Here is a 114219-nt window from a genome sequence, read left to right as displayed (position 1 = left end):
CACGTATGATCTGGACGTGAACACTGTCTTTGCGCTTCTGAAAAACACGACCAAGCCGACCGCAACTTCGTTCACTTTGGCCGAACACGTGGCCCCCATTGTTAAGATGCTGGACATCGCGGCTGGGGGTCCGGGCGCGTTCGCCAAACGTCCCTTCATGAAGGCTCATATCAGCCCCGTGATTTCGCCCATGCGGTACGGCGAGGACGCGGTGGACGTGGTCTATGAATGCATCAAACACAACATCCCGATTTCCTGCATCACAGCAGCACAGGCGGGCGCGACAGCCCCGGCCACTTTGGCAGGTTTTCTGGCGCAATCCTTGGCGGAAACACTGGCGAGCCTTCTGATGGTGCATGCGATCCAGCCGGGCTTTCCCATGGTGTTTTCCAACTGGCCGTTGGTCATTGACCTGCGCACGGGAGCCTTTTCCGGTGGCAGCGGGGAAACTGCCGTTCTAAACGCCGCCTCGGCACAGCTTTCAAACTGGCTGGGCCTGCCGTCCGGGGTGGCTTGTTCGATGACGGACGCCAAGGCCATCGACGCGCAATATGGGATCGAGAAAGGGATCACGTCGCTTGCCGCCGCCTTGGCCGGAGGCAACCTGATCTATGAAAGCTCGGGCATGACGGCGTCACTGCTTGGCGTCAGCTTCGAAGGCTTCGTGCTGGACGACGAAATGCACTCGAACACCTATCGCGCGCTGCGCGGGATCGAGGTGACAGACGAGAACCTTGGGTTCGATGCCATCTGCGACGCAGTTTTGGGCGACGGGCATTTTCTGGGCGGTCAACATACCTTCGCCGCGATGGAGCGCGATTACTTCTATCCAACACTGGCGGATCGGGACGAGCCCCGCACGTGGGCCCAGAACGGGGCCATGGATGCCTGGGGCCGCGCCAAAGTCAAAGCGCAAGAGATCCTGCGCGATCACAACCCGGCCTATCTGTCACCCGCGCAGGAACGCGAAATCCGTGCGCAGTTCAACATCCTGTCGCTCTAACCCAGCTCAGTCTATCAGCTTGAAACTGTCTGCCAGCTACGGCATCTGCCGATGCAGGGCAGACAGAACATGATCACTGATCAACACCCGCATCTTGCTGTCTATCAACTCGACCAGCGAACGCGAGCAGTCGGGCGTCGCAACGATGGTAAGCGTGCGCGAAAAGCTTTTGCCGGGGAACGCATGCATGGCCAGCTTCGACTGGAACCGCTGTGCACGGGAAAACAGCATCGGCGTGGTGATCGTCCAACCCGCCCCGGCGGCCACCATCGCCATCAGCGTCTGGTTGTTGCTGCATTCAAACCCGGACCGCGTCTTGTACCCCATACGCCGCATCTGCGATTCAATCTGCCGCCCGATCATCAGATTACTGGACAGGCGCAGATACGGCAGTTTGGTGCGGCCTTCGACAACACTGGTCAAAGATTGCTCGCTGAAACGCGGCAGCACGACGACGAAAGGATCCTTCAATAACGGGCGCTCCTGCAAATCGCGCAGCTGCCCATCGGGCGTTGTAGTGATCCCCAGATCAAGCTGCCGATTGCGAAGCATCTCGATAATCGCGTGGCTGGAGTCGGTTTGATACATGAATTCGCAAGACGGCATATGGCCCGACAGGAAAACCGCCAGCTCTGGGATGATGTCACTGTCGAAATCCTCGATCGTGCCAATCCTAAGGTAACTCGCCTCGGTGATACTGCCAGCCGAGGCTTCGGCTTTCGCCTTGCGGATGGCGTAAAGCGCATCGTCGATATTTCGCAAGAACACGTGCCCCTTCGGAGTCAGAACCATGGGCCTGCGCGAATGGTTGAACAGCTCGACGCCAAGGTGGTCTTCCAGATTGCGCAAGTGGTGGGACACCGTGCTGATCGTCAGGCCGGTTTCCTTCGACACTGCCTGAAGCGACCCCTTGCGCGCGCAAATCTGGAACAGCTCCAACCACTTGAGGCTTAGGTCTCGTGGGGCGGAATTCTTGGACATTGCACGCGCTTTTTGTTGGGGCTGGAACATAACCGTCAGGTCAGCATGAGACTATTGTTCCTAATTTATCGAAGCAACGGGATTGTCGATCGAAGTCAGCATCTTGTTTCAATTGCGCCTGTAAGCCGCCGAAAGAATTGGGCCGCTGAGGTGTTCAGCGGCCCAATCATTCTTTCAGCAAAGCGGGAAAGGCCGCTGTTAGTGGTACTTCTTGATCTCGCCCGACTTCAGACGGGACAGATAGCTGTCCAATTCGCCCTTCACGACGGGCATCAGGAAGTAAAGCGCCACGATGTTAACCACGGCCATCGCAAAGATCGCTGCATCCGAGAAGTCGATGACAGGGCCCAGATTGGCCGAAGCGCCGATCACCACGAAGATGCAGAAGATGATCTTGAAGGCCAGCTCTTTCGCGTGGCCTTCACCGAATAGGAAGGTCCAGGCTTTCAGGCCATAGTAAGACCAGCTGATCATGGTCGAGAAGGCAAACAGGATCACCGCAACCGCCAAGATATACTTGAAGAACGGAATGGCGGACGAGAACGCAGCCGAAGTCAGCGCGACGCCTTTATTGCCATCAACCGTCTGAATGGTCGATGCGCCTTCGTCCAGCAGATACATGCCGGTGTTCGGATCGCTGATCAACTGACCGGTGATGATGATCACAAGCGCGGTCATGGTACAGATCACGACGGTGTCGATGAACGGCTCAAGAAGCGATACAAACCCTTCGGTGATCGGCTCTTTGGTGCGAACCGCCGAGTGGGCAATCGCCGCCGAACCAACACCAGCTTCGTTCGAGAACGCAGCCCGTTTGAAACCTTGGATCAGCGCGCCGACCATACCACCGGCAACACCGGCTCCGGTAAACGCACCCGAGAAGATTTCGCCAAACGCCCAGCCAATCATGTTTGCGTTCATGATCAGGATGACCAGAGCAGTCAGCACATAAAGCACGCCCATGAAGGGGACGACTTTCTCGGTCACTTTGGCGATGGATTTCAGACCCCCGACAATCACGGCGAACACGATGGCCGCGAAGATCACGCCCGTAATCCAACCCGGATAGTCGCCGACCACGTTGGCGATCTGCGCATGGGCTTGGTTGGCTTGGAACATGTTCCCGCCACCAAAAGCACCAAGGATACAGAAGACCGAAAATAGGACCGCCATGATCCCGCCTGCAGGCAAGCCACGCTCGGCAAAGCCTTTGGTCATGTAATACATCGGACCACCGGACACGGTGCCGTCCTCGTACTCATTGCGGTATTTCACGCCCAGCGTACATTCGGTAAATTTCGACGCCATGCCCATCAGACCCGCAAGGATCATCCAGAAGGTTGCGCCAGGTCCGCCGATACCCACGGCCACCGCCACACCGGCGATGTTACCAAGGCCCACAGTGCCCGAAAGGGCCGTGGCAAGCGCTTGGAAGTGACTGACCTCGCCCGCGTCGTTGGGGTCGGAATAGTCGCCTTTAACCAGCGAGATCGAGTGCGGAAAAGCCCGGAACTGGATGAAGCCAAAGTAAAGCGTGAAAATGGTCGCGGCAATCACCAGCCACATCACGATCCAAGGAAAGGTGGTTCCCGGAAATGGGCTGAAGATGAAGCTGACGAACCATCCGGTCGCATTCGCGAAGCCTTCGTTGATGGTTTGGTCAAGGGATTGGGCCATGGCTGGCGCAGTCGCCGCCAACATGGCCGGGGCAGCCAGCGCTGCCGTTTTAATCTGAGGGATCATGAGAATTCCTGTTCGCTTAAGGCACAATGGTTACAGGCACGGGCGCGGCCTGCGCCAAGCTGATGGCAACGGATCCAAACACCCGTGACGAAAGACCGGGTTCGCCATTGCGGCCGATTACGATCTGATCTGCGCCGCTCTCATCGGCGATCTTACCAAGGGTCGTGGCAATATTACCGTACTTCAATGCGGTGTCGATTTGCAGCCCGCTGTTTTTCAGGCTTTCAACAGCAGGGGCAAGGATAGCGGCCTCAGCGCGCTCAAGTTCTTCACCGCGACGTTTGTGACGCTCTTCCAATTCGGTCGGAGTCAAAAACGAATATGGCGACCATTCCAGCACGTGGGCGACAACAATACTGCCACCCAAAGCCTGTGCCAAAGACGTTGCAAAAGTAAGCGCCGCTTTGGAGCTGTCGCTACCGTCATAGCCGACGACGATCTTGTGGGACATAATTCCCTCCTTTAGTTAGAGATCCGTTTCCGGACACTCTCAGGCTAGCGCAACCATAAAAAGAATGGTTCTCGGTTTCCCTTTATTCAGGGAAATTTTTCGTACAGACGGTTAGACAATGCGCCACAATAGGAAACTTGTTCTGTTTTTTCGGTCGGGCCTAGGGATAAGACGGCCGGATCGCGCCTGCGCGGGCCAACACCCCAGCCAGCGCCAATCCCGTCACCGCGTGCCAAATCCCCCAGAAGGCCGCGACCACAGCCATTCCGCCCAGCCCGCTGAAGAACCCAAAGATCAGGATCAAACCAAGGCCCGAGTTTTGGATGCCGGTCTCGATCATGATGGCGCGGCGGTCAAAGGCGGATAGCCCTGCCAAAGTGGCGATGCAGAACCCAGCCGCCAGCGCCAGCGCGTTGTGGGCAATGACCAAGCTTGCCACGGCCTGCGCATACTCCAGAAACAGCGCCCAGTTTGCAGCCAGCGCCAGCACCACGAACGCTATGAAGATCCCCATCGACAGATATTGAAGTGACGTGCGCAGACGGCGGGTGATGTCGGGACGTTTGGCGTTCAGCGTCACGCCCAGACACAGGGGCAACACCAACATGACGCCCACCGTGATCGCCACCGACACCGGATCAATCGAGGTTCTCTGCAAAATTTCCCGTGTCGGCTCGTAAAGGCTGCCCCAAAACGCGATGTTCAGTGGTGTCAGAAGGATCGCAAAGATCGTTGCAAAAGCGGTCATCGACACTGAAAGCGCTGCATTCCCACCAGCCCTATGGGTGATAAAGTTCGAGATATTGCCCCCCGGACAAGCCGCCACCAGCATCAAGCCCAAAGCAATCGACGGGCGCGGCGCGGTGGCAAGAACCAGACAAAATGTCAGCGCTGGCAACACAATGAACTGCGACACCAACCCGGTCAGCAACGGTTTAGGAGACCGGATCAACCGTTTGAAATCACTCGTCTTCAGGTCAATCGCGATCGAGAACATGACGATCGCAAGCACGGCGTTCAGGATCTGCAAACTGGTGGGCGAGAAGTTTAGCATCACCTCGTCAATGCCAGCCTGTGCTGGTGTCGTCATGATGCACCCCCCATTTCTGACCACCCCGCCGCCGACAGGCGACGGGTCAAGTTTTGACCGCGTGCCGCGCGTTGGGCAAGCAATAAACGAATTGACCGCGGGCACCGCCGGTTGCAGTCTTGGCATTCAAAACCCAAACACCGAGCTGATCTTGCCCGCACACACCACAAAAAACCCAATGGACGAGCTGCTGCGCGCGCGTCTTCGACTGACAGACAGCGCGCATTTTCGACTGAAGGCGCTGCGCCTTTTAATGAGCACGGTCGATCTGTTCAGCCGCGCGATAACCGGGCAAGCCTTCTTTGCCCTGCGCGAAACAGAACAGGTGCTGCGCGAACTCGACGGGCGCACCGGCCCCGATCTTGTGAAGGCGCTTCTGGCCATGAAGGGCGGCACACAGATCACCGCTCATGGGATCGAAAACATCCCCGCCCAAGGCCCGGTGATCATCGGCGCAACGCATCCCGTCGGCACGTTCGATTTCATCTCGCACGCGGGGGCGTTGCTGGATCATCGGCCCGACCTGAAGGTTGTCGCCAACCGCGAGGCAGAGCGCTTTCTGGGCACCGACCGCATTGTGGCCGTAAACCTTGACCGATCCGACAAAGTGCTGGGCGCGCGACAAACCCGCGAGGAAATGCAGGCGCATCTGGAACAAGGCGGCGCGCTTTTGGTCTTTGGATCGGGGCGCGTGGCGGACCAGTCAAACGGGCTGTTATTCGAACCCCCGTGGCGCACCGGCATCACACGGGTGTCTGGGGTAACGAACGCTCCAATAGTGCCGGCATCCGCCGACCTTCGAAACTCGCGCCATTACTATCGCACCCGAAAATTCGCCCGCATCCTTAGCGGCAACAACGAATATATCGGGCGCGAGGTTGGCTCGCTTCGCTATGTGTCTGAGCTGCTGGCCAAGCTGGGCGGATCGTATGACGTCTATTACGGGCCGATGCAGCCGCCGGGAACCCGTGCCGAAACCTTGCAGGATTTGGTCGAAGGGTTGGTCCCGGGACTTTATCGCGCCGACTAAGGTCGGTTTCCGGCGAACAATCTAGACGTCAGAACTTGCCGGTATTGCCCCACGCCTCGCGCGGGGAAATCTCTTCTGCGTTGCTCCAATGTTCGACGATCTTACCGCCCGCAACGCGGTACAGATAGAAGATGGCGATGTCTTTGCCCTGCGCATGGCGCTTGCCATAGGTCACGACAAAATCGCCGTCACCAAACAGGTTGAACAGCATCTCATAATCCCCCGCCACGTCCGAGCGGACCCAGTCGTAAAGCCCCGCACGGCCTGCGGCGATTTGCGGTGAATGCTGAATCAGGTCTTCGGAAACGAAGTCCGAGATCCTGCCGAACTGGCGTTCTTGCAGAACCTGCTTGGTGTATTCCAGCACAACGGATTTGCTGGCGTCCGTGTCGGCGGTGGCATCAACCTCGCGGGTGCCACCGACCATATCCTCGCCTGAAACCGTGTCTGCCATATAGGGCGCGATGGTGTCCCAGTGCTCCAAGATCAGCCCGTCTGCGTCGGTATAGAACATGTCCATCGTGACCCACTGGGCCGCGCCGTCATTCAGGCTTTGATAGGCGCTGCAAAACACCCACCGCCCGTCCTGAAAAATGCGTTTGATCTCGATATCGCGCTTGGGGTTGCGTTCCACGAAGGGCTCGAAGAAGGCCAGAAAGCCCTCGACCCCATCGCCGACCCCGGTCGAGTGTTGCGTATAGCGATGCCCGGTATATTTGGTTACGGCCTCGCGGGCGTTGCCCCCTGCGATCCCTTCCATATAAATCCGGCGTACATTTTCCAGTGCTTCTGCCATGGGTATTCCTCGTTTATTTCTTGTATTCAGGGATCAAGCGGCAGCATCGGAGACGTGCTGCCAAGTGATTTCAAGATCTTCGCGGAACGAAAAGCGTTCCAGATGGCTTTGCATCACCTGCTGCGCCTTCGCCAGCGCTTCGGGCGTGTCAGCATTGGCGGTCATGGTCAGCGTATCAACGCTGGCTGCCAGATCGGCGCGGCCCATCGGCAGCTCGACCCAGACCGCGCCAGCCTGGTAACTGGTGGGAATCTTGTGGCCAAATGCTTGCACAGCTGTTGTGCATAGCGGTCGGCCTTTTCCGTTTTAACGATGGCTTGGGATTTCATGGGTGCCTCCGGTATTGGGCGCGAACATATTGTCTTGGGTTGGTATCGAAAACACGAACTATTCAACTTCACTGTTCTGTATTACGAACAATATGATTGATCAGATCCGTGCGATGGTGATCTGTGCCAAAGTGGCTGAAACCGGGTCGTTTCGCGGCGCGGCGCAGCGCATGATTGGCGCGGCCGAAGAAGGGTTGGATGCGTTCTCGGACGTGTCGAGCGAACCTGTGGGCGTCATTCGTTTGGCAATGCCCGAGCCGTTAAACCAGCCGGTTGTGATCCGCCAACTCGCGTCATTTGCGGATCACTATCCGGGCATTGCACTGAAGGTCAGCTTCTCAGACATGCGCAGCAATCTGGTTCGAGACGGGCTGGACCTGGCGTTTCGCATTGGCCCAATGAAGGACAGCACGCTGAAAGCGCGCAAACTCGCAGAGGTACCAAGGTGTTTGGTGGCAAGCCCTGATTATGTCGCGCGACATGGACGGCCCAAGACGCCCACCGATTTGGAAAGCTGGAAGTTCATCCGCCTTGCCGCCATCCAGGACGAAACCGAGATGACGCACACAACCATGGGCAAAACGGTTGTGCATGGCGAAGATCAGATCTCGGTCGATAGCTCGACCGCGCATGTGCAGTTTGCCCGCGCCGGTGCCGGAGTGGCACCGATACTGGAATTCGCCGTGCGCGAGGATATCCAAGCGGGTCGGTTGGTCAAACTGCTGCCCGAATGGCAGATGAGCCAACCAGTTCTCTTCGCACTCTGGCCCCCGAATTCACCGCCACACGGGCTGGTTCGCAAGCTGCTGGATCACATGCAGCACGGGTTGCCGTTGCTTTAGTGCCGCAGGCCAGCGACGTCTTAATGCCCGAAGGCGAAGACACCGATCAGCACGAACAGCGCGATAAAGACGGTTTCCGCAACGATCAGGGCAATAGCGTCGCCGCCCACCTCGAGGATGCGTTTCAGTGACGTTTTCATGCCCACCGCAGCGATCGACACCAGCAATGCCCACCGGCTAAGGCTGGACATCGTGTCCACGGCAACCTGCGGGATCAATCCGAACGAGTTCAGCGCGGCCAAAATCAGAAAGCCAATCACGAATGTCGGCAGGATCGGCGGGCGTTTCCCGTCCGACTGGCCGTCTTCCGCATAGCGGCGCACCAGAACCGAGATCACAAGAACCACTGGTGCCAGCATCGCAACGCGGATCAGTTTGACCATCGTCGCAACTTCGCCCGTCTGCTCCGAGACCGAGAACCCCGCCCCCACAACCTGCGCCACGTCGTGAATGGTGCCCCCAAGGAACACGCCCGACACCTCATCATTGAATTCGAACAGCTCGGTCAGGATCGGATAGATCACCATGGCGATGGTGGACAACACAGTAACGCTTAGCACCGTGAAGATCAGGTTGCGTTCGGAATGTTCGTTCTTGGGCAGCACCGCCGCGACAGCCATCGCCGCCGAAGCACCGCAAATGGCGACCGACGCGCCGGTCAGCAGACCAAACCGCCATCCACGCTTCAAAAGCCTTGCACCCAACAAGCCAAAAAGAGTCGTCAAGATCACCGCAGCCACAACGATCAAGATCAATGCGGGACCCAGCCCCATCATCAGCTCGATGCTGATCCGCGCGCCCAAAAGGGCAACGCCGAAACGCAACACGGTCTTCGCTGTAAACTCGATCCCTGCCTTGCAGCCTGCGCTGTCTTCTTCTGACAAGAAGTGAAACGCGATCCCCAACAAAAGCGCCATCAGCATCGCTGGCGCGCCGTAATGCTCCGACAGGAACTGGGCTGCTACCGCAATCACCACCGACACCAAAATGCCGTGACTGTTTCGTTGAAAGAATTCCATAAGCGCTGACGGACGCAATTTTGAGGACAGGCTTGTCGACATGTTCTTACCTTGAAAAAGGGGACGCTCTGCTTTCCGGGGAGGCCAGAAAGACAGAGCGTCAGTCAGGCCGGGGCACCGTTTCCGTGCCCCGAACCGGAGGAATTTACGATGCGCGGTTGGACCGCATATCGCTGGCATCAATACCCGCAACCGAGACCGGTTTCTTCATCGCATCGCGGCGGAACGGTTCGCCCAATTCCTGATTCAACAGAACCTCGATAAAGGTGGTCTTGCCTTCCTTCATCTGACGATTGACAGCTTTGTTCAATTCGTCTGTCAGTTCCTCCATGGTCGTCACTGCAACACCTTCCACGCCACAGGCGCGGGCGATGCCAGCATAGCTGACTTCGGTCGACAGCTCGGTTCCGACAAAGTTGTCGTCGAACCAAAGCGTCGTGTTCCGCTTTTCCGCACCCCATTGATAGTTACGGAAAATAACCATGGTGATTGCAGGCCAGTCATCGCGGTTCACCGACACCATTTCGTTCATCGAGATACCGAATGCGCCATCCCCAGCGAAGCCGACAACCGGCGTATCTGGGCAAGCCACCTTGGCACCGCAGATCGACGGGAAGCCGTATCCGCAGGGACCAAACAGGCCCGGCGCAAGATATTTGCGGCCTTCCTCGAAGGACGGATAAGCATTGCCGATGGCACAGTTGTTACCAATGTCGGACGAGATGATGGCCTCTTTCGGAAGGGCCGCCTGAATGGCGCGCCACGCCATGCGCGGGCTCATCTTTTCTGGTTCGCGGCCACGGGCACGTTCGTTCCAGGTGGTGCCCGGATCGTCGTCTTCGTGATCCATCGAGGTCAGCGCCTGCGCCCATGTGGACTTGGTGGTCGCGATCAGTTCCTTACGCTCTTTGCGGCCTGCATCGCCTGCCCCATCCGTCAGTTGCGACAGGATGCCTTGCGCCACTTTCTTAGCGTCACCAACGATCCCGACCGAAACCGGCTTCGTCAAACCGATCCGGTCCGGGTTGATGTCGACCTGAATGATCTTGGCGTCTTTGGGCCAGTAATCAATGCCGTATCCCGGCAAGGTCGAGAACGGGTTCAGACGGGTGCCAAGTGCCAGCACAACATCCGCTTTGGAAATCAGCTCCATCCCTGCTTTCGAGCCGTTATAGCCCAAGGGACCAGCAAACAGCGGGTGCGAGCCGGGGAAGGCGTCGTTGTGTTGATAGCCAACGCAAACCGGTGCGTCCAAACGCTCGGCCAGTGCCATGGAATCGCCAATCGCATCGCCCAGAACAACGCCCGCGCCGTTCAGAATGACCGGGAATTTCGCGCTGGACAGAAGCGCTGCGGCTTCGGCCACGGCTTGTTCTCCGCCCGAGGGGCGTTCGAACTCGACAACCGCCGGCAGGTCAATGTCGATCACCTGCGTCCAATAATCACGCGGGATGTTGATCTGTGCGGGCGCGCTGGCGCGCTTGGCTTGCAGGATAACGCGGTTCAGAACCTCGGCCATACGGGACGGGTCGCGGACCTCTTCCTGATAAGCAACCATGTCTTCCAGCAGGGCCATCTGCTCGACCTCTTGGAAGCCGCCCTGCCCCAAGGTCTTGTTGGCAGCTTGCGGGGTCACGACCAAAAGCGGTGTGTGGTTCCAGTAAGCGGTTTTGATCGGTGTCACCAAGCTGGTGATCCCCGGCCCGTTCTGGGCGACCATCATCGACATATTGCCCGACGCGCGGGTGAACCCGTCGGCCATCATGCCCGCATTGCATTCATGCGCGCAGTCAAAGAACTTGATCCCCGCCGCCGGAAACAGGTCGGAAATCGGCATCATGGCCGATCCGATAATCCCGAATGCGTGGTCAATTCCGTGCATTTGCAGCACTTTTACAAAGGCTTCTTCGGTGGTCATTTTCATGGCATTTCTCCTGTTTTCGCAGCAAGCAAAGTTTGGGCAACGCTAGTAAGCGTTGGGGGGTTGGGTTAGGGCCAATCTGAACGCGCGTTAAGTCCAGTTGGAAATTTCTCAGACCGTCGCGGCACGGTCCTCGAGGATCATTTGGCTGGCTTTCTCACCGATCATGATCGTCGGCGCATTGGTGTTGCCCGACACGATGTCCGGCATGATCGAGGCATCGGCAATCCGCAGCCCCGCAATGCCGTGAACCCGCAAGCGGTCATCCACCACCGCCTGATCGTCATGGCCCATCCGGCAGGTGCTGGTCGGGTGATAGATCGTCTGGCTGATATCGCGTGCGCATTGCAGCAACTCTTCATCCGTCTGCGGATTGTTGTCCGGCACGTGTTCACGCACGATATAAGGGCTTAGCGCGCTGGTTTGCGTCATGGCACGCGCAAACTTGACGGCGCGAATGGCGCAAAGCTGATCGGCGGTGGCCGACAGATAATTCGGCACGATCTTCGGATAATCCGCCGCATTGGGCGACGAGATGTGGATATGTCCCCGGCTTTCAGGCCGCAGCTGACAGACCGACGATGTGATACCCGAGAACGGGTGCATCTCGATCCCCGGTTTGTCCGCGCTTAAGGGTTGGAAGTGGAATTGGATATCGGGCGTTTCGAGCCCCTCCATAGATTTCGCAAAGACGCAGACCTGGCTGGCGCCAAGGCTCATCGGGCCTTTGCGGAACAGGACATAGTTCAGGCCAATCCCCATGCGCGGTACAAACCGGTTGATGGCGTCGTTCAACGTCTGGGAGTTTACCTCGTACACCAACCGGATTTGCAGGTGGTCTTGCAGGCATTCGCCGACGCCGGGAAGCTCGTGGCGCAGCTCGACGCCAGCTTTTTGCAGCACGTCACCGCGTCCGATACCTGAAAGCTCAAGGATTTGCGGCGATCCGATGGCACCGGCGGACAGGATCACCTCGCCTCCGGGATTCAACATAATCTCTTGCGTCTCACCTTTGCGATTGATCTGAACACCAATCACGCGACGCGGATCATTAGGATCAAACAGCAGCTTTTCGGTATGAGCGTGTGTGATAACCTCAAGGTTCGAGCGGCTTTTCGCAGGATTCAAAAAGGCTCGCGCGCTGGAACAGCGAAAGCCACCACGGGCGGTCTGATGAAAATACCCAGCGCCCTCTTGTTCGGCCCCGTTATAGTCGTCATTGCGCGGAACACCCATTTCAACGGCTGCATCAATGAACGCTTCGGCAATCTCGCTTTTGGCGCGGATCAGGGATACGGACAGCCCGCCATCGCCACCGTGAAATTCGTCTTCGCCGTTCTCATGGGATTCGGATTTCTTGAACAAGGGCAGCACGTCGTCATAGCTCCACCCTTTGTTGCCGCGCTGCGCCCAGCGGTCATAGTCCTCTTTCTGGCCACGCACATACAAAAGGCCATTGATGGAACTGGACCCGCCCAAGGTCTTTCCACGCGGCCAATCAAGTGAACGACCATTCAAACCCGGATCCGGTTCGGACTTATAACACCAGTCGGTGTTTGGGTTGTGCAGCGTCTTAAAGTAACCGACAGGAACATGGATCCACGGGTTCACATCGCGTCCGCCGGCCTCCAACAGAATCACCCGATTCGCCGGATTTTCGCTGAGTCGATTTGCCAGAACACATCCTGCAGAACCTGCACCAACTATCAGAAAATCGGCTCTTTTCAGCGACATTAGTGAGTCCTCCCGCTGCTTATTTTTTAGTCAAACGCGAATTTCCTTGCGTACCCCTTCACTAATACAGTATTAATGAGACCACAAGTCTCAATAACGCTTCAGGGAGGATGCAAATGAAGACTTCCAATAATCTAAGTAAAATCTCTCGCCGTGATTTGTTCCGGGTTGCCGGACAATACGGGATGAGTTCGACTCTGCTGGCTGCTGGCAGCTTTGGCGGGGCCATGAGCCTTGCCAATCTGGCAAGCGCAGCGGAATCGACCTACGAGAAACGATTCTCAAAGACAGCCAAGCATACGCTGAAATTCGGCGCATCTGGCTTTAATGCGCAGAACCTTCTGATCGAACGCGCGGGTGCACTTGAATTCGCCCGTGATCTGGAAAGCCGCACCGATGGCGAGATTCGCGTCGAGTTTATCGGCAACAACCAGATTTGTGGTCAGACATCCTGTGTCGAGAAAACCCAGCAGGGCATCGTCGATATCTATGCTGCTTCGACCCAGAACTCGGCCGGTGGCGCGCCTTATCTGAACGTGCTGGACTATGCCTATATGTTCCCCGGTCGTGCGTCGCAGTACCACTTCCTTTATAGCCCAGAATCGCAGCGCATCCTTCGCGAGCCGCTTGAAAAGCGTCACGGGTTGAAATTCCTGTTCAGCCATTGCGAATTGCGCGGCATCCAGCTGGGTCTGGGTTGGGAAGACAAGCCCACCGTCACCAAGCTGGAAGAACTTTTCGGCACCAAGAACCGCGTGACCGGCACTCAGCTGGGCCGGATCGCGATGCAAGCGCTGAACCTGAACCCGGTTCCCGTTGCTTGGGAGGAAACGCTGGACGGTCTGAAGCAAGGTCTGATCGATGGCGCGGAAACATGGGCCTCGGCCGTGGCATACGCCAACATGTCGCCGGTGGTCAGCCAGTCGGTTGACCTGAAGTTCTTCTGCGGCACCGAGCACACTTCGATGAGCGCATCGGTCTTCGACAGCCTTGATGGTCACCTCCAAGACGCAGTGATGGAGTCTGCATACTGGGCGCAAACCCATGTTCAGGCCGCCAACGAGGCCGCGCTGGTCAAAACTGTGGGCCAGTCGGATCCGCAGCTGCCCGGCACCGTCTTTGCTGAAAACAACGTGCGCAACGCCTTCCTGGCCGACGACCAGATCAAGATGGCCGAAGAAATGTGTTCGCCCGAGTTCCAGCCGCAACTTTGGGAGAAGTGGCGTGAACGTCTGAACGGTTGGGCCGGTGGCATCGACACCTATCAGGAAATCTATGACATCGCGCGTCAGGTCCCCAAAGACATGAAGCCCGAGAACGTAGAGCCACGTCGCTGGTGGAAAGCCTAATCTGGTACTAAGCATTTGAAATCGGCACCTTAAACTGGTGCCGATTTCTATCGACGTTCGCGTCTAAGAATCATGAACGGACGATCATACAAGGGAGGAGACCATGAGCTTTTGGTCTGACATCGGCGCTATTTTCAGCGCCTTTGCGTCGCTGGACAGTTATGAAATACGATCCGCGCTGCAACCAGACACGGCATGGGTCGTTGGCGCGGTTGCAACCGCGGTCTTTGGGCTGCTTGTCCTGTGGATTTATAAACGCGTGCCTTGGCTGGACCGTCATCTGGAACGGTCGATCATGGTCTATAGCTATTTGGCGATTGCGTTCATCATCTTCTGGGGCGTGATTGACCGGTTCGTCTTCTCGAACCAGCAACCTTGGTCCACAACCATCCCGCCCTTGCTGTTCATGATCATGGCGTGGTTCGGCGCGGCCTTTAACGTTCGCCTGCGCACCCACCTCAGCTTCGCAGAATTCCGCACTGCCATGCCCCGCACGGGTCAGATGGCCTGCCTGTTTCTGGACGCCATCCTGTGGTTCATCTTTGCAGTCATCATCGTTGTTACGACGTCACGCGCGACCGCTTTGTCTGCCTCCAACTTCCAGATCGTTCTGGGCACCGACAACACCATGCAGTGGTGGTTCCTGATCACTGTCCCGCTTTCGGCTATTCTTATGACGGCCCGTGTCTTTGAGAACCTGTTCGAGGACATCGCAAACTATCGAAGCGGCAACCAGATGATCAAACAAGCCGTTATCGGAGGAGATACGTGATGACAGATGGAACTTTGGTCACTCTGATCTCTTTGGGGGTCACGGCTTTATTCATGTTGGGCGTGCCGGTGCTGCTGGTCATCGCCTATTGGGTGCTGGGCTGTTCCTTTGTCCTTGGGCTGACCTTGGACAATATGGGCGCCGAGCTGATGAACGTCTTCAACAAAGGCTTTGCCCTTCTGGCGATGCCCCTGTTCATCCTGACGGGTGACTTGATCAACCAATCCGGCATCGCCCGAAGGCTGTCCGACTTTGCCTATGCCTGTCTGGGCTGGCTGCGCGGCGGACTGGCGATGGCATCGCTGGGCGCTTGCGGTCTGTTCGCGGCGATCTCGGGCTCGAACTCGGCCACGACGGCGACGATCGGGTCGATGCTGCACCCGGAAATGGTCAAAGGCGGCTATGACGAACGCTTCTCGGCGGCGACAGCTGCGGCTGGCGGTACCGTCGGGATCATCATCCCGCCCTCGATCATCTTCATCGTCTATGGCTTCTTGCTGAACCTGCCGATCTCGGACCTGTTCGTTGCGGGCATCTTGCCCGGCGCGCTGATGGTCTTCGGAATGCAGTTTGCCTGCTGGATCATCTGCCGCATCAACGGCTGGGGGTATCTGATCCCGTTTGAACTGAACCGCGTATTGAAAACCGCGTTCGGCGCATGGCTGGGTTTCTTCGCCATCGGGCTTGTCCTGTGGGGGATCTATACAGGTAAATTCTCGCCAACCGAAGCGGCTGGCGTAACCGTTGGCTTCTGCGTGATCGCAGGTCTGATCAGCTATCCCTTGAACAAGATCATGGGATCAGACGGGAACAAACCCGTGTCTGAAAAAAGCTATGCCGAGATGTTCGTGGTCGAAGGCTTCAGCATCCCGCAGATCCCGTCGATCGTGGTGCGGTCCGCACAGATCAGCGGCATCTTGGCCCCTCTGATTGCGATCTCGGTCGTCATGCAACAGATCCTGTCGCTTCTGGGCGCACAACAAAGCATCGGAGACTTCGTGACCTCGATGGGTGGCTATTATGCGGTTCTGTTCACCTCGATGGTGATCGTGTTCTTCTCGGGCATGGTTCTGGAAAGCCTTCCGGTGACGATCATTCTGGCCCCGATCCTTGCGCCCATTGCGGCCTCGGTTGGCATTGATCCGATCCATTTCTCGGTCATTTTCCTTGTCGGCGCATCTATCGGATTTATCACGCCGCCCTATGGTCTAAACCTATATGTGGCCTCGGGCGTGACAGGCGTTCCATATTTCCGACTTCTACGCTATACGGTTCCTTATCTTGCAGCCCTGATCGGCGTTTGGATACTGGTTTCATTGGTTCCGGACTTGGCGTTGATCCTTTTGCCAAACAGATAGACCGAGAAGCGATGCCTAACGACGCGACGACCTCTTCTTCCTCTCAAATTCCGACCAATCTTCGGTTGCTGTTGATATTAGAAGAGGTCGCGCGCCTTGGCGTGCCCGTCCGTCCCGTTCAATTGATCGATACGCTCGGGCTTCCCAAACCCACCCTGCATCGCCTTTTGCAAACCGCCGAGGCCGAAGGGTTTCTCCAACGAGATCTGGACGGGGCCGCCTATGGCCCCGGTCCGCGTTTGCGCACCATGGCAGTGAACACCGTGTCGTCCGAACGTCTGCGCACCGCCCGTCTGGCCATCCTGAAAGGCGTCGCCGAGGAGTTGGGCGAGACCTGCAATCTGGCCACCCCCGACCGCGAGGGCATGACCTATCTTGATCGTGTGGAAACCAAATGGCCCCTGCGCATTCAACTGCCCATCGGCACGCAGGTGCCTTTCCACTGCACCGCTAGCGGCAAGATGTACCTGTCCAGCCTGCGCACCCCAACCCTGAAAGGCGTCCTGAACGCCCACCCTCTTCAGCGGATGACGGACAAGACCTTCACCTCGCCCGACGATCTGATCGAAGAACTGAGGATAACGCGCAAGCGCGGATATTCGACCGACAATGAAGAATTCATGACCGGCATGGCTGCCATCGGCGTTCCGGTCCTCGATCAGCAAGGCCGGTTGATGGCCACCCTGTCGACCCACACCCCGGTGCAACGCTGCAGCATGGAGCAGCTCATCGACTTCCTCGAGCCTCTACAAATCGCTGCACAGAAACTGTCCGCGCTTTATTGCGAGGAAACAGGCACGGCCTGAGCCCTTGATCTCGAAACGCAAAAAATTCATGCGGCTGGGTGCAGAGCCTGCGCTGTCAGTGTGCGGCAGTGAGTTCAGAAACCTTCAGATAATTTCCATGATGGCAGAGGCCGAAATCCTAGGCTAGGGTCGGTCTGTTGAAAGTCGGAGGGACCGAAATGTACGATCTGGCAATTCTGTGGGATTGGATCGCGTTCTGCGTGCGGTGGTTGCATGTGGTAACGGCGATGGCGTGGATCGGCGCGTCCTTTTATTTCATCGCGCTGGACCTGATGTTAAAGCCCAACCCCAACCTGCCCGTCGGCGCCCATGGCGAAGAATGGGAGGTCCACGGAGGCGGCTTTTATCACACCGTCAAATACATGGTTGCCCCATCCGAGATGCCCGAGCATCTGACATGGCACAAATGGCAAAGCTATACGACCTGGCTGTCGGGGGCCGCGCTTTTGATGATCATCTATTGGGTCGGGGGCGAGCTGTTCCTTCTGGACCCCACCAAGGCCGATCTGTCCCTGTGGCAGGGTATCGTGATCTCGGGCGGGTCGCTGACCATCGGCTGGCTGCTTTATGACCAGATGTGCAAATCCAAACTCAGCGAAAACCCCACCCTTTTGATGCTGCTTCTGTTCGCCATCCTTGTGGTGATGTCGTGGGGTTATAACCAGATTTTCACCGGCCGCGCCGCCCTTCTGCATCTGGGCGCGTTCACCGCGACGATCATGACCGCAAACGTGTTTTTCCAAATCATGCCCAATCAGCGCATCGTTGTGGATGACTTGAAAAATGGCCGCACGCCAGATGCGAAATACGGCAAGATCGCCAAGGTGCGTTCGACACACAACAACTATTTAACGCTGCCTGTCGTATTCCTGATGCTGTCCAACCACTATCCGCTGGCCTTCGCGACGCAGCACGCGTGGATCATCGCCAGCCTGATTTTCCTGACCGGCGTCACCATCCGCCATTACTTCAACACCATGCACAAGACCGGCAAAGGACCAAACTGGACATGGGGAGTGACCGCGATCCTGATGATGCTTATCGCGTGGCTGTCGACTGTCCCCGGCACAAACAGCTATGACGACGCCGAGGCCCGCGCCCTGACGCCTTACGAACAAAAGTTCGCGGCATCCGAAGGATTTGAAGACGCATATTACGCGGTGATCGGCAATTGCTCGATGTGCCATGCGCGTGAACCGTCATGGGACGGGATGCATTGGCCCCCGAAAGGCGTCGTTTTGGAAACGGAATCTGATGTGGCGCGCCACGCCGACCAGATCTATCTGCAAGCCGGACGCACCCACGCCATGCCACCCCCCAACGCGGTCGAAATGGACCCGGAAGACCGCCAGTTGATCGTGGCTTGGGTGCAGAACGCCCGGCGCAGCCGGTAACCCTGCCCCAACTCCGCGCCCCTAGGCCTTCTGCGAGAAAGGGTCGCTTGGCGTGTGCAGCCGCAAATGCCGCATAAACACCCGCGCGGTACGAGGGGTTGGGCGCGTGCCCGACGTCACGAAATAGCTTTGATACCGGATCGGCGACCGGAACGGCACAAAGGCCAGATCATCCGAACGGTAGTAGTACAAGGGAAACGGATTGATCACGGCAAGCCCGACCTTTTCCTTCGCCAAATCCGCCGCCGCGAACGAGGTCGAGACCTCGGCCACCACATTGGGTTCCGCGCGCGCCTGATGCAAAAGACGTTCCAACTGCCCGCGCCGTTCGTGACGGTAAGACAGGGCGACCATGTCTTGCCCGTGCAGATCCTCTGGTTGGATCTCGGCCTTTGTGGCCAATGGATGATCCAAGGGCAGGACGCAAACAGCTGACGACTTGCGATAGGGTGTCAGCTGCAACTCGGACCGCTTGATCTCGACCCCCACGACGCCAAGATCAAACCGATCCTCCATGACGCCGCGTGTCACCTCTTCTGACGTGTTCACTTCGAAACTGACGTGAAAATCCGGGTGCATCTTCAGAAATCTGCTGATGGACGACACCAGAAACCGATGCGCATAGGTCGGGGGCGCGATCAGGCGCAGGTTTTCGCGCACGGGCTCGGTCGGCCCATCAATGCGGCGCAGCGCCTCGAACAGCGGATCAAGCCTGCGGTTCAAGCGAACGGCGGACCCGGTCGGCGTCAGGCGTCCCGCCTCGCGGTCGAACAGGGTTTGCCCCAACTTGCTTTCAAGATTGGCGACGGATCGGCTGACTGCGGACTGAGAAATCCCCAACTGACGTGCCGCACCAACCGTCGTGCCCGCCAGCATAACTGCGCGAAACGCATAATATTCGGGCAACGAGTGCTGAAGTTCTGACTTTTTCATGGCGATTCCATCATTGAATAGATGTATGACATAAACGCATAGACATTTCTTAAGACAATACATTTTCCTTTGCTACAGTAACCCGAACTTAGGGGTTACTGACCGTGTCTTCTGCTGAACCGTTGATCTTTGATGGCCACAACGACGTCTTGTTGAAACTCTACCGCGCAGGTGGATCACAGCAGGCCGCATCGTTTGTGAACGGGTATGACGGCGCGATTGACCTGCCGAAAAGCAAGCAAGGCGGCTTTGGTGGCGGGTTCTTTGCGGTCTTCGTCCCCTCGCCCACTGATCTGGAACACAAGTTCCACGAAATGACCAAAGACAGCTATGCGTTAGAGCTTCCTGAAGCGATTGAATGCAATGACGCATTGCCGGTGGTCGCCTCGCAAATCTCAATCCTGCGCGAGCTGGAGCGCCTTGGCGCGCTGAACATTTGCCGCAGCGCATCTGACATGCGCGCCGCCTTTGCCGCCGGGAAGATGGCCGCAATCATGCATATGGAAGGCGCCGAGGCGATCGATGCAGATCTGCATATGCTGGACGTGCTGCACGCGGCCGGGCTGCGATCCATCGGTCCGGTTTGGAGCCGCCCGACCATCTATGGCGAAGGCGTGCCGTTTCAATTCCCATCCTCGCCGGACACAGGCGGTGGGCTGACAGATCACGGTCTGGCGCTGATCAAACGCTGTAACGACCTGAAAATTATGGTGGATCTGTCGCACTTGAACGAGGCTGGCTTCTGGGACGTCGCGCGACATTCCGAAGCCCCGCTGGTCGCGACACATTCCAACGCCCACGCCATTACACCCCATTCCCGCAATCTGACCGACGATCAATTGCGCGCAATTGCGGAAAGCGATGGTATAGTAGGGTTGAACTTCGCCGTGGCGTTTCTGCGCGACGACGGAAAAATGCTGGCAGATGTCCCAATCACACAGATGATAAAACATCTGGACCATCTGATCGGCATACTGGGCGAAGACCGTGTCGGTCTTGGCTCTGACTACGACGGAGCAGTCGTCCCGAAGGACTTGACCGAAGTGTCCGGCCTTCCAAAACTTAGACAGGCAATGAAAGAGCACGGATATGGTGAGGATCTCATCAGAAAGCTGTGCCATGAAAACTGGCTGCGCGTGCTGGAACTGACCTGGGGGTCATGATGGCAATTCGCACCAGATCCAACATAAACAGAGAGGTTATCTTATGAACTCGCTCACACGCTATATGTCCAGTGCCGCACTTGGGCTGGCCATCGCCGTGACCGCCGCACCTGCGGTGGTGGCGGAAACGCCCGCCAATATGCTGGTGATTGCAAACCGGATTGACGACATCACCACGCTGGATCCGGCGGAAAGCTTTGAATTTGCTGGCTCGGACGTCAGCCGCAACATCTATCAAAAGCTGGTCAATTTTGACCCGATGAACCTTGATGCGGGCTATCAGCCCGAAATCGCGGAAAGCTGGGAAGTCTCCGACAACGGATCGACAATCACCTTCACCATCCGCGATGGTCTGACCTTCCATTCCGGCAATCCGGTGACCGCCGCAGATGTCGAATTTTCGCTGCGCCGCGCGGTTATCCTGAACAAAACGCCCGCATTCATCCTGACCCAGTTTGGCTTTACCGCCGAAAACGTGGCGGACACCATTGTGGCCGACGGCAACACGGTGACAATCAAAACCGACAAGCCCTATGCGACCTCGTTCGTTCTGAACTGTCTGACATCGACCATCGGCGGCGTCGTGGATATGAAAACCGTGATGGCCAACGAAGTTGACGGCGACATGGGCAACGCTTGGCTGAAAACCAATTCCGCCGGTTCGGGTGCTTACAAGCTGGCCAGCTGGAAGCCGAATGAAAGCGTAACGCTGGTATCGAACCCAGACTTCTATCTGGGTGCTCCGGCGATGGAGCGTGTGATCGTGCGCCACGTGCAGGAAAGCGCCTCGCAGCGTTTGCTGCTTGAACGCGGTGACATCGACATGGCTCGCAACCTGAACCCGGAAGATATTGCCGGTGCGCGTGACGCCGAAGGTGTCACCATCCATGACGAGCTGCGTGGCCGTCTGATGTATCTGTCGTTCAACCAGAAACACCCCGAGCTGTCGAAGCCGCAGGTGCGTCAGGCCATGAAGTATCTGGTCGACTATGAAGGGATGCAGAACAGCTTCTTGAACGGTCAGTACACAACCCACCAGAACTTCCTGCCGCGCACCTTCCTTGGTGCCGTGGACGAGAACCCGTTCAGCCTGAATATCGAAAAGGCAAAGGCTCTTCTGGAAGAAGCAGGTGTGCCCGAGGGGCTGGAACTGAACGCTGGTGTGCGCGAGGCGCAAGAGCGGATCGAGATTGCTCAGGCATACCAGAACGCCTTGGCGCAGGTCGGCATTACGCTGAACATCACCGTCGGCACGGCCAAACAGATCTTGGGTGAATACCGCGCCCGCAATCTGGACGTCTATATTGGCGCATGGGGCCCGGACTATCCTGACCCGCACACCAATGCTGGCACATTTGCCTATAATCCCGACAACTCGGACGAAGCGAACGCCACCGGGCTTTTGGCATGGCGCAACAGCTGGGACACCGGTGGTCTAACCGAAAAAACCGCTGCTGCCGTGGTCGAGAATGACCGTGAAAAACGCCAGATGATGTACCAGGACATTCAGGCCGAGTTCCGTGAAACCTCGCCCTTTGCTATTATGTTCCAGAAGATCGAACAGGCCGCAATGCGCGACAATGTGCAGAACGTGAATCTGGGTGGCGCGACCACCGCAGTTTCCTATTGGCCGATCACCAAATAAATGGCGGTCACAGATACTAACCGAGAGAGGCGCCGCGCGCCTCTCTCCTCGTGGGTGAAGCGCGCTCTGCTGACGCTTGGCTCGATCGCTGTGACAATGCTGGGGCTGTTGTTTGTGACTTTCGTCATCGGACGCGTCATGCCCATTGACCCGGTTTTGGCCATCGTCGGTGAACGCGCCTCGCAGTCCACCTATGACGCTGTTTACGAGCAGTTGGGCTTGGACAAGCCACTGATTGTGCAGTTCTTTTACTATCTTTGGGACGTTGTGCGCGGTGACTTTGGCATGTCGCTTCTGAATGCGCGCCCGGTTTCGGAAGACATCGCCCGTGTGTTCCCGGCCACGATGGAGCTTGCCACAATCGGCGTCTTTATCGGCATCGTTCTGGGCGTTCCGCTGGGCGTCGTTGCCGCCGTAAACCGAGGCTCATGGATCGACCAAATCGCCCGCGTCGTGGCGCTGGTGGGCTACTCCATGCCGATCTTCTGGCTGGGTCTGATGGGTCTTTTGGTCTTCTACGGCATCCTTGGTTGGGTGGGTGGACCCGGCCGTTTGGACATCTTCTATCAAGACATCGTGCCAACCCGCACCGGCATGATCCTGATCGACAGCGCCATTGCAGGCGACTGGTCGGTCTTCCGCAATGCCTTCTCGCATATCGTGCTGCCTGCCTCGCTGCTGGGGTATTATTCGCTGGCCTATATCAGCCGCATGACACGGTCCTTCATGCTGGAGCAACTGTCTGCCGAATACGTCACCACCGCCCGCGTCAAAGGCCTGTCTGAACGCGCCGTGATCTGGCGCCATGCCTTCAAAAACATCCGCGTACAGCTGATCACCGTGATCGCGCTCAGCTACGCCAACCTACTGGAAGGTTCGGTTTTGACCGAGATCATCTTCTCGTGGCCGGGCATTGGCAGCTATATCACCACCGCCCTTCTAAGCGCGGATATGAACGCAGTTCTGGGCGGCACCGTGGTCATCGGTCTGATCTTCATCTGCCTGAACATCCTGTCTGATCTGCTGTACCGCGTCTTTGATCCGAGGTCGAAATGAGCGACATGACGACAAACCAACAAAACTGGCGCGCGTGGCTGATGACCGACGCGCCGACCTCGCGACGCCATGCACGACTGGCGAACCTGTATCAGGGATGGCTGACGCTTCGGGGAAACTCGATGGCCATGTTCGGACTGGGCATTTTGCTGGCGCTTCTGCTGGTTGCTCTGCTCGCGCCGTTGCTGTCGCCCCATGATCCGTTCCAGCAAAGCCTTAGCAACCGCCTGCAACCCCTTGGAACAGAAGGGCATATTCTTGGCACCGACAGTCTGGGCCGCGACATCCTAAGCCGCCTGATCTATGGCTCTCGCATCACGCTTTACATTGTGGCCTTGGTCGCACTGATTGCGCCCGTGGCGGGCCTTTTGGTGGGAACGGTCGCCGGATATGCGGGCGGCTGGACCGACACGATCCTGATGCGCATCACCGACATCTTTCTGGCCTTCCCCCGCTTGGTACTGGCGCTGGCCTTTGTCGCCGCCCTTGGTGCAGGGATCGAAAACGCCGTCTTGGCCATTTCGCTGACCGCATGGCCGCCTTATGCACGGATTGCTCGGGCTGAAACGCTGACCATCCGATCCGCCGACTATATCAGCGCGATCCGCCTGCAAGGCGCGGGTGCGATCCGCATCATCACCAAACACATCTGGCCGCTTTGTATCTCGTCCTTGATTGTGCGCGTCACGCTGGACATGGCGGGGATCATTCTGGCCGCTGCAGGCCTTGGTTTCCTTGGCCTTGGCGCGCAACCACCCAGCCCGGAATGGGGCGCGATGATTTCCGAAGGTCGTCGCTTTATTCTGGATCACTGGTGGGTCGCCACCGTCCCCGGCCTTGCCATTTTCACTGTCTCGCTGGCCTTCAACCTGCTGGGCGATGGGCTGCGTGACGTACTTGACCCGAAGGATGGAAGCCAATGAGCCTGCTTGAAGTTGAAAACCTCTGGGTGCGCTTCCCCACCCGTCAGGGCATCTTTGATGCGGTGCGCGGGGTGTCGTTCAACCTAGAACGAGAACGGCTGGGCATTGTGGGCGAAAGCGGGTCTGGCAAGTCGATGACTGGCCGCGCCATCCTGCGTCTGATCCGCAAACCCGGCATGGTCGAAGCTGACGCCATCAAGCTTGAGGGCCAGAACCTTCTGGACCTGACCGAACCCGAGATGCGCGAGGTGCGCGGCCAGAAAATCTCGATGGTGATGCAGGATCCCAAATTCTCGTTGAATCCGGTGATGACCATCGGCGATCAGATCATGGAAGCCTATCTTCTGCACAACAACACCTCGAAATCGCAGGCCCGCGCCAAAGCAATCGAGATGTTGAAGGCCGTGTCGATCCGCGACCCCGAACGGGTCATGCGCGCCTATCCGCATGAAATGTCAGGCGGGATGGGGCAGCGGATTATGATTGCGATGATGCTGATCCCGGATCCGCAAATCCTGATTGCGGATGAACCGACCTCGGCCTTGGATGTCTCGGTCCAGCGGCAAGTGCTTGATATCATGGACAGTCTGGTGAAGGAACGCGGCATGGGCCTGATCTTTATCAGCCACGACCTGAACCTTGTGTCCGAATTTTGTGACCGCGTGCTGATCATGTATGCCGGCCGCATTGTCGAGGTCTGCGAGGCCGACAAACTACATGAAGCCAAGCATCCCTATACCCAAGGGCTCTTGAATTCCTTGCCGCGTCTGGATCAACCACGGAAGTATTTGGAAGTGCTTGAGCGGGACGAGGCATGGACCAAAGAAGACAGCGTACGAGGCACGCGATGACGGCACTATCGATCAAGAACCTAAACGTCTGGTTCGGCGCGCATCATGAACGCGTCGACGCTGTGCGTGACGCTAATTTCGATGTGCAGGTGGGCGAAAGCTTTGGTCTGGTCGGGGAAAGCGGATCAGGCAAATCCACCATCCTGAAAGCCATCACCGGCCTTGCCCCCACATGGTCGGGCGAGATCACCGTCGAAGGCGCTCCCCTGTCCGGCGCCAAGCGGGACCGCGCGTTCTATAAAACCGTGCAGATGGTGTTCCAAGACCCCTATGCGTCGCTGCATCCGCGTCACACCGTCGATCAGGTGCTCAGCGAAACGCTGCATCTTCATGGGATCAAAGACATCGACAACCGCGTGGTCAAGCTGCTGGATGACGTGGGTCTGGGCGGGAAATTCCGCTTCCGCTATCCGCACCAGATCTCGGGCGGGCAGCGCCAACGCGTCGCCGTGGCGCGCGCCTTGGCGGGCGAGCCGGATATCCTGCTGCTGGACGAACCGACCTCGGCGCTGGATGTGTCCGTGCAGGCCGAGATCCTGAACCTGCTGACCGACCTGCGCGACGAACACAAGCTGACCTATCTGATGGTCTCGCATGATTTGCCGGTGATCGGCCATATGTGCGATCGGCTGGCCGTCATGAAAGACGGCGAGATTGTCGAGGTGATGCAAACCGAAGACCTGCGTCAGGGCACGGCGAAGCACGAATATTCTCGGTCTTTGTTGGCCTCGTCAGCGGTGGCCTAACCGCCCGCTTACATCAGACCCATGGGAAGCTGCGCCTCGTTGCTCCACTGTCGCGGAGACTGCCCGTACATGCGTTTGAACTCGCGGCTGAATTGCGAGGGGCTGGTATATCCCACGTCGAAAGCCGCTTCAGATACGGTCTTGCCGCCCGCGATCTGCATTGCGGCGTTGTTCAGGCGCATGGATTTGACGAACTGGATGGGCGACATGGTCGTCGCTTCCTTGAACCGGCGGTGGAACACCGCACGGCTCATCCCGACTTGCGCGGCCATGTCGTCGATGGTGACGGGTTCGTTCAATCGGGTCGAGACATAGTCGATCGTTCGCGCGATTTCGTTGCCAACGCCAAAGGCGCGCTTCGCCGCCGCCCCGGCCTCGCCCATCAGCACGGCATAGTACAGCTCCCGCAGGCGTCCCGGCCCCAGCACTGCCACGTCCAGCGGATTGTCGAGCAGCTCTAACAACCTGACCAGCGCCTGCGTGAAACCCCGATCCCAACGCGCCAGCGCCAAACCTTGTGGCGCGGCGGTCCCGGAATTGCGATGTGCGCCCGTTGCGGTTTCAACCTCAAGCGCCAATTCACGCATCACCCGCGCATCCAGAGAGATCATGACCCCAATCAACGGGTTCTCGGGAGAGGCTTGCGGCGTCCCTGCCTCGACCGGCATTGTCATCGGACACAGCATATATTGGCTGCTGTCATAGACATGATGCGCGCCGTCCAAGATGGCCTCTTTCAGCCCGCTGACGATGGCAACGACGGTGGGTTCATAGACTGCTGGCACGCAGGGCACAGCTTCTGTGACACGAAACAGGTGCACGCCTTTCAGCGCTGTTTCGATCAACCCATCTTCAGGAAGGTGGTGGTCGATAAGGTGTTTGATTTGGTCTTTGCTCATGCGGTCAAGCTGGCACGGTGGATTACACATTACAATGGGGCTGAGACAATCAGGCAAGTATACGCGAGTATTTGATCTGTCTGCGCTGCATGGTGACAGTTATCTACATTTCAGGATAACGCAAAACGCCAGACCCGCTGGCAGGAGAGAGATAATGGCAGATACAACTTTTGGACCCGATGGCTGGACCCCGGATCGCCTTGGCGACCTTACCGGCAAAACCTTCCTGATCACAGGCGCTAATGGCGGTGCAGGATTTCAGGCCGCGCGGACGCTTTTGAACAAAGGGGCCAAGGTGGTGATGCTGAACCGCTCGGCCGAGAAATCGAAAGCCGCAATTGCCGATTTGAAACAAGAGTTCGGCGCGGATACCGATGTCAGCTTTATCCGCATGGATTTGGCCTCGCTTGCGTCGGTGCGCGAGGCGGCTGACGAGGTGCTGAAAACCGTCCCGCAAATCGACGCGCTGATGTGCAACGCCGCCATCGCGCAGGTGCCCGAACAGCGCCTGACCGAGGATGGGTTCGAAAGCATGTTGGGTACCAATCATTATGGCCACTTCCTGCTGGCCGGTCTGCTGTTTGGGCGGATCGAGGACAGCAAAGGCCGTATCGTGGTGGTCAGCAGCCTTGGCTATAACATGGGCATCAAGACAATCCAGTTTGACGATATGAACTGGGACAAGAATTACCACCAGAACAAGACCTATTCGCAAAGCAAGCTGGCGCAGATGATGTTTGCGTATGAGCTTCAGGATCGGCTGGTCGCCGCAGGTAAAACCGACGTTCAGGTCTTGGTCTGCCACCCCGGTTCGTCGCGGACCTCGCTGATTACGACCAGCGGCAATCTGGCAACGCGGATCATGTTCTGGATTATGACCAAACTGCCCATCACACAATCGGCCGAGCGCGGTTCGTGGCCCGAAGTCATGTGCGCGACCGAGGACGGGTTGGAACAACGCGCGCTTTATGGCCCCACAGGTCGCGCACAGTTTGTCGGCCCGGTTGGCCGTGGCACGCTACAGCCCCATGCCTATGATAAGTCCGTCATGGAACGGTTGTGGGCGCTGTCCGAAAAGAAAACCGGGTTCAGCTGGAACCTCTGATCCTGCCAAACAGGCTTAGCCGCCCAGCAGATCCCGTGCGATGCGTTCAAAGATCGAAACACCCGTTGGCAGCAGATCGTCGGGGAAATCATAGTCGGGATTGTGCAGCGCGGCGTAATCCTCGCCCGGGCCCATGCACAGCATCGCGGCCTTGGCGTCCCAACCGAACACGCCGAAATCCTCGGACGCGCGCATGGGCAGGCCAAGGTCTCCGTTTTCGATCCCAAGCGCATCCATCGCGCCAGTGGCAACGCCCGTCGCCTCGGCATCGTTGATCGACACGGCGAAGTCGTCAAACACATCGAACGAGATCTCAAGCCCGGCCTCGTCGGCGAACTTTCGGGCCAAAGCGCGGGCTTCGTCCGCGATGCCCGCCATGGCGTCATCGTGCGCGGTGCGCAGCGTCGCATAGATCACCCCATCCCCCGGCGCGACGCCGAAACTGGGTTCGCCAACTTGGAAGTGGGTCACCGTGACCAGCCGGAAATCATCGTCCAACTTGCCGCCACGGCCCAACGCTTCAAGCGCGGGGACAATTTTCGCAACCGCCTGCGCGGGCGACACGCCGTCTTCGGGATCGGCGACATGCGCGGTCTTTCCCGTCAGCGTGATCCGCAGCCCTTGCGAGGCGCAATTGACCAGCCCGACGCGGGTGGACACAAACCCCCAAGGCCGCCCCGGTTCGATGTGAATGGCAAAGGCCCAATCGGGTTTGATCTGGGCAAAGGCAGGGTCAGCCACCACGGCGCGCGCACCGCTGCCGTCTTCCTCGGCCGGTTGGAACATCAAGACCACGCGGCCCCGTTCAACAGGGCGGCGCGACAGAATACGACCTAGCCCCATCAGGAACATCATATGCCCATCATGCCCGCAGAGATGCCCCTTCCCCGGCACCTCGGACACCCATTCGTTGTCTGATTTTTCCTGAATGGGCAGCGCGTCCAGCTCGGCGCGAAACAGAACCGTCGGGCCATCTTTGCCACTGTCAAACACCGCCGCAACCCCGTGCCCGCCAAGCCCGGTCAGCACCTTGGTAGGCGCAAGCGGTGCCAGTTCCCGCACAATCGTCTTTGCGGTCTCGACCTCTTCCACCGACAGCTCGGGTCGGCGGTGCAGGTCACGTCGCAGCTTTGTCAGCTCGAGCAGATCAGAATTGCTCAGCATTGGACGGCACCCCTTTCACGTATTTTTCTGCAAACCCTACCCCTGCGAGAAGGGCACAATCACCTGCGCCTGCGGGAAGACCTGCTGCACATCCGACGTGGCATCATCCAAGAAAATCAGCTTGATATTCGCGCCCGCATCCATCGTGGCAAAGGCCAAAAGCCCTTCTTTGCGCGCCTGCCACAACCGATCCAACAGGGACCAGCTTTCCGCCGTCAAATAGGTCAGCGCGGGCCGCGCGGCCTGCATGGTGGCGTGCATCGCCAAAGCGTTGGCTTCGACCAAAGCGCCCAAGGTTTGAAAATCCTGCGCGCGGGTGGCGTGCTCGATCGCGTCGCAATCGACCTCGGCCTGCGCGGGCCAGCTTTGGAACAAGGGGCTGGTGGCAACCGTGTGGTTCATCCCATCGCGCGACGAATGCGATTTCGGGCCGATATCCACGGGCAGAATGGCAATGCGAAACGCAGGCCAATGCAGGTCCATCGGACGGGCGAAACTGTCGCCGCCATCCTCGCGCGCGCCCTTATCCCAGCGCACAAACCCATGCCACAGCGACCTTGTGGCGCTCCCGCTGCCCAGCCTTGCAATCAGGCTCATCTGCGCCTCGTCCAGCACGTCGTTCAGGCCGAAACTTCCACACAACGCGCGGGTCAGCGCGGCAAATCCCGACGCCGAGGATGCAAGCCCTGCAGCCGTCGGAATGGTGTTATTGGTTTCAATCCGCAAAGGGGTGCCACCGTCGCCGCGAAACAGGTCCGCAAAGCGCAGCGCCTTGGCGGCGAAGGGCGTGTCCAAGGACAACGCCTCGCCGCCCAAAGTCACGTGATCCTGCCCATCCTCGGACGGGCCGACCTGCGTGTGCGACCCCCATTCTGCCAGAGAAATCGAGAACGAGCTGTTCAGCGGCAGGTTCCGGGCACGGTCACGTTTGCCCCAGTATTTCGACAGGGCGATGTTGCTGGGCGCATAGGCCGCAAATTCTTGCGGGGCACTTGCGGATGCCATCGCCGTTTGGATCACCTGTTTGGCTGCGTCATTCATGAATGATCAATCCTTCCATGGCCAGTTCGGCCTTTGTGAACCCATCAGGCACCGCCCCCAACGCGACCACGCAATCCCCAAGCCCCGAGCCCGAGATCTTGGCTGCCAGCAGGTCGGGATCCCTGCCCGCATCCGCGATGATCTGCGCCAAGGTCTGATCGCACACGCCAAGCTGCTCCATCAATGTCTGATAGGCGGTCAGGCTGGCTGCAAAACCGGGCCAGTTCAGGGCCTCGGCGGCAGCGATGGCGCGCTCGGCCTCGGCTCCCATTTCGGCATAGAGGTCCTGATAGGTCTGCTCGTTCCCTCGCATCCGATCCGCGATCAGGGCCAGCACCTCGGCCGTGGGCGTTTTGTATCCCGCGTATCGCAGCGCCAAAACAGGAGGGGTCGGCAAGCTGACAATCTGCGCGGCGGGTGGCGCGCGATAGCTGATCATGCCGCCCGTCAGACTGGCCGCCAAATCCGCCCCGCTACCGCGCCCTTGAATGTCTTGAATGATCGACACGGCGGTTTGATGAATGTCGGCAACGCCCGCGCCAGTGAATGCGCCAAGCGCACCCAAAACGGCAATGGTGACCGCCGCCGAAGATCCAAGCCCAAGCGTCGGGTCGACTTGGGACGTGATGGTCAGGTCAAACCCCGTCGGGATGTGGGTTTGATGCGCGGCGATGCAGGCCAGAACAAAGCGATACGCATGCGACTTGGGCAGCGCATCCAACGGTGCCTCCAATGGGTCCGCGATCTGCGAAGCGATCCGCACCATCCGGTCCGCACGTTCCGTCAACACAACCGTCACCCGCTGTTCAACGGCCGCAACAATCGCGCGGTGGCCATAAACAACGGCATGTTCGCCAGTGATCATGATCGATCCCGGCGCGCTGGCTGTGATCCGCCTCATAGGCGCGGTCCCTCGGTCCCAGTGTCGTGGACAGGTGCCGGGCCCGAGCTGGCGCCTTTTGGTGCCATACGCAATTTGGACCACGTTTTTCCGGGGTGGCTTTGCATCAGCCCGACCATTGCGTCGTGGTCTTTCAGACGTACCAACACCGCGCCGCCGCCCGCGCCTTTGACGGATCCAGCGCCGCATATCTTGGCCCCGCCACCAAGGGCAGAAATCTCTTTCACGAAATCCTGCGCAGGCTCGGGCACGACGCCAATCCGCTCTAGTAACGACTGGTTTTCCCGCAGCACGGGGATCACGTCACCGCCATCCGACAAAGCCTGCGTTAATGCGTTGGTGCAGGTGGCAAAAGCCTGCCACAACGCGGTGTCCTTCTGGTGCTGCGCCCGGACCTGAGCCACGCATTCCCCGGTCGAGCTTTCGGGCCGCCCATGCAGGACCCAGTACCAACCGTCGCCTTCTTCCAGCCCATGTGCGGCATCGACGCTTGGGACGCTCAAATCGCCATTGTGGACCTGAACAAGCCCCCCGCGCACCACGGCAGCAGCGTCAATCGGACCTGCCTTGCCGTGTTTCAACCGCTCGCAAAACCGCACCCGCTCATAGCGTTCATCCAGCGTTTTATGGCGGTCCAGTAGGGTTTCAAACAGAACCGTCGTCGCCGCAACCACCGCCGCCGACGACCCAAGCCCCGCACCAATCGGAAGGTCCGACCGGCTGGACAATTGCCCCGGATAAGGCAGATGCCCCACAGCCCCGAACCCCGAAACCGACGTGCCCTTGCTGCCTTCATGGTCCTGCAACAAAGACGACAGCGTATAGACCGCCAAATCGTCGGGATGAGTCAGAATTTCATGCACCAAAAGCTCGCCGCGTTTGAACTGGTCAAACCGTTCGTCCAGCGTGGTCTTCAGCTTGTGCAGCACCTTGAAAGGATAGTTCACGCCCGAGGACAGGTTTTCAAACGCGGTGCGCAAACCTTCGCCTGGGCCTTGGGGGATGAACTCGACCTCGGTGTATTGCGCAAGCGCCATCGCCAGCGCGGGCCCGCCGTAAAGCACGGAATGCTCGCCCGACAGGATCAGCTTGCCGGGCGAATGGGCGATCGACACGCCCGATGCCTCAGGCGGTTTTGTCGACGTAGATGCGCTTGTGATCATCAATGCTTGCCAGTCTATAGCGCCCCCGGGCCTCGTCAGCCAGGATCAGCTCTTCGCCATCTTTTGCCTCGGGTGCACCCCAAAGCTCAACATAGTCTTCATAGCTGACGGAAACACGGTCGTCCAAGATGGCTTGATGCTGCTCGGTGAACAAATGGTCCTGATAGCCTGGCACGACCGTTGCATCGAAGAACTCGCCCGTTGCTCCAGAACCATAGGAAAACAGGCCGATGGACTTGCCCGACAGATCCTCGTCCGCGTTTTCCAAGGTCGAGATCAGCGCCAGATAGATCGACGCGGTATAGCTGTTGCCCACCACGCGGTTATACAGCATCCCCGGCAGCGCCTGATCCATGTCCAAGGTCGCCTTGGCGTTTTTCGCCAGATGACGGTGCGCCTTTTCCCCCATGCGCGAGAATGGCAAGTGATAGCAGAAGCGCGAAAACTCTTCATAAGATTTGCCGCCATTCGCCTCGTAATCCCGCCAAGCTTCGACCAAGGCGTTCAGATACCGCAGGGTCGAGAACTTGCCGTCAAACAACGGGGTACGGCGGTGGTTTGGCCGCCAGAAATCCATGATGTCTTCGCTGAACAGACCCGACACCGCGCCGATTTCCAGCACTTTCGGATCTGCGCTAATCAGCATTGCCACAGCGCCCGCGCCTTGCGTCGCCTCGCCCGAACTGTCGCGGTCATAGCGCGCCACGTCCGAGGCAATCACCAGCACCTTGCGGTCAGGCCGGCGCGCGACATAGCTGCAGGCCAGTTGCAAGGCGGGCGTCGCGGAATAGCAGGCTTGCTTCAGTTCCACATTGCGACAGTTCGGGGACAGACCCAGCAGACGGTGTACATAGATGCCCGCTGCCTTGGACTGGTCGATGCCCGTTTCGGTGGCGAACAGAATGGTGTCGATCCCGTCGACCCCATAACGATCAATCAGCGGGCGCGCGGCCTCGGCGGCCATGGTCACGATGTCTTCGTCATGGCCCGGCAGCGCAATCTTGTCCTGCCCGATCCCGCGCGAAAACTTCTCGGGGTCAATCCCCTGCTGTTTGGCCAAAGTTGCCAGACTTATATATCGGTGAGGCGTGTAAAAGCTGATCGCCTCAATGCCAGTTTTGATCATTTTGTTCCGTCTTCTACCGAATGAATAAGTGAGGTGTTCCCCGCAAGGCCGCGAATATCCGCTGCTCCCAAAAGGAACATGGCAGTCGTGAACTCTTTTTGGAACTTCCTAATTCGTCGCACCACGCTGTCGCTTGAATCTTGAGCAGCCGCCAAAAACGGCGCGGCAACGCCGCACAAGTCCGCCCCCAGTATGACGCTTTTTGCCATATCTACGCCGTCGCGAATACCGCCGCTGGCGATCAGAGTGGATTTCGTCGCGTAACCCGACAGGGTTTTGCGCGCGCCAATGACGCTTTGCACTGTCGTCAGACCCCAGTCCTGAAAGACCAGCCCCAGATCGTCATCATCCTCGGACCGGCGGTGATATTCGATCCGGCTCCAAGATGTGCCGCCCCGCCCCGCCACATCGAAATGGCGGATGCCCGCGTCAAACCCAAGCTCGACGTCTTTTCTGGACAGGCCCGATCCGACCTCTTTCAACACAACGGGGACGTCAAGCTCGCGCGCCACATGGGCGATCTTTTCTGCCAGACCCGAGAAATCCCGATCCCCTTCGGGCTGCACAGCCTCTTGCAGCGGGTTCAGGTGCAGATAAAGCGCATCGGCGTTCAGTACCTCGACCGCCGCGCGGCAGTGGTCGACGGTGAAGCCCTTGTTCAGCTGCACCGCACCCAGATTTGACAGAAGCGGCACGTCAGGTGCAAATTCGCGCAGGGCAAAGCTGGATTTCGCATCCGGGTCGGTGAACATCACGCGCTGCGATCCAACGGCCATGGCAATCCCAGTTTCTTGCGCGGCGATGGCCAGATTGCGGTTGATCCGCAGACACTCATCACCCGCCGCCCCGGTCATGGACGAGATCACCAGCGGAAACGACAGAGGCTTGCCCAGAAAGGTGCAGGACGGATCAACCGCGTCCATGTCCAGTTCCGGAAGCGCACGATGTGTCAGCGTAATGTCGTCAAAGCCGCTGGCCTGACGTTCCACTTGCGGGTCGGACTGAAGCGCACGGATGTGCTCCAGCTTGCGCCCCGCGACGCTGCGATCAACCGTGTCTTTGCTCACCGTTCCATTTCCATATGCGTCCGTACCAGTTCCCCCGGATTTGTCTGCGCTGCCAGAAGCGACAATTCCCCACACAGCACCACAGCGGCACAAATCCCCGCCAGACGCCGTGCGTTTTCCCCTGCAGGCCGGTCTTCCTTGCAGCCCATTCGCGCAAGGTTTTCTTCGACCACTGCGTTGCCTTTGCCCGCGCCCACCGATCCCATGATCAGGTTGGGCAAGGTACAGGCGAAATACAGGTCTTCACCGCGCTTCTCGCAGGTGACCAACCCCTGAGATCCCTCGATAATGTTCGCAGCATCTTGCCCGGTGGCCAGATAGAATGCCAGCAACATATTGGCAAAATGCGCGTTGGCACTGCGCAGTGACCCCGCCAGATTACCACCGACATAGTTTTTCTCGTGGTTCAAAAGAACCATCTTGTCGGCATCCGTGCGCAGCATCCGCGTCAGGATTTTCCGCGGGATCTCGATCTCGGCGATCATGTATTTGCCGCGTCCCAGCAGGCCGTTGACGGCCGAGGCCTTCTTGTCGGTGCACAGATTGCCGGAAATGGACGAATAGCTCAGCTCGGGCTGATCGGCTAGGATCCACTCCAGCACCGCCTCGGCGGCCTTGGTCACCATATTGTGCCCCGACGCATCCCCCGTCGCGCATTCCACGCGCACAAATAGAAGATTGCCCGCGATCTGCCGGTTCAGCTTTACAAGGCGGGCGAAACGGCTGGTGGTGGCGATGATTTCGGCCACCTTGTCGAACTGCGCTTCAATCCGGTGCCACGCGGCGACAGCAGCAGCACCTGACGGCGCCCGCAACGCGATGGATCGCGACATGCGTTCATCCACCATAGAAACCTGAATGCCGCCGCTGTACCGCGACACACCCGCGCCCCGGTCCGTCGACGGCCAAAGCGGGGTTTCAAAGGTTGCCAAGGGCACGCTGACCTCTCCGTCGACCACATCGCCTTTTAATACAAGCGGACCAACCCAGCGGGTCGGGATTGGCGTCAAGAACGTTTGCTTATCGCGCACTTTGTTACCCTCTTCGTCTTTCAAACCCTCTTACCAAAGGGCGAAAGGCACGTTTGAATTCGTATCCAACAAGCAGGCGTTGGCATATCGATACGTGCATATACGTTCGCAACACCGGCGGCTAGTTCTGTGCCTCACTACATATAATTTTAACGAGGCACCACCGGTTTTCCCTGAACGCTGCGGCAGTGGGCGGAAATGATAAAGCAGGATGGGCTATGGGCTGGGGCTGGGGCTAAACCTAAAATTTCAAACGCGGCGATGACCCGTCCCATCTTCCCAACACAGGCTTGATCCCGATGCACCTGAAATATGGGGGATGAATTTTGCCGCGCGTCAACTATGCTGGGTCCGGGGTGCTGACAAATCTACGTCGGCACGGGTAGCGATTCAAACACGGTGGGCATTGATGGACGGCAAGAAAATCAAAAACATGGAGGAGTTCGCCTCGGTCAGCGGCATCTCTCGTCCTACGCTGTCCAAATATTTCAACGACGCGTCCAGCGTTCGGCAATCTACCCGCACCCGCATCGAAGAAGCGCTCGAGCGGTACGACTATCGACCCAACCTCTATGCGGTGAACCAAAACCGGCGGCTGACCAAGAACATCGGCATCGTCGTCCCCTATCTGGCCGACCCCTTCTTTGCCGAAATCGCGCGCACCGTCGAAGAACACATCTTAAAGACCGGCTATCGGCCCGTGCTGCTGGGTTCGCATGGCAATCCGGATCTTGAGATTGAGAACCTTGAAAACCTGAGCCTGCTCAAACCCGCTGGTGTTTTGCTGGCCCCCTTGGGCCGCATGTCCCACCAAGACCGGATCAAGTCGTTCTGTCAGGACGTGCCGACGGTTCTGTTCGACGCGAATATCGACGCGTTGGGGGAAAGCTTCGTCGGCTCGGACAATATGCAAAGCGTCGGATTGATCGTCGATTACCTGTGCCGCACCGGTGAACCCCCCGCATTTTTCGAGATGGAAGTGCCCACCAACCCCAACGCCTACAAACGGCGCACAGCCTATTTGGCCGCGATGGACCGTCTGGGCCACACGCCCCATCTGATCCAAGTGCCCGGCTCCGGGTGGGAGTTCGAAGAGATCGGATTCAAGCAAGGTGCCCGCCTGTTACAGGACAAATCGCTGCCCACCGATACGCTCCTGTGCAGCAATGACCGTCTTGCCATCGGTTTTTTGTCCGCGGCCTACGAGGCTGGCACGAAGGTCGGGATCGGGGAAGAGTTCGATATGCGCGTGGCGGGTCATGACGATCACCCGTTTTCCCGGTTCACCTGCCCCACATTGACCACCGTTGCGCAGGATTACGCATCCATCGCCAAGAAAAGTGCAGACACTTTGTTGGCCATGATCGACGCAGAAGACGGCACCGATTCGCGTGAAGACACTTTATTTGAAGGGCGTTTGGTAATGCGCGGCTCTGCTTAACGGCTTGGGATCACGCCAAAAATGCTTATTCTTTACGCGCGTTAATTTTTAAATTGACGCCGGTGACATAATGTCGCTACCGTTAAGTCAGCATCTTAAACAGGGAGGTAGAGGATGTTTGTTAAGAACGCACTTCGTGCGGCAACTGCCATTTCGCTGATCACTGCAGCAGGCAGCGCATCTGCAGAAACCATCACAATCGCAACCGTCAACAACGGCGACATGATCCGCATGCAGGGTCTGACCGATGATTTCACCGCCAAAACTGGCCATGAGGTCGAGTGGGTGACGCTGGAAGAAAACGTGCTTCGTCAGCGTGTCACCACCGACATCTCGACCAAAGGCGGCGCTTTCGACATCATGACCATCGGCATGTACGAAACCCCGATCTGGGGCGCAAATGGCTGGCTGGTCGCACTGGACAACCTGTCGGAAGAATATGACGCTGCCGACATCCTGCCCGCAATGGCAGGTGGTCTAAGCCACGAAGGTACGCTGTATGCAGCGCCTTTCTATGGCGAAAGCTCGATGATCATGTACCGCACCGACCTGATGGAGAAGGCCGGTCTGGAAATGCCGAAGGATCCGACCTGGACCTTCATTCGTGAAGCCGCAGCGGCCATGACCGACCGCGAAAACGAAATCAACGGCATCTGCCTGCGCGGCAAAGCCGGTTGGGGTGAAGGCGGCGCTTTCATCACTGCGATGTCGAACTCGTTCGGCGCGCGCTGGTTTGACATGGACTGGAACGCTCAGTTCGACACCGAAGCATGGGCCAACACCATCAACTTCTTTAAAGACACGATGGACGAAAGCGGCCCTGCCGGTTACGCCACCAACGGCTTTAACGAAAACCTGTCGCTGTTCCAGCAAGGCAAGTGCGGCATGTGGATCGACGCCACCGTGGCTGCGTCCTTTGTGACCAACCCCGACGACTCGACCGTTGCTGACAAAGTTGGCTTCGCTCTGGCCCCCGATAACGGTCTGGGCAAACGCTCGAACTGGCTGTGGGCATGGGCACTGGCCATTCCGGCAGGCACCCAGAAACAAGACGCGGCCATTCAGTTCATCGAATGGGCCACCTCGAAAGACTATATCGAGCTGGTAGCCGCCAAAGAAGGCTGGGCCAACGTTCCTCCGGGTGCACGTGTGTCGCTGTACGAGAACCCCAACTATCAGGAAGTTCCGTTTGCTCAGATGACACTGGACTCGATCCTGTCGGCTGACCCGAACAACTCGACCGTGGAAGAAAGCCCCTATGTAGGTGTGCAGTTCGCCGCAATCCCCGAGTTCGCCGGCATCGCAACTGACGTTAGCCAAGAGTTCTCGGCCGCTTACGCCGGACAGCAAACTGTGGAAGAGGCCCTTGCCAAGGCACAGGCCCTGACCAACGACGCAATGGAAGCTGCGGGTTACCGCTAAGTTTCTCCCCGGCTGGGGGCGGGTGATCCTGCCTGCCCTCGGCCTACAGACCCCCCCGATTATGTTATCATTCATCTGAACGGCACGTTTGCCGTAAACAGAGGAGGTGAGCCTGATGGCTACTCAACATTCCAGATCAGCAGCGCGCCTAATGATGGCCCCGGCGGTGGTCTTGCTTCTAGGGTGGATGCTGGTCCCCTTGACCATGACACTCTATTTCTCGTTCAAGAAATACCTTCCCCTACGGGGCGGAGACCTTGGATGGGTCGGATTTGAAAACTACGTCCGTTTCGTGACCTCCAGCTCGTTCTGGCCGTCGGTTCAGACCACCTTGGTCATCGTGGGCGGCGTTCTGGCCATCACCGTGGTTCTTGGCATCTTCCTTGCCATCCTTCTGAACCAGCCCATGTGGGGCCAAGGTATGGTCCGCATTCTGGTCATCGCACCGTTCTTCGTTATGCCCACCGTTTCGGCGCTGGTCTGGAAGAACATGTTCATGGACCCGAACTATGGCCTGCTGGCGCATCTGTGGAAGTTCTTCGGCGCTACACCTGTCGAATGGCTTAGCCAAGCCTCGCTTCCATCGATCATCATGATCGTATCGTGGCAATGGCTGCCCTTTGCGACCCTGATCCTGCTGACCGCGATCCAGTCTTTGGACAGCGAACAGCTGGAAGCAGCCGAAATGGACGGCGCCCCTGCGCATAAACGTTTCGCTTTCATCACCCTTCCGCACCTTGGCCGCGCGATTACCGTGGTCATCCTGATCCAGACGATCTTTCTTCTGTCGATCTTTGCGGAAATCTTCGTCACCACCGGCGGTGCGTTCGGCACCAAGACCCTTAGCTATCTGATCTTCCAGCGCGTGTTGGAAAGCCAGAATGTCGGCTTGGGATCGGCTGGCGGTGTGTATGCAATCATCCTTGCCAATATCGTTGCCTACTTCCTGGTACGCATCGTCGGCAAGAACCTGGACGCGTGAAGGAGGACTGACCATGGCACGATCCATTGCCCCGCGCCGCAAGGCCATCAACACCCTTCTCGCCTGGAGCGTCGGTTTCCTGATCTTCTTCCCGATCCTCTGGACCATCCTGACCAGCTTCAAAACCGAAGCCACAGCCATCGCGAACCCGCCCGTCTTTGTGGGCTTCGACTGGACGCTTGAAAACTATCAAGCCGTGATGGAGCGCTCGAACTATGGTCGCTTCTTGTGGAACTCGATCGTGATCGCTGGGGGATCAACCATCCTTGGCATCATCATCGCCATCCCGGCGGCGTGGTCGATGGCCTTCGTACCCTCGAAACGCACCAAAGACATCCTTCTGTGGATGCTGTCGACCAAGATGTTACCTGCGGTTGGTGTTCTGTATCCGATCTACCTTTTGTTCATCAAACTGGGGATCCTAGACACCAAAATCGGGCTGATGATTGTCCTGATGCTGATCAACCTGCCGATCATTGTCTGGATGCTCTACACCTACTTCAAGGAAATCCCCGGCGAGATCTTGGAAGCCGCCCGCATGGACGGGGCCACCCTGCGCGAGGAAGTGATCTATATCCTCACGCCCATGGCCATCCCCGGCATCGCCTCGACGCTTCTTTTGAACGTGATCTTGGCTTGGAACGAGGCCTTCTGGACGCTGAACCTGACCGCTGCCAAAGCAGCACCTCTGACGGCTTTCATCGCCAGCTATTCCAGCCCCGAAGGGTTGTTCTACGCAAAACTCAGCGCGGCCTCGACCATGGCCATCGCACCAATCCTTATCCTTGGCTGGTTCAGCCAGAAACAACTTGTCAGCGGCCTGACCTTTGGCGCCGTGAAGTAAGGAGACAGACACATGGGACGTATTACACTGGATAAAGTCTCCAAAAGCTTTGGCGACGTAGAAGTTATCCCACCGCTGGATCTGACCATCGAAGATGGCGAATTCACGGTCTTCGTTGGCCCCTCGGGCTGCGGTAAATCCACCCTTCTGCGTCTGATCGCGGGGCTCGAAGACATCACGTCCGGCCAGATCCGCATCGACAAGGAAGACGCCACCCACGTGCCGCCCGCCAAGCGCGGTCTGGCGATGGTGTTCCAATCCTATGCGCTTTACCCACATATGTCGGTGCGCAAGAACATCGCTTTCCCTATGAAAATGGCGGGGATTGATCAGGCGGAACAGGACCGTCGTATCGAAGGTGCCGCCAAGGCGCTGAACCTGACGGACTATCTTGATCGCCGCCCCGGCCAGCTTTCGGGCGGTCAGCGTCAGCGTGTCGCCATTGGCCGCGCCATTGTCCGCGAACCCGCCGCCTTCCTGTTCGACGAACCCCTGTCGAACTTGGACGCCGCCCTGCGTGTGGGCATGCGGCTAGAGATCTCGGAACTGCATGAACGTCTGAAGACCACCATGATCTACGTGACCCACGATCAGGTCGAAGCCATGACCATGGCCGACAAGATTGTGGTGCTGCAAGCCGGTGTGATCGAACAGGTTGGCAGCCCGCTAGAGCTTTATGAAACCCCGTGCAACAAATTCGTCGCCGGCTTCATCGGCTCGCCCAAGATGAACTTCATCGAAGGTGAAGAAGCCGCCAAGCACGGCGCCACCACCATCGGCATCCGGCCCGAGCATATCTCGATCTCGACCACCGAAGGCCTGTGGAAAGGCACCGTCGGCGTGGCCGAGCATCTGGGATCGGACACGTTCCTGTATATCCACGCGGATGTCAGCCCGGACGAGACGATGACCGTCCGCGTCGATGGCGAATTCAGCGCGCGTCACGGCGACACGGTGTACCTGACACCGCGTGACGAACGCATCCACAAATTCGGTGCAGACGGGCTGCGGATCGACTGATCCGCCGCCTAGCTGCGCGCCCAGAACGACACGATACAGAAAGACCAAACCAATGGGACAGCACGCAACACAGCAAACAAGTGTCCGGCTTTCGAATAGCACGCTTAACGATCTGCCGGGCGACGTGCTGCGCCCGTCCTATGACCGCAACGCCCTGACGCCAGGCATCGTCCATATTGGCCTTGGCAACTTTCACCGCGCCCACCAAGCCTGGTATCTGCACCGACTGATGCAAAATGGGCAGGCGCATGATTGGGCCATTATCGGCGCGGGCGTGCGCCCCTATGACGCCGCCATGCGCGACCGGCTTTTGGCGCAGGATTGCCTGACAACCCTGATCGAGCTGTCGCCTGAAAGCACATCCGCCGAAGTCATCGGCGCTATGATCGACTATCTTCCGATCGAAGACGGTAATGCGCCTTTGATCCGCACGATGGCCAACCCGGCCATCCGCATCGTTTCACTCACGGTGACCGAAAGTGGTTACTACCTGGATCCGGTGGGGGGCGGTTTTAATGCCTCCCACCCGGACATCCAATACGATCTGGCTCACCCGGACACGCCCCGCACCGCCTTTGGCGCCATCGTCGCTGCCCTGCGTATTCGCCGCGCCAATGGTGACGGACCATTCACGGTGCAAAGTTGCGACAACCTGCGCGGCAACGGCGCGATTACGCAGCAGCTGGTCGTGTCGCTTGCCACCATGATGGATGCCGATCTGGGCGCGTGGATCGCTGACACGTGCAGTTTCCCGAACTCGATGGTTGATTGCATCGTCCCCGCCACCGGCCCGGAAGAGCTGGCGCTGGTACGCGACCTTGGGATCGAAGATGACGCCCCCGTTACGCATGAAAACTATCGCCAATGGGTGATCGAGGATGACTTCTGCGCCGGTCGCCCCAACTGGGACACCGCCGGGGCCATCTTCACCCCTGCCGTGCATGACTTTGAAACCATGAAGATCCGCATTCTGAATGCGGGCCACCAAGTGCTGGCCAATATAGGCGAGCTTCTGTCCGTCGGCACCATCGCCGGCTGCATGGAACACAAGGCGATCTCGGCCTTCTTTGATAAGGTCCAACAAAACGAGATCGTGCCATATGTCGACGCCGTTCCGGGGATGACACCCGCCGATTACGCCAAACTGATTGCCAGCCGGTTTTCCAATCCGGCCATTCTGGACACGACGCGCCGCGTGGCGTTTGACGGATCCTCGCGCCACCCCGGTTTCCTTTTCCCTATCCTGCGCGACGCGCTGGACGCAGGCGGGTCCATTACCGGGCTGGCCTTGGTGGAAGCCTTCTGGGCCCGTATGTGCGCAGGAACCCGCGAAGACGGCACGGAAATTGACGCCAACGATCCCCTGTGGGCCGACCTGCACAAGGTCGCTTTGGCGGCGAAAGCCGAACCAAAGACGTGGCTGGAACAACGGCAAATCTATGGTAGTTTTGCGGATGACTCCCGTTTCGCAAACGCGTTTTGTGACTGGCTTGAACTGATCTGGCGCGACGGCAGCGAAGCGGCATTGACCCGATACCTGGAAGGAACACCGCAATGATCCTGTGCTGCGGCGAGGCTTTGATCGACATGATCCCGATGCCCACCGTTAATGGCCCCGACGGCTTCGTCCCCCACCCCGGCGGGGCCGTGTTTAACACCGCGATTGCCTTGGGCCGCCTTGGCGCACGCTCGGCGATGTTAACCGGCCTGTCATCGGATATGTTCGGCCAGCAACTGGCCGATGCGCTGGAAGCCAGCCATGTGGACACATCGCTGACCATCCAAACGGATCGTCCCTCGACACTGGCCTTTGTGCGCCTTGTGGACGGCCACGCGACCTATAGCTTTTTCGACGAAGGCTCGGCCGGGCGCATGTTGCAGGCCCGCGACCTGCCACCCCTGTCGCCCGAGGTTTCGGCGATGTTCTTTGGCGGGATCAGTCTGGCCTGTGAACCCGGCGCGAACGCCTATGCCACATTGCTTGACCGCGAGGGGAAAACCCGCGCCGTCATGATCGATCCCAACATCCGCCCCGGTTTTATCGAGGATATAGACCTCTACCGCGCCCGTCTGGATCGCATGTTCAGCCGCGCTGACATCATCAAGGTCTCGGACGAGGATCTGAACTGGATAAACCCCGCGCCACTGTCGCTGAAGGAAAAGGTCTCGACCCTTTTGGAAAAAGGGCCGTCCATCGTGATCCTGACCCGTGGCAGCGAAGGTGCGACGGGCTTCATGGCCAATGAGGACGAGGTCCATGTTGACGCCGTCCGCGCCACAGTCACCGACACGGTTGGCGCAGGCGATACGTTCAACGCAGGCGTGATGGCAAAACTGTCCGAGCTTGGCAAACTGACCAAAGCCGGGCTGGCCACGCTGCCCCGCGATCTGCTGGCCCAAGCGATGGAACACGGCGCGCGCGTTGCGTCCGTCACCGTCTCGCGGTCCGGCGCAAATCCCCCTTGGGCGGGCGAGCTTTAGGCGGTCAGCACTTCGACCACATAGCTAACCAAATCATCCGCCCAAGGCATTGGCGCAATCGTCAGACCTGCCCCGGCAGCCACAGCACAATGGCGGGGAATGCCACCAGCAATGCAATGGTGATCGCATCTGCGATGAAGAACGGCGTCACGCCTTTGAACACGTCCTGAACACTCAGATCATCGCGCACACCTGCCACAACGAAGCAGTTCAGACCGATAGGCGGCGTGATCAGGCAGAACTCGGCCATCTTCACCACCAAAATCCCGAACCAAATCGCGCACATCGGGCCTGACATCCCGAAGGTACTGTCGGCTGCGGACACGAACTCGCCCCCGTTCAGGGCCATGACGGCGGGATAGACCACGGGCAGCGTCAGCAAAAGCATTCCGATAGCGTCCATGAACATCCCCAAAACCGCATAGGCCAAAAGGATGCAGATCAGGATCAACATGGGCGACATTGTCAGCGATGTGATCCAGTCGGAAAACGCCGCCGGAAGTTCAGCAAAGCCAAGGAAGCGAACATAGATCAACACGCCCCAGATGATCGTGAAAATCATAACGCTCAGCTTCGCGGTTTCCAAAAGTGCGTCTTTCAACTGCGCCCACCGCATCCCGCGATAAAGCGCCATCAGGAAGACCACGAAGGCTCCGATTGCGCCGCCTTCTGTGGGGGTGCCCCATGCCTCGCCGCCGAAGGGGTTGTAGACGAAGAAGATGATGGTCAGGACCACGACGAAGATCGGCAGTGCGGGCGAAAGCGCGGTAAACCGCTCTTTCCAAGTGAAACCCGTTACGGGCGGGCCGAAGCCCTTGATCACCATCGCCATGCCAATGATCAACGCGCCATAAATAACGGCCGAGAACGCGCCGGGGATGAAGCCCGCCAGCAGCAATTTGCCCACGTCCTGTTCGACGATGATCGCATAGATCACCAGAATGGCCGAGGGCGGGATCAGCGATGCCAGCGTACCGCCAGCCGCAACAACGCCCGCCGCGAATTGCTTGTTATACCCGATCTTCAGCATCTCGGGGATGGCGATCCGGGCGAAGACGGCTGAGGTCGCAACAGACGCCCCCGACACCGCCGCAAACCCGGCGGTCGCAAAAACGGTCGACACGGCCAACCCGCCCGGCACCCAAGCCAGCCAGCGTTTGGCCGCCTCGAACAAGGCTTTGGTCAGCCCTGCGTAATAGGCCAGATATCCGATCAGGATAAAGGTGGGGATCAGGCTAAGCGCTTGGCTTGAGACCTTGGAATGCGGCACTTGGCCTGCGGTTTTCACCGCGACAGTGACCGCTTTGCCGAACCGTTCGGGCTCGTACCCGAACTTCGCCCAAAAAATCCACACCAAGCCAATCAGCCCGGCGGTCGCAGCCGCAAAAGCCACGCGCATCCCCAGAATGACCAGAACAAGAAGGCCGCCCGAAACAACAAGGCCAATTTCAATCGGTTCCATACCCAAAATCCTTAAGCGTCGTTGCCCGAGACATGCTCGGCTTCCATTGCGGCCTGTTGGGCGGCATCGGCGATCAGCGGAACAGCGATGGGGGATGCCGCTCCGGTAATAAGTGCGCGTGAATAGGCCCAGACTTGCAGCAAAAGGCGCAGGCACAGGACCGAGAATGCGATAGGCGCCAACAGCTTTGCAGGCCACAGCGGCAACGAAATATCGACCGAGCTGTCGCGGCTCCACATTGGTGCGGCAAAATCAAAACTGCGGTCGAAATGCGCCCAGCTTCCCCAGACCAACAGCAGCATCAGGGCAAGGATGATCAGCGTAGTGATCAGTTCCACCAGATACAGGCTGCGGCCACGAAGCGCGCCAACCAGCATGTCCATGCGGATATGCCCACCATCGCGCTGTGTGAACGCAATACCCATGAAGGCAATCAGCGGCATGACCTGTTCGATCCAGTCGATATAGCCCGGCAGCGGTTGGTTGGCGAAGTTGCGCCCGCTGACGGATACGACCGCCAAAATCATCAGCGAAAATACTGCAAGCCCACTGACCAAAGCCAGCACGCCTTCGACGCGATAAAGCTTTTGGTCAATCCGGCTCAGCACACTGTCATCGGTCAGAACAAGGGAAGACCCAGCCATGGCACCGCTCCGTTCAAGAGAGAAAGCCCCGCGCCGGTTGGGCGCGGGGCGATGGGTTAGCTGCCTTCAGCAATCATGCCGGTGACAAGATCATAAAGCTCTTGCGCGGGCAGGCCACGGGCCGTGTTGTCAGCAATCCAAGCTTCAGCAGCCGGAGCAGCAGCGGCGTCACGGAACGCGGCGATTTCCTCGTCCGAGAAGGTCACCTGCTGGATGCCTTTTTCTTCCAGCGCCGGGCCCCAAGCAACCATCGTCTTGTTGTTATAGTTGTCGACGTAATGGGCCAGCGCCTCGTCCACCGAACCCAGCAGGGCATCGCGATGTTCGTCCGACAGATTGGCCAGCGCGTCCGAGTTCACAACAACCGGACAGTTCACCGTGCCGGGGTTCAGGTTGGTGGTCCACCAGGTGGCGTTTTCAATCGTGCCGAAAGACATGTGCGCGTGGGGTGCAAAGCTGACCGCTTTGACCACGCCGCTGTCCATCGCCTGACGCACTTCGGATGCCGACATGGATGTCGGAACCGCACCGATGGTTTCCATCGCTTGGCCGATGCCACCGGTGGCGCGTACGGTCAGACCTTTGAAGTCTGCCAAAGTCGAAGGCGCATCGCCGACGCCGACAATGTTATACTGCGGCAGGGGCGACGGCATCAGCAGCGTTGCATTCCAGCGCGCCAAGTCCGCTTGCGTGGCCGGGTGGTTATACACCGCCATCGACAGCGCAATTTCCTGCTCCAGCGAGCTTACACCAAGAAACGGCAGCTCAAGCACGGTGATCGAGGGGTTCTTGTCGCGGTGATAGCCCGCGCAGAACTGCGCCATCTCGAACGCTTCAATCGAAATCCCGTCCAGATTCTCGCGGTTCTTCGACAGACCGCCATAGCTGATGTTCAGGTTGAACTCGCCATTGGTTTTCTCGCTCACCAGTTCGGCCAGTTTCTCAACATGCTCGGTGAAGGCGCGGCGCTTGCCCCACAGGGACACGTTCCAATCGGTGGCGAAAGCCTCAGAAGCAAAGGTCAGGGAAAGCGCTGCAACAACAGCACCTTTAAAATTCGGTCGCATGGTATTCCTCCCAGAAATCGCGATTTATAGGGACAGTATCTGCCGACCAGCCCAAAATGGCTATGAGGGAAATTGCATGCGTCGTCAGATCAGCCCTGCGGAAATCCGCAGAGCAATCTGATTACAGCAACGCGTCCTTATCAAGTCCCAGTTTCACGATTTTTTCGTTCAACGTGCGCCGCCCGATCCCAAGCGCTTCGGCGGCGGCATCCATCCGGCCCTCATGGGCTTGAATGGCCTTGCCGATCAGCTCGCGTTCAAAGGCGGCAACGGCTTCGCGCAGGGTGCCGGGGATGTCGTCCAGATGCTGGTCGGCCTCGATCGCTTGGGTCATCGACCCCCCGCCCCGCCGAGCGGCCAGCACCCGGCGTTCACACACATTGCGAAGCTCGCGCACATTGCCGGGCCAGTCATGGGCCAAAAGCGCCGCCAGATCGTCGGGCGTCAAAGGCGGGATCGCAAGTTCATAGATCTTGGCGTAGTCATCCAAAAAGTGACGTGCCAGCAAAGCAATGTCATCGCGCCGTTGTCGAAGCGATGGTACGTTCAGCACCACCGTATTGATCCGAAACAGGAAATCCTGCCGAATCCGCCCGTCTTTGACCGCCGCCGCAACGTCTTCACTGGTGGCCGAGATCACACGAAATTCCGTTTTCACCGCCTGCGTCGCGCCCACTGGCAACACCTGTTTGTCTTCCAAAACGCGAAGCAGCTTAGCCTGCACGGCAAGGGGACAGGCGCAAACCTCGTCCAGAAACAGCGTGCCCCCGGACGCCGCCGTCAAACGCCCCTCGCGCTCGCCTGCCACGCCGAACATCTCGGCCTCGAACGTATCGGGCGACAAGGCGGCGCAGTTCAGCGCCAGAAAGGGCGCCTGCCCGTCCCCGCCCAGATCATGCAGCGCTTGGGCGACCAGTTCCTTGCCCGTCCCGGTGTCCCCGGTGATCAGCACACTCGCGCCAATATCCGCCAAGGCCAGCACGTCTTGGCGCAGGGTTGCGACCTCGTCCGTTTGCCCCAGAAGCACACGGTCCAGACCCGACAGCCGCATCAGCCGATCCTTCAGCCGCGCATTGTCGCGCCGCATCCGATTTTGTTCCGCCGCATGGGTCAGAATACGCAACAGACGACGCGGCTCGTATGGCTTTTCGACGAAACTATACGCCCCGTCTTGCATGGCTTGCACCGCCATCGGAATGTCCCCATGTGCCGAAATCAGCACCAAAGGCGGCGCGGTTTCCAGATCCAGTGACGCCAGCAATTCCAGCCCCGTCATCCCCGGCATCTGCACATCCGACAGGATCACGTCCCACGGCACATCCGCCAATTTTGCTGCCACCTGCGCTGCGCGCGAAGTCGCCTCGGCCTGCCACCCGGCCGCGGTCAAAAGATCCACAAGGGATTGGCGCATGGCTTTGTCGTCATCGACGATTAGAACGCTGAAGGGGCGCATGTCCGCCATCAGATCGGGTCCTCTTCAAGGGGCGCATAGGGGAAAGTTACACGAAACACCGCGCCTTCCGGGTCAACATTCCGCGCGGTCATTTCGCCGTCATGGTCTTTCACGATGCTGGCCGAGATCGCCAAACCCAGCCCCATCCCACGCCCGCTTTCGCGCGTGGTGACAAAAGGTTCCTTCAGGTCTTCCAACGTGGCCGAGCCTATGCCGTGGCCGTTATCCTCGATCTCGACCCACGCGTTAGGGCCAGAGACACCCGCACGCACAACCAACGTCGGAGCCCCCTTCCCCTCGGCAGCATCCAAGGCGTTGCGCATGAGGTTGGTCATCACCTGTTCCACCCGCAACCGTATGCCGCGAATAGGCACCGGCTGGTCTGGCAAATCCAACGCCACCTCGGCCCCGATTTGCTGAATATTCGGCGCCACAAGTTCCAAGGACATCCTGATCGCATCGCGCAGATCAAGCTCCTTGAACACCTCGGCATCCGAGCTGGCGAAAAACTTCAGCTGCCGGGTGATGCCTTCCATCCGGTCGACCAGCCCACCAATATTGGCGGTCAGCTTGCCACCCCCTTCCCCGCCGATTTCCGCAGCCACAAGATGGTTGCGCATCGCCGCTATCGGTTGCCCCAGCTCATGCGTAACGGACGCCGCCAATCGACCCAACGCAGCCAAACGGCTGGCGCTTTCCAGCTCGTTCTGGGTGCGTTTCAACCGACGTTCAGCCGTCATACGCTCGGTGATTTCCGTGGCCAACCGCTCGTTCGCTTGCCGCAGATCGGCCTCTTCCCCCTCGGACCGGCGCAGTTCTGCATCCACGCGACGGGCGCGTTGAATTTGGAACAGGATGAACGCCACCGCAGCCAGGATCATCGCAATCGCCGTCACCAGCCACGCCCGCGTGCGCGCCTGATCATCGCTGGCGAAGAAATGCAGCTGCCACCCGTGCGGCAGATCATCCGCCACCAAATGCAGATGTTCCGACCCGCCGATCCGCGCCCGTTGGTCTTCGTGCACGGACCAGTCCAACAGCGCCAATTCCTGACCCGAGAACTGCCGCGCCTCGACGATTTCCTGCCGCCGATCCGGCGACAAAGGCGACAACAGGCGATAGCGCCACGAGGCATCCGACGCCAGCAACACCACCCCGTCCTGATTGGCCAAGAACACCCGCTCACCCGAGCCGATCCAGTTTTCTTCAAGCCCCGTCAGGTCGATTTTAATCGCCAGCACACCCAACATTTTCCCCGACACATCGCGCACCGCATCCGCGATGAAATACCCGGGCAGACCCGTGGTCGCCCCGATCGCATAAAACCGCCCCTGCACCCCCGACAGAGCATCTTGGAAATAAGGCCGAAACGCATAATTCTGCCCGACAAAACTGCTGGGTTCGCTGAAATTCGACGCGGCAATGGTCTGCCCATTCGGATCAATCAGATAAATCGCATCCAGCCCCGCCCGCGCCGCGAAATCTTGTATCCGTGCATTCAGCAGACCGGTCGCACCGCCCGACGCGGTTTCAATCACGAAAGGATCGCGTGCCAGCACATATGTCAGGTGGGAAAACCGTTCTAACTCGCCCGTGACCGAGCTTTGATAAAGCGAAAGACGCCCCTGCGCCTTTGTCAGTTCCTCGGACTGGAAATAGCCGTAAGACATCCTGAAAAGCAGCGCCGCAACGACTGCGGTCAGGGCTACGGGAAGGAAAAGCGACCGTAACTGCATGCAGACGGAATGGGATTTTTCAGGCGCGATTGCAAGCGATTTGAAATCAAAGGGCTAAAACGGGTCGTGTGCGTTTAAGTGCCAGCCCCCCTTTGGGCGGGTGTGATGACCACCGCAGGTGGCCTTGTCTTCACCGGAACGCCAGAAGGCTATCTGAAAGCCTTCGACGCCGACACGGGCGAAGAACTGTGGAAGTTCCAAACCGGCTCCGGCATTGTCGGCCAACCCATCACCTGGGAGCAAGACGGCGAACAATATGTCGCTGTGGCCTCGGGCTGGGGCGGCGCGGTTCCGCTTTGGGGTGGTGAGGTGGCCAAGAAGGTCAACTTCCTGAACCAAGGTGGCTCGGTCTGGGTCTTCAAAGTCCCGGTCATCAACTAACCCAAGTCAGACCAAGCGAAGCCCGCACCTTGTGGGCTTCGCGCATTCGTTATTTAATCAGGAGGCGAAAATGCAAATGGCTGAGGTTGTCATGCCGAGTTTCGGTGAAACAAGTGAGTTAAGATTGTTATTGATCGACGATCACCCTTTGTTTTGCGATGCGATGGCCATGACAGTCGCGGAAATTTTCGACGCGCCGATGATCCAGACCGCCGCAACGCTGAAAGATGCGTTGAACCGTGTTTCTGAAACCTCGCCTGATCTAATCGTTCTTGACTTGAACCTTCCTGACGTCGACGGCGTTGACGGTTTGATCCGGCTGAGATCAGCCGTGCCTGACGCAAAGATTGTCGTGGTGTCGTCGTTATCGGACAATCGCGTGACATCCAGCGTTCTTGATTCCGGCGCTGTCGGGTTCGTCCCCAAAGGCAGCCCACGCGACGAACTTGTCCGCGCCTTCCAGATCGTCGCGGACGGAGAAGTCTATACACCCGAAGACTTCGTTGCGCCGCAGAAGGATTTTCTAGCGCAAGAAAACCAAGAGGTGGTCGAAAAGCTTGCCAGCCTTACACCGCAGCAATCGGTCATTCTGAACCTGATCTGCGAAGGCAAACTGAACAAGCAAATCGCCTATGACCTGTCCATTGCCGAAACGACCGTCAAAGCGCACTTGACCGCGATCATGCGCAAGCTTGGGGTCCAAACCAGAACACAAGCTGTGTTGCTTGCGAAAAAAGTCAGCTATGCTTCGCTCACGGGAGAAACTGGCGAAGGCTAGGACTTCCAGGGAGGGGAACTGATTGGGCGGAATTGACGCGCGCATTGTCGTGACCGTGTCGGTCGATTTACTGGCTGAACCGGATCCAGTTGGAAAGCTGGTCAAGGCATTGGGGAACGAACCCTATGCATGCATAATCGTTTTGGCGTCTCCTGAAGTGAAGTTGGACGAATTCACCGCAGAATTGCAGTTGAAGCTGGACGCCCCGCACATATTGGGCGCGCGAACAGCAGGCGAGATTTGCGAAGATGGCTATAGCGAACATAAGATCGTCGCACTTGGATTCCCGCAATCGCATTTCGCCGCCAGCGCGCGCATGTTCGAAGCTCTTGATAACCCGGATGAAGTCGCCATTGGCCGCGAGGTGCTGGCGCTGCGTCATGACGCGCAGGCACAACGGCAGGAATTCAAGAACGAGTTTGCCTTTCTTCTGGTGGATGGTCTGTCCAGACGCGAAGACGCGTTTGTTCTGAACATTTCGACCGCGCTTGGATCGACCCAATTGTTCGGTGGATCGTCAGGCGATGGGTTGCGATTTGAAAGTGCGCCCGTTTTCTATAACGGACAGGTCAGCACCAAGGCCGCGATCGTGCTGGTGGTCCGCAGCAATTGCCAATTCGAAGTGTTCCGCGAAGACCACTTTGAATCGTCTAAGAAACGATTGGTCGTAACCGGAGCCATCCCCGAAAAGCGACTGGTGACCGAGATTAACGCCGAACCCGCAGCCCCGGAATATGCGCGTATTGTCGGCATCGACCCGAACCAGCTGTCACCCTTTATCTTTGCCTCGCATCCGATCGTTGTTTCTGTGGGCGACCAACACCATGTGCGCGCCATCCAGCGTGTGGAAGACACCGGACATCTTAGGTTCTTTGCCTCAATCGATGAAGGCATGGTGCTGACGGTTGCCAAAGCCCGCAACATCTCGGACCATTTGAGTGAGGTACTTGATAAGCTCTCGGAAGAGCGTGAACCGGACCTGATTTTTGCGTGCGACTGCATCCTCAGACGGCTTGAGGCCGAGCAGAAACAAGAGGTCATAAACATGTCGGCCGAACTAAAGAAGCACCGTGTCGTCGGGTTTTCAACCTATGGCGAACAGCACAATATGTTGCATGTAAACCAAACCCTGACAGGAATAGCGATCTATCCCCCTGACCATGAGTGACCCGCATTCAACAGATGGCCTTTTGAAGGCAACCGACAGCCTCGAGCGCGAGAACGAAAAGCTTAAGGTCATTGTTGGCAAGCTGATGGCCCGTGTGGAACAGGCCACCGTGGACAGCGCGAAAGGGTATATGCATTTCGAACGCGCAATCGCCTTGGAAGGTGAAGTTCAGCAACGAACGGGCAAGCTGGAAGAAGCTCTGGACGTTCTTCACGCGACGAATGCACAGCTTGCGGCCGCACAGCGCGAGGCGGAGAAGGCCCGGCAGGATCTATCGTCAGCAGTAGAAACCATTCAGGAAGGCTTTGCCATTTTCGACGCCAGCGAAACGCTGGTGATGAAGAACTCTCGGTTTTCGACGATGTTTCCTGATGTGGTGGGCGAGATCAAGCGCGGCATCAGTTTTAAGAACTATCTTCGCCTGTCAGCAAGCAGCGAACATATCGTGCGACCGGACGGCATGTCAGCCGAAGATTGGGTCAATCAGCGCCTTGCCGTTCACGAAAGCAACTCGGTGAACTTTACGCTGGAATTGAAAGACGATCTTTGGTTGCAGGTCAGTGAACAAAGCACACCGGATGGCGGCACGATTGTCCTGCAAACGGACATCACGGACCATACGCGCCTTGAACGCGAAGAACGTGCCAAAATTCTGGATCGGCAGGCCAAAATCGTCAAAGCGACGCTCGAGCATATCGAACAGGGCGTTTTGATTTTCGATGCGGATCGCAAGCTGATCGAATGGAACGATGCGGCCATCGAGATATTGAAAATTCATCGCCGTCTTGCCCGCGCTGGAATGCGTCTGGCCCGGTTTGAACGGCTTTTCGAACCCGGTGTTATCTTTACCCCCGAATGCCAGCCGCAAGTGGTCTTTGAATGGGCCTCGATCCGCAAAAACCGCGAGATTTTGCGCTGCGAGCTCGAGGCCACAAACGGGTTCCAATACGACGTTGTCGGGCAGGAAATGGCGGATGGGTCATTCCTTGTCTCTTTCAACGACGTCACCAAGCTGCGGCAGACCTATAAAGATCTGCATCAGGTCAATGAAACGCTGGAACAGCGCGTTGTCGAAAGAACGGACGAGCTTCGGGAAGCACGCGATGTAGCCGAGCGCGCCAATGCATCCAAATCGCGATTTGTTGCGGCCGCCAGTCATGACCTGTTGCAGCCCGTGAACGCCGCCAAGCTGTTCATCTCGTCCTTGGAACATACGGAACTTGATCCCAAACAGGGGTCGATCGTCGGGCGGATCTCGCAAAGTTTTCATTCGGTCGAAACGATATTGGGCGCCCTACTCGACATCTCGAAACTTGATTCCGGGCAGGCCGTGCTGAATATCTCGGAGTTTTCGTTGGCTCAGATATTCGAACGCTTACTAGAAGAGTTTTCCGGCGCAGCGGCCGCGAAAGGGCTAGAGCTTTCGGTTGTACCAACCTCGGTCCGTGTGAAATCAGATCCGGTTTACCTTCGCCGGATATTGCAAAACCTCGTTTCAAACGCGATCCGCTACACGAATGAAGGTCGTGTTCTTGTGGGCGCACGCCACCGGGGGGAACGTATCGATGTCTATGTCATCGACACTGGCATCGGGATTTCCCCTGACGAACAAAAGCTGGTGTTCAAGGAATTCCACCGCTCTGACCCCAGCCAAGCGACGGAATCCGCGATGGGGCTGGGGCTGGCAATTGTGGAACGTGCCTGCGGAATGCTTCAGCATGATTTGGAATTGGTCTCGACCGTTGGGTCGGGCACGTCCATCCGCGTATCGCTTCCGCTTGCACAACAAGAAGAATTGGCCGTCGAGACCGTACAGCCCAGCCGGGATATCCCCTTGTCACTTAAGAACGCGCTGATCATGGTGATTGAAAACGATCCATCCGTTCAGGATGCGATGGAGCGGGTGTTAGAAATCTGGGGCGCAGCGCCATTGATTGCTGCTTCACAAGAAGAGGCTGATGCACAGATCACAGAGCTTGGCATTTTGCCCGATATCTTCCTTGTGGATTACCATCTGGACAACAACAAAAACGGGCTCGACTTGATCGGAAAGTTGCGCAGCAAACACGGACCGCTTCTATGTGTATTGCTGACTGCAAACAGATCGCCCGAGCTGGCACGCGATGCGCTTCAGCAGGGGGTATTCTTGCGCTATAAACCGCTGGATATCGAAGATCTTCAAGAGCTTGTCGGAGGCCTTTTGGCGAGCAGGTCAATCTCTCAGCCCTAGTCGTCCTCTGCGCATAGCGTGAATAAAAAAACCCGCCTCGTTACAAGGCGGGTTTCCAGTTTTTGTGGCAGTTTAGGGTCTGCCACAGCGGGAGTTATCCAAAAACGTTTCGGTTTCGACCTGACAAAGAGAATACCGAAACGCTGTGCAGCCCTGATGACTTGCGGGTGTTTCGCGATAAACTTGTGACTCAAACTTATCGCGAAACGCCTTAGAAGAAGCCCAGTTTGTTGGGGTTGTAGCTCATCAAGACGTTTTTGGTCTGCTGATAGTGATCCAGCATCATCTTGTGGTTCTCGCGCCCGATACCGGACTGCTTGTAACCGCCGAAGGCAGCATGTGCGGGGTAAGCGTGATAGTTGTTCACCCACACACGACCGGCTTCGATCGCGCGGCCAAAGCGGTAGCAGCGGTTTGCGTCACGCGACCAGACACCGGCACCAAGGCCGTACATCGTGTCATTTGCGATCTGCAACGCTTCTTCTTCGTCTTTGAAGGTCGTGACCGACACAACCGGGCCAAAGATCTCTTCTTGGAAGACGCGCATCTTGTTGTGGCCTTTCAGGATGGTCGGCTGGATGTAGTAACCGCCAGCAATGTCCCCATTGAAACGGGCAGCGTCACCACCGACCAGAACCTCGGCGCCTTCTTCGCGGCCAATGGTCAGGTAAGACATGATCTTGTCCTGCTGTTCCTGGCTGGCCTGCGCGCCGACCATCGTGTCAGCCAGACGCGGGTCGCCTTGTTTGATGGCTTGAACGCGTTCGATGCAGCGGGCCATGAACTCTTCATAGATGTCTTCCTGAACCAACGCACGCGACGGGCAGGTGCAGACCTCGCCTTGGTTGAAAGCGAATAGAACGAAGCCCTCGACGGCCTTATCAAGGAACGCATCGTCTTCGGCCATAACGTCCGAGAAGAAGATGTTCGGGCTTTTGCCACCCAGCTCCAGCGTGACCGGGATCAGGTTTTCCGTCGCGGCTTGCATGATCACACGACCGGTTTCGGTCGACCCGGTGAAGGCGATCTTGGCGATGCGATTTGAACGCGCCAGTGGTGCGCCAACTTCAGCACCATAGCCATTGACGATGTTCAGAACGCCATCAGGCAGCAGGTCGGCGATGATTTCCACCAGCACCATAATTGCGGCTGGAGTTTGCTCGGCAGGCTTCAGCACGATGCAGTTGCCAGCGGCCAGCGCAGGCGCCAGTTTCCAAGCCGCCATCAGGATCGAGAAGTTCCACGGAATGATCTGACCCACAACGCCCAAAGGCTCGTGATAATGATACGCAACCGTATCCGCGTCGATCTCGGACATTGTGCCTTCTTGGCTGCGCAGAACACCTGCGAAGTAACGGAAGTGGTCGACTGCCAGCGGAATGTCCGCCGCGGTCGTCTCGCGGATCGGCTTGCCGTTGTCCCATGTTTCGGCCGTCGCGATGATATCAAGGTTTTCTTCAATACGATCCGCGATTTTCAAGATAATGTTCGAACGCTCAGCCGCCGAGGTTTTCCCCCAAGCTTCTTTCGCCGCATGTGCAGCATCCAATGCCAGTTCGACATCCGCCGCATCCGAGCGGGCCACCTCACACACGGCAGCACCAGTGATTGGGGTCACATTGTCGAAATACTTGCCATTGACCGGCGCAACGAATTTACCGCCAATATAGTTGTCATAGCGACTTTTGAAGGGCGAGGCGAAAGTACCTGCCTCTTGAGTCATCTCATTCATAACGTCTCCTCCCAAGATTGGTGAATGAAGTTCAGATGACGAAAGCATGGACCCCAGAAGTTGTTTCGGCATCCCCGACTTTGGTCGGACATCCACGATGTGGATTGAAAACGGCGAATAAGGTAGTTTGTGCGCAGCTTTCGGCCATTTTTCGGTGGTCGCAGATTGTCAGAGAGGTTCCCATGACCCTTAAGAGATCGATACACATAAGCGTTGTCATGTTGTTTGCCGCCGGGGCCGCCTGCGCCGAAAGTCGGGCTTCATGACGAAGCGAAACGGCTGTTCGAAGGCGCCGCTGCGATGGGTCAACCGCGCGCGCAACATCTGATCGACAATGATTTTGATTTGGAAAGCGTCACGCCCGATGCGGACAGTTGGAAATACAACCCGCTTGCCTTCTGACCACGTTCAGCTGACATCGAAACAGTCGTTTATACCCAACTGGGCTTAGCTTGTTGACCAGCGCCAATCGGATTGAAAGTGCAGGACTTCATCATCACCTATCTGACAAGCATCACCGCATAAGACAACGCGGCGATCTCTGAATAGTCTTTAGGGGCGGTGCCTTTAGACTTTGGTCGCATACTGCCATCTGCACTTTCCCACTAGGCTGACCTTGCACAGAAGGAGCCGCGCGATGGTGGAAGATAATGAAAAAGTTGTCGTGACTGAAGCCGCGTTGGCGCTGCTTGAAGAAATTCGCGCCGAACACGGCGATGTTGTGTTCAAAATCTCGGCCGGGTGTTGTGATGGCACCGGACCCATGTGTTTTCGCGCAGCTGACGTCATGATTGGCGTGAATGACATCAAACTGGGCGATGCGGACAATGCCGGTATTTGGGCAGCACCCTCCATCGCAGAGCTTTGGAAAAACTCTCAGATGATCCTGGATGCAGGACCCGGAACCGGTGCGGGCTTTAGTCTGGACAACGGCCGGACGACCCACTTTCTGACGCGCTCACGCACGCTGCCTGTCGGTGACTGAACCCGACCGCACAGCGCATTGGGATACCGCCCACCAACACCGGAAACCATCATCCCGATGGAAACCAGGTCGTTCATGCATCAACAGTCAAACTGGGCCAGTCAGATGAGACGGCCCATAGCGCCCAAAGACCAAAGGGGGTCTTGAAACGTGCCTTCGCAGGATGCTGGCGCGAAATGGCCAATATTTCTGCGACGGAAACGTGCATATTTATCGTATAATCAATAGAAGCGATTGCTGCGCGATGCGCAGCTTAGCAACTAAGGAGATGAGAAGGTGACAGAAGAACACGACGCGCATGATCTTGGCTTTGCCCATGATCTGCCCCGGATGATCGGCCGCCGGAACCTGCTGGCCTTGATGGGCGGGCTGGGTATTAGCACGGCCTGCGCACCAGCTGCGAGCGCATTGCAATGCGTTGCCTTGCCTTGGGAAACCGCTGGTCCCTATCCGGGCGATGGCACGAATTCCAAGAATGGGCAGGTCGTCAATGTTTTGACGCAGGCCGGTGTGATCCGCTCTGATATCCACGAGTCCTTCGGCGAGTATTCAGGCAGCGCCGAAGGCGTGCCGTTTGAGCTTGAGCTGACTTTGGTTGATGCCGATGGGTGTACGCCTTTGGCCAATGCCGCGATCTATATCTGGCACTGTGACGCGCTTGGCAAATACTCGCTCTATGATCTGACGGACGCAAACTTCCTGCGGGGTGTTGGGGTCGCCGATGCCAATGGCAAAGTCCGCTTCACCACGATCTATCCGGGCTGCTATGATGGCCGCTGGCCGCATATCCATTTCGAAGTGTTCGAAAGCGTTTCTGCGGCCATCTCGGGCGAGGCTTCGGTGTTGACCGCACAGATCGCCATGCCCAAGGCCGAAAGCGCAGATGTTTACGCTGCCGATGCGCGCTATTCCAACGGCACGCGCAATCTGAGCCGGATTAGCATCGCCAGCGACAATGTGTTCTCGGATAACACCGACGCGCAGATCGCGCAGCAAACCGCCACGCTCGGCGGCAGCGCGACAGCTGGTTACACTGGCACGCTGACCATCCCTGTGGATTTCAGCGCCGAACGGTCAGCCCCAATGGCACCGCCTCCGGGCGCTGGCAATGGTGGGAGCGGCAACCCACCGCCGCGCAACTGATCGCTGCAGCGCCTCAAGGGGGGGCATGGCATATCCATTTCGAAGTGTCACATAAGCATATTTTGATGCGTCAATGTCGTACCCAACAAGCCAAACGACCTACCGGCTGATGCCGGTAGGGTTTTCGATATGCTTCTCCAAGTACTGAACCCGACCAACGGTGACACCGCAATTGCGACGATCAGGGCCAGGAACATCCTGCTCAAGATCGCACTCCACCCCTCTTGCCCGTCTTCACCCCTTTCAAGCTGTATTCTACAATAAACTATTTTGTTGAATACAACCCCCTGCCCTGCCATATTCTACAAACCGTAAATTTGTAGAATACACCATGCTACACCGTCATTCCTCGTCCGCCCATGCGGCTTATCACGACCTGCTTCGCGCGCTTCTGGACGACGCGGTATCGGATCTGCGCGGCTCGCCCACCAAGATCACGCGGGGCGGCAAGACATATTGGTATGACAGCTATCGCGTGGGCGCGTCGGTGCGCAAAACCTATATCGGGGAAGACAGCCCTGCCCTGCGCGCCCGACTGGACAACCATCAAACCCTACGCGCGCAGCGCGACGCCCGCCGCAAGGACCGCACCCGGCTTGTCCGTCTTCTTCGGGCCGAAGGCTTCTTGGGACTAGATGCCGCCACCGGCAGTTTGTTGAACGCCATGGCGGCGGCAGGCGTCTTTCGTCTGGGCGGCACCATCGTCGGCACCCACGCGTTTCGCCTGTATGAAGGCGAGCTTGGCCTGCGCTACGACCACGCCATGGTCGCCCATACCGATGACATCGACATCGCCAGCTTTTCGCGCCTGTCGCTTGCGCTGCAAGACGCGACCTCGCCACCCTTGGAAGCCGTGTTCAAGGATTTCGAATTCGCCCCCCAGCCCAGCCTTCAAAAGGGCAAGACATGGCGCTGGAAGCAGACGCGCGGAGACACGTTGGTCGAGTTTCTGACCCCCTCCTTTTCCGAACAGGAAGACATCCAGCCCCTGCCCGCCCTTGGTGTCGATGCGCAAGCTCTGCACCACCTGAACTATTTGATTGCCGCCCCGATCCCGGCGGCTGTCAGCTATCGCAGCGGCGTTCTGGTGCAGATCCCCCAGCCCGAACGCTTTGCCATTCACAAACTGATCACCGCCAGCCGCCGCAAAGACCGCGCCCGTCTGAAATCTGAAAAAGACCGCCGTCAGGCCGCCTTCCTGATCGAGGCCTTAGCCCAGGACCGCCCCGATGAACTGCACGACGCCTATGACGACGCCATGTCCCGCGGCCCGCGCTGGCAGGACCATATTGGCGCGACACTGGAACGCTTGCCAGATTGCAGGGCAATGCTGGGGGTCTAGCCCCCTGCCCTACTGATCATCAGGCACTAACTCGTCCCAAAACGCGAAAATCGCCTCGGCGTTCAGCGCCGACATCCAGCCGTGGTTTTCAAAATCCAGCCGCGCGGCGTTGTCGGTCAGTTGGCTCATGAACAACCGTTTGTCCGCGTCCCTTTGCGTCGGGCTGCGGCTTTGCACCAGCTCTTGCACACGCCGCAGCTTGGCTGACCGCGCCTTGATTTCGGGCGTGGCCGCCCTGCCCTTCTGCGGTGCCTCGGCGGGCACGAAATCCTCGCTGATCGCGCGGCTTAGGTATTTGGCGGGGCTGCGCACCTGCGCCTGTCCTGCGACATAGTCGATCTTCTGCGCAACATAGTCTTCACCATGTTCCGCAATCCACTGCCGCGCCAGCCGGTCGCTGACCCCCAGCTCCATCAGCCGGGCATAGGTCTGCGACGACCGCAGCCCCTCGCCGTCATCAATATTCAGGATTGCCAGCTGCGGATTGCGCCGGATCAGAAACCGGATATGGCTGACCGCGCGACCCATCTTGCGGGTTTCGGGCTCAACAATGATGTCCGAGACCTTGTTGATCTCGGATACCGCCGGTTTGATCACCTTCGCGTTCAGATGCTTATAGCTTTGATAATAGTCCGAGCCATCAACCCCCATCAGCCGCCGGAAAATATCCAGATCCCACCAGCCGGTGGACCCCGTCTTCACAAAACGAAAGCAGTTTTCATACAGCGCCAGCGCGTGCCCGCCCGTGAACTGCCGTTGGATGTTCAGATTGATCAGCGCGAAAACCTTGGGGTCGTGCAGCTTTTCCGCCAAAGCCGGGGAATACGCATACTCACACACGCCCCCCTTCAGCTTGGCATAGGACAACAGCGCAGAAACCCCCCATTCCTGCCTCCCTGCCTCGTCCAGCATGTCCCATTCGGCGACCGTTTCCGCCAACCCCCGCAGCGCGGTCTTCAGCGTTTCCACATCGTTCGAGTTATAGCCGATCATCAGGCACAAGGCCTGCGCATCAATCCGGTGGCTGCTTTGGCTGGTCAGCGTGTCATAGGCGTTCAGCAACAGCACATTGGACAGCTTGCGCTGCAACAGCGAAAGCTTGCCCGACACGTGGATCGCCGCCACGTTCTTTTTCACGCTTTCGCGTTTCAGCGCGCCAGTCAATCGCGCGTTGGAAGGGGTATTCATCTGCTCGGTCCCGTTCTGGGTTTTGGCGAGGATGGCATATTTGGCACCCAAACTCAATCTTGCTATGGGTGCCTATCTACGGGATAGACCCTCCCGAAGATGGGTACCTTTCGGGTTTAAGGGACCCGTTTGCAGGACAAGGTTGGCGACAATTACACAGATCGCACGCGATATTTGCACTATTTCAACCGTTCCTGAATCCCGGCACCCGTTCTCCCGCCTTCAGGAGTCCTTTGCCCCGGGAATCGGGCCCATTGATCCCGCATACAGGCACCTTTAGTCCTGTGAATTGGTACCGAAAGGTACGTATCATATTGATAATGTTTACTTACTTGGACCCAAAGTTCTTAAAGACCTTAAACTAAATACAAGTTTGGTGATGCCTTTATGAAGGAAGTTTCGCAGCGAAACCGAAAGAACGTTCCCATCTTGCCTGTGATGTGCGATGTTTCCGCGTATAAACGCCTAAACAGCAAATATAGTGACGAGCAGATGGCACAAGCACCCAAGACCCCTCCCCCGCCTTATTTTAACATCAATCCCGAAGAGGCCGCTAAGAAGTTATCCGGCCCTATCAGCACCGCCCGATTCGCCAAAGCGGCAGCCTTCGCATCAAAAGGCCGCGATGATCTGGCCAAGCGCGGATATGCGCCCGATGGCAACAAACGCCTGCGCCGGTTTTCGATCTGGGAGATCTGTAAATACCTGATCCCCGTCGCCCCCGCTCATTTCCGGCGTGTTCTGAAACAGAATGATGGGCTGCCCCAAGGCGAAGGCGAAGGCGGCGCAAAATGGTTCACGCTTGAAGATGTTTTGAAGCTGCGGGACTACTTCGCCTCGGAAGGGGTATCGACCCGCGAATACCGCCCCTATCGCCCCGAAGGCGTAGACGCCAAAGTTATCGCCGTGGCCAACTTCAAAGGCGGCGTTGGCAAGACCTCGACCGCAGGGCATCTGGCGATGTCAGCAGCCCTTGATGGCTACCGCGTGCTTGTGGTCGATCTGGACAGCCAGGGCTCGATGACTTCGATCATGGGCGGCCGGGTCGAGGATGAATGGCAAACAGCTTTCCCCCTGATGGCCAAGCACTATGCCCAGCACGTCACCGCCGAAAACAAAGTGCGCGAAGCCGCTGGTCAGCCCCCCCTGCCCCTTGACGAAACCCTGACCGAGGCGTTGGGTTTCGCTGCGAAACAGGTCATCCAGAAGACCCACTGGCCGAACATTGATCTGATCGGCGCGCAGTTGAACCTGTACTGGGCCGAGTTTCAGGTCCCCGTCTGGCGGATGCAGATGCGATCATGGCCGCTCTGGGACGCGCTGTCAGGCTTTATGGAAGACGAAGGGCTGCTTCAGGATTACGACCTGATCATCCTCGACACCCCCCCTGCCCTTGGCTATTTGACCATCAATGCGTTGGCCGCAGCCGACATCCTGCTGATCCCGCTGGGCGCGTCTTTCCTTGAGTTCGACTCGACGGGCCGTTTCTTCGACATGCTCTATTCCACCTTCGCCTCGATCGAAGACGGTGAAAACGCCATGCGGCGGCAACACGGGCTTGAGGAAGTGCGTTTTGAATGGGACGCCGTGCGCGCCCTAATCACCCGCTTTGACGCCTCGCAACAGACCGATCTGGCCAACGTGATCCAGGCCTATTTCGGGGACTTCATGACTACTTACCGGCAGGAATTGACCGCCATGGTCGGGCAAGCTGGTGAACAGGTGAACGGCATCTACGAAGCCGATTACCGCGAGTTCAACCGCGATACCTATGTCCGCGGACGCGAGACGTTCGATCGCACATGGGCTGAGATCAAGGAGCTAATTCTAGGTTGCTGGTGGCGCGATCTTCAGATGGCTGAGGAAGGAGAGGACTGATGGCGAAACGACGTAAACTGGTGGCCCCAAGCGCTGCCGATCTGGACCGGATCGAAGAAGAGTTTCGCAGCGAAACCCTGCGAAAATCCCCCATGGCTCCCATTGCGCAAGTCGCCGCCGAGGCCGCCCAGCAGGCCGAGGTTTTGCCGCCCGAGACCCGCAGCGAAATCGCCAAGGACAAGGCCGACGCCGAACACCTGCGTGATGCGCAGTATAAAGGGTTGGTTATGGTCGAGATCCCGCTGGATCAGATCGACAGCGAAGACATGGTTCGCGACCGTATCACCGTCGACGAGGCCGAAATGGACGAGCTGCGCGCCTCGATCCGCGCCAATGGATTGCGCCTTCCGGTCGAGCTTTACGAGCTGATCGAGCCAAAAGGCGACATGCGATACGGCATCATTTCCGGCTATCGTCGGGTGCTGGCGATGCGCGGCTTGTATGCCGCCACGGGTGATGCGGCCTTTGCCACGGTCAAAGCGCTGATCAAACTGCCCGAGACCTTGCCGCACGCCTTCGTCGCGATGGTCGAGGAAAACGAAGTTCGCGCCGATCTCAGCCATTTTGAACGTGGACGGATTGCTGTGATCTCGGCCCAAAACGGAATTTTTGACACGGTTGAGGCCGCCGTGAATCAGCTTTTCGCGACAGCGTCCAAGGCCAAGCGATCCAAGGTCCGGTCCTTCGCGATGGTGTTCGAGGCTCTTGGCGACATGCTCAGCTTCCCGGAAAAACTGACCGAGCGCCAAGGCCTTCGACTGGCCAGCGCGCTGCGGGCTGGCGCAGAAAGCGATATTCGCAACATGCTGGCGGACGGGCAGGGGGTTGATCCCCGAACTGAATGGGATCTGTTGGAAAGCGTCATCGAAGGCTACGAGGGCGAGCCGCGTGATACCTCGCGCGGGGGGCGTCCGAAAACCGCGCCACGCAAGCGTGAAAGCGGCCCTGCGGTGCGGACCTCGACCGGGTTTGTTCTGCGTCGCGAACATGACGGGCAGGGCTATCTGATCCGCCTTGAGGGGCGCAAGGCAGATGCCGAAATGGTTGACGCTTTGATCCGTGAAATGGAGCGGTGGCTGGAAAAACCCTGAGGGGTTTCGCAGCGAAACCTATCGTGCCTAAAGTCCCGCGGCCTTGGTCAGGTTTACCCTGAACCGGTCGCGGCGGCGCTGGTATCGACGGGTCATTTCCGCCGAGGCATGGCCCAGATGTTTCTGCACGAAGCGTTCATCCACCTCGGCGGACGAAGCCAATCCAGCCCGCAAGGAATGCCCGGAAAACAGCACCATGCGTTCTTTCTCGGGCAGGTCGGCGCGGATCCCGGCATTAAGCACTGTGCGCTTGATTAACCGCGCCACATGGCGGTCGTTCAACCGTGCTTCCAGCGCCCGTTTCCCATCGCGCGAGGTGCGCACAAACACGGGGCCATAGTCGATCTTGGCGAAGTGCAGCCATTGTTCCAGCGCGTGAACAGGGCAGGTTTGTTCGGATGATCCCCGACCAATTTCAACTTCGCGCCAACCGGTTTTGGCGTTCAAGGTCAAGACCGCGCCGCCTTCCTGAATATCGATCCAACCGCCGCTGTCAGGCGTGTCGTCCCGGCCGCAATCAAGGCTCACGATTTCCGAGCGCCGCAAGCCCCCGGCGTAACCGATCAGCAGCATCGCCCGATCGCGAAGCCCGCGCAGATCAAAATCCAGTGTGGCGATCATCGCCAGAATGTCCTCGGGCAAGATCGCTTCTTTCTGGCTCGGAGGCCGCGCGTGTTTGCGCCGGATCCCGGCCAACACGCTGGCAATGTGCCGGTCCCGTCGGTCCAAGCTTAGCCCGCGCTGCGCAAGGTTCCACGCCAGCCCAGATAGTCGTCGTTCGATGGTCGCAACCGACAGGGCAGGGGCGTCATCTGAAGGGGTCGCAAGGTCGGTCAGGTAAAGCCCAATCATCTGTTCGGATGGGGGCAGGGGGGAAGCCCCATTCATCCGGCACCAGCGCGTGAAATGCGCCCAGTCGGCGGCATAGGCCTTCGTCGTGTTCTCGGCCGTCGCGGCCTGTGCATAATCCCGTGCACGATCCACAAGACGATCCAGCGTTCCCGATCCCGCCATATGATCGGGCAGGGCAATTGGGTCGTCTAACGCGGGCTGAGGTGCTGGATTTTCATCTGATTTGGCCATGTTTGGCAGCTTATCGCAGTTATGTCTGATAATGCAAACTTATTGGACATAATATGATTTTGAAGGGTGAGGCGGTTTTGTCGGGATTATTGTGGAATAAGCGCCGCATGGAAATCGGGACGTATCTTGATAGATAGCCGGATTTCCTTCGAGTTCAGCTTGGAGACCCTAACCCAACTGCCAGGTCTGGTCACGGCGGAGCGTGCTGAAACCCTTGAGGATGTGGCCTTTTTGTCAGGCGTGGCGCTTAGCCATCTGCATCTTGTGGTAGGGCGAAAAGAGTTGCCCAGAGCTTGTTGCGAGACAGGTTGGCGCTGCGCGTGGCGGAGCGGTGGGTTATGGTGAAAACGTTGTATCGTTCGCTGCCTGAAGTCGAGGTCGAGCGGATTGCCGACCTAAGCAAGCGCGATGAGGAGTTACGGGGTCGGTTTCGATGCCATGATATTTCTTCTATGTGGCAAAATACCATGTCCTCGGTGCTGTACAATTGCTGCTCGGTATCTTGGGTTCAGCTGAAACTAGCCTTCCATTTGCCCCTAAGATCATGATCCCTTTGCCGACTTCTTCGCTCGCTCCCATATGCGGGTGCAGCAGACCCGTTCGGCAGGTCGCACCAATCCGTCGCGCTCCATTCGGCGCAGCAGGTTTAGTATCCCACTGTTGCTCATGCCCAATGCGTCTCGCAGTTCCGCTTGTGTGCGTGGACGTTTCAGGGCGTCGAATACGAAACGTCTTCGCGCCTCGGCTGGGCCGTTGCGGCGACGCGGCTCTCGACCATTTTCCCTGATAGTGTGGGGCATCAGCTGGCCTCCTGATATCGGTTGTCGCCATGACGCACCCGTATCAAAGATTCATCCACCGTAGCGGCATATTGGACCAGTGGACGCTTTAGGCCATGGGTCACCAACACACGCTGGATGTCGCGGGTTGCGCCCGTGAGCCAAAGCGCGGTCCCCCGCTTTTGCGCCTTGTGTGCGAGACCCTTGATCATGTCAGCGCCGGTCGAGTCGAGGAACGGTACGGCCGAGAAGTCCACGATCAGCGCCTTGTGTGTGTCCTGTATGCGGTCAAGGACCGATCCGATCGAGGCTGTCGCACCAAAGAACAGCGCGCCGGTAATCCGGTAGATGACGACATCGGGGTTCGCGGCTTGCTCTTCGTGGTATTCGACACGCGGATGGGCCGTGTCGGCTTCGTCACCGCTGACGAAGGCGCTGGATGTCGCAACCTGCGTTGTCCGACTCATTCGGTGAATGAACAGAACGGAGCCGAGTGCGAACCCAACGATGATGGCTTCGGTCAGATCGCGGAATATGGTGAGGAAGAATGTGGCACCCAATACGGTTGCCTCTCCCCATCCTGAGCGGACGAGGATTGCGATGGCCGGTTTCTCGATCATGTTCCAGGCCACAACAGCCAAGACCCCGGCAAGCGCGGGAAGTGGAATATACGAGGCCAGAGGTGCTGCGACCAGTATGAACAGCGAGAGGAATAACGCGTGCAGCATACCCGCCAGCGGGCCATGCGCACCGGCCCTGACGTTGGTCGCTGTCCGTGCGATGGTTCCGGTTACGCAGAAACCGCCGAAAAGGGACGATCCAATATTGGCAGCGCCCTGCGCCACCAGTTCGCAGTTGGAACGGTGGCGGCGCCCGGTCATGCCATCAGCCACGACGGCCGACAGAAGCGACTCGATAGCGCCCAGCAGGGTGAAGGATATCGCAGCCGGGAGGACCGCGACGATGGCCTCGATAGAATAAGATGGAAGCTGTGGTGTCGGAAGCGACGAGGGGATGCCGCCGAACTTCGTACCGATTGTCTGTACTGGGAGCGCCAGTAGCCCGGTTGTGGTCGCGGCAAGGCTGACGGCGATCAGCATACCGGGCCAGTGCGGACGCCAACGCCGCAATCCAAGGATGACGAACACCGTGGCCACAGACACGGCGAGCGCCGCCGTCGACAGGCTTTCCCGAGCCTCCCAAAGTGCCGGGAGTTTATCCAACAGCTCGCTTGGTTGATGCTCAAGCGTCAAGCCGAACAGCTCTTTGATCTGGCTGGCAAAGATAATGACCGCAATTCCGGCCGTAAACCCAACCGTGACTGGAAAGGGAATGAACTTGATGAAGGTGCCGAGGCGCAGGAGACCCACGATCGCAAGCATCAGCCCCGAAAGGAATGTGGCAAGGATCAGCCCCTCCATCCCGTGTTGGGCAACTGTGGCAGCTACAAGCACGATGAAGGCCCCAGCCGGGCCGCCGATCTGGAATCTCGATCCACCAAGGAGTGAAACAAGGAAGCCCCCGACGATGGCCGTGTAAAGCCCCTGTGCCGGTGTCGCGCCAGACGCAATGGCAATCGCCATCGAGAGTGGCAATGCCACGATGGCGACGGTTAACCCAGCGATGGCGTCCGCGCGCAGCTGCGTCAGCCCATATCCTTCCCGCAGGACGGTGACGAGTTTCGGGGTAAAAAGCTCGGCGAAGCTTGGAGCGTCGCTTTGTCTGTTCGTCTGGTCTTTCATCTATGGCCGCACCGTTTGGAAGGGATCTTCGGCGGTCGCCTTCGCGGGTTGAGGGATCAGAGTTTCGGCAAAGGCACCTTTAGTCTTACGCCGCGACCGCCAGCCGTGCTGGCGATGCCTTCGCCAATCAGTTCAACGCCGGCAAGTTCGAGTGCCTCGACGACTTTGGTCAAGCTGTCGACAACACCGCGTACGTTACCGTGGCTGGCCTCCATGCGTTGAATCGTCGGAACGGAAAGTCCCGCCAGTTCGGCCAAGGTTTTCTGGTCGATGCCGAGAAGAGCACGCGCCGCGCGCATCTGGGGGCCAGTGATCATGAAGTATGTCCTAGATTAGATAGTGGGTATCTAATTTATGTAAGATGATATTTCAAATATCAAATATACGGTACCTGGTATATAGTTTGAGGTGTATATATCGGCGAAGGTCTGCAAAGGTGTTTCGCAGTGGCCCTTCGTTACATGATGCCGCAGGGCTTCATGCCGCCGCGTCGAGGCAGTTCAAAGGGGTTTCTGCGAACGGCCAGAACGCCTGGAACGCCCCCTAATTGAACCTACCTTGGGATCATAAAGCCGTTCCATCCAATCGCATTGGGGCAAGGGCGCGAACGCCCTTGTTTGTGTCTTGGCGCGTGACCAAAAGCGTATCGGTTTTTACCTGTGGCAGGGAAAACCGATACGCTTTGCCACTTTGATGTGACGCGAAACGCTTTAGTTGTATCCAGCTATCAAGTCGCGCATCATGTCGACTTCTTCCGGGGTCAGGTCGGTCAGCGGTGCGCGCACGGATCCGGTCTTAAACCCACGAAGCGCAACGCCAGCCTTTACGGCGGATACCGCGTATCCGGACTGCCTGTCGCGGATCGCGGCGAAACGGTAATAGAAGTCCTTTAGCATCTGTTCACAAACAGCATCATCGCCAGCTAGAAAAGCCTTGTGGAACTTAAGTGCGGTTTCGGGCACGAAATTGAAAACGGCGGAAGAGTAGGTTGGCATCCCAGCACCCTTATAGGCTTGGGCAAAAAGCTCGTGCGTTGGCATGCCGCCAATATAGGACAAGCGCTCGCCCAGTTGGGCCGTGACGCGGCGCACGGTGTCGATATCACCTGTACCGTCCTTAAAGCCGATCAGGTTTGGGCATTCATCAGCGAGCTGTTCCAGCGTTTCGGCAGAAATCTGCGCTTGACCACGGTTATAGACGATCACGCCCATGTTGGTTGCGTTGCACACGGCGCGGATTCGATTTGCGACGCCTTCTTGCGGGCATTCGGTCAGATAGTGGGGCAGCAACAAGATGCCGTCTCCGCCTGCTGCTTCGATCTCGCGAGCAAGGTCGCAAGCCATACGCGTGCCATACCCACAGCCTGCAATGACAGGCGCGTCGCCCGAGATTTCTTTGGTCGCGCGAACAACCTCGACGATTTCGGAAGGCGCAAGCGAGAACATTTCGCCAGTCCCGCCAGCGACGATCAACCCGGCCACCGGGTATTGCGACAGCCATTCGAGGTGGTCTTGAAAGGGCGACTTGGCAAACTTGTCTTCGGCGTCAAACGGCGTGACGGGGAAGGACAGAAGGCCTTTGCGAATGATCTCGCGCAGGTCATTGGGTGCAATCATTTTTTTCTCCAGTCTATTCGTTGTTTTTGGCTGTGCCGGATCAGGCGAGATCGGCAGGCAGGATGTTTGCGGGGATGTTCTGATAGCAAACCGGGCGCAGGAAGCGGCGGATGGATAGGGTGCCCACCGATGTTGCGCCGAAGTTGGTCGAGGCCGGGTAGGGACCACCGTGCACCATGCTGTCGCAAACTTCGACGCCGGTGGGGAAGTTGTTGACCAGTAGGCGACCAGCTTTGCGTTCCAGCACCTGCAAAAGTTGACGTGCAAGGGGGGCATCCGCGTTGTCCATGTGAATGGTCGCGGTAAGCTGCCCTTCGAAGCCGCGGGCCAGTGTCATCATCTCTTCGGCATCAGTGACGCGGACCACAAGGCCCAATGGGCCGAAGACCTCTTCGCCCAAGGCGTGATCCTGAAGGTAAGAGCTTGCATCGGTTTCAAAAAGGTTTGGCAACGCGTTTCGATCCGCGCTTTCCGACGTTAGCAACGGCTTCACGTTGTCACGGCCCTCAAGGCGGTCTTTGCCGTCTCGGTAAGCCTTTGCGATGCCATCGGTCAGCATGACCTGCGCATCGGTTTTCGCCAGACTGGTGCGGGCGGACGCGATAAAGGCGTCACCTTCGGCGCCTTGTGGTACAATGGCAATGCCGGGGTTGGTACAGAACTGACCCGCACCCATGGTAAGCGAACCGGCCCAATCAGCCCCAAGCGTATCGGCGCGATCAGCTAGGGCTTCTGGCAGCATAAACATCGGGTTCACCGAGCCCAGCTCTCCGAAGAATGGAATAGGTTCGGGGCGCTGAGCGCAGAGATCAAAGAGCGCACGACCGCCGCCGAGCGAGCCGGTGAAGCCTACTGCTTTGATCAGTGGGTGTTGCACAATGGCTTGGCCGACTTGACGGTTTCCGCCTTGGATCAGGGAGAACGTGCCTGCGGGCAGGCCACATTGTTTAATTGCCGCATCAATGGCGTCTGCAATGATTTCACCGGTGCCGGGATGGGCAGAGTGCCCTTTGACGACGACGGGGCAGCCCGCCGCAAGGGCAGCAGCAGTGTCGCCACCGGCGGTCGAGAATGCCAGCGGGAAATTCGACGCGCCAAAGACTGCAATGGGTCCAATGGGGCGCATCATCATACGCATGTCAGGACGTGGCGCAGGTTGCCGGTCGGGCAGTGCTTCATCATGACGGGTGTCGAGATAGTCCCCCTTAATGATATGCGTAGCAAAAAGGCGCAATTGGCCGGTGGTGCGGCCGCGTTCGCCGATCAAGCGCGCTTCAGGAAGGCCGGATTCGCTGGTACCTATCTGTGTGATGGCATCTGCGCGGGCCTCGATTTCATCGGCAATTGTGTTGAGGAACTTCGCACGCTCTTCGCGCGACGTATAACCAAAGGTCCAAAATGCGTCTTCTGCGGCCTGACAGGCGCGGTCAACTAAATCGACCGATCCGACTGCGAAATCGAAAGAAGGCCCAAAGGCCGGTTCTGAGGCAAAGGTGTCTTCGTTGGCGACCCATTCGCCCGCGATTAGGTGCTTGCCATGAGGGGTGAAACTGCAGGATGTGCCGTCCATAAAAGGTTCCTCTTCCTTAAAATCAACATCGACATTCTGGCCTGCCAAGGTGGGGTCCCACATCCGACAGTCCACACGCACGCAGCCTGAAACCTGCCAAGGGCAGGCCGAAGCGACTTCGTTTGTGAATTGATGATATACACTAATATTTTAGTTTTTAAAGGGGTCAATTTTCGATATTTACCCGCTATGGTTTTCCAGATGATGTGCCAAAGCGCGATCGGAAGCCCGTTCGCCAGCCTTGGTATTTCCCGGCAAACTCCGGAAAGCCTGTCGGGCAGGCCGTGGTGATGGGAAAAGAGAAACTAAAGACAACCGGTGCCCAAGGCGCTGGAAAAACAGGAGCAATCAGATGAGCCTGCCCATACAAGCCGCACTAGACCTGCTGCATCACAGCCAGCCGTCGCGACGTGTCACGGCCTCGGACCGGATTTATGACGATCTGCGGCAGCGCATATTGTCGTTGGAATTGCCGCCGGGGACGAATTTGTTGCGTGCTGAGCTGGCCAAAAAGTATGAGGTAAGCCAGACACCTTTGCGCGATGCGCTTCAGCGACTAGAGCAAAACGGATTGGTTCAGATCTTTCCGCAGTCTCGGACGCTGGTGACGCGTATTGACAAACCAAAGATCCACGAGGCGCAATTCTTGCGTGTGGCGCTTGAAACGGAAGTTGTTCGACAACTGGCGCGGCTAGACGAGCCGCAGCGCGAACAAACAGTTGCGCGTGCGCGCTCTGTCATCGAGATGCAACGCGCTGTTACAAGCGAGTCTGACCAGCTTCGGCTTTTCCAAGAGCTGGACGAGTATTTTCACCGGACCTTATTTGAGGCTTTGGGCCAAGACAGCCTGCATGGTTTGATCCGTTCGCGTTCGGGTCATTTGGACAGGGTTCGACGGTTGCAGGTGCATTCGCCAGAGAAGATCGATTCCATTCTCAGCGGGCATGAAGAGATTTTGGCTGGGGTGGCCAGCGGAGACGAGAAGGCAGCCATGGAGGCCATGCGTGCCCATCTACGCAAAGCCCCTGATTGGGTAGATGAATTTCGCGCCTCGCACACAGATTACTTCGACTGAATGCACGAACGGGCCGGGCCGGCCTGTTCTTTGCGGCGCCGAATATAGGCCCAGAAATGTGTCACGCCTTGCGGCAATCAACTTCGTCCAATGGTCTCAAGAATCGACGGAAACGGGTGATTGTTGCTGGGCTTTACTTGTGTGGTGGTCTGGCAGATGTACGTTTTTGGTCGACACAAGGCACTGATCTTAAAAAGGTAATCCCGTAATTTCTCTAGAGAATGAGTAAGGGGCTTGCCAGTTCAAAAAGTATTCATATAGTAATGTATCAGTTGGAGCGCGGAGGTGGCTTCATGGTATTTTCACCGGTCCGTTGGCATGTTGCCGCGGATGAGGGGGATCCGGCAGACCCAGAAGGGGGAGTGGGCGGATTGGAAATGCAAGGCCTTCGCACAAATGGAGGACAATATGCTTAAACGAACCTTTCTTGGGGCAGCAGTGGCTGTCACTGCTCTTTTCCCAATGTCGGCGCTTGCCGAATACCCAGAGCGCGACATTCGCGTCATCGTGCCTTGGGGCGCCGGCGGTGGTACAGACGGTATCGTTCGTAAGATCACAACCATCGCAGAAGATAAGATGCCCGGCGATGCGTCGATGTATGTGGAAAACATCGAAGGCGGAATCAGCGCTACCGGAATTGGACAGCTGATGAGCGCCCGCGCTGACGGCTATACCGTCGGTGCGCTGACATATGACAGCATCGTCACAGTGCCTTGGCAAAATTTGCTTCCGACTTACAAAATGGAAAAGCTGAAGCTGATCGCGCGGATCACCAGCGAAGCTGACGCTTTGATCGCGGCCAGCAACAGTGACTATAAATCTTTGCAGGATGTATTTGATGCTGCCAAAGCGGAACCGGGAAGCGTGCGCATCGGCATCCAGAACTTGGGTGGTCGTATCCACCTGACGCTGCTGCAACTGCAAGACCTGACCGGCACGGAATTCAAAGTGATTTCCTATCCCGGTGGCGCGGCCCCGCAAAAAGAGGCAATTCTGTCCGGCGAAGTGGAGCTGGTCATTACAAGCCTGGGTGATTTCGCCAATCTTCTGGATGACGGCACAGTGCGTGGTCTTGTGGAATTTGGCGGGGCTCCGAACCCGACATACGATGTACCGTTGGCGAAGGACGAAGGCGTTGAACTTGAAAACGGCTCGTTCATCGTGATTGCAGCCCCTGCTGATACGCCAGATGCAGAAGTTGCCGCTATCGAGGCCGCCTATAAAGCTGCATATGACAGCGACGAGTTCCAGAACTGGGTCGCACAGGTCGGCGTAACCCCCGATTGGTTGGGTGTGGACACGGTAACCGAGTGGGCCGACGAGGCATCTGGGCAGCTGTTCACCACAATGGACGCCTTGGTCGAAGCTGGCGTGCTTTCGAAGTAAGCTGCTAGGTTAAAAACAGGGGCACCGGGTTGCACAAGCGATCCGGTGCCCTATTCGTCACCGGAGGGAAAACATGAGTGGTAAGAGCGCGTTACTGAGGATCGGGGTTGTGTTTCCCCTGTTTCTTCTCGTGTTGAATACGATCTATTTTGCAGCCTGTTTCAGCATCCGGGCCAATTTTACACCGGCGGGCGAGATGGGCCCCCAGCATATTCCAATGCTGGTGTCGGGCCTGATGTACTTGGCGTTGTTCGTTGTGCTGGTGCAAGAGCTCAAAAATCCGATGGAGAACGAGGGTATGGCCGGGTTCTTGCGTCCGTTCCTTTTGCTGCTGACGACGGCTGCCTTTGTCGGGCTTTTCCAGATTTTGGGCTATGTCATAGCGACGCTGCTGTTTGTGGTTTCGCTTTTCGTGATCTTTGAATTTGAAACCAAACGACCGGTGTTGTTTGCGTTTTACGCGGTGATGCTGACGGCTGTTTTCTATGGGTTGTTCGCGGGCGTCTTTGGTGTGCGACTGCCATCCCTGACCGGAGGCATCATCTGATGGATACTCTTACTACGTTCATGGGCGGGTTTGCCCAACTGGCTGATCCTACGATCCTGATGTTTCTGATTGCCGGTTTCTTGATCGGAACGTTCTTCGGTGCCATGCCGGGATTGACGTCGGTACTGGCCATGGCGCTGCTGTTGCCAATCACCTATTCAATTGATGTGGTGCCAGCGCTTGTGATGAGTTCTGCGATTTTCATGTCAGGGATGTACTCGGGGTCGATAACCGCAACGACAATCAACATTCCGGGCGCTCCTTCAAGCATGATGACCGCGATCGAGGGCAACGCGCTGATGCGTCGCGGAAAAGGTGCAAACGCGCTTGGCCATGCGGCGCTTGGTTCGATGGTGGGCGGCACAGTGGGGGCAATCCTGCTGATGCTATTCATGCCTATGGCGGGGTCTTTGGCGCTGTTGATCCAGACACCTGGTAAGTTTTCGCTGGTGCTTTTTGCGTTGGTCGTGATCATCCTGGTCGATGGCGGCAATATCGCAAAAGGGGCTGTCGCCACGCTGTTGGGTGTCATGATCGCCACAGTGGGTATTGATGTACTTCAACCCGTGCCGCGCTTTAACTTTGGCACAGAGCGGCTGGTTGAGGGGATCGACCTGATGCCCATCATTATCGGTGCTTTCGCCATCAGTGAAGTGTTGTTTCAGGCGCAGAACTGGAAAGACGATGCGGCCAGAGCGCTCGGTGAACAGGCCCGTAAGATCAAGATCAAGCGCCGCGATTTCATTCCACCGCTGTCCGAAATCCGCAAAATAGGGTTCTTTACCTATCTGCGCAGCGCCTTCATTGGCTATGCCATTGGCATCTTGCCTGGGGCAGGCGGTTCTATGGCGGCCTTTGTCAGCTATGCTACTGCGCGCAGCAGCAGCAAAAATCCTGAAGAATACGGCACAGGAAGCAAGCAGGGTATTGCGGCGGCGGAGTCCGGTAACAACGCTATGTGTGGCGGTGCCTTTGTTCCGATGCTGATGTTCGGTATTCCAGGCGATCCAACCACGGCTGTCGTGCTGGGCGTATTGGTGATCAATGGGCTTCAACCGGGGCCGCGTCTGTTGGAAACTCAAGCCGATTTGCTTGCGCCGATGTTTGCCGGGCTTTTGGTGTCAGCGCTGATCTTGATTCCGCTGACATTGTACCTTTTGGGGCCGCTGTTTATTCGGATCGTCTCTATCCCCAAGGGATTGCTTTACACTGCGATTGCAGTGGTGGCGCTGGTGGGCAGCTATGTTGCAACCTATTCTATCTTCCAGATGTGGCTGGCGCTGCTGTTCGGCATTCTTGCCTTTATCATGCGCAAGCTAAACTATTCGTCGGTTTCGCTGCTGTTGGGCTTTATCCTCGGGCCGGATCTGGAGCAGTACCTGAGACGAAGCCTGTCTCTGTCAGATGGCAACCCGATGGTTTTTCTGACCAGTCTGGACAGCCTGTTCTTTCTCGCGCTGACTGGTCTGTTTGTCTATATGCTGTTGTTCCGCAAACAAAAAACGCCCGAGATTCCAGCTTAGAAATCTCGGGCGGCGGTTTGATCTTTGATTAGGCCGTGGGATCGAAGAATGGGGCCGGGGTCAGAATCGTGTTGACCTGTGACACAAGGTATCCGGCCTCGGCGGACTTTTTCAAATAAGCCTGCCACTCCGGATCGGCTGCCATTGCGGCGCGTTTCTCGGCTCGGTCCGCAGCCGAGGCATAGGCCCAGATATGGACGTAAGAATTAACATCGCCGGTTTCGACTGCTCCATAGACGACCGGATAGCCAAGGTGTTTCGACTGCACGGCCCAGCCCGCGTCTTCATAGAGTTTCATGTGCTTTTTGATCGTGCCGGGGCGGCAAGTATAGGTGCGGTGATCATAGATCATTGGATCTTCCTCAGAAAATTACACTAATATATCAATCTATGCCATAAGTCAGGTTGTCAGACAAGTCGACAGGGGTTAGAAACAAGTAACTGCAAAGGATTGGCAAATGGAAGAATTGGCAGGCGCTGACATCATTGACGGCAGTGGTGCGACGACACGGTTTGCGCCAGTGGCGCGGCCAAAGCGTTTGCCAGACGAAGTGGCCGGGGTGCTTATTGCAGAGATCGAAGACGGCAAGTTAAAGCCCGGCGACCGGCTTCCAACCGAGGCAACGTTAGCGCAGGAATTCGGCGTGGCGCGGACTGTGATACGCGAGGCGATATCGTTGCTGCGGTTTGATGGAATCATCGAAAGTCGACGCGGGGTAGGGGCTTTTGTAGCGGATCCCACGCGTCGCACGTCGTTTCGGATCAGCCCAGCCTGTTTCGAGAAGCGCCGCCAGATCGTCCAGCTTTTGCAGCTGCGGACCGAGGTGCAAGCAGGGGCAGCAGCGCTGGCTGCTGAGGTGCATACTGATGTGGATCTGGCAGAAATCCGGTCGTTGTTCGATACGATGGTTGCGGCCGACCGCGCAGGTCCGGACATGGCTTTGGAAACGCGCGTCGAAGCCGAGCTGGCTCTTTATCGGCGGATCTGCGTGGCAAGCGGCAACAGCTATTTCACGGATGTTGTGCAAATGATCGAGATGAACATTCAGACGCATCTGCAATCGGCCTTTCTTAAAAATGCGGCGGCTTGTGAGTTTGGCCCGAAGATCATCGATGAACACCGAGAAGTTCTGTTAGCGATCGAAGCAAGAGATCCCGATGCTGCAAGGGCGGCGACACAAAAGCGGTTCCAAGCCGCCTCGGCGAGGTTGGCGGCGCGGGGCGACTTAGCCTGAGACCAAAGCTGTAACACACCACGCGCCAACCTTTGGGTGTGAGACGATGGCCCAAGGGGTGCAGAAGGAGAACTGAAATGAAAGATGACAGCACGATGCACGGCGGCAGGCTTCTGACAGAGTGTCTTGCAAACCAAGGGGTTGAGCGGGTGTTCTGCATTCCCGGCGAAAGCTATTTGGCTGCGCTGGATGGGCTTTATGACAGCGACATCGATGTGGTTGTGGCGCGGCAGGAAGGCGGTGCGGCACTCATGGCTGAGGCAACCGGCAAGCTGACCGGGAAGCCGGGTGTGGCCTTTGTCACCCGCGGTCCGGGTGCAACCAATGCAAGCGCTGGTGTGCATGTGGCGCATCAGGACAGCACGCCGATGGTGCTTTTTATCGGGCAGGTGGCAAGTGATCAGCGGGACCGCGAGGCGTTCCAAGAGGTGGACTATCGCAAGATGTTCGCGCCTTTGGCCAAGTGGGTGGCTGAAATTGATCGCGCCGACCGCATCCCGGAATATGTCAGCCATGCCTTTCACGTGGCGCAGAATGGCCGCCCCGGGCCTGTGGTACTTGCCTTGCCCGAGGATATGCTTTCCGGCCCAGCCACAGGCGAAGCAGTGGCGCCCGCAGTGGTCACGTCCGGCAAAGCCGCAGAGGATGATGTAAGCGCGGTGGTGGATCGGCTTGCCAAAGCCGAAAGGCCTCTGGTCGTTCTTGGCGGCGGAGGGTGGTCCGGCGCGGCGGCACAGGCGGTAGGCAAGTTTGCCGCCAAGATGGGGATGCCCGTTGGGGCGTCATTCCGCTGTCAGGACTATCTGGACAACCGGCACCCTAATTACATTGGTGACGTGGGCATCGGCATCAACGCTGCACTGGCGCAGCGCGTGCGTGACGCGGATGTGATCTTGTCACTGGGGGCCCGGCTGGGGGAAATGACGACGTCTGGCTACACCCTTTTGACCCCGCCCGTGCCGAAGCAATCGTTGATTTTCGTGCATGCAGACCCGGACGAGATCGGACGAGTCTATCGCCCAGAGATTGGCGTGGTGGCGCGACCCGGACCCTTTGCCGAGCAGCTTGCCGAAGCCGCCGTGGAACGCGACGGAGGAGACTGGCTTGCCGCGGCACAGGCGGATTACGCGGCTTGGCAAACCCCACAGGAAACGCCGGGGCCGTTGAAGATGGAGAATGTGATCATGCATCTGAACGAGGTGCTGGATGATCGCGCGGTGCTGACCAATGGGGCGGGCAATTACTCGGCTTGGCTGCACCGGTATTACAAGTATCGCGGCTGGCGCACGCAGCTGGCCCCGACAAGTGGGTCAATGGGATATGGCTTGCCAGCGGCGATTGCCGCCAAGCTACAACAGCCAGAGCATGATGCAATCTGTCTGGCCGGGGATGGTTGTTTTCAGATGGTCAGTCAGGAGTTCGGAACTGCCTGCGAATACGGTGCCAACGTCATCGTTATCCTGTGCGACAATGGCATGTATGGCACGATCCGAATGCACCAACAAAACAACTATCCAATGCGGCCATCGGGGACTTCGATGCAGAACCCTGACTTCGCGTCTCTGGCACGGGCCTATGGTGGTTACGGGGCGACAGTAACTTGCGATGAGGAGTTCCGCCCAGCCTTGGCCGAAGCCCGAGCGGCAGGAGTGCCCGCGATCTTGCATCTGAAGCTAGATCCAAAGGCGCTTTCGCCGCGTTTGGTGCTAGAGGGCTGAGAGCCGTACCAGATTTGGCGGTTTGGGCCATCGGTCCCGATAGGGTGTAGCGGCCTTGTGAATCACGGGCGGTGGGTTGGCTGTGCCGTGCTCAAGGGCGCAGAGATTGAAGCCGCCTGTCAGGTGGTGAAAGGTATGTTGGGCTGACATTGATGCCGGGCGTACAACGGTGACGGAAAATGAATTTCCGTTGCATCCTGTCCGCACCGGCACGACGGGTGCAGGCTTTGGGGATTGCGCAGGTACAAACCGAAGACACGCGCGGGAAAAGCTGCACTCACGATTCTAGTGGAAGGCTCAGATGTCGATGCGCTGGCCCGTTTCTTGTGACTGATATGCGGCTTCCTCGACCCGCGTCACAATTGCATAGTCATTGGCTTCGTTTTCCAACGCGCTTCCGTCAAGAATGTGCGAAACCACGTGTTGGTTTAGGCGCATCACGCAATCACCCGCAAAACCGGGCCATTCCTTTTGCGAAAGGATACACTTGGTTTGGGTCTGACCAGCTTTGCGCAGATGGACTTCACCATATCCATTCAACGACATTTCGCCGCCCGTTCCTTCCAACACAGCTTCACCCAGCGTCAGGCGATGGTTGTCGGCTGCATGGTCAATCATGCACTAACATTCAAACCGGACCACTTAGGTGGGGCTGATCATACCCATACCGGATTTAGTGCTGGTAAAAGTGGTCGCAACGCGAGAAGCATTTGAAGAAGGTCGGGCAATGACCGGCGCGGTTTTGTCCTGTGCCTTCATGGCAATAAACAGGGGCGGTTAGGGTGGTATTTCCTAGAACAAACCGCCGCTATGACATAGGGTCGCCGCATGAAAGACGGCCGAATTATATTTGACCAAGATGCCGGTGGGTTTGTCCAACTGCCGCGTTGGGTTGCCTTGGCGCGGGCAGAAAACCTAGAGGATGCGGGTTTTTTGTCAGGTGCGGCATTGGCACATTTAGATCGGGCTGTGCATCATTCCAACACACCTCAAGCCTTGTTGCGCGCCCGGTTGGCGTTGCGCGCGGCTGAGGCGTCAATGCAGATTGCGGGGCGCCCCGAAAGGGAAGGGGAGCTGCGCGACGAGCTTCTGCTTTTGCGTCCCGGCGATCTGCCCGGCCCGGCGGGTGCGGTGTATCAAAACTGGCAGCGCGCGGTGGAGCGGCCGGTTTCGGTCAAAGCGATGACGCGGGCGCTGCCGAAACTGGACCCGGTTCAGGCAGCGACGTGGCTGGATGCGGGGCAGGGGATGCCGATCACGCGGGCGGCGCAGGTGCTCGAGGCGGTGCTGACGGACCTTCCGCGCGCCGAACCGACGGCGTTGATCCTGGCCGATGCTGCCTTGTCGCAAGCGCTTGGGTGGCGTTTCCTGCTGCCTTGTCTGTCGGTCGGATTGACCCGTGCCGATCTGCGCAAACGAGACTCGGATCTGCAACTGGCCTGTCACCGTGCCACCTTGCGCGCCGTGAATGAGATTTTGCCGCTGGTCCAAGACCTGTCCCGCCGCGCCGCGCATTTGGCCCATGTCGCGCCGAAACTGCGGGCCAAGCAATCCAAGGCCGCTGTTCAGATTTTCCTGACCCAAGACGCGGTCGCCCCGTCTGCTCTGCCCATGCCTGACCGCGCTGCACGGCGTCTTTGTGACCGGTTGGTCACGCTGGGCGCGGTGCGCGAGCTGACGGGCCGCGACACATTCCGCCTGTACGGGATCGCACCATGAGCCCCCGCGACACGCCCCCCTTTGACCGGCTCCTGAGCGACCTGCCGCCCGAACTGCGCTGGCGCGAATGGATGCGCCGGATCGAGGCGGTTCTGTTCGCCAGCGCCCGCCCCGTCCCGCGCGAGGATCTGGCGCGCGTGGTGGGCGAGGTTTCGGTCGAGCTGTTGATTGACGATCTGGCTGCCGATCTGGAAGCGCGCGCCTTTGAGGTGGTGAAAGTGGCCGAGGGCTGGACCCTGCGCACCCGCCCCGCGTTGGCCCCGGTGATCCACGCGGCGGCGGATGTGGGCGACCAGATTTCGACCCTGAATGAGTTTGACATCGCGGTTCTTGCGGCCATTGCCTATCGCCAGCCAATCACGCGGGACGGGCTGAAAGACATCTTCGGCAAAGAGATCAGCCGCGATTTGATTGGCCGTCTACACGAACGCAACCTGATTGGGACCGGGCCGCGCGCGCCTCGCCGCGGTGCACCTTATACCTATGTCACCACCGATCACTTCCTGCTGGCCTTCGATCTGGAAACACTAGGCGACCTGCCCGACCGCGAGCAGTTGCAGGATGCAGGGATAGGGTAGGGGGCGCAGTGGTGGGCCCAATTGATCTCTGACCCGAACAGCACATCGGGTGTTTGGCTAAGGTATCATTGTTACTGTCCGGTCAATCCGGCCAGACCACGCGGAACCCTTGATGGGTCGTGGTGCTGTCCGGAGACGTCCCAGACCGCGCGGCGATCCTGTAGCGATAGCAATAGGATGCGTGGCACAGAAACGATCCGCCTTTGGAAAGCTTATAGCCCTTCATCGTCGCAAGCCGCTGCTTCACCTGCTTTTTCAGAGACTTGATGCGATAGGCATCCGCCGTCCACTCCCAGACATTGCCCACGACATTATAAAGCCCGTATCCGTTGGGTTCATAATGCTTGGCGGGCGCAGTTGTAACGAACCCGTCCTTTGCGGTGTTCACTTTTGGGAAGTTGCCCTGCCAGATGTTGCAGGGCTGGTGATCACGATCGTTCGGTTCACGATCCCCCCAAGGAAAGCGCACATCGCCTAAGCCGCCACGGGCCGCGTGTTCCCATTCCGCTTCGGTGGGCAGACGCCCGCCTGCCCATTTCGCATAGGCCTGCGCATCGTTCCAAGAAATATGTACCACGGGGTGATCTGGGTCCCAGACCTGATCCATTGTGTCGGGTCCGTTGATGTCACGCCAGTTTGCGCCGTCAACGCGACGCCACCATTCGACATCCTGAACACCTAGCGTCGGGCCGACCCGTTCAGGGACTTGCATCCAGAAGACGAAGAACCAGCCAAAGCGCTCGGCTTCGGTGACATAGGCGGTGTCTTCAATGAACTGGGCGAACTGCGCGTTCGTCACGGTCGTTGCCCCGATGCGGAAGGGTTTCACCCGCGTGTTGCGGATTGGATCCTCGCCATCGTCGGGGATTTCGGGATGCTGCGTGCCTGTAAAGGACCGCCCCCCGGGAATGTGCACGGCATCGGAGGCGATGCGCAGCCCGCCTTCGATCACCAGTGCGGGATTGGCCGGCGCGTCCCCGGTCGGGCGCGCCGGCGTGCAGCAGCTTTTCTTATCAGGTTCAAGACGCATGGTTGGACGTTAGGTTTTGGAGGGGCTGTTGCCAAGCCGTTTGGACATCAAACCGGCAAGGGTGACAGTCATCAGGATACGAAACAGATGATGCGTCGACACAATGACGGGGCTGACGCCAAGGCTAAGCGCAATCAGGCTCATTTCAGTGACGCCGCCGGGTGCGAAACTGATCAGAAGCGTTTGGAACGACATCGGGACGAATGGTATGATCAGCAACGCAAGGCCTGATGCAAGAGCGAGCGCCATGATCAACGTCACAACCCCAAGACCGAACGCGGCAAGCAACCGCCTTGGCGTTGTCTTGGCGAATTGTGACCCAAGGCTTGCGCCAACAACCAACTGAGCCACGTTTATAAGCACCGAAGGTCCTTGCAGGTTGATCAGCTGCGTGGCCTGCAATCCGGCGGTCAGGATCAAGGGGCCGATTAGGGGCGCGGCGGGCAGGTGCAGCTTTTTGCCAAGCAGTATCCCCAAGGGGGCGAGTATGAAGATGGCAAGCCAATCTTGCCAACCCGCCGGGCTTTTCGAAAGCACTTGGTTTGCGGCACTTCCAACCGTCTCGCCGGTGACGACAAGGAACAGCATGGGCACGATCAAGATGACCAACACGATTCTAACAAAGTGCTGAATGCTTAGCGTTTCGACGTCACCGCCTGCCTTGCTGCCAAGCTCGATCGCTTCGATCAACCCGCCGGGCATGGCAGAATAGAACGCGGTGGGGCGGTCATATTTTCCAAGATGGCGGAACACGGCATAGTTCGAGGCTTGCGCCAGCACGACGAACACAGCCATCGCGGTAAGCGTGATGCCCATGGTGGGAACGATGCCCAAGACTTGGGACGAAAAGGTTGTGCCGATCATGGTCCCAATCATGGCGATGAACACCTCGCGCAAGATCCGCGGGAATGTTGATGCCTTTCCCGTTCGCGCGGCGATGATCAAAGACACCGAGGCCGTCGCAACCAAGCTGCCCAGAAGAAACGGGATGGGCCATCCCAGTTTCCAGGCGATCAAGGCACCAATCAGGCCCGATCCAAGGATGCGGATCAGGCCAAGCGCGGTTGGGGGGTGTTGGTCCATATTGGTTCAGGCTTAAGTGGGTGATGTAGCAGGCCAGACTGGCCGCCGCTAGTTTACCGAGACCAGCTTCCCGGGGTTCATAATGTTGTCGGGGTCGATGGCCTGCTTCAGCTTGGCCATCAACAGATACGCGTCGCCATGTTCGTCCAGCATGTATTTCATTTTGCCGGTGCCGACCCCGTGCTCTCCGGTCACTGTGCCCCCGAATTCCAAAGCGGCACGGTTGACCGCGGCGGCAAGCGCTTTGGCGCGGGTCATTTCATCCGGGCTGTCGGGGTCCACCAAGATCAACAGGTGAAAGTTCCCGTCGCCCACATGGCCAACAAGGGGCGCGATCAGCCCGGACTCGGCGATCAGTTCCTTGGTGCGCGCGATGCAATCCGCCAAGGCCGAAATCGGCACGCAGCAATCGGTGACCAACCCTTCGCAACCTTTGCGCAGGGACTTCCCGGCGTAATAGGCGTTGTGACGCGCCTGCCAAAGCCGCTCGCGATCTTCCAGTTTTGTTGCCCAGTCGAACCCGGTGACTCCGAACTCTTCTGCGATGCCTTCGAACAGTTCGACTTGTTCTTTCGCGCCAGCTTCAGAGCCGTGGAATTCCAGGAACAGATGGGGTTTCTCGGGCAGGTTTAGGTCCGGGTTGAAAATGTTCATACCCTTCATCTGGACATCATCCAAAAGCTCGATCCGGGCCATGGGGATGCCCATCTGGATCGCCATGATCACGGTGTTAACCGCGTCATCCACGGTGTCAAATGCGCAGGTCGCGGACAGGATCGCATCGGGTCGTCCCACCAAGCGCACTGTCAGTTCGGTGATGATGCCCAGCGTGCCTTCGGACCCCACAAAAAGATGCGTTAGGTCATAGCCCGCAGCCGATTTTCTGGCGCGTGATCCGGTGCGGATGATGGTGCCATCTGCCAACACGACCTCAAGCGCCAAGGTGTTTTCGCGCATGGTACCATAGCGCACGGTGTTGGTGCCCGAGGCGCGCGTCGCGGCCATCCCGCCCAACGTTGCATCTGCGCCCGGATCGACCGTGAACATCAACCCGCTGGCCCGAAGTTCGTCGTTGATTTGGGTGCGTGTCACGCCCGGTTGCACCACCGCATCCAGATCGCTTTCGTGTATCTTAAGCACCTTGTTCATTTTGCTGGTGTCGATGCTGATTCCGCCGTGAATGGGGATGACATGACCTTCCAGCGAGGTGCCGATGCCGAAGGGTACAACCGGAACTTTGTGGGCCGAGCAGATCTTCATAATCTCCGATACCTCGGCCGTGCTTTCCGGGAACGCCACCGCGTCCGGCAGGGCCGGCTGCGAATAGGCTTCGTCGCGGCCATGGATCTCGCGAATGGAGGCTCCGGTCGACAGGCGGTCGCCCAGAAGCGCGCGTAGATCTGTGATGGTTTGGGTGATTTTGTCCTGCATCATGCGGCTCCGTTTGTCGTGGGGACTGAGGGGTCAGTTAGGTCTTTGGCGGCGGTGTGGCTGACGGCGCGCCCATCGTCGCGGCAATGTCCTTGCCACCATAGGCTTCGATCATCGCGTCTTGATCCGCAAATGCCTGCGCGTTCACGGCGTCAGGATCACAAAGCCCGCGCAGTTCGGCCTGCATTTGGGCCAGTTCGGCGGCATGGTTGGGATATTGCGCCAGATTGGTCAGTTCCTCCGGGTCGTTCTTCAGATTGAACAACTCTGGCTCATAACCGACATATTCGATGAGTTTAAGGTCCCCTTTGCGCAGCATAAAACATGCCGAGACCGCCCCAATCGCGTGGTATTCGCTTAGAACCGCGCGGTCGGTGTCTTCAGGCGCGTTGGCGAGGTCATAAAGCGATGTGCCCGGCCGCGTGCCCTCGAGCGTCGCGTCAAAATGGTCGATGATGGTCTCGGACACATCCAGCAGGCTTGCTGTCGTCGCGCAGGTGGCAGGCGGGGTTGCACCAAGGCTGGGCGCGGGGGCCATGATCAGGGGGATAGCGGCGCTTTCCTCGTACATGTTCATCTTGCCCCACAAGTCGCGCACCCCAAGGTTTTCGCCGTGGTCGCTGGAATAGATGATCGTCGTATCGTTAAACTGGCCACTGTCTTTCAGCGCCTGCACGATCCGCCCAACATTGTGGTCCATAAAGCTGGTCAGCCCATAGTAAGAGGCGATTGCCATGCGGCGTTCTTCTTCGTCTTTCCAGCCGTCTTCGCTGACCATCGCAGCGTCGGTTGTCTTGACCCAAGGATGCGGCACATACCCATCACGCTGCCGCAGCTTGTCAGCAGGCAGCTTGTCGGTCGGATAAAGATCATAGAACTCTTGCGGCGCGATAAGCGGGTGATGCGGCGCGACAAGCCCGACGTAAAGGCACCACGGCGCGGTGCTGTCTTGCGCCTCCGGCAACCAATCGCAAGTGCGCTCGGTAACGGCGCGGCCATGGTGGCACCAAGCTGCGGTCGAAACCAAGATCGAAGGCGAGGGGGCCGAGATCAGAACCAATTACTCGCGCTATCCCGATATCTCGGACGAACACCTGCGCGAGGTGATTGCCAACACCTATGGCCAGCTGTCGCTGATCGACCATTCGGTTGGACGCATCATTGCTGAGCTTGAGGCGCAGGGATTGGCCGACAACACCTATATCGTCTACACCGCCGACCACGGCGATTGGCTGGGTGATCATGGGCTGGTGCTGAAAGGCCCGATGCCGTTCGAGGGGCTTTTGAACGTGCGTGCCATTGTGAAAGGCCCGGACGTGCCCGTGGGCAAGGTCAGCCATGAGCCCCTTTCGACGCTGGACCTTGGCGCGACCTTCATGGATTGGGCCGGCGCGGACAGCTTGATGGAGATCCACGGAAAGTCCATGCGCGATGTAATCTCGGGCGACGGCACCCGTGATGCGGCGATGAGCGAATGGGAACTTCTGCCCGGCCGTGTCGGGGTCGGACTGTCCTTGCGCACCGTGCGCAGCAAGACCGCCAAGTTGACCGTGGACCTGCAATCGGGCGATGGCGAGCTGTATGACCTTGAAAACGACCCGAACGAGCTTCGCAATGTTTTCAACGATCCCGATTATGCCACGCTGAAATCCGATCTGACTGAAATTCTGATGTCGCGGCCCGATGATATGCGGCCAAATCAGGTTCAGGTTGGAATGGCGTAAGGGGAACAGACTATGCCTACGATCACATGCGTCGAAGACCTGCATCAGCTTTACAAGCGCCGCGTTCCGAAGATGTTTTATGACTATGCGGAAAGTGGATCCTATACCGAAACGACCTTCCGCCGGAACGAAGCCGACTTTCAAGACATCCGTATTCGTCAGCGGGTCGGTGTCGATATCACAGATATCGACACAAGCGCGACCATGGCGGGGGCGTCGGCCAAGTTCCCGGTCGCGTTCGCGCCCGTCGGAATGCTGGGCATCCAGAACGCAGGCGGTGAAATCAAAGTCGCCACAGCGGCGCGTGACTTTGGCGTGCCGTTTATCCTGTCCACCATGTCCATCTGCTCGATCGAGCAGGTGAAAGGGGCCACCGGCACCCCATTCTGGTTTCAGCTTTATGTCGTCAAAGACCGCGAATTTGTCCGCGACCTGATCCACCGCGCAAAGGCGGCGGGATGTTCTGGGCTTGTGGTTACAATGGACCTGTCCATGCTGGGGCAGCGCCATAAGGACGTGAAAAACCAGCTGTCGATCCGGCCCAACTTGAAAAACATGCTGAACATTGCCACCAAGCCTCGTTGGGCGATGGAAATGGCAACGACCCAGTATAAAAGTTTCGGCAATGTGATCGGCCACGCCAAAGGCATCGACGACCTTAGCAGCCTGCTGGTCTGGGCGAAAGAAATGGTCGATCCGTCGCTGGATTGGGACGATGTTGAATGGATCCGCAAGGAATGGGGCGGGCCGATCATGCTGAAAGGCATCATGGATGTCGAGGACGCCAAGATCGCCGCGGATATGGGCATCGAAACCATCGTCGTTTCGAACCACGGCGGTCGTCAGTTGGACTGTGCGGGCAGCGCGATTTCGCTTCTGCCCGAGATCGCGGATGCTGTGGGCGACAAGATGGAACTGATGATGGATTCCGGCGTGCGCACCGGCATGGACATCTTCCGCGCCCGTGCCCTTGGCGCATCTGGCGTATTGCTGGGTCGTGCCATGGTCTATGCGCTTGGGGCAATGGGGCAACCGGGTGTCGCGACCCTTTTGAACATTCTTGAGCAAGAACTGAGAACGACGATGGGACTGGCAGGGAAATCTCGTGTGGCTGACATCAGCCGCAACGACGTTTTCTGATTGTGCTGCGCGTGTCCGAAAGCGCAGTGATCACAAACTCAGGTCGGGCCAAGAAATGATGTGCTCGGGCAGGATGGTTGGCCCCTTCTGCCCGGTGGGTTTCTGGCGTGCAGATGCGTTGACTAAGAACTCAGGGTTTGCTGAGTTTCTGTACTGCGTAGGATACAGCCAGATGTAGCGCAATGGCCATTGCTGCTAGTGTAATCAGGCTTGCGAACATCAAATCGGTCTTTGCACGTCCATTGGCCAAGAGCATCAGATAGCCCAAACCCCGCGAAGAGCCGACCCATTCACCGATGACAGTCCCGATCGGCGCATAGACTGCGGCAAGTTTGAGGCCCGTGCCCAATGTTGGCAAAGCATATGGCACGCGGATCAACCAAAGCGTACGTGTCTTGCCCGCCCCCATTGTCTGAGCCAGATCAAGCATCCCCATGGGCACCCGCGTGAGCCCGTCATAGAACGCGCTGACGACCGGGAAATAGATGATCAGAACTGCCATGGCGACTTTCGAGGCAAGTCCATATCCGAACCAAAGTGTGAGCACAGGGGCAAGCGCAAACACAGGAATTGCTTGGGAAAATACCAGCATTGGCATGGTCAGGCGCTGAAGTCCGTCGAACCGGGCCAGTGCGATGGCGGTTGTCGCCCCCAGCGCAACCCCGACGGCCAAACCCAGCAAAACCGCGCTGAGCGTTGCGCGTGCGTGGTCCATCAGCAATGCGCGGTTTTCCCAGCCTGTTTCTGCCACGATAAGCGGTGATGGCAGGATAAAGCGCGGCGCATCGGTGATCCAGATCAGTGCCTGCCAAAGAGCGAGACCGCCACAGATCGCTGCAAAAGCATAGACAAGCCGGTTCATGGTTTTGCCCTTAGGTGATCAAGAAGCGCGGACTGAGATGCCACCACATCTGCATTCGCAAGGTCCCGCAGTGGTGCCGCGTCTGGCAATGGCCAATCTTGTGCACCATTTTTCGTGATGACAATGATCCTGTGTCCCAGCCGAATGGCTTCTGACGGATCATGGGTGACCAGCAGCACCGTTTTGCCGCGCAGTGTCTCGGCCGCCAGTTCCTGCATCTCGGCGCGTGTACCGGCATCAAGGGCTGAGAAGGGTTCATCAAGGAACACAAACGGGCGGCCCTCCATCAATGTACGCGCCAGCGCCACACGCTGCCGCATACCGCCTGAAAGGGCAGCGGGCCGTTTATCGAGATGATCACCCAGACCGATTTTGCAAAGCAGTTTGCGGGCGCGTTCCGCATCGGGCCTCTCGCCCCGCAGACGCGCGCCCAGAAGCGCATTGTCCAGCACGCTAAGCCACGGCATCAGCAGGTCAGATTGGGCCATGAACGCCGCGCGCCCTTGAATGTCGCGCCCGTCGGTTGCGCGGATCGTGCCTTGGAACTCGCCTTCGCATTTCAACCCGGCAATCAGGCGCAGCAAGGTCGTCTTGCCCACACCAGATCGGCCAAGCAAACAGGTCCATTGTCCAGCGTTGATCTGCAGATCGACCTCGCCAAACAACGGAGCCCCGGCCAAGCGATGGTGCCCCGAAACGCTGATCCCCGGCGCGTTCACGCAACCCCGCGTAGGCCCATGCCCCAGAAGGCGACCTCGAGCTGTGTGGCGGTCGTGAACCGTTTCTGAAGTCCGGCCCAACGGGGTGACGATTGCGGCGACGGGCCAAGACGACGCAGAATTGCCGCGTCAATCATCTGGCCCAGACAGATCATCGAGTTCTGATATTCCTCTTCGTCATAGGTGTCGATCCACGCGCGATAGGGCGTGTCGGGCGCTGCGCTTTTCCCCAGCCGCGTGCCAATCTCGGCATAGCCAAAGCAGCACGGCGCAAGTGCGGCCACCAGATCAAGAAAATCGCCTTGAAGCCCCGCATCCATCACATAGCGCGTATAGGCGAGGTTCTCGAATTCCTCTGCCGCGTTGAACAGCGTTTCCTCGTCAATCCCTTCTGCGGCGCAGGTCTGCACATGCAGGGCCATTTCGTGATTGACCAATCCGTCGACCGAGGCGGCGCAGGCTTTCATTTCGTCCAGCGTTTCCGCCTTCACGACACCCATAGACCATGCCCGCGAAAAGTGGGTCAGGAATACGTAGTCCTGAATGAGGTAGTGCAGGAAAGATGCGCGCGGCAATGTGCCATCACGCAGGCCTTCAACAAAGGCATGGTGAGTGTAAGCGTGCCAGTCGTTTTCGCAACCGGCGCGCCACAGGGCAAAAGTGCTGCCGTATTCCCGCGCGCTCATTGGGCGCTCACGTCGATAGCGATGTCAGAAACCGCATTGATCGCTGGGATCAGACCTGCATCGTGCAGGAAGGTCTCGAACGCAGCATAGCGGCCAGCGTCCAGCGCGGCAGGGCGCAAGGCAAAGCGTGGCAGCGTGTCGAACCAAGCACGATGGTTGAGTTCATCGCCAAGCTCGGGAGCGGTGCCAGAGAAGATCTTCCAGCTTTCTTCGGGGTGGTTGATGATGTACTGCGTCGCACGTTCGGTCGCGGCCAGAAAGCGGCGGACCACATCGGCATCCATCGTGTCGGGATTGGCCACATAGATCAGCTCGTCATAGGTGGGCAGGCCTTCTTCCTCGACATAGAAACAGCGCCCTGCGACCCCTTCAATGTCCATCTGGTTCAGCTCGAAATTGCGAAAGGCGCCAATCACCGCGTCGACCTGACCAGACATGATGGCAGGCGAGAGCGAGAAGTTCACATTGACCAGCTCGACCTGATCAAGTTTCACGCCATGGGTGCCCAGAACCGCACCTAGGACCGCATCTTCAACCCCACCGACCGAGAAGCCGATCTTGTGCCCTGCCAGATCGGCGGGTGTTTCAAAGGGGCTGTCTTCAAGCACCAAAAGGCAATTCAGTGGCGTGGCCACCAACGTGCCAATGCGCCGCAAAGGCAGGCCTTCATGGCGTTGCAGGTGCAGTTGCGGCTGATAAGAAATCGCGATCTCGGCCTGACCTGCGGCGACCAGCCGGGGCGGGGCTGACGGATCAGCGGGTGCGATGATCTCAACCTCAAGATTCTCATCGGCGAAATAGCCATTTTCCTGCGCGATGATGACCGGGCCGTGATCGGGGTTCACGAACCAATCCAGCAGCAGGGTTATTTTATTTTGCGCCAGAAGCGGCCCGGCCCAAAGGGACAGGACAAGGGCAGAGAGGGTCTTTTTCATCGGGGCAGTCCTTTTAGATTTGCAAAGTGATGGGTGGGGCCGTGGCCCGATCCAACGGACAATTCATCCGCATGTGCGATGGCATCGCTGACATAGGCCTTGGCGGTGGCGACGGCCTTGGGCAAAGGTTCCCCATGCGCGAGCTGTGCGGCCAGAGCGGCCGACAGGGTGCAGCCGGTGCCGTGCGTGTTGCGAGTGGCTGTGCGCGCGCCTTCGAACCATGTCACATCATCCGAGGTGACCAGACAGTCAGGGCTATCCGCACCGTCAAGGTGGCCGCCTTTCATCAGAATGGCTTTCGGCCCCAAAGCGATCAGCGCGCGCGCCTGCTGCGCCATCTCATCGCGGGTTTGCGCGATCGACGTGCCCAGAAGGTGTGCGGCCTCTGGCAAGTTGGGCGTCAGCACAAGGGCGGCTGGCAGAAGCTGCTTTCGCAACGTGTCTACTGCGTCGGGCTGCAAAAGGGGTGCTCCGCCTTTGGCAATCATGACCGGGTCCAGCACGATCGGTGCATCACAACCGTGTAGCGCCTTCGCGACGGCGGCTGCGATTTCGGCATTGGCGATCATACCGATTTTGACGCCGTCGACGCGGATATCGTCGAAAACAGTTTTGATTTGCGCCTGCACGAAGTCTGGCGAAACAAGATGAATGCCGCTTACGCCTTGGGTATTCTGCGCGGTCAGCGCGGTGATTGCGGCCATCGCGTAAGCCCCATTGGCCGACATGGCCTTGAGGTCGGCATGAATGCCCGCGCCCCCGGATGGATCGGAACCGGCAATGCTAAGAACATTCGGGATCATTTGAGGACCTCTTTCTGTGCAAAAGCCTTGGCAGCGGCGGTCACATCAGTCTGGCCGCAAATCGCCGAGACAACCGCAAGACCATCCGCTCCGCTTTGCTGCACTGGTCCGATGTGGTCCGCCTTCAGCCCGCCAATGGCGACATTGGGCAGCGGTGACAGCGCAACAAGTGACGCCAATCCGTCAAACCCTATTGGTGCCTTGTGGTCTGTTTTGGTGGCCGTGCCGAACACTGGGCCGAGCCCTAGGTAATCGACCAAGGACGGATCGACTGCCCTGACCGTTTCAGCCGATTCACAAGACAGGCCCAGCACCTTGCCCGGCCCAAGCAGACTGCGCGCCTGCGCTGGCGTCATATCACCCTGTCCGATATGTGCCCCGTCCACATCAGCGGCCACGGCGGCCTCGATATCATCGTTGATTACAAGCGGAACGCCACTGCCTGACAGCGCGTCTTTCAGCGCGCGCGCAAGGGCGATACGTTCGGCCGTTGTGGCCGTCTTGTCGCGCAATTGCACGAAGCTGACACCGCCAGCCACCGCGCGGCGCACGGTTTCCACCACACCAAGCGGTGCGCAAAGCTGCGGGTCGGTCACAAGATACAGTCGAAGACTGTCGCGCAGGGTCGTCATCCCTGCACCGTCTTGGCCAGATCGTCCGCTTGCACCGATGCCAGCGCATCTAGGAAATGCACCTGAAAGCTGCCCGGTCCTTTTGCCTGCGTGGCGGCAACATTGCCGGCGGCCTTGAAATGCGCCAACGCACCAAGCGCTGCATCAAACGCTGGCCCCACGGCCGCATAAGCGCCCATCAGCGCAGTTTGGGAACACCCCAGTGCGGTAATTTTCGGCATCAGCGCCGAGCCGCCGGTGACTTCGGCGCTTTGCGTGCCGTCCGTGACGAAATCCACCGGACCAGTGACGGCAACGGTTGCGCCATAGTCCTGCGCCAACGCCTTAGCAGCGTTTTTGGCTGCATTGACGCTGTCGCCACTGTCGGCGCCCTTGCCACTGCCTGCTTCGCCAGCAAGGGCCAAGATCTCGGACGCATTTCCCCGCAGGATCGTCGGGCGGAGCGCAAGCAGATCCTGCGCGACACCCTTGCGATAGGTGCTAACGAAATGCGCGACAGGGTCCAGAACCCACGGCACATCCTTTTCATTGGCCGTTTTGGCAGCGGCCATCATCGAGGCGGCCCAAGGCGTATCCAGCGTGCCGATATTAAGGGTCAGCGCCCCACAGATTGGCGTGAAGTCCTCGATTTCTTCGGTAGAATGTACCATCGCAGGCGAGGCACCCGCTGCAAGAACAACATTCGCAGCGACATTCATCGCCACATAGTTCGTGATGCACTGCACAAGCGGGTTTTGCGCACGCAGCGGGGTCAGAAGATCAGTGTACGACATTCGTGTTTCTTTCTCATCGTGACGAAGAAAAAGAGCACCTGCCAGCTTGGATGAAAGCGACTGTGACCTCCCTCCGCCAGCATTATCTGGTTCAGGTTCAAAGGGTACGTCTCAGCTTTGCAGCGCCCCTGGCGATGGCGACGCTAGGTCAAGTTGCGCGTACGGTCAAGCGGTGCTGACACCGGTAGGGCGTGTCATTTCATAAATTAGAGGCGGGAAGTTAAAGTACGCTTGGAAAAAGAAAGTGCGGGCTCGACTTGCCATCTGTTTGTGAAGAATCCACTCGTCAGGCAGACACGCAATCCGCCAAATCTTAGGCTCGAGCTTGAGAACACCGCTCACCAAATGCGCCAAAATCACAAGGGCGGATTTGTCTTTCTTGGAGGTGATGTCTTCAGGTCAAGAAGCCACCATATACTTGTATCGTTTCGACGCCCGCCTGTCCGAGCAGGTTCGGGCCCCTTGGGAATAATTCAGGTTGAAGATCAATAATTTAGGACTAAATCCGTCTTTTTGCTTCCCAACCGAAACAGCCCCCAGCAAGCGCCCCTGCCGCGTGAGCGTCTGGGCACCCAATTCATGTGCAACAAAATGACCATTTCGCCACATTCTTAGGAGGATCAAATCCGTCTTCAGTGGTTGTTTGCGGATTCTACAAGGATTCCAACGTGGTATCTGAGATCAGGTGCTCCACGTACAATTCTAATGGTGCCTTTGAATCACCCAGATTGCGCCAAATAAAGAACAATTGGGGTGATGATATCAGTGCCCTTGTAACTATTAACGGAATCTTACAATGTCTACTGATATCTCTGAACTGAAGAATGTTGCTGGCTTCATTGGCGCGTGCCTTGTCGACAGCGAAAGCGGCCTGATGCTGGCCTCTGAACAGGGCAGCCGGAAGTTCGATCTAGAAGCTGCTGGCGCCGCGAACACCGAAGTGGTGCGCGCGAAGAACGCGGCGATGCAGGCCCTGGGTCTGGACGATATGATCGAAGATATTTTGATCACCCTCGGCACCCAGCTGCACCTGATTCGCCCCCTTGCTTCGAACCCAGCGGTCTTTGTTTATCTCGCTGTTGACCGCAAGACGGCCAACCTCGGCATGGCACGCTTGAGTGTAAAGAAAGTCGAAGCTGGTCTGACAGTCTAAGACCCCTTCGGCACAGTATTGCGGTCCGGACTGCTTGCCGGGCCGCAATACCTCAGTTTGAATTTACGAGTATTAGTAGACCGGCTTTATGTTTCAAGTGCGCGTCTACTGTAACGAGGGGCGCTAGTTATGCAATCTGACAGGTCTGTTCAGAACAATCACGGTAAGGATTTTGAAGAACTAAATGCCTTCTGGGATGATTTGTCGAACCTGGAAGCCAAGCTTCAGGATTTTTCAGAATGCGCTTTGAGCTTCGTTGAAGATCCGCTTGAACGGGTTTTAGAGCAAGTTCGCTCGTTCGAGCCATCGGTCAGTATCATCGGACAGATCAAGGCCGGTAAAAGCACGTTGTTGAACGCGATGATCGGGAAGACCGATCTTTTGCCGTCCGACGTGAACCCGTGGACCTCGGTGATTACATCGGTGCATCTTAACAGTCGCTACCGTCCGCCCAATACGCGGGCCCTGTTTCGATTTTTTGACCAACATGAATGGGACCGGCTGGTCGCAACTGGCGGTCGGTTGGGCGAAATGGCCGATCGCGCCGGCTTCGAGAGCGAAGTCGAAGAAGTGCGCGCCCAGGTTAACGAAATGCGGCAAAGCACCGAAGAGCGGTTGGGTGATGAGTTCACCACTCTGATCGGCAGCAGCCATGCTTTCCCCGAGATCGAAAAGAGCACCGTTGACCGGTATATCTGCTATGGCGATCCTGACGATCTTGCCGAAGGTGTCGAAGAAGGCGTCTATGCGGATCTGACGAAATCGGCAGATCTGTATCTTGACCTGCCGGGCTTCCCCAACGGTCTGTGTTTGCGTGATACGCCGGGCGTGAACGACACATTCATGATGCGTGAGCAGATCACGCTGAATGCCATTTCTGACAGCCGCGTTTGCGTGGTTGTTCTGTCTGCGCACCAGGCGCTTTCGACGATGGATGTCGCCCTTCTGCGGATTATCTGCAGTGTCGAAGCGCGCGACGTTCTGATCTTCGTCAACCGTATTGATGAATTACCAGACCCGGTCGGCGCGCAAGAAAATATACGCAATTCGATCAGCCGGACGTTGACCCGTATGGGTGTCGGTGATGACATCGAAATCCTGTTCGGAAGCGGATATTGGGCCAATTGCGCACTTGGCGATATCGAAGCCATGATGCCTGCTAGTAAAGCCTCGCTGCAACGAATGCACTCCTCGGCAGAGCTGAGTTCGCCTGAGTTGATGCGTGAGGTTGCGATGGAAGCCTCGGGAGTTCCGGCGCTGCATCGTGCGATCGCCTCTCGCGTCGTCCATGGACAGGGGCAGGCGTTCCGACGCGATGTCGAAGCCGATATCGAAACCATTCTGAACATGAGCGAGACGGTCGAGGACCTTGCCTCGCATCAGGATGTACGGCAGATGAATGTCGACCTGACATCGGCAGAGCTTTCGCTGAAGCTTGCGGATATTCGCGACAAGGCACTCGAAAGCTTTGATGGCAGGGCAGCAGAGGTTCGCGGCAAACTGCGCGAGCGTCTTGAGCGGGCGCAAATGACCTTTGTCGCATCTGCCGTTGACGCACTTCAGTCGCATCTTGAAGCTTTCGGCGAGAGCGGCTCTTGGCACCACGACCCAACAAGCCTTCGCATGATGATGCGGACCGGGTTCAATTCTGCCTGCGCGAAACTGCGGCGGGAAGGCGAAGCGACCTTTGACCAGATCCTCGAAGATGTTCAGGAATTGCTGCAATCCGAGATGGGTGCCCACCGTAATGGCGACAGCATCGAATTTCCCGAACAAGTCCAGCACAAGGCCCCAACCGCGCTTGCACGAACCCTGTCGTTGGATCTGCAAGGAACCTGGTGGCGTAAGTTCTGGCGTCTTGGAAAGAAGAACGCAGCCGAAAAACGGTACCGCGAAGTCATTATTTCCGAAACTACGCCGCTGATCGATGATTTGTTGAATGACTTCTTTGATCCTACGATCAGCAAAACCCGCGAAGTTGTTGAAAACTTTGCGATGGATCAGTCACAGTTCTGCAAGGCCATTCTTGAGCGTTTCCAAGAGCGTGATAGAACAGCGATCGATCGTGGCACGCAACGGGAGAGGCTGTCGGCATGACAAGGTCTGAAAGAAAACGCACGCTGGATACAAATTCGGCAACCCGCAAGCCGCGTGTTTTGATTGCCGGGGAGTTCAGTGCTGGTAAGACAATGCTGATCAATGGGCTGGTTGAAGATACGATCCTGCCATCGAACGTTACATCGACCGCGCTTCCTCCTGTGTGGATCACACAGGGGCCAGAGGCGCGAGCTGTCGTTGACCTGAACGGGCAGGTCAACGAATGCAGTTCGTTCGACGGCGTTTCGGTTTCAGAAACGCTGTATTGCATACTGGGAACCCAGTCGGAATTCGTCAGCTCGGTCGAGCTTATCGACACGCCGGGCAACTCGGACCCCAATATCCCGGCTGAGTGCTGGGAAAGAATGCTTGATTACGCAGATATGGTTGTTTGGTGTACGAACGCGACGCAGGCCTGGCGGCAGAGCGAGAAAGCCGTCTGGGATGAAATGCCCGAACATTTGCGCAACAACGCAACATTACTGGTGACCCATGCGGATCGCCTGCCTGACGAACGTTCCAAGGACCGTGTCTTGCGGCGTCTGAAGCGGGAGACCGGCAATTATTTCGACCACTTGATTTTGGCATCGCTTCTGGATGTCGATGATTTGGCAAAGGTCGGGTCTCATATCCAAGATGTTGCGGCGAAGCTTGAAGCGCTGCCCGGCGAGGAACAAGACATCGTCAAGGGTTTCCTGGGGGCGCATCGGGGACAGAACGCAAATGCCGCACAGGTAGAGGAAGTCGAGGACACACGGGACCACGAAGCGCCCGCCGAATCCGTGCCCAACTTGGACACGCTGGCAAAAAGCGAACCGGAAGATAATCTGTCATCGCCGCTTGTGCTTACAGGGCCTTTGTTTGATCCGTTGGACGGAAAAACCCAGTCGGCAACTATTCACCCGTTGGTCCTTGGCAGCACCGCTGCACAGAACCCACCGGTTGCTGATCTGCCTGCAATCCGGCCGCAATCCAGGGCACGGGCGCTTTGGGCCGAATGCTCGGATGGCGTGGACATGTCTGACGCCGACGCATTGTTGTCGTGTGTCGAGCGGCTGATTGCGAAACTCGATAACGAGCTTGAACCCCTAGAAGATGTTTCAGATGATGCCACCGATCTTGGTTCGATCGATGAACAAATCCGGAATATAGTAAGAGGTAGCCAGATATGAAGATTGCGCCGAAACAGCGGCAGGAATTGGATTTCTTGCGCGATACTCTGGAAAACCTTGAAAAATACGCTGGTCGTGACACCCGCCAGAACTTCCGTGATCTGAGAGCGCGGTTTGACGACTGGGCTGCCCGTGTGGCCATTATCGGGCAGGTGAAGGCTGGCAAGTCGACCTTTCTTAATGCGTTTCTCCACCAGCACGATTTTCTTCCCTCGGACGTGAACCCGTGGACATCGGTCGTGACGAACATTCGCATCAACGTGCCCAACGATCCGATCTCGGGCGCGCGTTTCGAGTTTTTCGATGATAGCGACTGGGACGAGATCGTGAATGGCGGGTCGAAGATCCGCAAACTGACTGAACAGCTTCTTCCGGGCTTCGATGCTGAAGTTTTGCGTCAGCAGAGCTTGGAAATGCGCGAGCGGGCCGAACGCCGACTGGGCAAGCATTATAAGACGCTGCTTGGGACACATCATGATTATGATTTTCTGTCGCCCGACCTGCTTAAACGTTATGTCTGCGCCGGCCCGGGTTCCGATGATGGGTTGTCCCGAGAATCCCTAGGCCGGTATGCTGCTTTGACAAAAGTGGCGAATGTTTACATGCGGCTACCGGAATTCCAGGTGCCCACGATCCTGACGGACACACCGGGCGTGAATGACCCGTTCTTGGTGCGGGACGAGTTCACCTGCCGCAGCCTGGACAACTCGGACGCATTCATCGTGGTTCTGTCTGCGCACCAGCCGCTTACCGATGTGGATGTTGCTTTGATCAGGATCCTGGCCAAGCAGGATTCAAAAGAAGTGATGATCTTCGTCAACCGGATTGACGAGCTTGATAACTATAGCGTCGAGCTGCCAAGGATCATGATGGATGTCGAACGCCGCCTAGAGGCGGCCATTCCGGACATCAATTTCACGCTACTTGCAGGCAGCGGTTATATGGCTGATCTGGCTATGCGGACCGATGCTGACGCCGAGGCCGAAATTCGTGACCTCGACAACGAAGAGCTTGTCGAGTTCCTAAAAGAGAATTACGGCACTGTTCCGCAGGATCCTCGTGATCGGCTTGTCTTGGCGTCTGGCCTAAACGAAGTTAAGTCGGCCCTATCCAAGTTGATTGACGATGGGCTGGGACGCCGTCAGCTTGACCAGTTCCGCAGCGATACGCGTGCCGAACTGAATGCCGTGCAGTTCGTAACCAAGCGCGAGCGCGACTCGCTTCAACAGCAAGTCGAAAGTGTGAACAGCGAGACCGCAACGATGATCGTCGATGAGCTTGAGGGCGAGATTGCAGAGATCCAGAAGGTTCAGTCGGATCTCGAGGCAAATCTTGAAAACGCCAATAAGCAGATTGAGAAGACACTCAACAAATATTGGTCGAAGCTTGAAGCTAAGCTGGTTTCCCATATCGAAGAATTTGTCGGCGAACAGAAATCTACATTCAACGATCGTGCCTTCAGGACTACGGTCACGGGCAGCAACGACAACACGATCGAAATCAGCACGTTGCCCTTGCAGGCCCGAATGGAAAAGGAAGTGGTGCAAAGCTTTGCGAAAGCGCGTGCATCCATTGATGTTCCTTTGAGCAATTGCATCATGGCGTGCCGTCAGAAAATCCAAGAGCATTTTGACGATTCCATCGAGAATATCTCGCTGGACGACCTGCCATACGAGACGTTCAATTCGACACTTACGCTGGCAAAGCAAACGCTGAAGGTTGATATTGTCAGCGGGCGGAACTGGGCCTTCTGGCGCCAGAAATCCGTCGATGTCGACAAGTCCATCGCGGCGCTTCGCAGTATTGCAGCGATGGAACTGCGACCTCCGGTCGAGAAAATCCTGTCGGCTTACAACGAGGCACAGGTCGAGCGGGCCAGCGCGGGGCTAGCACGTATTCAGACGATGCTCCGCATGATCGAAATCAGTCTGACCGAACGTTCCCATCGCCTTAAGCAAACGAAGGGGGAGTTTGAACAGATCGCCAAGGATCCGCAATTGCAGCAGCGTATGGTGTCTCGTATCCAAAGCCAGATGGAAGTTCTGGAGCGACGCTTGTTGAATCTTTCTGCATTGGACAGTGCTGTGTTACGGTCCGACATCATGGACTCAAAAGTCGCATAGGAAACTGATCATGAATTCTGAACGCATTGATCTTGGCGCAAAAACTGGTTCAAAACCGGTGCGTGTCGTGGTTTGCGGCGAGGTAAGCGCCGGAAAATCGACCGTTCTGAATGCCTTGTTGCGAAGCAGGATTCTGCCTGACAACCTGGGTAGTGGTGTGCGGCCTGTTGTCTATCTGCGATCTGGCGATGGCAATGATGCGAATATCATTTACTCCAACGGTGAATCGCACAAACTGGACGGCATCAGCGATATGGATTCGCTGCGTGGTGCGAAACAGATCAGCCTGCTTTCGGATCAACCGCATCTGAGCGGGCTAGAGTTGATCGAAGTCCCATTCACCAATGCCGCGGAAATGACCCAAGACCAGCTGGACCTTGTTGCGTCGGCAGATGTGATGGTTTGGGTGACAATCGCGTCGCAGGCTTGGCGGCTGACAGAGAAATCAATTGTCGAAGCGTTTGGCAAAAACCGGCCTTCGCGGGGCATTCTTGTATTGAGCAGAGGGGATAAGGTTCGAAAGAGTATCGACCGCCAAAAACTGCTCGACCGGGTAAAGCGCGAAACAGCCGAGTTCTTCCAGCACCATATTTTCGTCGGCGGCTCGCGCAGCCAGATTGAAAATTCCGCAGAATCCGACGAGTCATGGCAAGCCATCGGAGGGTCCGAGCTTGCCTCGTTGCTGGGTGGTTATTCTGGTCAGGCCACATCCCGCAAGGTTTCCGACCCCAAACAGGATGCGGACGTTTCCAATATCGTCAAGCTGGATGTCTATAAGAAGCCAGTGGCCGACAAAGCGCCCCGGCCGGTGGTAGAGCAACCCCCCGCGACGGTGAAGGAAACCCCGGCAGCTGCCGCGCCGGCTCCAGCCGATCAGGGTGATACGCAACCTGCGGAAATGGACACTTCGAAGGAAGCCGAGGTTTCACCAAAGCTTGGATCGTTGGCCGAAGATCTTCCGCCTGGTGTGTGCTCCGGCTTTGTTCTCCACTCTGACGAATTCAATTGCATTGTCGTGACCGGTGAACTGGAACCAACTGAAACGGCCGCAAAAGCCTGCCGCGAAGCACGCGCAAAACTCGTATCCGCGTTTCCTTCCGATAGCGGTGTGTTCGAAGCCTGTACGATTTGTAGCGACAATCATGTCCTCGTATTTCAGGATATTAAAGAAGTGGGGTTTCTGTTTCTTTATGCAGATACCAGAACGATGAATTTCGGGAACGCGCAACGTGTGATGGCCAACCTCGTCGCCGCCTGTTTGGCTGATCCCGAGTGAATGTTCCCTGGCGTGCTATGAATTGCTGACCAAGACAACAATGTGAAGAATGTACCACGGGCCAAGGTTTTTGATGTGGAACGGCATGATCGGTATGCCGCCAATCACGCCAAGTTCAGGCTGTGTCTTTATGCTGTCTGGCGATAACCAGTGACGACAGCCACTGAGACAGGTGTTGAAGCATGTGTTCTTCAAGGTTGTGGCCCACCCCGTCGAACATTTTCAGCTCTGACCCGTGGATAAGGGTATGGGCGCGATATGAGCTGTCCGAAGACAGGCAGCGGTCTTGATGTGCGCCAATCACCAAGTGTAGATATGTACGGACTTTCGGGACACTTCCTGTAAATTCCCCGATTTGGGATGGAGGAAGTTTTCATGACGAACGACGAACGCGACATTCAACGCAAACTTAGAGTGCTGCAACATGCCGAGAAGATCGGCAATGCCCGTAAGGTTGACAATTGGAAACACTTCTTCGTTAGCCAAAATCCGCTTTGCGCGTTTCATAACTGCACCGGGAGCAGGGCTACATACTATAGCCCCGCACAGCAGACGCGACAGCCACCTCAGAGACCCTTGATCAAAAAACGGTCTATGCGCTCTTGCGGATAATTAGGTTTCCCAGGAATTCATTCAAATTTTTGGAGCGTTTCTTGCCATCAAGGACATCGACCAACGCATTTGCCATTTCCGTCAAAGGCTGGCGATACGTAGTCAACTGATAGTGTGGGCTGGAGGCTTGGGGAGTGTTGTCGAAGCCAGAGACCGCGATGTCCCCTGGCACGCGCAGACCGAACTCGAAGCGAATCGCATCGATCGCTCCCATAGCTAACGCATCGTTTTCGCAGACCAGAACGTCTGGAAGCTCTGACTTTGGTTTATCCCGAAATAGGTCGACAACAAGATCGTAAGCCAACTTGCGATCATATCGTTCGACCGACGTGAATTTTGGGCGTGAGCCAGTGGTCTTTTCCCATTGCGACAGGAAAATTTCCTTCCGTTGAAGATGTGCCGATTGAGTTTGCGGTCCTGCGATAAAAAACGGATTGCGATAGCCCGACGAGAAGACATGCTGCGTGATCGCAGTCATGGCGGCGCGGTCATCGCAACAGATAGAGATCGTATTTTCATTGCTGGACATCCGGGCAAAGACGATCAGTTTCTTGACCCTCTTGGCCCCAAGCGCAGCCTCAAGATTTTGGTCATTGAAACTGACCCCAATGAGAACGGCCGCATCAACGCGTCGCTGGCTAGCATTCAGAAGTGCTGCAGATGCATCCTCTTCGTCGCTGGTATTTACCAACAGGGTGTCATAACCATTTTTCCGTAACACTCTGGTTAGACGATCCATCATGATCAATTTGTGCGGGTTTGCAAAATCATCAACAAGAAGGGCCACCAAGTTGGTGCGGTCCGTAGCGAGACTTGTTGCCAGTAAATCAGGAACATAGCCAAGCGTTTCGGCGGCCTTCATCACCTTTTCTCGTGACTTCGCCGAGATTGATGCGTCCTTTTTAAACGCACGATTCACGGTCCAGCGCGAGACTCCTGCAAGCGCGGCGACGTCATCTGCCGTGATTGAACCTTCCTGTTCTTTCATATTGCCGCTGGCCTCCCTACCTCTCAAGACATTGGAATCGCGTATGATCCCTGTCCAGAACGTTATTGATGTTAGCACATTTTTGCACCCGCGTGCAGGAATTACTTGCACGCGGGTGCAAAATTGTGGATGCTTTTCATGAATAAAGATTCGGGAGGTCTCAAGATGCGGGTTGGATTGCTCGGCGCAGGGCGCATTGGAAATGTTCACGCACAGGCGATTTCGTCACATCCGGAAAGTGACCTTGTCGCTGTTTCTGATGCTTTCGAAAAAAACGCTCAGGCGCTGGCGGAAAGCTATGGATGCGAAGTTCGCTCCTCGGAAGAAATTATCGCGGACAGTTCGATTGATGCCGTCCTTATTGCGACATCAACAGACACACACTCCAACTTGATCGAGGCAGCAGCAGCAGCAGGTAAGGCGGTTTTGTGTGAAAAGCCGGTTGATCTAAGCCTTGAGCGTGCGTCGGCTTGCCTGAGAAATGTGGCAGACAAGGCAGCGAGCATCATGATCGGCTTCAACCGTCGTTTCGATCCAAGCTTCGGCACGCTCAAGGCCGCGATTGAAGCGGGCGAGATCGGTAAGACTGAGCTTCTGTCGATTACATCATTCGACCCCGCACCGCCACCGGTGGAATACATCAAAGTGTCTGGCGGTCTGTTCCGCGACATGATGATCCACGACTTCGACATGGCAAACTTTATTATGGGGCAAGCACCAGTTTCCGTAACTGCCGTTGGGACATCTGTCGTTGATCCTGCCATCGGCGCAGCGGGCGACGTCGATACTGCTGCTGTTACGTTGACATACGCTGATGGTCGCATAGCCGTGATCAAGAATTCGCGCCGCGCGGTTTATGGCTACGACCAACGGGTTGAAGTTCTGGGCTCTGACGGGCTGCTTCAGGCACAGAACGTGCTTGAAAACACGGTCGTCAAATCGACGACTGCTGGCGTCAGCAGTGCCAAACCCACCTACTTCTTCCTCGAACGCTACATGCCTGCTTATAAGGCAGAATGGGCAGCTTTTGTTGAGGCCGTTAAGAATAAAACGGATATGCCGGTCGATCTGCACGACGGCGTTTCTGCACTGGCCATGGCTGAGGCCGCGACGCGTTCCGCTCAGACCGGGCAGCCTGTCGCAATGGCAGACGTTTTGGAGGGTTCGGGACGCTGGGAGGCGGCCTGATACGACGCAACCGTCCGTCAGGGCGGAGCGAAAGCGTGACACAAAGTTGCGTGAAAGAGGTGCCGGTATGACCGGCAAAATGGGAAACCAAAGGGAGGAAACCCGAATGAATATGTTTATGAAAGGCGCTATTGCTGCCGGTGCACTGGCTGTTGCAGCACCTGCTATGGCTCAGGACATCTCGGTTGTTGTTCACGGTCAAGCCAATGATGCATTCTGGTCGGTCGTGAAGGCTGGCGTAGATCAGGCGGCCGCCGATACAGGCGCAAACGTCTCGTACAACTCGCCCGAAACTTTCGACATGGTGTTGATGTCGCAGTTGATTGATGCGGCCGTGAACGAAGAACCCGATGGGCTTGTTATCTCGTTCCCCGACCCCGATGCTCTTGGACCGTCGGTTGAGCGTGCAATTGCAGCCGGCATTCCTGTGATCACCATCAACGCTGGTGGCGCTCAGGGTAAAGAACTGGGTACGGCAATGCATGTCGGCCAAGATGAGTATGATGCAGGTGTTGCAGCCGGAGCTGCTCTCGCTGAAATGGGTGGTTCGAACGCGCTTTGTGTGAACCAAGAAGTTGGCAACATCTCGCTCGACCAGCGTTGCGCAGGTTTCGCTGAAGGCTTCGGCGGCAATGTGACCGTTCTCCCGACCACCAACGATCCGGCCGAGATTGAGTCCAAAGTTGCTGCTGCGCTCGCATCTGATGAAAGCGTTGACACGGTAATGGCTCTGGGTGCGTCCACTGCAGGCGAACCTGCCGTAGCTGCGGCAAAGGCTTCCGGTCGCGACGTGAACGTTGCCACATTTGACCTGTCTGCAGGCTTCCTGCAGTCAATCGTTGATGGAGATGCGGCGTTTGCTCTGGACCAGCAGCAGTACCTGCAAGGCTACCTGTCTGTATCCATCATGGCGCTTCAAGGCAAGTATGGCCTGATGCCGGGTGGTGACGTTGCTTCGGGTCCTAACCTGATCACCGCCGACAAGGCAGCACAAGTGATTGAACTGTCCGCGCAGGGCATCCGCTAAATTCTGCTAATATAAATTAGGAAGTGGCACTGCATGGTGCCGCTTCCAATAGAAACAGGAGATGGCGAAATGAGTGACACCACACCAAATCCAATGACAGACGAACGAATCAAGGCCGAGCCCCTGGTTTCGCGACTGATGAAGAAACCCGAACTTGGAGCCATCGCTGGCGTCGTGCTGGTCGCAATCTTTTTCTTGATTACCGCGGATTCCGCGATGTTCACGACCTCGGGCATTATCAACTTCCTAACCCCAGCAGCTCAGCTTGGTATCCTTGCTATCGGAGCAGCGATGCTCATGATCGGCGGAGAGTTTGATCTTTCGATTGGGTCGATGGTTGCTTTTGCTGGCCTGTTCTTCGGGGTATGTGTAATGGTTTGGGGCTTACCCCTGATCGTAGCGATCCCCTTGACTTTTGCTTTCTCGGCCGCGGTCGGCGCTGTAAACGGCACCATCGTGATCCGATCTGGATTGCCATCGTTCATCGTGACACTGGCATTTCTTTTCATTCTTCGTGGATTGTCTCTGGTTGGCCTGAAGTGGGCGTCAGGCGGTTCCACACAGCTTCGCGGCGTACGCGATGCCACAGAAAACGACTGGCTAGCACCACTGTTTTCAGGCGATGCTTTTCCCGGCCTGTTTTCATGGTTGGCTGACAAAGGCCTGATCGAAACCTTCAAAAACGGTGCACCCAAAGTAACTGGTATTCCGGTCGAGATCATTTGGTTTGTCGTGCTTTCTTTGGTCGCAACTTACATTCTTTTGCGGACGCCGGCAGGCAACTGGATTTTCGCCGCGGGTGGTGACAGTACCGCTGCCTCGAATTCGGGCGTGCCGGTCAACCGGATCAAGATCTCGTTGTTCATGGTCACCGCGTGCTGCGCAGCGCTTGTTGCAATCATTACCGTGATCGATGCAGGTTCTACCGACGCCCGTCGTGGCTTCCAGAAAGAATTCGAGGCCATTATTGCCGCGGTGATCGGCGGCTGCCTTCTGACGGGTGGCTATGGATCGGCCATCGGTGCCTTCTTCGGCTCGATCATCTTTGGGATGGTGGTCATCGGCCTTACCTATACCGACTTCGATCAGGACTGGTTCCAGGTATTCCTTGGCGGCATGCTGCTTATTGCGGTTCTGTTCAACAATGCCATTCGCAAGCGCGTTACGGGGGAGCGTTGATATGACTGATGACAGCAAATTCCACCACGGTGACGTGGACAACAGCGCCGCTCCGATTGTCCAGATGAAGGATATTGAGAAGCACTTCGGCAACATCATCGCGCTTGCCGGTGTCAGCTTTGATATCCGGCCCGGTGAATGTCACTGCCTTCTGGGTGACAACGGCGCGGGTAAGTCGACCTTCATCAAGACGATGTCGGGTGTGCACCAGCCGACGCACGGAGAAATCCTGTTTGAAGGCCAGCCGATGAGCTTTGCCACACCGCGGGATTCTATGGAGGCAGGCATTGCCACGGTGTTCCAGGATCTAGCTATGATCCCTCTGATGTCTGTGTCGCGCAACTTCTTCATGGGGCGCGAACCCACGAAGGGGCGCGGGCTAACCAAGCGGTTTGATGTGGAACAGGCCAACGACATCACCATGACCGAAATGCGCAAGATGGGTATCAACCTTCGTGGACCGGATCAGGCAGTTGGTACGCTGTCCGGTGGTGAACGGCAGACAGTTGCCATTGCGCGTGCCGTCTATTTCGGGGCCAAGGTTTTGATCCTGGACGAGCCGACCTCGGCGCTTGGCGTTCGCCAGACCTCTAATGTTCTGGCCACGATCGACAAGGTGCGCAGCCAAGGCGTCGGTGTGGTCTTCATCAGCCACAACGTCCGCCATGCGCTTGCGGTCGGGGATCGGTTCACCGTGCTTAATCGCGGTAAAACGCTGGGTACTGCAAAACGTGGCGAAATCAGTCCGGAAGAGCTGCAGGATCTTATGGCAGGCGGCCAGGAATTGGCCCAGCTCGAAGGATCGCTCGAAGGTACGATCTGACCTTTAACTTTCAACACCATTCGTACCCCTCCCTGAAAAAGCGAATGGTGATGGGGCTGGCAGAAGGGATTTGGTCAGCCCCGTTTCACAAACATTGAACTTATGGACGTAACTCATGTCTGATCTCGATCTTATCACCATCGGGCGATCCTCGGTTGATCTTTATGGCGCGCAGATCGGTGGGCGCTTGGAAGACATGGGATCGTTTGACAAATACATCGGCGGCTCGCCGACCAACATCGCTTGCGGGACGGCAAGGCTGGGGTTGAAGTCGGCTGTTATCACGGGTGTTGGCGACGAGCATATGGGCCGCTTCATTCGCGAGCAGTTGGAGCGCGAAGGCGTGAACACCAAAGGCGTCAAGACCGACCCCGACCGGCTGACCGCGCTTGTACTTCTCGGGATTCGCGATCAGGAACAGTTTCCGCTGATCTTTTACCGAGAGAATTGCGCCGACATGGGGCTGAGCGTTGATGATATTGACGAAGACTTTGTTAAAAGCGCCCGCGCCGTTGTGGCCACCGGCACGCATCTGAGCCACCCGCAGGTCGAGGCCGCCACGATCAAGGCGCTTGAGATTGCCCGCGCGAATAGTATGCAGACGGCGCTCGACATCGACTACCGCCCGAACCTCTGGGGTGTGGCAGGGCATGGCGACGGTGAAAGCCGATTTGTTGAAAGCGTAGCCGTAACCGAAAAATTGCAATCGACGCTACACCTTTTTGACCTGATCGTCGGCACTGAAGAAGAGTTCCACATCGCAGGCGGTTCGACCGACACAATCGAGGCGCTGCGTGCGGTCCGCGCTGTCTCGGATGCAACACTGGTGTGCAAACGCGGTGCAGCCGGTGCGGTCGCCTTTACCAGCGATGTGCCGGACAGTCTCGATGATGGCGAGGCGGGCCCTGGTTTTCCAATCGAAGTGTTCAATGTACTGGGTGCGGGCGACGGCTTCATGTCTGGTTTATTGAAGGGCTGGCTTGATGGAGAAGACTGGCCTACAGCGCTGAAATACGCCAACGCTTGCGGTGCCTTCGCGGTCAGCCGCCACGGCTGCACACCCGCTTACCCAAGCTGGGAAGAGCTTCAGTTCTTCTTTGATCGCGGCATCAAGCGCCCCGACCTTCGTAACGACGTTGAACTTGAACAAGTGCATTGGGCCACCAATCGGCATGGGGACTGGTCTTCGGTGAAGACCTTTGCCTTCGACCACCGGCTACAGTTGGAAGAGATGGATGGCTACACGCTGGACAAGGGCGCTGCATTCAAAGAGCTATGCCTCAAGGCTGCGTTGAAGGTGCAGAACGGACGGTCGGGTTACGGCATTCTGTGCGACAACCGGATCGGGCGCTCTGCGTTGCACAAGGCAACCGGCACTGGCCTTTGGATTGGCCGCCCAACGGAATTGCCAGGCTCGCGTCCGATTGAGTTCGAGCCGGAATTGGGCGAGGATTTGGGGCGTCTGCGCGAATGGGCGCGTGAGAACGTCGTTAAGCTGCTGGTATTTGTGCATCCCGATGACGATGCCGAAACGAAAGAAAAGCACCTGAGTCGCGTCAAACGCTTGTTTACGGCGGCGCGGCGTAACGGTTTGGAATTCCTGCTCGAGATTATCCCCTCCAAGGTTGGACCTGTGGACGACGAAACATCGGCGATCCTCATCCAGTCATTCTATGACGCAGGCGTTTATCCCGATTGGTGGAAGCTTGAGCCGTTCAAAACCGAGGCTGCATGGCAAAATGCGGTTGACGCGATCGAGCGGAATGATCCGCGCACGCGCGGCATCGTGGTGCTTGGCCTTGATGCGCCGGAAGCGGAACTTGCGGAAAGTTTCGCGCTGGCAAGCAAGCAAACGCTGGTCAAGGGCTTTGCTGTGGGCCGCACGATCTTTGGCGATGCAGCACGGGCGTGGCTCAAGGGTGAAATGGCAGATGATGCTGCGGTAACCCAGATGGCTGAGCGCTATGCGCGTCTTTGCGAGATTTGGGACAAGGCGCGGGCCGATGCCCGCCTGAATGTGGAGTGATCCAATGGGAAAAACAATCCGACTGACTGCTGCGCAAGCCTTGGTTCGGTATATTGCGGCTCAAATGAATGAAGATGGTGAGCGGTTTATCGAAGGCTGCTGGGCGATCTTCGGTCACGGCAATGTTGCGGGAATCGGCGAAGCTCTGCATGCCGTTAAGGAGGACTTTCCGACATGGCGGGGGCACAATGAACAGACCATGGCCCATGCTGCCATTGCCTATTCCAAGCAGTTGGGGCGGCGCAAGGCCATGGCCGTGACGTCTTCGATTGGCCCCGGAGCAGCGAATATGGTGACTGCTGCCGCGCTGGCCCATGTAAACCGCCTTCCGGTGCTTCTGATACCGGGCGACGTCTTTGCAGATCGTGGCCCGGACCCGGTGTTGCAACAGGTTGAGGATTGGGGAGACGGCACCGTGACCGTAAACGATGCCTTTAAACCGGTGACACGCTACTTCGACCGCATCATGCGGCCAGAGCAGTTGCTAACTGCCTTACCACGTGCGTTCCGCATTATGACTGATCCAGCAGAATGTGGTCCGGTTTGTCTGTCGTTCTGTCAGGACGTGCAGGCCGAGGCCTATGATTATCCTGAGAGTTTCTTCAAACCCGTCGTTTGGTACCAACGCAGGATGCGTCCTGATGTGGGAGAACTTACACGGGTCGCAGAACTCGTAAAATCAGCGAAGTGGCCGGTGATCGTCGCGGGGGGCGGAGTACACTATTCTGGCGCCACATTGGCCTTGAAAGAGTTTGCTGAGAAGCACAACGTCCCAATTGTTGAAACCCAAGCCGGAAAGTCAGCCCTTCCATGGGATCATCCGTTGAATTTAGGTCCGATCGGAGTAACCGGTGGTGAGCCAGCCAATGAAGTATGCAAGCAGGCAGATGTAGTACTTGGTGTCGGTACTCGTTTCCAGGATTTTACAACCGGCTCTTGGTCTCTGTTCGCTAACCATGGCAGACGGCTAATCAGCATGAATGTGGCCGCTTATGATGCCGTGAAACACGGGGCGGCGCCGTTGCAGTGTGATGCGCGGATCGGGCTGGAAGAGTTGAGTTCCGCGATTGGGGACTACTACTGCTCAGTTCCCAATTCCAGTTTGAAATCTGGTTGGTTCGCGAAGGTTGATCCTTTGACCGACGCTCCTAAACCCGAGTGCAAAGCTTTGCCTACCGATATGCAAGTGATTGGCGCGGTGCAGCGCGCAGCAGGCGCAAACTCCGTTGTCATGTGTGCCGCGGGCACCATGCCGGGTGAATTGCACAAGCTGTGGAAAGCGGGCAGGCCCGGCTCGTATCATATGGAGTACGGCTTTAGCTGTATGGGGTACGAAATTGCGGGTGCCATGGGGATCAAGATGGCGGAACCTGAGCGGGACGTTATCTGCTTTACGGGCGACGGCACCTATATGATGGCCAATTCGGAAATGGCGACTGCTGCGATGATGGGGATCTCATTTACAGTCGTGGTAACCGACAACCGTGGATACGGATGCATCAACCGGCTACAAATGGGTTGCGGTGGGGCAGAGTTCAACAACCTCCTAGATCATTCGATCGGTGGCGAGAACTCGAACATCGACTTCGCCAAACATGCAGAGTCCATGGGAGCATCGAGCGTCAAGGTCAGCTCGATCGCCGAGCTGGAAGACGCGCTAGCGAAACGGTCAGTGGTCAAAGGCCCTTATGTGATCGTTATCGATACAGATCCTTATCCCAGCACGGAACCGGGCGGAACTTGGTGGGACGTAGGCGTACCAGAAGTCAGCATGCGCGACGAAGTAAACGCCGCACGCGCCAGATACGAAACCAACAAAAAACGACAAAGGGCAGACTGATGGCTGTTAAGATCGGCATTTCTTTGATCGCTTGGCAAAACGACGACCTGCCTGAGCTGACAAAGGATTTCACCACAGAAGGTGCAATGGAGGATGCAGCAAGGATTGGCTATTCGGGCGTAGAACGCGGCCGCCGGATGCCTGCGGACACCGAGGGCCTGCGCGCCTATCTGGACCGCTATGGCGTGTCGCTTTGCGGTGGCTGGTGTTCAGGGAACCTAATGGTCAATGATCTGGCGACCGAACAGGCCGCGATCCGGGAACAGGTCGAACAGTTCGCCGCCTTAAATGCGCCCTGCATCGTCTATGCCGAGTGTTCAAACACCATTCAGGGCAATATTGACCAGCCTGTCAGCCAGCGTCCCAAACTGGCCCGCGACGAGGTCATGGCTTATGCCGCTAAACTCTCGGAGCTGGCCAAGTGGGCGAAAGATCAGGGTGTTGATCTGAGCTATCACCATCATATGGGCGCGATGGTGCAGGATGCCGAAGACATCAATTGGCTAATGGAAGGCTCATCCGACGACCTGACGCTGCTTTACGATACAGGACATCTGCACTTTGCCGGCGCCGATCCGATTGCCGTTCTCGACAAGTGGGGCCACCGCGTACATCATGTCCACTTCAAAGACGTGCGCCAGCCGGTGTTAGATTGGGTGCATGCGGATAACAAGAGTTTCCTCGATGGTGTTGCCGCCGGTGTCTATTCCGTGCCCGGCGATCCGCATGGCTGCATTAATTTCCAGGCCATTACCGACAAGCTGAAAGCCATGGATTATAACGGCTGGATCGTGGTCGAGGCGGAACAGGACCCGGCCAAGGCACCACCGTTCGAGTACTCAAAACTCGGTTTTGACTACATCACTGAAATCTGTGGCCGTTCCGGCCTGACAATAAAGAAGTAGCGCGCATGGCAGACCTCCTACGAAGACCTTTCGGCGCACGCGGCAAGGTGCATCAGATCACTCCAGAAAGCGCCGGCTGGCGCTATGTCGGATTTTCTCTTTATCGGCTAAAGGCAGGCGACACTGCTTCTGAAATAACAGGAGACCGTGAGGTCATTCTGGTGATGGTTGAGGGGAAAGCCGAGATATCAGGTGCCGGACAGGACTGGGGGGTTTTGGGCGGCCGGATGAACGTTTTCGAGAAAACCCCGCCACATTGCCTGTACCTGCCGAACGGCACCGATTGGGAGGCGACCGCTGAAACTGATTGCGTCATAGCCGTGTGTTCCGCCCCAGGAATGGGTGCACACAAAGCACGCCGGATTGGCCCCGAGGGCATCACGCTTACCGAGCGCGGGAAAGGCACCAACACGCGCCACATCAACAACATCGCGATGGAAAACGAAGATTACTGCGACAGCTTGCTGGTTACTGAGGTCTTTACCCCTGCAGGTCATTGGTCGTCCTATCCGAGCCACCGCCACGATGAAGACGACTATCCGCGCATCACCTATCTGGAAGAGACATATTATCACCGCCTGAACCCTGCTTCGGGATTTGGAATCCAACGTGTCTATACTGACGACGGACAACTTGATGAAACCGTGGCGGTGTCGGACGGCGATGTTGTGTTGGTTCCGCGCGGTCACCACCCATGTGGTGCGCCTTATGGGTTTGAAATGTATTACCTCAATGTAATGGCTGGCCCGAAACGAAAATGGCGATTTGTAGCAGCGCCAGAGGTCGAATGGATTATGGAACGGGACGCCTAAGATGACTGTAACTTTTCAACTTGCGGCCTGTGCGGAAATGCTTTGGCAAGACAAACCGATCGCCTGGCGCGCGGCCAAGTTGCACGAAATGGGTTTTGGCGTCGGTCTGTGGAACTGGCCAGAATGGGATCTGGATGCACTGGAGAAAACCGGCGCAAACTTCACCATCATGAACGGCTACCTCGAAGGACGGTTGGCAGACCAAGAGGGCGCAGACATGTTGCTGAAATCAGCGCGTGAGACTGCGCAGGTCGGCAAGCGGTTGGGCGTCGACCGTTTGAACCTGCATGGCACCGGACTTGGCGATGGCGGCATTCCGATCCCGCTCCATGGCACCTTTGCACCGGGGATGGAGTTGCGCGCCCGTGATACACTTAACCGCATCTGTGACATGGCCGAGGAAGAGGGCGTGACCTTTACGCTGGAAAACCTGAATCCGCTGGACCATCCGGGATGCCCGTTCGGATCAACCGAGGCTGTGCTGTCCCTCGTTTCCGCTGTGAACCGCCCGCAGTTGCGGATCAATCTGGACCTGTACCATACTCAAATCAGTGAAGGTGATTTGATCCGTTGGTGTGACGCTTGCCTACCATGGGTTGGAGAGATCCAAGTGGCGGACAATCCCGGACGGTGTGAGCCGGGAACGGGCGAAATAAATTACGCGGCGGTTGCGCGCGCTTTGTCTGATATGGGCTACTCCGGCCCGGTCGGCATGGAGGCGTTTGCAAAGGGCGACGAGGAAGCCGCGCTTGAAGCCTTCCGCGCGGCATTCACTCTTTAGGATTTGAATGCAGACAGACCTTTGCGGCTTTTGCTCGATATCTCTATTCGGCGACCACGTTTTAATTCATGGAAAGGGACAGGTGACTGTCCCTTTCCATTTTTTGTTATGCGACTGCTTTGGCAACCTCTTCGGAGATGGGTGTTGTGGGCCGCCCGATGAGGCTAGAAAGCGCCTTGCCATCGTCGAAAAGCTCCCCTTGGGCTACGGAAACGTCCGAACCGGCAAGGAAACCAGCCAAGGGAGCGGGCAAACCGGCCTGTTCCAGGGCTTTGGCGTAGTCTTGCTCGGCCATGTCAACGTACGGAATTGTTTTGCCAACCGTCTGCGAGAGAATACCAGCGAGGTCTTCTAGAGTGAAGCTTTCGTCACCTGCCAGTTCATATGTTTTCCTGCGCAGCTCGGGCTTGGTCAGAACGGCAATAGCGGCAGCCGCGTAATCCGCACGTGATGCCGATGAGATCGCACCACTGCCCGCAGCACCGATCAACGCGTTGTGTTCTACGGCTTGCGGCAGACCAGCCGTGTAATTTTCTGTGTACCAACCATTGCGTAGGATCGTGTGATCAATTTCGGCATCGCGCAACATGGCTTCTGTTTCTTTATGCTCGGGCGCAAGCGACACCTTGCTCGTGTCTGCACGCAGCAGGCTGGTGTAGACGATATGCGCAACGCCTGCGGCCTTTGCTGCCTCGATCACGGCTTTGTGCTGTGGGATGCGTTGGCCAATTTCGCTGCCGGAAATCAACAACAGCGTTTCGACACCCGCTAATCCCTTCTCCAAAGTTTCGGCGGCATCGTAGTCAAAGACCCGCGTGGGAACGCCAAGTTCCGCAGCTTTTTCAAGATTCCGCGCCAAAGCGAGAATGTCTTGTGTTGGCATCGCTTCTTTCAGCCCAGAAATAACCAGTTTACCAAGCTGACCGGTCGCGCCAGTAACTGCAATTTTCATTCTGATTTCTCCATTTTTTATCGCGTTAGCTTGACCTAATTGATAGACTTACTAAATGAAAGTACGTACAAAAATGTTAGTTAGGAGAATTTTAAATTGACCTCTCTAAGCGATGCCGTTCGATCTGGAAAATTGGAAGGAAACCTTTTGGCGCATCATTGTCCGTCAAGGGACATTCTGAAACACCTTACAGGTAGGTGGGCAGTGTTGGTCTTGATCGCCTTGGAAGATCAGACCTTGCGGTTCGCGGAACTGCGTCGAAGGGTTGGCGGCGTCAGTGATAGAATGCTGACGCAAACACTGCAAACGCTTGAAGCGGATGGGTTCGTTCAACGACGCGCCCGAAACGTTGTCCCCCCGCATGTCGAATATAACCTGTCGGATATGGGAGCTGAGGCCACCAAACATGTTCGGGTGCTCGCGGATTGGATCGAAGCCAACACAACGCGCGTACTCGCGCATCAAGCGGCCAAGAATCCCAAAACTGGATAGGGGTCGAGTTTAGTTGAATGAGAAATGACACTCTAAGGGATTTCGGCGGCCATTATTCGACAGATGTATTGCCCTATGAGTAGAATATGTTTCCACCCGAGTGGTGAGATGTGGCGGAGGAGATAATCTGGAGTTTCCAACCGCGCTTTCTCGTGTTCAACAGCATTTCCCAATTGATCTGTGTTCCAGAATATAATGATGACTGTGAGTTGGTTAGTCCAGTCAGTTGGAAATGCTGCCATTCAGTCGTGCAGTCGCGGATCTCACCCTGCCGTCTGATCCGCAGTGCATTCTTCAATGCGTAATGTGCCTCGCCCTAGTCTAACCCGACGACGGCCCTGAGCTGCATGTTGATATCAAGGGCCCACTCAAGTGTAAACTGGACAGACCGTCAGGACATTTGCCGCTTTATTGTAGCTTGTCTCTGAGCGCTTCGTAAGGGGTCTGGCCGTTATGCGCGCCGTGTGGCCTTGCGAAGTTGTAA

General features: G+C 57.5%; 101 protein-coding genes, 3 pseudogenes and 1 riboswitch (1 of these 105 only partly in view). Of the genes and pseudogenes, 57 read left to right on the top strand and 47 right to left on the bottom strand.

The genetic code is table 11. The annotated features are described in order from the left end of the window. Window positions 1–1003 carry the 3' portion of a trimethylamine methyltransferase family protein gene (locus ACXAH3_RS14855; RefSeq protein WP_474862881.1) on the top strand. The gene continues 521 nt to the left of window position 1, outside the view, so only the last 1003 of its 1524 coding nucleotides appear in the window; its start codon lies off the left edge, out of view; the stop codon is at window positions 1001–1003. Between the two features lie 36 nt (window positions 1004–1039). On the opposite strand, the gene ACXAH3_RS14850 is transcribed toward ACXAH3_RS14855, so the two are convergent. The 4 genes from ACXAH3_RS14850 to ACXAH3_RS14835 all read right to left on the bottom strand — a co-directional run bounded on the left by ACXAH3_RS14850 (window position 1040) and on the right by ACXAH3_RS14835 (window position 5268). Beyond that, the gene (locus ACXAH3_RS14850; RefSeq protein WP_474862880.1) at window positions 1040–1984 is read right to left on the bottom strand and encodes a LysR family transcriptional regulator; all 945 of its coding nucleotides are present in this window, start codon (window positions 1982–1984) and stop codon (window positions 1040–1042) included. 198 nt (window positions 1985–2182) lie between these two features. Continuing rightward, window positions 2183–3727 carry an alanine/glycine:cation symporter family protein gene (locus ACXAH3_RS14845; RefSeq protein ID WP_474862879.1) on the bottom strand — a complete coding sequence of 515 codons (1545 nt, stop codon included), beginning with the start codon at window positions 3725–3727 and terminating at the stop codon, window positions 2183–2185. 16 nt (window positions 3728–3743) lie between these two features. Continuing rightward, entirely contained in the window at window positions 3744–4178 is a 435-nt protein-coding gene (locus ACXAH3_RS14840) for a universal stress protein (protein WP_474862878.1), read from the bottom strand. A gap of 160 nt (window positions 4179–4338) precedes the next feature. Next, complete coding sequence (locus tag ACXAH3_RS14835) at window positions 4339–5268, bottom strand: bile acid:sodium symporter family protein (RefSeq protein ID WP_474862877.1); 930 nt, start codon at window positions 5266–5268, stop codon at window positions 4339–4341. Here ACXAH3_RS14835 and ACXAH3_RS14830 point away from each other — a divergent pair. Continuing rightward, window positions 5267–6298: a 1-acyl-sn-glycerol-3-phosphate acyltransferase gene (locus ACXAH3_RS14830; RefSeq protein WP_474862876.1), complete on the top strand. Its 1032-nt coding sequence runs from the start codon at window positions 5267–5269 to the stop codon at window positions 6296–6298. The two genes, ACXAH3_RS14835 and ACXAH3_RS14830, sit on opposite strands and share 2 nt — an antisense overlap. A 28-nt stretch (window positions 6299–6326) precedes the next feature. Here ACXAH3_RS14830 and ACXAH3_RS14825 read toward each other — a convergent pair whose 3' ends face one another. Together ACXAH3_RS14825 and ACXAH3_RS14820 are read right to left on the bottom strand one after the other, a co-directional pair. Next, window positions 6327–7094 carry a nuclear transport factor 2 family protein gene (locus tag ACXAH3_RS14825; RefSeq protein WP_474862875.1) on the bottom strand — a complete coding sequence of 256 codons (768 nt, stop codon included), beginning with the start codon at window positions 7092–7094 and terminating at the stop codon, window positions 6327–6329. A 33-nt stretch (window positions 7095–7127) separates the two neighbouring features. Next, window positions 7128–7367: a DUF2218 domain-containing protein gene (locus ACXAH3_RS14820; protein WP_474862874.1), complete on the bottom strand. Its 240-nt coding sequence runs from the start codon at window positions 7365–7367 to the stop codon at window positions 7128–7130. A gap of 148 nt (window positions 7368–7515) precedes the next feature. Here ACXAH3_RS14820 and ACXAH3_RS14815 point away from each other — a divergent pair, with 148 nt between their 5' ends. Further along, complete coding sequence (locus tag ACXAH3_RS14815) at window positions 7516–8265, top strand: substrate binding domain-containing protein (protein WP_474862873.1); 750 nt, start codon at window positions 7516–7518, stop codon at window positions 8263–8265. Between the two features lie 20 nt (window positions 8266–8285). Here ACXAH3_RS14815 and ACXAH3_RS14810 read toward each other — a convergent pair whose 3' ends face one another. From ACXAH3_RS14810 to ACXAH3_RS14800, 3 genes are all read right to left on the bottom strand, one after another. Then, window positions 8286–9284 carry a YeiH family protein gene (locus ACXAH3_RS14810; protein WP_474862907.1) on the bottom strand — a complete coding sequence of 333 codons (999 nt, stop codon included), beginning with the start codon at window positions 9282–9284 and terminating at the stop codon, window positions 8286–8288. A 145-nt stretch (window positions 9285–9429) separates the two neighbouring features. Next, a complete protein-coding gene (gene xsc / locus ACXAH3_RS14805; protein ID WP_474862872.1) occupies window positions 9430–11208 on the bottom strand; it encodes a sulfoacetaldehyde acetyltransferase in 1779 nt (592 codons plus the stop codon). 108 nt (window positions 11209–11316) lie between these two features. Then, on the bottom strand, window positions 11317–12939 hold the full coding sequence (locus tag ACXAH3_RS14800) for a GMC family oxidoreductase (protein WP_474862871.1): 1623 nt from the start codon (window positions 12937–12939) through the stop codon (window positions 11317–11319). 116 nt (window positions 12940–13055) lie between these two features. Here ACXAH3_RS14800 and ACXAH3_RS14795 point away from each other — a divergent pair, with 116 nt between their 5' ends. The 5 genes from ACXAH3_RS14795 (at window position 13056) to ACXAH3_RS14775 (ending at window position 18618) form a co-directional block, all read left to right on the top strand. After that, on the top strand, window positions 13056–14288 hold the full coding sequence (locus ACXAH3_RS14795) for a TRAP transporter substrate-binding protein (protein WP_474862870.1): 1233 nt from the start codon (window positions 13056–13058) through the stop codon (window positions 14286–14288). Window positions 14289–14391: 103 nt separating this feature from the next. Continuing rightward, window positions 14392–15060, top strand: coding sequence for a TRAP transporter small permease (locus ACXAH3_RS14790; RefSeq protein ID WP_474862869.1), 669 nt, complete (start codon window positions 14392–14394; stop codon window positions 15058–15060). Then, the gene (locus tag ACXAH3_RS14785) at window positions 15060–16418 is read left to right on the top strand and encodes a TRAP transporter large permease (protein WP_474862868.1); all 1359 of its coding nucleotides are present in this window, start codon (window positions 15060–15062) and stop codon (window positions 16416–16418) included. Before ACXAH3_RS14790 ends, ACXAH3_RS14785 begins: the two co-directional genes overlap by 1 nt. A gap of 11 nt (window positions 16419–16429) precedes the next feature. Next, a complete protein-coding gene (locus ACXAH3_RS14780) occupies window positions 16430–17224 on the top strand; it encodes an IclR family transcriptional regulator (RefSeq protein ID WP_474862867.1) in 795 nt (264 codons plus the stop codon). A gap of 158 nt (window positions 17225–17382) precedes the next feature. Beyond that, window positions 17383–18618, top strand: a complete 1236-nt coding sequence (locus ACXAH3_RS14775) for a urate hydroxylase PuuD (RefSeq protein ID WP_474862866.1) — start codon at window positions 17383–17385, stop codon at window positions 18616–18618. A 21-nt stretch (window positions 18619–18639) separates the two neighbouring features. On the opposite strand, the gene ACXAH3_RS14770 is transcribed toward ACXAH3_RS14775, so the two are convergent. Next, window positions 18640–19551, bottom strand: a complete 912-nt coding sequence (locus ACXAH3_RS14770) for a LysR family transcriptional regulator (protein ID WP_474862865.1) — start codon at window positions 19549–19551, stop codon at window positions 18640–18642. Between the two features lie 98 nt (window positions 19552–19649). On the opposite strand from ACXAH3_RS14770, the gene ACXAH3_RS14765 reads away from it, so the two are divergent. From ACXAH3_RS14765 to ACXAH3_RS14740, 6 genes are read left to right on the top strand one after another with little or no spacing between them, the layout of a single operon-like run. Further along, on the top strand, window positions 19650–20714 hold the full coding sequence (locus tag ACXAH3_RS14765) for a dipeptidase (protein ID WP_474862906.1): 1065 nt from the start codon (window positions 19650–19652) through the stop codon (window positions 20712–20714). A gap of 43 nt (window positions 20715–20757) precedes the next feature. Beyond that, window positions 20758–22359 (top strand): ABC transporter substrate-binding protein, encoded by a 1602-nt coding sequence (locus ACXAH3_RS14760; protein ID WP_474862864.1) that lies wholly within the window; start codon window positions 20758–20760, stop codon window positions 22357–22359. After that, entirely contained in the window at window positions 22360–23415 is a 1056-nt protein-coding gene (locus ACXAH3_RS14755; RefSeq protein ID WP_474862863.1) for an ABC transporter permease, read from the top strand. Continuing rightward, window positions 23412–24338: a nickel transporter permease gene (gene nikC, locus ACXAH3_RS14750; RefSeq protein WP_474862862.1), complete on the top strand. Its 927-nt coding sequence runs from the start codon at window positions 23412–23414 to the stop codon at window positions 24336–24338. The genes ACXAH3_RS14755 and nikC overlap by 4 nt, the downstream gene beginning before the upstream one ends. Further along, the gene (locus ACXAH3_RS14745; RefSeq protein WP_474862861.1) at window positions 24335–25189 is read left to right on the top strand and encodes an ABC transporter ATP-binding protein; all 855 of its coding nucleotides are present in this window, start codon (window positions 24335–24337) and stop codon (window positions 25187–25189) included. Before nikC ends, ACXAH3_RS14745 begins: the two co-directional genes overlap by 4 nt. Further along, window positions 25186–25935 carry an ABC transporter ATP-binding protein gene (locus ACXAH3_RS14740; protein ID WP_474862860.1) on the top strand — a complete coding sequence of 250 codons (750 nt, stop codon included), beginning with the start codon at window positions 25186–25188 and terminating at the stop codon, window positions 25933–25935. The genes ACXAH3_RS14745 and ACXAH3_RS14740 overlap by 4 nt, the downstream gene beginning before the upstream one ends. Window positions 25936–25943: 8 nt before the next feature. Here ACXAH3_RS14740 and ACXAH3_RS14735 read toward each other — a convergent pair whose 3' ends face one another. Beyond that, window positions 25944–26834 carry an AraC family transcriptional regulator gene (locus ACXAH3_RS14735; RefSeq protein WP_474862859.1) on the bottom strand — a complete coding sequence of 297 codons (891 nt, stop codon included), beginning with the start codon at window positions 26832–26834 and terminating at the stop codon, window positions 25944–25946. 154 nt (window positions 26835–26988) lie between these two features. Here ACXAH3_RS14735 and ACXAH3_RS14730 point away from each other — a divergent pair, with 154 nt between their 5' ends. Continuing rightward, complete coding sequence (locus ACXAH3_RS14730) at window positions 26989–27939, top strand: SDR family oxidoreductase (RefSeq protein WP_474862858.1); 951 nt, start codon at window positions 26989–26991, stop codon at window positions 27937–27939. Between the two features lie 15 nt (window positions 27940–27954). Here ACXAH3_RS14730 and ACXAH3_RS14725 read toward each other — a convergent pair whose 3' ends face one another. Genes ACXAH3_RS14725 through ACXAH3_RS14695 form a run of 7 tightly spaced genes read right to left on the bottom strand, consistent with a single transcriptional unit; the run spans window position 27955 to window position 35432 of the window. After that, complete coding sequence (locus ACXAH3_RS14725) at window positions 27955–29103, bottom strand: amidohydrolase (RefSeq protein WP_474862857.1); 1149 nt, start codon at window positions 29101–29103, stop codon at window positions 27955–27957. A gap of 36 nt (window positions 29104–29139) precedes the next feature. Next, window positions 29140–30144, bottom strand: coding sequence for a diphosphomevalonate decarboxylase (gene mvaD / locus ACXAH3_RS14720; protein WP_474862856.1), 1005 nt, complete (start codon window positions 30142–30144; stop codon window positions 29140–29142). Continuing rightward, window positions 30137–31045 carry a mevalonate kinase family protein gene (locus tag ACXAH3_RS14715; protein WP_474862855.1) on the bottom strand — a complete coding sequence of 303 codons (909 nt, stop codon included), beginning with the start codon at window positions 31043–31045 and terminating at the stop codon, window positions 30137–30139. Before ACXAH3_RS14715 ends, mvaD begins: the two co-directional genes overlap by 8 nt. Continuing rightward, window positions 31042–32208 carry a mevalonate kinase family protein gene (locus ACXAH3_RS14710; protein ID WP_474862854.1) on the bottom strand — a complete coding sequence of 389 codons (1167 nt, stop codon included), beginning with the start codon at window positions 32206–32208 and terminating at the stop codon, window positions 31042–31044. The genes ACXAH3_RS14715 and ACXAH3_RS14710 overlap by 4 nt, the downstream gene beginning before the upstream one ends. Next, entirely contained in the window at window positions 32171–33334 is a 1164-nt protein-coding gene (locus ACXAH3_RS14705) for a hydroxymethylglutaryl-CoA synthase (RefSeq protein ID WP_474862853.1), read from the bottom strand. Before ACXAH3_RS14705 ends, ACXAH3_RS14710 begins: the two co-directional genes overlap by 38 nt. Then, window positions 33331–34401 carry a type 2 isopentenyl-diphosphate Delta-isomerase gene (gene fni, locus ACXAH3_RS14700; protein ID WP_474862852.1) on the bottom strand — a complete coding sequence of 357 codons (1071 nt, stop codon included), beginning with the start codon at window positions 34399–34401 and terminating at the stop codon, window positions 33331–33333. The genes ACXAH3_RS14705 and fni overlap by 4 nt, the downstream gene beginning before the upstream one ends. Next, window positions 34398–35432, bottom strand: a complete 1035-nt coding sequence (locus ACXAH3_RS14695) for a hydroxymethylglutaryl-CoA reductase (protein WP_474862851.1) — start codon at window positions 35430–35432, stop codon at window positions 34398–34400. Before ACXAH3_RS14695 ends, fni begins: the two co-directional genes overlap by 4 nt. A 409-nt stretch (window positions 35433–35841) precedes the next feature. On the opposite strand from ACXAH3_RS14695, the gene ACXAH3_RS14690 reads away from it, so the two are divergent. The 7 genes from ACXAH3_RS14690 (at window position 35842) to ACXAH3_RS14660 (ending at window position 43622) form a co-directional block, all read left to right on the top strand. Next, a complete protein-coding gene (locus ACXAH3_RS14690; RefSeq protein ID WP_474862850.1) occupies window positions 35842–36873 on the top strand; it encodes a LacI family DNA-binding transcriptional regulator in 1032 nt (343 codons plus the stop codon). Between the two features lie 114 nt (window positions 36874–36987). After that, entirely contained in the window at window positions 36988–38295 is a 1308-nt protein-coding gene (locus ACXAH3_RS14685) for an ABC transporter substrate-binding protein (protein ID WP_474862849.1), read from the top strand. A 115-nt stretch (window positions 38296–38410) separates the two neighbouring features. Next, the gene (locus ACXAH3_RS14680; protein WP_474862848.1) at window positions 38411–39277 is read left to right on the top strand and encodes a carbohydrate ABC transporter permease; all 867 of its coding nucleotides are present in this window, start codon (window positions 38411–38413) and stop codon (window positions 39275–39277) included. A 13-nt stretch (window positions 39278–39290) separates the two neighbouring features. Further along, a complete protein-coding gene (locus ACXAH3_RS14675; protein WP_474862847.1) occupies window positions 39291–40121 on the top strand; it encodes a carbohydrate ABC transporter permease in 831 nt (276 codons plus the stop codon). Window positions 40122–40133: 12 nt separating this feature from the next. After that, a complete protein-coding gene (locus ACXAH3_RS14670; RefSeq protein WP_474862846.1) occupies window positions 40134–41141 on the top strand; it encodes an ABC transporter ATP-binding protein in 1008 nt (335 codons plus the stop codon). A gap of 52 nt (window positions 41142–41193) precedes the next feature. After that, window positions 41194–42699 carry a mannitol dehydrogenase family protein gene (locus ACXAH3_RS14665; protein WP_474862845.1) on the top strand — a complete coding sequence of 502 codons (1506 nt, stop codon included), beginning with the start codon at window positions 41194–41196 and terminating at the stop codon, window positions 42697–42699. Next, window positions 42696–43622: a carbohydrate kinase family protein gene (locus ACXAH3_RS14660; protein ID WP_474862844.1), complete on the top strand. Its 927-nt coding sequence runs from the start codon at window positions 42696–42698 to the stop codon at window positions 43620–43622. The genes ACXAH3_RS14665 and ACXAH3_RS14660 overlap by 4 nt, the downstream gene beginning before the upstream one ends. Window positions 43623–43683: 61 nt before the next feature. On the opposite strand, the gene ACXAH3_RS14655 is transcribed toward ACXAH3_RS14660, so the two are convergent. The 5 genes from ACXAH3_RS14655 to ACXAH3_RS14635 all read right to left on the bottom strand — a co-directional run bounded on the left by ACXAH3_RS14655 (window position 43684) and on the right by ACXAH3_RS14635 (window position 49984). After that, window positions 43684–45084, bottom strand: coding sequence for a TRAP transporter large permease (locus ACXAH3_RS14655; protein WP_474862843.1), 1401 nt, complete (start codon window positions 45082–45084; stop codon window positions 43684–43686). Between the two features lie 11 nt (window positions 45085–45095). Next, window positions 45096–45728 (bottom strand): TRAP transporter small permease subunit, encoded by a 633-nt coding sequence (locus tag ACXAH3_RS14650; RefSeq protein ID WP_474862842.1) that lies wholly within the window; start codon window positions 45726–45728, stop codon window positions 45096–45098. 56 nt (window positions 45729–45784) lie between these two features. Beyond that, a complete protein-coding gene (dctP, locus tag ACXAH3_RS14645) occupies window positions 45785–46795 on the bottom strand; it encodes a TRAP transporter substrate-binding protein DctP (protein ID WP_474862841.1) in 1011 nt (336 codons plus the stop codon). A gap of 121 nt (window positions 46796–46916) precedes the next feature. Beyond that, the gene (locus ACXAH3_RS14640) at window positions 46917–48257 is read right to left on the bottom strand and encodes a sigma-54-dependent transcriptional regulator (RefSeq protein WP_474862840.1); all 1341 of its coding nucleotides are present in this window, start codon (window positions 48255–48257) and stop codon (window positions 46917–46919) included. Beyond that, complete coding sequence (locus tag ACXAH3_RS14635; RefSeq protein ID WP_474862839.1) at window positions 48257–49984, bottom strand: sensor histidine kinase; 1728 nt, start codon at window positions 49982–49984, stop codon at window positions 48257–48259. The genes ACXAH3_RS14640 and ACXAH3_RS14635 overlap by 1 nt, the downstream gene beginning before the upstream one ends. Before the next feature lie 84 nt (window positions 49985–50068). Between ACXAH3_RS14635 and ACXAH3_RS14630 the strand changes: the two are divergent. The 4 genes and pseudogenes from ACXAH3_RS14630 to ACXAH3_RS14615 all read left to right on the top strand — a co-directional run. Next, window positions 50069–50365 (top strand): annotated as a pseudogene (locus ACXAH3_RS14630) (PQQ-dependent dehydrogenase, methanol/ethanol family); the annotation flags it as partial. A 70-nt stretch (window positions 50366–50435) separates the two neighbouring features. Beyond that, window positions 50436–51143, top strand: a complete 708-nt coding sequence (locus ACXAH3_RS14625; RefSeq protein ID WP_474862838.1) for a response regulator — start codon at window positions 50436–50438, stop codon at window positions 51141–51143. A gap of 22 nt (window positions 51144–51165) precedes the next feature. Further along, window positions 51166–52311, top strand: coding sequence for an FIST N-terminal domain-containing protein (locus ACXAH3_RS14620; protein ID WP_474862837.1), 1146 nt, complete (start codon window positions 51166–51168; stop codon window positions 52309–52311). Next, window positions 52304–54541: a hybrid sensor histidine kinase/response regulator gene (locus ACXAH3_RS14615; protein ID WP_474862836.1), complete on the top strand. Its 2238-nt coding sequence runs from the start codon at window positions 52304–52306 to the stop codon at window positions 54539–54541. The genes ACXAH3_RS14620 and ACXAH3_RS14615 overlap by 8 nt, the downstream gene beginning before the upstream one ends. Window positions 54542–54752: 211 nt before the next feature. On the opposite strand, the gene adh is transcribed toward ACXAH3_RS14615, so the two are convergent. After that, the gene (gene adh / locus ACXAH3_RS14610; RefSeq protein ID WP_474862835.1) at window positions 54753–56273 is read right to left on the bottom strand and encodes an aldehyde dehydrogenase; all 1521 of its coding nucleotides are present in this window, start codon (window positions 56271–56273) and stop codon (window positions 54753–54755) included. Between the two features lie 637 nt (window positions 56274–56910). Between adh and ACXAH3_RS14605 the strand changes: the two genes are divergently transcribed. The 3 genes from ACXAH3_RS14605 to ACXAH3_RS14595 all read left to right on the top strand — a co-directional run bounded on the left by ACXAH3_RS14605 (window position 56911) and on the right by ACXAH3_RS14595 (window position 59743). Continuing rightward, the gene (locus ACXAH3_RS14605; protein WP_474862834.1) at window positions 56911–57258 is read left to right on the top strand and encodes a DUF779 domain-containing protein; all 348 of its coding nucleotides are present in this window, start codon (window positions 56911–56913) and stop codon (window positions 57256–57258) included. Between the two features lie 276 nt (window positions 57259–57534). Further along, window positions 57535–58401, top strand: a complete 867-nt coding sequence (locus ACXAH3_RS14600) for an intradiol ring-cleavage dioxygenase (RefSeq protein ID WP_474862833.1) — start codon at window positions 57535–57537, stop codon at window positions 58399–58401. A 331-nt stretch (window positions 58402–58732) separates the two neighbouring features. Next, window positions 58733–59743 carry a nucleotidyltransferase family protein gene (locus ACXAH3_RS14595; protein ID WP_474862832.1) on the top strand — a complete coding sequence of 337 codons (1011 nt, stop codon included), beginning with the start codon at window positions 58733–58735 and terminating at the stop codon, window positions 59741–59743. Between the two features lie 9 nt (window positions 59744–59752). Here the strand turns inward: ACXAH3_RS14595 and ACXAH3_RS14590 are convergent, their stop codons facing one another. Further along, entirely contained in the window at window positions 59753–60931 is a 1179-nt protein-coding gene (locus ACXAH3_RS14590; RefSeq protein ID WP_474862831.1) for a replication initiation protein, read from the bottom strand. A 492-nt stretch (window positions 60932–61423) separates the two neighbouring features. On the opposite strand from ACXAH3_RS14590, the gene ACXAH3_RS14585 reads away from it, so the two are divergent. Together ACXAH3_RS14585 and ACXAH3_RS14580 are read left to right on the top strand one after the other, a co-directional pair. Beyond that, window positions 61424–62809 (top strand): AAA family ATPase, encoded by a 1386-nt coding sequence (locus ACXAH3_RS14585; RefSeq protein ID WP_474862830.1) that lies wholly within the window; start codon window positions 61424–61426, stop codon window positions 62807–62809. Further along, the gene (locus ACXAH3_RS14580) at window positions 62809–63900 is read left to right on the top strand and encodes a ParB/RepB/Spo0J family partition protein (protein ID WP_474862829.1); all 1092 of its coding nucleotides are present in this window, start codon (window positions 62809–62811) and stop codon (window positions 63898–63900) included. Before ACXAH3_RS14585 ends, ACXAH3_RS14580 begins: the two co-directional genes overlap by 1 nt. A gap of 27 nt (window positions 63901–63927) precedes the next feature. On the opposite strand, the gene ACXAH3_RS14575 is transcribed toward ACXAH3_RS14580, so the two are convergent. From ACXAH3_RS14575 to ACXAH3_RS14550, 6 genes are all read right to left on the bottom strand, one after another. Beyond that, a complete protein-coding gene (locus ACXAH3_RS14575; protein WP_474862828.1) occupies window positions 63928–64983 on the bottom strand; it encodes a tyrosine-type recombinase/integrase in 1056 nt (351 codons plus the stop codon). Between the two features lie 542 nt (window positions 64984–65525). After that, window positions 65526–65783 carry a winged helix-turn-helix transcriptional regulator gene (locus tag ACXAH3_RS14570; RefSeq protein ID WP_474862827.1) on the bottom strand — a complete coding sequence of 86 codons (258 nt, stop codon included), beginning with the start codon at window positions 65781–65783 and terminating at the stop codon, window positions 65526–65528. After that, a complete protein-coding gene (locus ACXAH3_RS14565) occupies window positions 65783–67504 on the bottom strand; it encodes a SulP family inorganic anion transporter (protein WP_474862826.1) in 1722 nt (573 codons plus the stop codon). The genes ACXAH3_RS14570 and ACXAH3_RS14565 overlap by 1 nt, the downstream gene beginning before the upstream one ends. 56 nt (window positions 67505–67560) lie before the next feature. After that, the gene (locus ACXAH3_RS14560) at window positions 67561–67821 is read right to left on the bottom strand and encodes a helix-turn-helix domain-containing protein (RefSeq protein ID WP_474862825.1); all 261 of its coding nucleotides are present in this window, start codon (window positions 67819–67821) and stop codon (window positions 67561–67563) included. A 393-nt stretch (window positions 67822–68214) separates the two neighbouring features. Further along, on the bottom strand, window positions 68215–69117 hold the full coding sequence (locus tag ACXAH3_RS14555) for a 5-dehydro-4-deoxyglucarate dehydratase (RefSeq protein ID WP_474862905.1): 903 nt from the start codon (window positions 69115–69117) through the stop codon (window positions 68215–68217). Window positions 69118–69160: 43 nt separating this feature from the next. Beyond that, window positions 69161–70690: an aldehyde dehydrogenase (NADP(+)) gene (locus tag ACXAH3_RS14550; protein WP_474862824.1), complete on the bottom strand. Its 1530-nt coding sequence runs from the start codon at window positions 70688–70690 to the stop codon at window positions 69161–69163. Between the two features lie 352 nt (window positions 70691–71042). Between ACXAH3_RS14550 and ACXAH3_RS14545 the strand changes: the two genes are divergently transcribed. The 4 genes from ACXAH3_RS14545 to ACXAH3_RS14530 all read left to right on the top strand — a co-directional run bounded on the left by ACXAH3_RS14545 (window position 71043) and on the right by ACXAH3_RS14530 (window position 75221). Next, window positions 71043–71765, top strand: a complete 723-nt coding sequence (locus ACXAH3_RS14545; RefSeq protein ID WP_474862823.1) for a GntR family transcriptional regulator — start codon at window positions 71043–71045, stop codon at window positions 71763–71765. A 408-nt stretch (window positions 71766–72173) separates the two neighbouring features. Continuing rightward, on the top strand, window positions 72174–73151 hold the full coding sequence (locus ACXAH3_RS14540) for a Bug family tripartite tricarboxylate transporter substrate binding protein (protein WP_474862822.1): 978 nt from the start codon (window positions 72174–72176) through the stop codon (window positions 73149–73151). A gap of 73 nt (window positions 73152–73224) precedes the next feature. Then, entirely contained in the window at window positions 73225–73698 is a 474-nt protein-coding gene (locus ACXAH3_RS14535) for a tripartite tricarboxylate transporter TctB family protein (protein ID WP_474862821.1), read from the top strand. Further along, window positions 73698–75221, top strand: coding sequence for a tripartite tricarboxylate transporter permease (locus tag ACXAH3_RS14530; RefSeq protein ID WP_474862820.1), 1524 nt, complete (start codon window positions 73698–73700; stop codon window positions 75219–75221). The genes ACXAH3_RS14535 and ACXAH3_RS14530 overlap by 1 nt, the downstream gene beginning before the upstream one ends. 28 nt (window positions 75222–75249) lie before the next feature. Here the strand turns inward: ACXAH3_RS14530 and ACXAH3_RS14525 are convergent, their stop codons facing one another. After that, window positions 75250–75573: an NIPSNAP family protein gene (locus ACXAH3_RS14525; protein WP_474862819.1), complete on the bottom strand. Its 324-nt coding sequence runs from the start codon at window positions 75571–75573 to the stop codon at window positions 75250–75252. A gap of 106 nt (window positions 75574–75679) precedes the next feature. Here ACXAH3_RS14525 and ACXAH3_RS14520 point away from each other — a divergent pair, with 106 nt between their 5' ends. Together ACXAH3_RS14520 and ACXAH3_RS14515 are read left to right on the top strand one after the other, a co-directional pair. Beyond that, window positions 75680–76456 carry a FadR/GntR family transcriptional regulator gene (locus ACXAH3_RS14520; RefSeq protein WP_474862818.1) on the top strand — a complete coding sequence of 259 codons (777 nt, stop codon included), beginning with the start codon at window positions 75680–75682 and terminating at the stop codon, window positions 76454–76456. Window positions 76457–76533: 77 nt separating this feature from the next. Beyond that, window positions 76534–78174 (top strand): thiamine pyrophosphate-binding protein, encoded by a 1641-nt coding sequence (locus ACXAH3_RS14515; protein ID WP_474862817.1) that lies wholly within the window; start codon window positions 76534–76536, stop codon window positions 78172–78174. Window positions 78175–78471: 297 nt separating this feature from the next. Here ACXAH3_RS14515 and ACXAH3_RS14510 read toward each other — a convergent pair whose 3' ends face one another. Next, the gene (locus tag ACXAH3_RS14510; protein ID WP_474862816.1) at window positions 78472–78792 is read right to left on the bottom strand and encodes a hypothetical protein; all 321 of its coding nucleotides are present in this window, start codon (window positions 78790–78792) and stop codon (window positions 78472–78474) included. 210 nt (window positions 78793–79002) lie between these two features. Here ACXAH3_RS14510 and ACXAH3_RS14505 point away from each other — a divergent pair, with 210 nt between their 5' ends. Then, window positions 79003–79893 carry a DUF1403 family protein gene (locus ACXAH3_RS14505; RefSeq protein ID WP_474862815.1) on the top strand — a complete coding sequence of 297 codons (891 nt, stop codon included), beginning with the start codon at window positions 79003–79005 and terminating at the stop codon, window positions 79891–79893. After that, window positions 79890–80471 carry an SMC-Scp complex subunit ScpB gene (scpB, locus tag ACXAH3_RS14500; RefSeq protein ID WP_474862814.1) on the top strand — a complete coding sequence of 194 codons (582 nt, stop codon included), beginning with the start codon at window positions 79890–79892 and terminating at the stop codon, window positions 80469–80471. The genes ACXAH3_RS14505 and scpB overlap by 4 nt, the downstream gene beginning before the upstream one ends. 82 nt (window positions 80472–80553) lie before the next feature. On the opposite strand, the gene ACXAH3_RS14495 is transcribed toward scpB, so the two are convergent. The 4 genes from ACXAH3_RS14495 to ACXAH3_RS14480 are packed head-to-tail and all read right to left on the bottom strand — an operon-like array spanning window position 80554 to window position 84979. Then, window positions 80554–81501 (bottom strand): formylglycine-generating enzyme family protein, encoded by a 948-nt coding sequence (locus ACXAH3_RS14495; protein WP_474862813.1) that lies wholly within the window; start codon window positions 81499–81501, stop codon window positions 80554–80556. 9 nt (window positions 81502–81510) lie between these two features. Then, window positions 81511–82584 carry an AbrB family transcriptional regulator gene (locus tag ACXAH3_RS14490; RefSeq protein WP_474862812.1) on the bottom strand — a complete coding sequence of 358 codons (1074 nt, stop codon included), beginning with the start codon at window positions 82582–82584 and terminating at the stop codon, window positions 81511–81513. A gap of 48 nt (window positions 82585–82632) precedes the next feature. Continuing rightward, window positions 82633–84015, bottom strand: coding sequence for an FAD-binding oxidoreductase (locus tag ACXAH3_RS14485; protein ID WP_474862811.1), 1383 nt, complete (start codon window positions 84013–84015; stop codon window positions 82633–82635). A 37-nt stretch (window positions 84016–84052) separates the two neighbouring features. Further along, window positions 84053–84979, bottom strand: coding sequence for a sulfatase-like hydrolase/transferase (locus tag ACXAH3_RS14480; RefSeq protein ID WP_474862810.1), 927 nt, complete (start codon window positions 84977–84979; stop codon window positions 84053–84055). Window positions 84980–84989: 10 nt separating this feature from the next. On the opposite strand from ACXAH3_RS14480, the gene ACXAH3_RS14475 reads away from it, so the two are divergent. Continuing rightward, entirely contained in the window at window positions 84990–85739 is a 750-nt protein-coding gene (locus ACXAH3_RS14475; RefSeq protein ID WP_474862809.1) for a sulfatase-like hydrolase/transferase, read from the top strand. A gap of 12 nt (window positions 85740–85751) precedes the next feature. Further along, a complete protein-coding gene (locus ACXAH3_RS14470) occupies window positions 85752–86879 on the top strand; it encodes an alpha-hydroxy acid oxidase (RefSeq protein WP_474862808.1) in 1128 nt (375 codons plus the stop codon). A 130-nt stretch (window positions 86880–87009) separates the two neighbouring features. Here ACXAH3_RS14470 and ACXAH3_RS14465 read toward each other — a convergent pair whose 3' ends face one another. Genes ACXAH3_RS14465 through thiM form a run of 7 tightly spaced genes read right to left on the bottom strand, consistent with a single transcriptional unit; the run spans window position 87010 to window position 92289 of the window. Further along, complete coding sequence (locus tag ACXAH3_RS14465) at window positions 87010–87741, bottom strand: ABC transporter permease (protein WP_474862807.1); 732 nt, start codon at window positions 87739–87741, stop codon at window positions 87010–87012. Continuing rightward, on the bottom strand, window positions 87738–88460 hold the full coding sequence (locus tag ACXAH3_RS14460; RefSeq protein ID WP_474862806.1) for an ABC transporter ATP-binding protein: 723 nt from the start codon (window positions 88458–88460) through the stop codon (window positions 87738–87740). Before ACXAH3_RS14460 ends, ACXAH3_RS14465 begins: the two co-directional genes overlap by 4 nt. Continuing rightward, window positions 88457–89146 carry a thiaminase II gene (tenA, locus tag ACXAH3_RS14455; protein ID WP_474862805.1) on the bottom strand — a complete coding sequence of 230 codons (690 nt, stop codon included), beginning with the start codon at window positions 89144–89146 and terminating at the stop codon, window positions 88457–88459. Before tenA ends, ACXAH3_RS14460 begins: the two co-directional genes overlap by 4 nt. Beyond that, window positions 89143–90081 (bottom strand): ABC transporter substrate-binding protein, encoded by a 939-nt coding sequence (locus ACXAH3_RS14450; protein ID WP_474862804.1) that lies wholly within the window; start codon window positions 90079–90081, stop codon window positions 89143–89145. Before ACXAH3_RS14450 ends, tenA begins: the two co-directional genes overlap by 4 nt. Continuing rightward, window positions 90078–90884 carry a bifunctional hydroxymethylpyrimidine kinase/phosphomethylpyrimidine kinase gene (gene thiD / locus ACXAH3_RS14445; protein ID WP_474862803.1) on the bottom strand — a complete coding sequence of 269 codons (807 nt, stop codon included), beginning with the start codon at window positions 90882–90884 and terminating at the stop codon, window positions 90078–90080. The genes ACXAH3_RS14450 and thiD overlap by 4 nt, the downstream gene beginning before the upstream one ends. Beyond that, window positions 90881–91516, bottom strand: coding sequence for a thiamine phosphate synthase (gene thiE, locus ACXAH3_RS14440; RefSeq protein WP_474862802.1), 636 nt, complete (start codon window positions 91514–91516; stop codon window positions 90881–90883). Before thiE ends, thiD begins: the two co-directional genes overlap by 4 nt. Continuing rightward, complete coding sequence (gene thiM / locus ACXAH3_RS14435; protein WP_474862801.1) at window positions 91513–92289, bottom strand: hydroxyethylthiazole kinase; 777 nt, start codon at window positions 92287–92289, stop codon at window positions 91513–91515. Before thiM ends, thiE begins: the two co-directional genes overlap by 4 nt. A gap of 51 nt (window positions 92290–92340) precedes the next feature. Further along, a riboswitch (TPP riboswitch) is annotated at window positions 92341–92429 on the bottom strand. A 656-nt stretch (window positions 92430–93085) separates the two neighbouring features. On the opposite strand from thiM, the gene ACXAH3_RS14430 reads away from it, so the two are divergent. From ACXAH3_RS14430 to ACXAH3_RS14405, 6 genes and pseudogenes are all read left to right on the top strand, one after another. Further along, window positions 93086–93442 (top strand): roadblock/LC7 domain-containing protein, encoded by a 357-nt coding sequence (locus ACXAH3_RS14430; RefSeq protein WP_474862800.1) that lies wholly within the window; start codon window positions 93086–93088, stop codon window positions 93440–93442. Window positions 93443–93571: 129 nt separating this feature from the next. Continuing rightward, on the top strand, window positions 93572–95539 hold the full coding sequence (locus ACXAH3_RS14425; protein WP_474862799.1) for a dynamin family protein: 1968 nt from the start codon (window positions 93572–93574) through the stop codon (window positions 95537–95539). Continuing rightward, on the top strand, window positions 95536–96711 hold the full coding sequence (locus ACXAH3_RS14420; RefSeq protein WP_474862798.1) for a dynamin family protein: 1176 nt from the start codon (window positions 95536–95538) through the stop codon (window positions 96709–96711). Before ACXAH3_RS14425 ends, ACXAH3_RS14420 begins: the two co-directional genes overlap by 4 nt. Then, entirely contained in the window at window positions 96708–98834 is a 2127-nt protein-coding gene (locus tag ACXAH3_RS14415) for a dynamin family protein (RefSeq protein ID WP_474862797.1), read from the top strand. Before ACXAH3_RS14420 ends, ACXAH3_RS14415 begins: the two co-directional genes overlap by 4 nt. Before the next feature lie 10 nt (window positions 98835–98844). Beyond that, entirely contained in the window at window positions 98845–100110 is a 1266-nt protein-coding gene (locus tag ACXAH3_RS14410) for a dynamin family protein (RefSeq protein ID WP_474862796.1), read from the top strand. 360 nt (window positions 100111–100470) lie between these two features. Then, a pseudogene (locus tag ACXAH3_RS14405) lies at window positions 100471–100563 on the top strand (IS481 family transposase); the annotation flags it as partial. Between the two features lie 139 nt (window positions 100564–100702). Here ACXAH3_RS14405 and ACXAH3_RS14400 read toward each other — a convergent pair. Further along, window positions 100703–101710, bottom strand: a complete 1008-nt coding sequence (locus ACXAH3_RS14400; protein ID WP_474862795.1) for a LacI family DNA-binding transcriptional regulator — start codon at window positions 101708–101710, stop codon at window positions 100703–100705. A gap of 165 nt (window positions 101711–101875) precedes the next feature. Here ACXAH3_RS14400 and iolG point away from each other — a divergent pair, with 165 nt between their 5' ends. The 9 genes from iolG to ACXAH3_RS14355 all read left to right on the top strand — a co-directional run bounded on the left by iolG (window position 101876) and on the right by ACXAH3_RS14355 (window position 112291). Then, entirely contained in the window at window positions 101876–102898 is a 1023-nt protein-coding gene (gene iolG, locus ACXAH3_RS14395) for an inositol 2-dehydrogenase (RefSeq protein WP_474862904.1), read from the top strand. A gap of 106 nt (window positions 102899–103004) precedes the next feature. Beyond that, window positions 103005–103925, top strand: a complete 921-nt coding sequence (locus tag ACXAH3_RS14390) for a substrate-binding domain-containing protein (protein ID WP_474862794.1) — start codon at window positions 103005–103007, stop codon at window positions 103923–103925. Between the two features lie 69 nt (window positions 103926–103994). After that, window positions 103995–105104: an ABC transporter permease gene (locus tag ACXAH3_RS14385; protein WP_474862793.1), complete on the top strand. Its 1110-nt coding sequence runs from the start codon at window positions 103995–103997 to the stop codon at window positions 105102–105104. A 1-nt stretch (window position 105105) separates the two neighbouring features. Then, entirely contained in the window at window positions 105106–105927 is an 822-nt protein-coding gene (locus ACXAH3_RS14380; RefSeq protein ID WP_474862792.1) for an ATP-binding cassette domain-containing protein, read from the top strand. A 115-nt stretch (window positions 105928–106042) separates the two neighbouring features. Further along, window positions 106043–107953: a bifunctional 5-dehydro-2-deoxygluconokinase/5-dehydro-2-deoxyphosphogluconate aldolase gene (locus ACXAH3_RS14375; RefSeq protein WP_474862791.1), complete on the top strand. Its 1911-nt coding sequence runs from the start codon at window positions 106043–106045 to the stop codon at window positions 107951–107953. A gap of 4 nt (window positions 107954–107957) precedes the next feature. Then, a complete protein-coding gene (iolD, locus tag ACXAH3_RS14370; protein WP_474862790.1) occupies window positions 107958–109793 on the top strand; it encodes a 3D-(3,5/4)-trihydroxycyclohexane-1,2-dione acylhydrolase (decyclizing) in 1836 nt (611 codons plus the stop codon). Beyond that, entirely contained in the window at window positions 109793–110698 is a 906-nt protein-coding gene (iolE, locus tag ACXAH3_RS14365) for a myo-inosose-2 dehydratase (protein ID WP_474862789.1), read from the top strand. The genes iolD and iolE overlap by 1 nt, the downstream gene beginning before the upstream one ends. 5 nt (window positions 110699–110703) lie before the next feature. Continuing rightward, entirely contained in the window at window positions 110704–111510 is an 807-nt protein-coding gene (gene iolB / locus ACXAH3_RS14360) for a 5-deoxy-glucuronate isomerase (protein ID WP_474862788.1), read from the top strand. A 1-nt stretch (window position 111511) separates the two neighbouring features. Then, window positions 111512–112291: a TIM barrel protein gene (locus tag ACXAH3_RS14355; RefSeq protein WP_474862787.1), complete on the top strand. Its 780-nt coding sequence runs from the start codon at window positions 111512–111514 to the stop codon at window positions 112289–112291. 106 nt (window positions 112292–112397) lie between these two features. Here ACXAH3_RS14355 and ACXAH3_RS14350 read toward each other — a convergent pair whose 3' ends face one another. Beyond that, window positions 112398–113243 (bottom strand): SDR family oxidoreductase, encoded by an 846-nt coding sequence (locus tag ACXAH3_RS14350; protein ID WP_474862786.1) that lies wholly within the window; start codon window positions 113241–113243, stop codon window positions 112398–112400. Window positions 113244–113339: 96 nt separating this feature from the next. Between ACXAH3_RS14350 and ACXAH3_RS14345 the strand changes: the two genes are divergently transcribed. Beyond that, entirely contained in the window at window positions 113340–113735 is a 396-nt protein-coding gene (locus ACXAH3_RS14345; protein WP_474862785.1) for a winged helix-turn-helix transcriptional regulator, read from the top strand. A gap of 32 nt (window positions 113736–113767) precedes the next feature. Here the strand turns inward: ACXAH3_RS14345 and ACXAH3_RS14340 are convergent. Next, a pseudogene (locus tag ACXAH3_RS14340) lies at window positions 113768–114114 on the bottom strand (Tn3 family transposase); the annotation flags it as partial. Window positions 114115–114219 lie beyond the last annotated feature (105 nt).

The sequence above is a fragment of the Aliiroseovarius sp. ABM4_368 genome (assembly GCF_056161205.1).
The sequence above is the reverse complement of the archived record's forward strand: the minus strand, read 5'-3'. Positions and strand labels throughout refer to the sequence as shown.

Excerpts from the sequence above, each read along its gene's own strand:
- ACXAH3_RS14850 (WP_474862880.1), bottom strand. The coding sequence starts at position 1,984 with ATGTCCAAGAATTCCGCCCCACGAGACCTAAGCCTCAAGTGGTTGGAG.
- ACXAH3_RS14845 (WP_474862879.1), bottom strand. The coding sequence starts at position 3,727 with ATGATCCCTCAGATTAAAACGGCAGCGCTGGCTGCCCCGGCCATGTTG.
- ACXAH3_RS14840 (WP_474862878.1), bottom strand. The coding sequence starts at position 4,178 with ATGTCCCACAAGATCGTCGTCGGCTATGACGGTAGCGACAGCTCCAAA.
- ACXAH3_RS14830 (WP_474862876.1), top strand. The coding sequence starts at position 5,267 with ATGATGCACCCCCCATTTCTGACCACCCCGCCGCCGACAGGCGACGGG.
- ACXAH3_RS14835 (WP_474862877.1), bottom strand. The coding sequence starts at position 5,268 with ATGACGACACCAGCACAGGCTGGCATTGACGAGGTGATGCTAAACTTC.
- ACXAH3_RS14825 (WP_474862875.1), bottom strand. The coding sequence starts at position 7,094 with ATGGCAGAAGCACTGGAAAATGTACGCCGGATTTATATGGAAGGGATC.
- ACXAH3_RS14815 (WP_474862873.1), top strand. The coding sequence starts at position 7,516 with ATGATTGATCAGATCCGTGCGATGGTGATCTGTGCCAAAGTGGCTGAA.
- ACXAH3_RS14810 (WP_474862907.1), bottom strand. The coding sequence starts at position 9,284 with ATGGAATTCTTTCAACGAAACAGTCACGGCATTTTGGTGTCGGTGGTG.
- xsc (WP_474862872.1), bottom strand. The coding sequence starts at position 11,208 with ATGAAAATGACCACCGAAGAAGCCTTTGTAAAAGTGCTGCAAATGCAC.
- ACXAH3_RS14800 (WP_474862871.1), bottom strand. The coding sequence starts at position 12,939 with ATGTCGCTGAAAAGAGCCGATTTTCTGATAGTTGGTGCAGGTTCTGCA.
- ACXAH3_RS14795 (WP_474862870.1), top strand. The coding sequence starts at position 13,056 with ATGAAGACTTCCAATAATCTAAGTAAAATCTCTCGCCGTGATTTGTTC.
- ACXAH3_RS14790 (WP_474862869.1), top strand. The coding sequence starts at position 14,392 with ATGAGCTTTTGGTCTGACATCGGCGCTATTTTCAGCGCCTTTGCGTCG.
- ACXAH3_RS14785 (WP_474862868.1), top strand. The coding sequence starts at position 15,060 with ATGACAGATGGAACTTTGGTCACTCTGATCTCTTTGGGGGTCACGGCT.
- ACXAH3_RS14780 (WP_474862867.1), top strand. The coding sequence starts at position 16,430 with ATGCCTAACGACGCGACGACCTCTTCTTCCTCTCAAATTCCGACCAAT.
- ACXAH3_RS14775 (WP_474862866.1), top strand. The coding sequence starts at position 17,383 with ATGTACGATCTGGCAATTCTGTGGGATTGGATCGCGTTCTGCGTGCGG.
- ACXAH3_RS14770 (WP_474862865.1), bottom strand. The coding sequence starts at position 19,551 with ATGAAAAAGTCAGAACTTCAGCACTCGTTGCCCGAATATTATGCGTTT.
- ACXAH3_RS14760 (WP_474862864.1), top strand. The coding sequence starts at position 20,758 with ATGAACTCGCTCACACGCTATATGTCCAGTGCCGCACTTGGGCTGGCC.
- ACXAH3_RS14755 (WP_474862863.1), top strand. The coding sequence starts at position 22,360 with ATGGCGGTCACAGATACTAACCGAGAGAGGCGCCGCGCGCCTCTCTCC.
- nikC (WP_474862862.1), top strand. The coding sequence starts at position 23,412 with ATGAGCGACATGACGACAAACCAACAAAACTGGCGCGCGTGGCTGATG.
- ACXAH3_RS14745 (WP_474862861.1), top strand. The coding sequence starts at position 24,335 with ATGAGCCTGCTTGAAGTTGAAAACCTCTGGGTGCGCTTCCCCACCCGT.
- ACXAH3_RS14740 (WP_474862860.1), top strand. The coding sequence starts at position 25,186 with ATGACGGCACTATCGATCAAGAACCTAAACGTCTGGTTCGGCGCGCAT.
- ACXAH3_RS14735 (WP_474862859.1), bottom strand. The coding sequence starts at position 26,834 with ATGAGCAAAGACCAAATCAAACACCTTATCGACCACCACCTTCCTGAA.
- ACXAH3_RS14730 (WP_474862858.1), top strand. The coding sequence starts at position 26,989 with ATGGCAGATACAACTTTTGGACCCGATGGCTGGACCCCGGATCGCCTT.
- ACXAH3_RS14725 (WP_474862857.1), bottom strand. The coding sequence starts at position 29,103 with ATGCTGAGCAATTCTGATCTGCTCGAGCTGACAAAGCTGCGACGTGAC.
- mvaD (WP_474862856.1), bottom strand. The coding sequence starts at position 30,144 with ATGAATGACGCAGCCAAACAGGTGATCCAAACGGCGATGGCATCCGCA.
- ACXAH3_RS14715 (WP_474862855.1), bottom strand. The coding sequence starts at position 31,045 with ATGAGGCGGATCACAGCCAGCGCGCCGGGATCGATCATGATCACTGGC.
- ACXAH3_RS14710 (WP_474862854.1), bottom strand. The coding sequence starts at position 32,208 with ATGATCACAAGCGCATCTACGTCGACAAAACCGCCTGAGGCATCGGGC.
- ACXAH3_RS14705 (WP_474862853.1), bottom strand. The coding sequence starts at position 33,334 with ATGATCAAAACTGGCATTGAGGCGATCAGCTTTTACACGCCTCACCGA.
- ACXAH3_RS14690 (WP_474862850.1), top strand. The coding sequence starts at position 35,842 with ATGGACGGCAAGAAAATCAAAAACATGGAGGAGTTCGCCTCGGTCAGC.
- ACXAH3_RS14685 (WP_474862849.1), top strand. The coding sequence starts at position 36,988 with ATGTTTGTTAAGAACGCACTTCGTGCGGCAACTGCCATTTCGCTGATC.
- ACXAH3_RS14680 (WP_474862848.1), top strand. The coding sequence starts at position 38,411 with ATGGCTACTCAACATTCCAGATCAGCAGCGCGCCTAATGATGGCCCCG.
- ACXAH3_RS14675 (WP_474862847.1), top strand. The coding sequence starts at position 39,291 with ATGGCACGATCCATTGCCCCGCGCCGCAAGGCCATCAACACCCTTCTC.
- ACXAH3_RS14670 (WP_474862846.1), top strand. The coding sequence starts at position 40,134 with ATGGGACGTATTACACTGGATAAAGTCTCCAAAAGCTTTGGCGACGTA.
- ACXAH3_RS14665 (WP_474862845.1), top strand. The coding sequence starts at position 41,194 with ATGGGACAGCACGCAACACAGCAAACAAGTGTCCGGCTTTCGAATAGC.
- ACXAH3_RS14660 (WP_474862844.1), top strand. The coding sequence starts at position 42,696 with ATGATCCTGTGCTGCGGCGAGGCTTTGATCGACATGATCCCGATGCCC.
- ACXAH3_RS14655 (WP_474862843.1), bottom strand. The coding sequence starts at position 45,084 with ATGGAACCGATTGAAATTGGCCTTGTTGTTTCGGGCGGCCTTCTTGTT.
- ACXAH3_RS14650 (WP_474862842.1), bottom strand. The coding sequence starts at position 45,728 with ATGGCTGGGTCTTCCCTTGTTCTGACCGATGACAGTGTGCTGAGCCGG.
- dctP (WP_474862841.1), bottom strand. The coding sequence starts at position 46,795 with ATGCGACCGAATTTTAAAGGTGCTGTTGTTGCAGCGCTTTCCCTGACC.
- ACXAH3_RS14640 (WP_474862840.1), bottom strand. The coding sequence starts at position 48,257 with ATGGCGGACATGCGCCCCTTCAGCGTTCTAATCGTCGATGACGACAAA.
- ACXAH3_RS14635 (WP_474862839.1), bottom strand. The coding sequence starts at position 49,984 with ATGCAGTTACGGTCGCTTTTCCTTCCCGTAGCCCTGACCGCAGTCGTT.
- ACXAH3_RS14625 (WP_474862838.1), top strand. The coding sequence starts at position 50,436 with ATGCAAATGGCTGAGGTTGTCATGCCGAGTTTCGGTGAAACAAGTGAG.
- ACXAH3_RS14615 (WP_474862836.1), top strand. The coding sequence starts at position 52,304 with ATGAGTGACCCGCATTCAACAGATGGCCTTTTGAAGGCAACCGACAGC.
- adh (WP_474862835.1), bottom strand. The coding sequence starts at position 56,273 with ATGAATGAGATGACTCAAGAGGCAGGTACTTTCGCCTCGCCCTTCAAA.
- ACXAH3_RS14605 (WP_474862834.1), top strand. The coding sequence starts at position 56,911 with ATGGTGGAAGATAATGAAAAAGTTGTCGTGACTGAAGCCGCGTTGGCG.
- ACXAH3_RS14595 (WP_474862832.1), top strand. The coding sequence starts at position 58,733 with ATGCTACACCGTCATTCCTCGTCCGCCCATGCGGCTTATCACGACCTG.
- ACXAH3_RS14590 (WP_474862831.1), bottom strand. The coding sequence starts at position 60,931 with ATGAATACCCCTTCCAACGCGCGATTGACTGGCGCGCTGAAACGCGAA.
- ACXAH3_RS14585 (WP_474862830.1), top strand. The coding sequence starts at position 61,424 with ATGGCACAAGCACCCAAGACCCCTCCCCCGCCTTATTTTAACATCAAT.
- ACXAH3_RS14580 (WP_474862829.1), top strand. The coding sequence starts at position 62,809 with ATGGCGAAACGACGTAAACTGGTGGCCCCAAGCGCTGCCGATCTGGAC.
- ACXAH3_RS14575 (WP_474862828.1), bottom strand. The coding sequence starts at position 64,983 with ATGGCCAAATCAGATGAAAATCCAGCACCTCAGCCCGCGTTAGACGAC.
- ACXAH3_RS14570 (WP_474862827.1), bottom strand. The coding sequence starts at position 65,783 with ATGCCCCACACTATCAGGGAAAATGGTCGAGAGCCGCGTCGCCGCAAC.
- ACXAH3_RS14565 (WP_474862826.1), bottom strand. The coding sequence starts at position 67,504 with ATGAAAGACCAGACGAACAGACAAAGCGACGCTCCAAGCTTCGCCGAG.
- ACXAH3_RS14560 (WP_474862825.1), bottom strand. The coding sequence starts at position 67,821 with ATGATCACTGGCCCCCAGATGCGCGCGGCGCGTGCTCTTCTCGGCATC.
- ACXAH3_RS14550 (WP_474862824.1), bottom strand. The coding sequence starts at position 70,690 with ATGGACGGCACATCCTGCAGTTTCACCCCTCATGGCAAGCACCTAATC.
- ACXAH3_RS14545 (WP_474862823.1), top strand. The coding sequence starts at position 71,043 with ATGAGCCTGCCCATACAAGCCGCACTAGACCTGCTGCATCACAGCCAG.
- ACXAH3_RS14540 (WP_474862822.1), top strand. The coding sequence starts at position 72,174 with ATGCTTAAACGAACCTTTCTTGGGGCAGCAGTGGCTGTCACTGCTCTT.
- ACXAH3_RS14535 (WP_474862821.1), top strand. The coding sequence starts at position 73,225 with ATGAGTGGTAAGAGCGCGTTACTGAGGATCGGGGTTGTGTTTCCCCTG.
- ACXAH3_RS14530 (WP_474862820.1), top strand. The coding sequence starts at position 73,698 with ATGGATACTCTTACTACGTTCATGGGCGGGTTTGCCCAACTGGCTGAT.
- ACXAH3_RS14525 (WP_474862819.1), bottom strand. The coding sequence starts at position 75,573 with ATGATCTATGATCACCGCACCTATACTTGCCGCCCCGGCACGATCAAA.
- ACXAH3_RS14520 (WP_474862818.1), top strand. The coding sequence starts at position 75,680 with ATGGAAGAATTGGCAGGCGCTGACATCATTGACGGCAGTGGTGCGACG.
- ACXAH3_RS14515 (WP_474862817.1), top strand. The coding sequence starts at position 76,534 with ATGAAAGATGACAGCACGATGCACGGCGGCAGGCTTCTGACAGAGTGT.
- ACXAH3_RS14510 (WP_474862816.1), bottom strand. The coding sequence starts at position 78,792 with ATGATTGACCATGCAGCCGACAACCATCGCCTGACGCTGGGTGAAGCT.
- ACXAH3_RS14505 (WP_474862815.1), top strand. The coding sequence starts at position 79,003 with ATGAAAGACGGCCGAATTATATTTGACCAAGATGCCGGTGGGTTTGTC.
- scpB (WP_474862814.1), top strand. The coding sequence starts at position 79,890 with ATGAGCCCCCGCGACACGCCCCCCTTTGACCGGCTCCTGAGCGACCTG.
- ACXAH3_RS14495 (WP_474862813.1), bottom strand. The coding sequence starts at position 81,501 with ATGCGTCTTGAACCTGATAAGAAAAGCTGCTGCACGCCGGCGCGCCCG.
- ACXAH3_RS14490 (WP_474862812.1), bottom strand. The coding sequence starts at position 82,584 with ATGGACCAACACCCCCCAACCGCGCTTGGCCTGATCCGCATCCTTGGA.
- ACXAH3_RS14485 (WP_474862811.1), bottom strand. The coding sequence starts at position 84,015 with ATGCAGGACAAAATCACCCAAACCATCACAGATCTACGCGCGCTTCTG.
- ACXAH3_RS14470 (WP_474862808.1), top strand. The coding sequence starts at position 85,752 with ATGCCTACGATCACATGCGTCGAAGACCTGCATCAGCTTTACAAGCGC.
- ACXAH3_RS14465 (WP_474862807.1), bottom strand. The coding sequence starts at position 87,741 with ATGAACCGGCTTGTCTATGCTTTTGCAGCGATCTGTGGCGGTCTCGCT.
- tenA (WP_474862805.1), bottom strand. The coding sequence starts at position 89,146 with ATGAGCGCGCGGGAATACGGCAGCACTTTTGCCCTGTGGCGCGCCGGT.
- ACXAH3_RS14450 (WP_474862804.1), bottom strand. The coding sequence starts at position 90,081 with ATGAAAAAGACCCTCTCTGCCCTTGTCCTGTCCCTTTGGGCCGGGCCG.
- thiD (WP_474862803.1), bottom strand. The coding sequence starts at position 90,884 with ATGATCCCGAATGTTCTTAGCATTGCCGGTTCCGATCCATCCGGGGGC.
- thiE (WP_474862802.1), bottom strand. The coding sequence starts at position 91,516 with ATGACGACCCTGCGCGACAGTCTTCGACTGTATCTTGTGACCGACCCG.
- thiM (WP_474862801.1), bottom strand. The coding sequence starts at position 92,289 with ATGTCGTACACTGATCTTCTGACCCCGCTGCGTGCGCAAAACCCGCTT.
- ACXAH3_RS14430 (WP_474862800.1), top strand. The coding sequence starts at position 93,086 with ATGTCTACTGATATCTCTGAACTGAAGAATGTTGCTGGCTTCATTGGC.
- ACXAH3_RS14425 (WP_474862799.1), top strand. The coding sequence starts at position 93,572 with ATGCAATCTGACAGGTCTGTTCAGAACAATCACGGTAAGGATTTTGAA.
- ACXAH3_RS14420 (WP_474862798.1), top strand. The coding sequence starts at position 95,536 with ATGACAAGGTCTGAAAGAAAACGCACGCTGGATACAAATTCGGCAACC.
- ACXAH3_RS14415 (WP_474862797.1), top strand. The coding sequence starts at position 96,708 with ATGAAGATTGCGCCGAAACAGCGGCAGGAATTGGATTTCTTGCGCGAT.
- ACXAH3_RS14410 (WP_474862796.1), top strand. The coding sequence starts at position 98,845 with ATGAATTCTGAACGCATTGATCTTGGCGCAAAAACTGGTTCAAAACCG.
- ACXAH3_RS14400 (WP_474862795.1), bottom strand. The coding sequence starts at position 101,710 with ATGAAAGAACAGGAAGGTTCAATCACGGCAGATGACGTCGCCGCGCTT.
- iolG (WP_474862904.1), top strand. The coding sequence starts at position 101,876 with ATGCGGGTTGGATTGCTCGGCGCAGGGCGCATTGGAAATGTTCACGCA.
- ACXAH3_RS14390 (WP_474862794.1), top strand. The coding sequence starts at position 103,005 with ATGAATATGTTTATGAAAGGCGCTATTGCTGCCGGTGCACTGGCTGTT.
- ACXAH3_RS14385 (WP_474862793.1), top strand. The coding sequence starts at position 103,995 with ATGAGTGACACCACACCAAATCCAATGACAGACGAACGAATCAAGGCC.
- ACXAH3_RS14380 (WP_474862792.1), top strand. The coding sequence starts at position 105,106 with ATGACTGATGACAGCAAATTCCACCACGGTGACGTGGACAACAGCGCC.
- ACXAH3_RS14375 (WP_474862791.1), top strand. The coding sequence starts at position 106,043 with ATGTCTGATCTCGATCTTATCACCATCGGGCGATCCTCGGTTGATCTT.
- iolD (WP_474862790.1), top strand. The coding sequence starts at position 107,958 with ATGGGAAAAACAATCCGACTGACTGCTGCGCAAGCCTTGGTTCGGTAT.
- iolE (WP_474862789.1), top strand. The coding sequence starts at position 109,793 with ATGGCTGTTAAGATCGGCATTTCTTTGATCGCTTGGCAAAACGACGAC.
- iolB (WP_474862788.1), top strand. The coding sequence starts at position 110,704 with ATGGCAGACCTCCTACGAAGACCTTTCGGCGCACGCGGCAAGGTGCAT.
- ACXAH3_RS14355 (WP_474862787.1), top strand. The coding sequence starts at position 111,512 with ATGACTGTAACTTTTCAACTTGCGGCCTGTGCGGAAATGCTTTGGCAA.
- ACXAH3_RS14350 (WP_474862786.1), bottom strand. The coding sequence starts at position 113,243 with ATGAAAATTGCAGTTACTGGCGCGACCGGTCAGCTTGGTAAACTGGTT.